Here is a 112,219-nt window from a genome sequence, read left to right on the forward strand (position 1 = left end):
CGTCGGCCCAGTGCGATGCCAGCTCCGGGGTCACGCACAGCTCGCCCCAGTAGTCGCCCAGCAGTTCGATGTAGGGCATTTCGTCGTCTTGCAGCGCCTGCCACAAACGCTCCAGCCAGCGTTGCCGCAGCTGTGGCTCGACATCCGCTTTGACGATGATGGGCACCAGGGTGTCGATGGCCTTGTTGACGGCCGAACCCAGGGCGCCCGATGAACTGTCGACCTGTTCCAGGGCCGGCGAGAGCTTTTCCAGCAAGGTGATGGCACCCTCAGCCGCGAGCACAGGCTCCTTGCGGGCGACCTGCTTGATCTCCGCGATGGCTTCCTTGATCCGCTGCACCGGCGTGTCGGATCGCCAGCCGAACGCATGACGGCGGAAACGGGAGGCGAATTGCCACTTGTGGGCGCTCATGATCGATCCGCCGTGAGCTACCGCACCGGATACTGGCCGTTGCGGATGAAGCGATCGTAGGTGTCTTCCTCCGGCTCTTCGTCGTCATGATGTGCCCCCTGCCACTCCGCTTCCGGCAGCAGTAGCAGTGTCAGCGTGTAGTCGTACTGGCCCGCGACGCGGGTCATTTCGGTGATCGGCATGCTGGCAGGTTCACGGGCAAACCAGGACTGCGCACGCCCCGTCCGGCTGTCGGCCATGTCAAAGGCGCTGTAGCTGTGCGCCAGAGCATCGTGCGGTAGTTCGATGGTGTTCCTACGGGTCGCGAAGTAGGCGCCGGACCTGAGGGCCGCCTTGTTCGACTTGGCCCACAGCATGTGGTCGTCGCGGCTGGCGATCAGCACCGCTCGCTTGGGCGCGATCTCGGTCCAGCGCAGAGCTGCCGCAGTCAACGAGACGCCGTAGCGGTCGGCGCAGTGACCCAGCAGATCGAAGTTGACCGGCTGCCCGTCGACCTGGCGCCGAAAGTCGTCCAGCGGCATCAGCAGGGTGGACGCGAAAAGATCCGCCTCGGCCTCGATGTCCCGCTCGTCGTTGTCACCGGTCTCGATGTCGTCGTCGCCGCACTCGAAACGATCCTGCTGATGGCGGTGCAGGATGTAGTGACCGAACTCGTGCGCGATCGTGAAGCGCTTGCGGCCTTCCGATGGAGTGGCGCTGTTGTAGAGGATCAGCCACTTCGACCGCGTCTTGTTGGCCGCCAGAAGGCCGTCGAAGCCGTCCAGATCCTCCCCCCGGATCTTGTCGATCGGCGAGTCGGCGAAACACTGGCGCGAGTACTCCAGGGCGAGCTCATCGACCTTGACCGGAAACCGATCCGCGCCCAGAACCGTGTTGAGCATGGCCGAGATGCGGTTGGCCTCGGCCATGGGCTTTTTCGCCTCTGTCATTCATCTTCCCACGCGTCGAGAATCTTGCGGATCTTCTTCTTGTCCGGCTCGGACATGCTCTTGTATTTTCGGAAGAAGGCCTCGTCGAGCACCTCCTCGTCCGGCGTGGTCACGGACTCGGTCAACAGGAACTCCGTGGTGACGTCCAGCGCGGCCGCGATCTTTCCGATCTTCTCGGCCGATGGCTTCGGATCGTCCTTGTTCTCCAGCTCCCAGATGTAGCTCTTGCTGGAGTCGGTCAGTTCGGCCAGCTGCTCGAGGCTGAGCCGCTTCTGCTTCCGCAAGGCGCGGATCTTGTCCCCCAAGGGCGATGGCACTGGACTCTCCTAAACGTTCTGCGTCAGTCCGAAGATGTTACCACCAGACCGAACGTTTTCGTACCTGCTTGACAAACCCCGCATTACTCCGAGACAATCCGAATCGTTCGGCACACCGAACGCCAGCGTCCTTGTTGGGACGTGACGGCATGCCGGGCACCTTCCGTCTGTATAGGAGATGCATGGCATGACCGCGTTCAACCCTCGCCACCTCGCCCGCCAGGTTCCCGCCTCCACTTGGCAGGCCTATCTGTCCTCCCGCTCCATCGCCATCCCCGAATCTTTCGACTGGAGCGCCGAGGAAAAGGCATTTTCCGATGCCCTGATCACCCTCTTGGAGGAACTCGAACCGGATCAACAGGCCCTGCTGCACGCCGAGCTGCGCCATGTCCACGCCCTCGCGACCCAGAAAGGCATCGATGCGATCCTCAACGCCAGCGACAACGACGCGGCTATTCGGGAGGACTTCGGAAAACTGCGCAACCACGCCGAACGGGCCTTGTGGGTGCTGGTGAACTGGCCGACCACCTTCATGACGGCGGAGGCGCTGCTCCAATTCGATCTCGGCGTCGGCAAGCGTTCGTGGAAACGGCAAGCCATCAAGGTGACCGAGCCGGTGTCCCGAGAGGCTGCCGATATCGAGGGGTTGCAGGCCGCATTGTCCGAGGTGCTCTCCAAGCGTAAAGGGCCGCGGCGCGCCTGCCACGTGGACGTCTGCGACCGTCACCTGGACGGCGGTGTGCAGATCAGCGTCTACGTGGAGGACGATCCTAACGATCTGGTGGAGTTCGTCGAGGAGGGCATGCGCCGCCGGACGACCCGCCCGGCGACCAATCTCGCGCTGGTCTACTTTCCCGCATCCGGCATTGTCGACACCGTCGGCCGGGGCGGCGCCAAGGTTCACCAACCGCTGGTGACTCTCTTCGCTCGCCACCTGCTGAAGCAGGAGGTCAAGCCCGAGGCGGTGAAGCAGCCGATGTTCTATCTCAACCGGCTGCGGCACGGCTTGGGCCTTCCGGAGGACAGCGACATCAACCTCGCCGCCCATGGCATCGATCGCATCCGCCTTCGCCGAGCCCGACTCAGGAGCACCAAGGCGCCCGTCTGCGACTTCTGGGTGGGCGTACCTGCGGACCACTCCGAACCCTGCGCACTCACTGCATCGAGCGCCCACTTGAAGAATCACGACCTGTTCCGCGGTCCGTTCAATATCGTCGAGGCCCTTATCAGCATCTACTTCGCCCCTGCCGAGGTGGGCAAGCGCGGCCGCGTACTGAACATCGACCTCAAGCAATCTGGCATCTCCAACCTCCAGGACATGGGAGAGGAGGATGCCAAGCTCGCCGAGAGCCTCCTGCGTGCGTGGCGCGTTTCCGAACCGACCGAGGTCGAACTGGCCCTGGTCGCGTAGGAGACGCCGTGCAAGCACGCAACGACATCGCCTTCGGCCTGCTCTGCGGGCTCGTCGAGGAATCCGATGGAAACCTTCATCCGGATGCCGCCCGGTATTCCGGACAGATGGATGCCTATCGGCATCTCCTCGACCTCGGTGCCCTCGGGGCGAGTGATGGTGTCGGATCAAGCATCCTCTGTCCCTGGTGCGGAATGGGCGATTTGGAGGGGATTCGCTTCGAGCAAGGACGCCGCCAGGGGTACTGCACGGACTGCGGCTGGGTTGATCTGGCCAGTGATCAAGTGACATGGCTCAGGGTGGACACCACGCGCATCGTCCGGTGGCTCGCCTCCGCCCTGGGCCTTGCGGGACGCTATCAACACGAAGAGCTGGTTCCGACAGCGCTGTGGCGCCTGGGCGAGATCGAACATCGACGAAAGCGGCGCACTGTCTTCTTCGGCCGGAAGCTAGACGATCCGGTCCTGATGCCCTCCATAGACCATCGATTGCGCACTGCCTGCGCACCCGGCTGCGGCGTCCTGCTCACCACCACGGCTGACGTCGCTCAAACCATCCACGCTTCTGGCCATCTCATCGTTCCGCTGCGTGCCGTGGCGCATCTCCGCAAGGCCGGCTTCGTCATCGAAAATCTCGACGCATACCTCGACGGCTCCGTCGGTATCGGCGAACCGGATTCGGAAACCTCCCTGCGGCTCATGCACTCCGGTCGCATCGCACTGATCGACGGTGGGCGGCACGCGCTGTCACCCCAAGTCTGCGGTTTTCTTTCCGTGCTTCAGCGGGCTGCCGGCGATCCCGTCCACAAACGCACCATCGCCGACGCCCTGGAGATCGATGTCGACAAGTGCAAGGGCGCGGACATCTTCAAGCGGCACAAGGCGGTCTACCGCACCTTCGTCGCCCACGACACCGACGGCCACTATTGGCTCAAACCCGAATTCGTCAACGACCAAAGGAGGTGATGCACCCAACGAAGCGCAATCCTTTCATCCGGCAGTGCAACTTCGATCTCGATGAGGTGAATGACATGAGTGGTAAGAACCAGTGGGTCGTCCGCAACGGCGACAAGTGGGGTGTCCGGGGGGAAGGCAACGACCGCCTGACCTCCGTACACGATACGCAACAAGAAGCCTTCGAGCGCGCACGCGACATCGCGCGCAACCAGGGCAGCGAGGTGTTCATCCAAGGCACGGATGGAAAGATTCGCGAGCGCAACACCTACGGCAAGGACCCGTTCCCGCCCCGCGGCTGACCGCCCCGCATTTCCATCCCCCAACAAGGCCCGGAGCCAAAAACTCCGGGCCTTTTTCTTTCTGGCTCAACGAAGGGCCGATTTGCACGATCTGCCCGCCAATCCTGCCCGCTTTGCCCGCCGGTTTGCCCACCCCCTGAAAACCAGAATGACCTCACGTTTCCGCAACAACCCGTAAGGAGCGAACCGTGAGTATCAAACACCTCAACCAACGCCAACTGGCCGACCGTTGGGGCGTCAGCGAAGCCACCTTGGAACGCTGGCGCTCCGAAGGGATCGGGCCGGTCTTTCTGAAGATCCAAGGCCGCGTGCTCTACCGCGTCGAGGACGTCGAGTCCTACGAAGCGGAGTGCCTGCGCAAGAGCACCTCCGAGCGCGCCAGCGCGGGAGGTGTCGCATGAGCCGCCTCACGCCCGATCAGGTCCTCGCCACGCCCGCCGGCGATCTCGCCGCGCTGCAAAGCGAGGCGCTGTTTCAGCTGAAGAACGATGCCGCCGATCTGCTCTCGGTGGCCCGCGCCATCGTCGAGCACATCGACCGAGCGCTCGACCTGAAGTACGCCGACCGCGCCCATGCCCTGCGCCTGGCCGCCGGCAAGGACACCGGCGTCGTGCATTTCGATGACGGCCATGTGCGCATCACCGCCGACCTGCCCAAGCGGATCGAGTGGGATCAGCAGCGGCTTGCCGAGGTCGTCCGCCGCATCGCCAACGGCGGCGAGGACCCGACCGAGTACGTCGAGATCAGCTATCGCGTCTCGGAAACCAAGTTCAACGCCTGGCCGGAGTCGCTGAAGAGCGCCTTCGCGCCCGCCCGCACGCTCAAGACCGGCAAGCCCGGCTTCCGCCTCGCCCTGATGAAGGAGTGACCGCCATGTTCAAGAACCGCACTTTGCTCGAGAAGCTGAAGAACAAGCATCCCTACCTGCTGGACGAGTTGCCGGCCACGGTCCGCGTGGATGGCGTCGAGGTGCCGCTCGAAAGCGCCACCCTGGATCAGATCGCCTTTGCCGTGATCGCCCTCGAAAACGAGCTCCGACCGATCAGCCGCCGCATGAATGCCCTGCGCGAACTCTACGACCTCGCCCGCAAGCGCGGCGCACTCGGCGCGTACCGCATCGAGCAGGCCTTTTCCGACACGGAGGGCCGCGCATGAACCTCCCCATCATCTCCGCCGACCAGCGCCTGGCCGAGAAGCGCGGCGTCAAGGGCGTGCTGGTCGGCAAGAGCGGCATCGGCAAGACCTCGCAGCTCTGGACGCTGACGCCCGAGGCCACCTTGTTCTTCGACCTCGAGGCGGGCGATCTCGCCGTCGAAGGTTGGGCCGGCGACACGATCCGGCCGCGCACCTGGCAGGAATGCCGCGACTTCGCAGTGTTCATCGGCGGCCCGAACCCGGCGCTGCGCGACGAGCAACCGTTCAGCCAGGCGCACTTCGACGCCGTCTGCGCCCGCGTCGGCGATCCGTCCGTGCTCGACAAGTACGAGACCGTGTTCGTCGACTCGATCACCGTCGCCGGGCGTCTGTGCTTGCAGTGGTGCAAGGGCCAGCCGCAGGCCTTCTCCGAGAAGACCGGCAAGCCGGACACGCGCGGGGCCTACGGCCTGATGGGCCAGGAGATGATCGCCTGGCTCACCCACCTGCAGCACACCCGGGGCAAGAACGTCTGGTTCGTCGGCATCCTCGACGAGCGGCTCGACGACTTCAATCGCCGCGTCTTCCAGCTGCAGATCGACGGTTCCAAGACCGGGCTGGAACTGCCCGGCATCGTCGACGAAGTGGTGACGCTCGCCGAGCTCAAGGCGGACGACGGCACCGCCTATCGCGCCTTCGTCTGCCACACGCTCAACCCCTGGGGCTACCCCGCCAAGGACCGCTCCGGGCGCCTCGACCAGATCGAGGAACCGCACCTCGGCCGGCTGATGACCAAGATCGCCGGGCCTGCCCGCCCCGCTCTCGAACGCCTCGATTTCGCGCGCCCCGCGCCTTCCGAATCCGCGCAGCAATAAGGAACTACGCCATGACTTACTTCGATTTCAACGACGCCAACGAGCAGTCCTCGTTCGACCTGATCCCGAAAGGCACGCTGGTGCGCGTGCGCATGACCATCCGTCCCGGCGGCTTCGACGATGCGAGCCAGGGTTGGACCGGCGGCTACGCGACCCGCAACGAGAACACCGGCTCGGTGTACCTCAATTGCGAGTTCGTCGTAATGGAGGGCGAGTACGCCCGCCGAAAAATGTGGTCGCTGATCGGCCTCCACAGCCCCAAGGGCCCCGAGTGGGCGAACATGGGCCGCGCCTTCGTCAAGGCGATCCTGAACTCCGCGCGCGGCGTCCACCCGGGCGATGCCAGCCCCCAGGCCCAGAACGCGCGGCGCATCGCCGGCTTCGCCGACCTCGACGGTATCGAGTTCCTCGGCAAGGTCGACTGGGAGAAGGATCAGCACGGTCAGGACAAGGCCGTCATCAAGCAGGCGATCCAGCCCGATCACAAGGACTACGCCGCGCGGATGGGTAGCGCGCCTGCCACCTCCCCGGCATCCACCACGGCGAACTCCTACGCCCAGGCCACCGGTCGCGCCCCAGTCTCGGGCCGCCCGAGCTGGGCGCAGTAAGGGGGACTGCCGTCATGATGCTTCGTCCCCGTCAAGCCTTGCTGGTGGAGCGCTCACTCGCGGCGCTGTACCAGCACGGCAACACCCTGGCCATCGGTCCCACCGGCTCGGGCAAGACCATAATGCTGTCGGCGGTAGCCGGCAGCGTGCTGGACGAGCCCGACGCAAAGGCCTGCATCCTCGCCCACCGCGACGAACTCACCGGTCAGAACCGGGAGAAGTTCGGCCGCGTCAATCCCGGCCTCGCCACCTCGGTGTTCGACGCCAAGGAGAAGTCCTGGGCCGGGCGCGCCACTTTCGCGATGGTGCAGACGCTCTCGCGCGACGCTCATCTCGACGCGATGCCCACGCTCGATCTGCTGGTGGTCGACGAGGCGCATCACGCCGCCTCGCCCTCCTACCGGCGCGTGATCGACCGCGTGCTGTCGCGCAACCCCCGGGCGCAGATCTTCGGTGCCACCGCCACACCCGCACGCAGCGACGGCAAGGGGCTGCGCGAGGTCTTCAGCAACGTCGCCGACCAGATCACCCTGGGCGAGCTCATCGCCTCCGGCCATCTGGTGCCGCCGCGCACCTTCGTCATCGACGTCGGCGCGCAGTCGGCCCTCGCGCAGGTGCGGCGCACCGCCACCGACTTCGACATGACCGAGGTGGAGGCGATCCTCAACAAGACGCCGATCACTGATGCGGTGGTCCGCCACTGGCGCGAGAAGGCAGGTGAGCGCAAGACCATCGTGTTCTGCTCGACCGTGGCGCACGCGCAGTGTGTAGCCGAGGCGTTCGTCGTCGCCGGCATCCGCGCCGTGCTGATCCACGGCGAGCTGTCGGATGCCGAGCGTGCAACCCGCCTGGCCGAGTACGAAACCGGCGACGCCCAGGTCGTGGTCAACGTGGCGGTGCTGACCGAAGGCTACGACTACACGCCCACCTCCTGCGTGGTGCTGCTGCGCCCGAGCTCGCACAAGTCGACGCTGACCCAGATGATCGGTCGTGGGCTGCGCACCGTCGATCCGGCCGAGCATCCCGGCGTGGTCAAGACCGACTGCATCGTGCTCGACTTCGGCACGGCGACGCTCATGCACGGCTCGCTGGAGCAGGAGGCCAACCTCGACGGCCATCAGCGCCAGGGCGAGGCGCCGACCAAGGACTGCCCCTCCTGCGAAGCATTGGTCCCGCTCGGCTGCCGCGAGTGCCCCCTGTGCGGCTTCGAATGGACCCGCGAAGAAACGGAGCAGGCAGAGGCGCTGGACGACTTCGTCATGACGGAGATCGATCTGCTCAAGCGCTCCAACTTTCGCTGGTGCGATCTCTTCGGCTGCGACGACGCCTTGATGGCCACCGGCTTTGGTGCCTGGGGCGGCATCTTTTTCCTCAACGGCCGCTGGCACGCGGTCGGCGGCGGCAAGGATCTGCAGCCCCGTCTGCTGGCGGTCGGCGATCGCACCGTCTGCATGGCCAAGGCGGACGACTGGCTCAACGACAACGAGTCCCTCGACACCGCCCACAAGACCCGCCGCTGGCTCAACGAGCCACCCTCCGAGAAGCAGCTGCGCTACTTGCCGCCTGCCCTGCGGGCCGACTTCGGACTCACGCGCTATCAGGCCTCGGCACTGCTCGCCTTCCAGTTCAACAAGTCGTCGATCCAGCGCCTCGTGCTGGCGGCCAACGACGAACACCGGAGGGCGGCGTGATATGCGCGATCTGCGGACGAGAGGGACGCGGCTTCTGCTGGCTTTCGCCGAGGAACGGCCCGCGTGCGCCGGACGGAAAGCCCCTGTTCAAGCGCTTCTGCTCGATGCGCTGCCAGGACATTCATCTGCAACGACTGAAGGTGGGAGGCGGCGTCGTGATCGATCCCACCCATAACGAGAAGGCCGCGATGGCGGCCGTCCTGCCCCACCTCGGCGAGTACGTCGCGTCGATTGGCATGGACCGGCCGCTGTCGGCCTACAAGCGCGAGGAGGTTCTGCAACTGGTCGACGTGGTGCTCACCGCCTACTTCGACAACCTGCGGGAGCTCACGCCCGACGATGTGCCGTTTTGAGGAGGCGGTGATGCTCGATTACAACCACCGCCCCAGGTTCCACGAGCGCGTCAACGCTGTCATCGACGAAGCGCTGGCGCGCGAACGGGCAGCACAGGTATCCCGCAGTTACCTTGGCGCTTCGCGCCTCGGCGTCGCCTGCGAACGCGCCCTGCAGTACGAGTACGCCCAGACGCCGGTCGATCCCGGGCGCGAGCTGCCCGGCCGGGTGCTGCGCGTGTTCGAGGTCGGCCATGTCCTGGAGGATCTCGCGATCCGCTGGCTGCGGCTGGCCGGCTTCGAGCTCTACACGCGCAGGGCTGACGGCGAGCAGTTCGGGTTCTCGGTGGCCGGCGGACGCATCCAGGGGCACGTCGACGGGATTCTCGCCGCCGGCCCTGCCGACATCGAGCTTGCTTATCCCGCGCTGTGGGAGTGCAAGACGATGAACGACAAGTCCTGGCGCGAGACCGTCAAGCAAGGTGTGGCGCGCGCCAAACCGATCTATGCCGCGCAGATCGCCGTCTACCAGGCCTACATGGAAGGCGCCGTGCCGGGCATCGCGAGCAATACCGCGCTGTTCACCGCCATCAACAAGGACAGCGAGGAGATCTGGTTCGAGCTCGTACCGTTCGACGGCGGGCTCGCGCAGCGCATGTCGGACCGGGCCGTGCATGTCATAACCGCCACCGAGGCGGGCGAGCTGCTGCCCCGGCACGCCACCACGCCCACCCACTTCGAGTGCAAGTCGTGCCCTTGGCAGGACCGGTGTTGGGGGTCGGCTTGATGGCAGACGTCATTTGGCTCGACTACAACGACGCGCCCGAACAGCAGGGAACGGCACTCCCCGATACCGACACGCTCCGCCGAGGCCTGCTCGATCGCCTGGAGGCCGTGCTGCTCTACCTGTTCCCCCAGGGCCGCACCCGGGGAAGCAAGTTCTATGTCGGCGACATCGACGGCAATCGCGGCAAGAGCCTGGTGGTGGAGCTCGACGGTGAACGGCGTGGGCTGTGGAAGGATTTCGCCACCGACGAAGGCGGCGACGTCATCGATCTGTGGGCGCGTTCCCGTGGACTCTCCGCCCGGCATGACTTTCCCCGGATCGCGGAGGAAATCCGTCAATGCCTCGGGATCGTGCCGTCTGCTCGTCATCCAGAGGCCCGATCCAACATTCGCAGCGCGCCTGTCGACGAACTCGGCCCCTACACCGCCAAGTGGGACTACCTCGCGGCGGACGGTCGTCTCATCGCCTGCGTCTATCGCTACGACCCGCCCACCGGCAAGGAGTACCGCCCCTGGGACGTGCGCGCCCGCATGTGGCGCGCCCCCGATCCGCGTCCGCTCTACAACCTACCGGCGGTCGCCAAGGCGCGCGAGGTGGTGCTGGTCGAGGGTGAGAAGGCCGCCTCGGCGCTGATCGACGCCGGCATCACGGCGACCACGGCGATGAACGGTGCGCGGGCGCCGGTCGACAAGACCGACTGGTCGCCGCTGGCCGGCAAGCACGTGATCATCTGGCCGGATCGCGACGCCCCCGGCTGGGACTACGCGGAGAACGCTGCCCGCTCCTGCGTGACGGCGGGCGCGACGTCAGTCGTCATTCTCGTTCCGCCGACCGACAAACCCGACAAATGGGATGCGGCCGATGCCGTGGCCGAAGGGTTCAACTGCGCCGCCTTCATTCGTGAGGGCGAGCGCAGGCTCGTCAAGGCTGCGGCGCGGGCACTGCCGACCTTCACCCTGGGCGCGCTGCTCGACGACGACTCCCCGTTGCCGCCCGATCTCATCGCACCGCGCGTGCTCACACCCGGCGGACTGCTGGTGTTCGGCGGCGCACCCAAGGTCGGCAAGAGTGACTTTCTGCTCGCGTGGCTCACGCACATGGCGGCGGGCGCCACCTTCCTCGCCATGAAGCCGCCGCGTGCGCTGCGGGTGTTCTACCTGCAAGCCGAGGTGCAGTACCACTACCTGCGCGAGCGCGTGAAGGAGATCCGCCTCCCGCCCAGTCGCATCGGTGCGGCGCGCGTCAACTTCGTCGCCACGCCGCAGCTGCGGCTGATCCTGGACGACGCCGGCTTGGCCCAGGTCATCCCCGCGATCAAACAGGCATTCGGCGACGAACTGCCGGACATCATCGCCATCGACCCCATTCGCAACGTCTTCGACGGCGGGGAGTCCGGCGGCGAGAACGACAACGCCGCCATGCTGTTCTTCCTGTCGCAGCGGGTCGAGCGCCTGCGCGACGCGGTGAACCCTGACGCCGGCATCGTGCTGGCCCACCACACCAAGAAGCTCGGCAAGAAGCAGTTCGAGGAAGACCCGTTTCAGGCTCTCGCCGGAGCCGGCAGCCTGCGCGGCTACTACACCACCGGCATGCTGCTGTTTCGGCCGGACGAAACCCGAACCACGCGCCAGCTCTTCTTCGAGCTGCGCAACGGCGCCGCCATCCCCTCGACGCACGTCGACAAGATCCAGGGCGAGTGGCGCGAAGTCCAGGCCAACGCGCGGCTGGTGATGAGGGACTACGGCGAGCGCCTCGACGCCGAACGGCGGCGCAAGCGCGACGCGATCCTGCAGATCCTGTTCGACGAGGCGGCCCAGGGCCGCTGCTACACCGCGAACCAGTTCGCCGAATCCTTCGAGGGCAAGGCCGGGCTGGGTGGCGAGCGCACCATCCGCGAGCGCCTCTCCGCACTCTCGACCCAGGGTTACATCAAGTACTTCCGCAACGCCGCGGACTACGGCCTTCCGCCCGCCCGCACCAAGTTCGGCTACCTCTGCGTCGAGGCCATGGTGCTGCGCTTGGGTCTAGGCGAGCCCGATCAAGACACCGGCGAGGTGTCGCTGCGCGAACTACCGGTGCTGCCCACCCACTTCAAATGCCCGCAATCGGGGGCCGCGCTGCCGGTCGAGAACCCCGAGGTGTGGGTTTACCAAGACGACCTCGACGATACCCAGGAGCCCGCATGAAGACGCACAGCCAAGTTGGCAAAACCGCTGCCAACTTCCCCCCGATTTTCAGAGACGTTGGCAAGTTGGCAAACGCCTGCCAACTTAAATCCCCTGCTGATCAACGCGTTACGGAGTTGTCGGCAGATTGGCATGTTGGCAACGCTGCCAACTTGCCAACTTCCCCAACCCCGCGTGGTTGCTGGGTTTGCGGAGATTTCCAAGTTGGCGAAAACTCCTTCCCCCCTTCGGGGGGAGAGGACCACGTCGTGTCCTCTCCCCCGACCCGAAGGGGTCTGCCCAGCTTGGACGGTCGGGGCCGAGAACCCTTTGCTGCCATCCTGAGCCTCGACCTCGGCACACGGACCGGCTGGGCGCTGCGCGGGCGCGACGGCTCCATCACCAGCGGCTCGGAGTGCTTCAAGCCGCAGCGCTTCGAGGGCGGCGGCATGCGCTATCTGCGCTTCAAGCGCTGGCTCACCGAGATCAAGCAATCGGCGGACGGCATCGATGCGGTGTACTTCGAGGAGGTCCGCCGCCACGTCGGGGTCGATGCCGCCCACGCCTACGGCGGTTTCATGGCGCATCTCACGGCCTGGTGTGAGCACCACCAGATTCCGTACCGGGGCGTGCCGGTCGGCACGATCAAGAAACACGCCACCGGCAAGGGCAACGCCGGCAAGGACGCGGTGATCGCCGCCGTCCGCGCCTGGAGCTTCGATCCGGTCGACGACAACGAAGCCGATGCCCTGGCCCTCTTGCGCTGGGCGATCGCCACGCAGGAGGTGTGACATGGACATCCCGAACCCGCGTTACCGCTGCCCGCTGGCCAAGCTGCAACCCGAAGTCACGGACCTGGAAGCGGTGAAGCGACGTGGCTGGCGCGACCAGCACATCCTCGTCGTGTCGCCGGATGACGATCGGCTCGACTGGATGGAACGCGAACTGGTGCGACAGATCGGCGAGCGCCTCTACGGTGCGGGAGGTGCGCGCCATGGCTGAGTGGACGACCGAGCGTGTCGCGGAACGCTTCCGCGAGGCGGCCAGCACGGCACACCGCCTCCCTCCGGTGCGCGTCCAGGGCTACTTCAACACCTGGCCGGCGATCAAGCGGATGCCCTGGGAAAACCTCGGCGCCGAGACGGTGACCTACCGCTTTCCGCCCGATCCGGCGGCCGTCGAGCGCATGCTGGAGACCATGCGCTGGGTCTCCTGGTTGGAACTGGAGCAACGCCACCTCGTCTGGATGCGGGCCGAGCGCTACCCGTGGAAGAAGATCTGCTGCCGGTTCGGCTGCGACCGCACCACGGCGTGGCGGCGCTGGGAAGCGGCCCTGGCGAAGATCGTCGCCCAGTTGAACGAGCCCGCGACATCGCGGCGCGATAGACGCTGCGGGTAATTTTCGGGCGGCGCGTGCCCATGCAAACCGCTGCGGGTCGCTGCGAGGTGAGCGGCAAAAAGCGGGCGCAACATTTCCGGCGTTTTTGGCTAGGATTGCAGCTAATCTCGCGAGCGAAGTGCGTCAGAGGGCCACCGTACCACCGGTGGCCTTCGTCATTTCTGGACTTCGCCCACGAACGCGGACTGCCACGGGTCCTTCCTGGGCACCGAGCCATGCGGGGGGCGCGAGCGCGGCGCTTTACTAGCGTCAGACTGCAAACCAAGGTTTGCAGGGTTTGCGGTTTGCACCCCCACCCCGACGCCACGAGCCCGCCCACGGTCCGCCGTCGGCGGGCTTTCTGTTTCCGAGGAACCGATTCTGGACACGCTCGCCGTCGCGTACCGCAAGGTCGAGACGCTGATTCCCTACGCCCGCAATCCGCGCATGCACAGCGACGAACAGGTCGCGCGCATCGCCGCCAGCATCGCCGAGTTCGGCTGGACCAACCCGATCCTGGTCGACGGCGACCACGGCGTCATCGCTGGCCACGGCCGCCTGCTCGCAGCACGCAAGCTGGGGCTCACCGAAGTGCCGGTGATCGAGCTTGGCCACCTGACCCACGCGCAGAAGCGCGCCTACGTGATTGCCGACAACCGGCTCGCGCTCGATGCCGGCTGGGACGAGGCCATGCTGGCGCTGGAGTTCGCGGAGCTGGCCGACGCCGGTTTCGATCTGGACCTAACCGGCTTCTCTGCCTCCGAGATCGAAGGCCTGCTCGACCACATCGAGGAGACGGAACCGTCCGCCGATGAGTACGAGCGCGCTTTGGTCCCCGACGCGGACGAGGACGACGTCACGCCGCCCACGGTTGCGGTCACACGGCCCGGCGATCTGTGGCTCCTGGGCGAGCACCGGATGCTCTGTGCCGACAGCGCGGAAGCCGCCGCCGTCGCGCGCCTCCTCGATGGCGAGCGGGCACACCTGCTGTTCACGAGTCCGCCCTACGCGAACCAGCGCGACTACACCACCGGCGGGATCGTTGACTGGAACGCGCTCATGCAGGGCGTGTTCGGCACCGCCTGCGGCGCGTTGCGCGAGGACGCGCAAATCCTGGTCAACCTCGGCCTCGTCCATCGCGACGGTGAGTGGCAACCGTACTGGGACGGCTGGATCGAGTGGATGCGCACTCAGGGTTGGCGGCGCTTCGGTTGGTACGTCTGGGACCAGTCGGTCACCGTGCCCGGTGACTGGGCCGGTCGCCTCGCGCCACGCCACGAGTTCGTGTTCCACTTCAACCGCCAGGCGCGCAAGCCGAACAAGATCGTGCCCTGCAAATGGGCCGGCCACGAGACGCACCTGCGTGCCGACGGCTCCTCCACCGCGATGCGCGGCAAGGACGGCAAGGTTGGCGAATGGAACCACGCCGGCACGCCGACGCAGGAGTTCCGCATCCCCGACTCGGTCGTCGAGGTGACGCGCCAGCGCGGTCGCATCGGCGACGGCATCGATCATCCGGCGGTGTTCCCGCTGGGTCTGCCGAAGTTCTTTATCGAGGCCTATTCGGACGAAGCTGAGATCGTGTTCGAGCCGTTCTCCGGCAGCGGTACCACGCTGCTCGCCGGCCAACTCACCGGCCGCAAGGTGCGCGCCCTCGAGCTCGCGCCGGAGTACGTCGATGTCGCGCTGCACCGCTGGCTGCAGCACCACCCGGGCACAGCGCCGGTGCTTGCCGCGACCGGCCAGACCTTCGCCGAGGTCGCCGCCGAGCGGCTGGGTGAGGCGGCGGAGGTCGCTGCATGAGTTGGCTGGCCGACCGCATCGAGCATTGGTCGCTCGACAAGCTGCTGCCCTACGTCCGGAACGCTCGCCTGCATTCGGACGAGCAAGTGGCGCAGATTGCAGCATCGATTGCCGAATTTGGGTTCGTGAATCCTTGCCTCGTGGGCGCCGACGGTGTTCTGGTCGCGGGCCACGGGCGCCTCGCTGCCGCACGCAAGCTGGGCCTGACCACCGTTCCGGTGGTGGTGCTCGATCATCTGACACCGACCCAGCGCCGCGCCTTGGTGCTCGCGGACAATCGGCTCGCGGAACTCGCGACCTGGGACGATGCGCTGCTGCGCGTGGAACTGGAGGCGCTGCAGGACGAAGGCTTCGATCTCGACTTGACCGGATTCGACGCCGATGCACTGGCCGACTTGCTCGCCGGCGAGGAGCCCGAGCACGAGGGCCAGACGGAAGACGACGCCGTCCCCGACGTGCCCGAGGAGCCCGTCTCCCAGCCGGGCGATGTCTGGCTGCTCGGGCCGCACCGCCTCATCTGCGGCGACGCGACCACCGCCGAGGCCTTCGCGCTCCTGCTCCCGGACGGCGAACGGGCGGACATGGTGTTCACCGATCCGCCCTACAACGTCAACTACGCCAACAGCGCCAAGGACAAACTGCGGGGCAAACACCGCCCCATTCTCAACGATGCGCTGGGCGAAGGCTTCTACGATTTCCTCTACGACGCGCTGGCGCTGATCAATGCACACACGCGCGGCGCGATCTACGTCGCCATGTCGTCGAGTGAGCTGGACACGCTGCAAGCGGCCTTCCGCGCCGTCGGCGGCCACTGGTCGACCTTCATCATCTGGGCGAAGAACACCTTCACGCTCGGCCGCGCCGACTATCAGCGCCAATACGAGCCGATCCTCTACGGCTGGCCGGAGGGCGCCGAGCGCCACTGGTGCGGCGACCGCGACCAGGGTGACGTGTGGCAGATCAAGAAGCCGCAGAAGAACGACCTGCACCCGACCATGAAGCCGGTGGAGCTGGTCGAGCGCGCGATCCGCAATTCGAGCCGTGCCGGCGACGTGGTGCTCGATCCATTCGGCGGCTCGGGCACGACCCTGATCGCCGCCGAGAAGGCCGGGCGCGTGGCGCGCCTGATCGAACTCGACCCGAAGTACGCGGACGTGATCGTGCGGCGCTGGCAGGACTGGACGGGCAAGCAGGCCACCCGCGCGGCGGATGGCCTGGCGTTCGATCAGGCGACGAGTTCCTCCTCGACGATCTCGCAGTGAATCACGAAGCCCGTCAGGTACGGCAGGTGGCTCGGGATGCCGTAGTCCCTGCTGTTGCGCTGGCCTATTTTCCAGCCCATCCACCTCTGGGTGGCGGCGACGATGGCGTCAGGCAGGGCGTGGCCGTCGTAGAGGGCGTTGTGGACGTCGTCCGCGAAGTGGCGTCCGTGGCGGCTATCGAGGAAGGCCCGCACCGCCTCCGAGGGCTGGCCGGTGGCCTCGGCGATCGCGGTCATCGCGATGGGCCACGCCTTGCTGGCGTGCGTGTCCATCGTGCCCCAGAAGCCCCAGGCTTCGTTGCGGGTGGCGGGGATCTCGTGCGTCGTGTTCATGGTCGGCTCCTTGGCGTGGGTGGTTGCGACATCCGTATGAACGCGCTGTTCGATGGAGAAGCCAAGCTCAATCGCGGCCGGCAAACATCTTCTGCGGGCGACTGGTGACGGCGGCGAGCTTGGCGCGGGCGCCCTCGCTTTCCCAACGGCAAGGTCCTTGGCCATGCGCGGCTTCTGCCGTCCAGCGGGCCAGGATCTCCTCGTCACTCCATCCCTTGGCGACGAGGTAGGCGTAATCGTCGGCGTCGTAGTTGCTGTGGGTGAGGATCTCGTGTGCGGCATTCATGTCGGGCTCCTTGGTAGATCGTTGCGGCATCCGTATGAACGCGCTGATCGACCGGGAAGCCAAGCTTTCTCCGCTTGGCTCCCCCGTCCCGACCATCAGGCGATCCGGTAGACCCGTTCGCCGCCCGCGGACTTCTCGGAAACCAGGTTCAGGCCCAGCTTCTTCTTGAAGGCCCCGGCGAAGGTGCCGCGCACCGTGTGCTGCTGCCAGCCGGTGGCCTCGCAGATCTGGCGGATGGTCGCGCCCTCAGGGCGCTGCAGCATCCGGATCACTTCGGCCTGCTTGCTGTTCTCGCGCCGGCGCGGCTTGGCCCAGGACGCCTCGGCGGCGGCGACATCCGCCTCAAGGCCGGCGTCGGTCTCCAACGTGGGCGGCGCGGGACGCGGGTGGCCCAGCGCGTCGTAGCCCTCGGCGGCGACGAACCAATCGGTGCCGTCGGTCGTAATCAGAGCCCGGTTGAAGAGCCCGTCGAGGACCTTCTTGCGGGCGCCACCTTTGACATTGTCGGGGAACCACTCAATCTTGCCGCCGGCGTGCTCGACGGCGTAGGCCAGGATGGCGTGCTGGGTGGGACTGAGCTGCAGGGTGCTCATGGCGTGCTCCTTGGTTGATGGGGTGTCGTGATGAACGCGCTGTTCGGGATCGAAGCCAAGCGTTTTCCGCTTCTTCCTCAGTCCTGCGTCGCGGCCTGTCGGCCCGCCTCGTAGGCGGCCATAAGGGCGCTCTTGACGGCCCAGACGCTGACTTCGTGGAAGTCGAGGTGGTCGCTGTTGCGGGTTTCCAAGGTGTCGATGAAGGAGTGGTCCAGGGCAATTGCCTGGAGCAGGTTTTCGAGGCCTTTGTCGGCTGGCTTGCTCATGTTCGTCACCTTGCGACGCCGTTGATGGTGATGACATGAACGCGCTGTTCCCGATGGAAGCCAAGCTGATTCACTCGCGACATCCATGTGGCTCGCCCTACGGGCGGCTTCGCCGTGCAAAGCGGCTGTCCTGCCGTTTTGTCCGAAGGAATGACGATGATTTGATTGAAGGGGCCGATGGGAATCTCGATCCGCGCCTACGCGCGACACCGGGGCGTGACCGACACGGCGGTGCACAAGGCCATCCGCGCCGGGCGCATCACGCCGGAAACCGACGGCACCATTGACCCGGACAAGGCCGACGCCGAATGGGCGCGCAATTCCGAGTCGGCGAAGCCCGGCACACGCGCGAAGGCCGCCAAGGTGCGCGTGGCCGAGGACGTAGCACCGAACCTGGCCACCGGACTCCCTGCGGGCGGCACCACGTTCGTGCAGGCACGCACGGTCAACGAGGTGGTCAAGGCGCAGACCAACAAGGTGCGCCTGGCCCGCCTCAAGGGCGAACTGGTCGACCGCAACCAGGCCATCGCGCACGTGTTCCGGCTCGCGCGCACCGAGCGCGATGCCTGGCTCAACTGGCCGGCGCGGATCTCGGCGCAGATGGCGGCCCGGCTCGGCGTGGATGCTCACACGCTGCACGTGGCGCTGGAGGCAGCCGTGCGCGAGCACCTCGCCGAGCTCGGTGAACTGAAGGTCCGCGTCGATTGATGAAACACATCCCTGTGTTTCACCCTGCCGGGCGCGCTGGCGCGCGTCCAAATTCGTTCCCGACGAATTTGTGATGGACGACTTCGTCTACGAGGGCTTCGACGCCATCGAGCGCGCCTGGCGCGAAGGGTTGACGCCCGACCCGTTACTGACCGTCTCCGAGTGGGCCGACCGTCACCGGGTACTGTCGAGCAAGGCCTCGAGCGAACCGGGGCGCTGGCGCACCGCGCGCACGCCGTATCTGAAGGCGATCATGGATTGCCTGTCGCCGACCTCACCGGTCGAGCGCGTGGTGTTCATGAAGGGCGCGCAGGTGGGCGCGACCGAGACGGGTTCGAACTGGATCGGCTACGTCATCCACCACGCACCGGGGCCGATGATGGCGGTCTGGCCGACCGTGGAGATGGCCAAGCGCAACTCCAAGCAGCGCATCGATCCACTGATCGAGGAGTCGTCGGTGCTCTCGGAACTGATCGCGCCGGCCCGCTCGCGCGACTCGGGCAACACCATCCTCGCCAAGGAGTTCCGAGGCGGCGTACTGGTGATGACGGGCGCCAACAGCGCGGTCGGACTGCGCTCGATGCCGGTGCGGTATCTGTTTCTCGACGAGGTCGACGGCTATCCGCTCGACGTCGAAGGCGAAGGTGATGCGATCTCGCTCGCCGAGGCGCGCACCCGCACCTTCGCGCGGCGCAAGATCTTCATCGTCTCGACGCCGACCATCGCGGGCGCGAGCGCCGTCGAGCGTGAGTACGAGGCGTCGGACCAGCGTCGCTACTTCGTGCCCTGTCCGCATTGCTCGCACCGGCAGTGGCTGCGTTTCGAGCAGCTGCGTTGGGACAAGGGCGCGCCCGAATCGGCGGCCTACGTCTGCGAATCGTGCGATACGCCGATCGCCGAGCACCACAAGACCTGGATGCTGGAGCACGGCGAGTGGCGCGCGACGGCGGAAGGCACGGGCAAGACGGCCGGTTTTCACCTGTCCTCGCTTTACAGCCCGCTGGGCTGGCGCGCCTGGCGCGAGATCGCCGCCGCATGGGAAGCCGCCGTGAGCAAGGAAACCGGATCGAGCGCCGCGATCAAAACCTTCAAGAACACCGAGCTCGGCGAGACTTGGGTCGAGGAAGGCGAAGCGCCCGACTGGCAACGCCTGCTGGAGCGGCGCGAGGACTATGCCATCGGAAGCATCCCGGCCGGTGGGCTCCTGCTCGTTGGCGGTGCCGACGTGCAGAAGGACCGCATCGAGGCCTCGATCTGGGCCTTCGGGCGCGGCAAGGAGTGCTGGCTGATCGAGCACCGGGTGCTGATGGGTGACACGGCGCGCGACGCGGTGTGGAAGCGCTTGGCTGCGTTGATCGGCGAGACCTGGACCCACGCCTCGGGCGCGGCCATGCCGCTGGCCCGCTTCGCGCTCGACACCGGCTTTGCGACGCAGGAGGCCTACGGCTTTGTGCGCGCTTGCCGCGACTCCCGTGTGATGGCGGTGAAGGGCGTGGCGCGCGGCGCGGCGCTCATCGGCACCCCCACCGCCGTCGACGTCTCCCAGGGCGGTCGCAAGCTGCGCCGGGGGCTCAAGGTGTTCGCGGTCGCGGTCGGCATCGCCAAGCTCGAGTTCTACAACAACCTGCGCAAGACGGCGCTGGTGGACGAGGATGGGGTGGGCATCGCCTACCCCGCCGGTTTCGTCCATCTGCCCAGGATCGACGCCGAGTTTATCCAGCAACTCTGCGCGGAGCAGTTGATCACCCGCCGCAACCGTAACGGCTTTCCGGTGCGCGAGTGGCAGAAGATGCGCGAGAGGAACGAAGCCCTCGACTGCTACGTGTATGCCCGCGCCGCCGCTGCGGCCGCAGGGCTCGACCGTTTCGAGGAGCGCCATTGGCGTGAGCTGGAACGGCAACTCGGTGTGGCGAGGCCGCCCGACGCGCCGTCACCCCCGCAAGACATCGACTCGAACGAGGCCACCCATAGCGGTGGCCTCGCCGTTTCTGGAACCCGGAATACCGGCCGGCGTGTGATCAAGAGCCGCTGGCTGACGTGATGAGGATCTCGTGACCTACACCCTCGAACAGCTGGACGCGCTCAAGCGTGCGCTGGCCACCGGCGAACGCCGCGTCACTTTCGGCGACAAGACGGTCGAGTACCGCTCGATCGACGAACTGCGTGCCGCCATCCGCGCCGTGGAATCCGAACTGGCACGCGGCGCCGGCTCGGCGTCCAAGCGCCAGATCCGCGTCACGACAACTAAGGGTTTCTGATGGCCTGGTTCTCGCGCCTCAAGCACCGCCTGTTCGGGACCACGCCGACCTACGATGGCGTCGGCGGCGGTCGCCGTGCGCTTGCCTGGCAAGTCGGCAACCCCGGCGCGGTAGCGGCGCTCGCCTTCACCCAGAACGAGCTGCGCGCCAAGAGCCGCGACCTGGTGCGCCGCAATGCCTGGGCGGCCGCCGGTGTCGAGGCCTTCGTCGCCAACGCCATCGGCACAGGCATCAAGCCCCAGTCGATGGTGGCGGACAACGTTCTGCGCGAGGTCATTCATGCCCTGTGGTGGGACTGGTGCGAGGAAGCCGACGCGGCGGGCCTCACCGATTTCTATGGCCTGCAGGCACTGGCCTGCCGGGCCATGCTCGAAGGCGGCGAATGCCTGGTGCGCCTGCGCTGGCGCCGCCCCGAGGACGGCCTCGCGGTCGGCCTACAACTGCAGCTGCTGGAGCCGGAGCACCTGCCGGCAACGCTGAACCGCGAACTGGCCAACGGCCACGTGGTGCGCGCCGGCATCGAGTTCGACCGGCTCGGGCGGCGGGTGGCCTACCACCTCTACCGCTCGCATCCCGGCGACGGCAGCCTCGCGCCGATGTCGGGCACGGGCGGCATGGACACCGTGCGGGTGCCGGCGGACGAGGTCATTCACCTGTTCCGGCCGCTGCGCCCGGGGCAAATCCGGGGCGAGCCCTGGCTGGCCCGCGCCCTGGTGAAGCTCAACGAGCTGGACCAGTACGACGATGCGGAACTGGTACGCAAGAAGACCGCCGCGATGTTCGCCGGCTTCATCACCCGGCTCTCGCCCGAGGACAACCTGATGGGCGAAGGCTTGCCGGATGTCCAGGGCACGGCACTCGCGGGCCTCGAGCCCGGCACCCTGCAGATCCTGGAGCCCGGCGAGGACATCAAGTTCTCGCAACCGGCGGACGTGGGATCGAGCTACGCCGAGTTCATGCGCCAGCAGTTCCGCGCCGTGGCGGCCGCGATGGGCATCACCTACGAGATGCTTACCGGCGATCTCACGCAGGTGAACTACTCCTCCATCCGCGCGGGCCTGCTGGAGTTCCGCCGCCGCTGCGAGGCGATTCAGCACGGCGTGATAGTGCACCAGCTGTGCCGGCCCGTCTGGCGCGCATGGATGGAACAAGCGGTGCTGGAAGGCGCGCTGTCCCTGCCCGGCTTCGCGCGCCGCCAGCGCGAGTTCCTCGCCGCGAAGTGGATTCCGCAGGGCTGGCAGTGGGTCGATCCGAAGAAGGAGTTCGACGCGATGCTCACCGCCATCCGCGCCGGCCTCCTGTCCCGATCCGAAGCGATCTCGGCCTTCGGCTACGACGCCGAGGACATCGACCGCGAGATCGCCGCCGACAACGCTCGCGCCGACGCGCTGGGCCTGAAGTTCGACTCCGATCCGCGCCATGACCGCGCGCCGGCCGCCGCGCCGGTCCGCGAACCCGAGGAAGACTGATATGCCCCTCTTTCATTTGGCGTCCCGCATCGTCGGGACGCCGCTACTCATCGCCCGCGCGAAGCTCGACGTGATTCTGGCCGTGCTGGGATCGCGCATCGGTTTGCCGGAGGTCGATATGGCACTGCCGTCGATTCCGGCCAAGTCGGCGGCGCCCGAGATCCCCGGCATTGCCGTGATCCCGGTTTACGGCACCCTGGTGCGCCGCACGCTCGGACTGGAGGCGGCCTCCGGCCTGACCTCCTACGGTCAGATCGCCGCGCAGCTCGACGCCGCCGTGGCCGATCCGCAGGTGGCCGGCATCCTGCTCGACATCGACTCACCGGGCGGCGAAGCCGGCGGCGTGTTCGAACTCGCCGAGCGGGTGCGCGCCGCGAGTCAGCAGAAGCCCCTCTGGGCCCACGCCAACGACGCGGCCTTCTCGGCGGCCTACGCCATCGCCTGCGCCGCCGGGCGGCTCACGCTGTCGCAGACGGCCGGTGTCGGCTCGATCGGCGTGATCGCCCTGCACGTCGACCAATCGGTCAAGGACGCCAAGGACGGGCTTGCCTACACCGCCCTCTACGCCGGCCACCACAAGAACGACTTCACGCCGCACGCGCCGCTGTCGCCACAGGCCGCCACCGCCCTGCAGAACGAGGTGGACCGCCTCTACGGGATCTTCGTCGCGCAGGTCACGCGGATGCGCGGCCTCGACGAGGCGCAGGTGCGGGCCACCGAGGCCGGACTGCTCTTCGGCGAGCAAGCCGTTACCGCCGGCCTCGCGGATGCGGTGACCGGCTTCGACGCAGTGCTCGGTGAGTTTGCCCAAGTGCTGCGTGCCAAGGGTGCCCTGCCGCACCGGCCCACCACCCCGCTTCGGGGTGGCCGTCCTTATTCCTCCCGTCGACTGCACAAGGAGCACACGATGCACGAACACGACCCGAACCTCGCCCCCGAGCCGATCCAGACTGATGCCGGCCAGCCGCCGACAGCCGGTGAGGCGCCTGTCACCAGTCAGGACGCCCCGCTGCAGGAGCACGCCTCGGCACACGAGGATGCCTTGGCGATTGCCGAGCTGTGCCTGCTGGCCGGCACGCCCGAGCGCACCGCCGAGTTCCTCGCCCAAGGACTGAACGCACAGCAGGCGCGCCGCACCTTGCTCGATGCCCGCGCCGCTCAGCCCGAAATCGCCTCGCGCATCACGCCCGAAGCCTCGACGACCAGCCGGCCCGAGGCCAGTCCGGTCATCGCCGCCGTCAAGAAGCTCACCAACCCTAACCACTTCTCTGGGGAGTAAGTCATGCCCGCGATTCAAGAACCCAACAACCTGGGCGACCTGCTCAAGTACGAGGCGCCCAACCTCTATTCCCGCGACGTCGCCACCGTCGCGGCGGGCCAGAACCTGGTGCTCGGCACCGTGGTCGGCCGCGAGACCGCCACGGCCAAGTTCAAAGCCCTCGACCCGGCCGCCACCGACGGCACCGAGGTCGCCGCAGGCGTCCTGGCCGCCGATACCGACGCGACGCTGATCGACCGCGATGACGCTTTGCTGATCGCCCGCCACGCCATCGTCGCCCGCTCGGCGCTGATCTGGCCCGCCGGCATCACCCCCACCGAACAGGCCGCCGCCATCACCCAGCTGGAAACGCGCGGCGTGCTCGTCCGCACCAGCGCCTGACGAGGAACCATCACCATGCAGAACCCCTTTCACAATCCCGCGTTCTCGATGGCCGCGCTCACGACCGCCATCAACATCCTGCCCAACCGCTACGGGCGGCTGGAGGAGCTGAACCTGTTCCCGGCCAAGCCGGTGCGCACCCGCCAGATCCTCGTCGAGGAGATGAACGGCGTCTTGAACTTGCTGCCGACCCTGCCGCCCGGTTCGCCCGGCACCGTGGGCCGGCGCGGCAAGCGCAAGCTGCGCTCCTTCGTGATCCCGCACATCCCGCACGACGACGTGGTGCTGCCCGAGGAGGTCCAGGGCATCCGCGCCTTCGGCTCGGAGACGGAAACCGAAGCCGTCGCGGGCGTCATCGCGCGCCACCTGGAGACCATGCGCAACAAGCACGCGATCACGCTGGAGCACCTGCGCATGGGCGCGCTCAAGGGCGTGATCCTGGATGCCGATGGCTCCACGCTCTACGACCTGTTCGCCGAGTTCGACATCACGCCGCAGACCATCGCCTACGACCTCGGCAATGCCGGCACCAATGTGAAGGCGAAATGCCTGGCGACCTTGGCGGCGATCGAGGACAACCTCAAGGGCGAGTTCATGAGCGCCGTCCATTGCCTGTGCTCGCCCGAGTTCTTCGCGGCGCTGACCGGCCACGCCAAGGTCGAGAAGGCCTTCGAGAACTGGCAGCAGGGCGCGGTGCTCATCAACGACGTGCGGCGCGGCTTCACCTACGCCGGCATCACCTTCGAGGAGTATCGCGGCCAGGCCACCGATGCGGACGGCAACGCGCGGCGCTTCATCGCCGCCGGCGAGGCCCACGCCTTCCCGATGGGCACGGTCGACACCTTTGGCAGCTACTTCGCCCCGGCCGACTTCAACGAGACGGTGAACACGCTGGGCCAGCCGCTCTACGCCAAGCAGGAACCGCGCAAGTTCGACCGGGGCACGGACCTGCACACGCAGTCCAACCCGCTGCCGATGTGCCACCGCCCGGGTGTGCTGGTGAAGCTGACCGTCTGATGGCGCGCGTCGAGGACCTGTACGCGGCGGCCGCGAACGCGGGGCTGTTGGTGGAGGCCGAGGTCGGCGGGCAGATCGTCATGGTGGACTTCCGCGCCCCGGACGAGACGGTGCTCGATGGCCTCGCGCTCTCCACCGACTACACGATGCGCTTCCCCGCCTCGGCGCTGCCCGATCTGACCGTGGGCCAGGTCGCGAGCATCGGTGGCGCGAGCTACCGCGTGCGCGATCTGCGCGCCATCGGCGACGGCAGCGAACGCCGCGCCGCCCTGTCACGCGAGTAGGACGCCATGAACTCGATCCGCGAACGCATCCTGCGCGAGCTGGTCGCGCGTTGCACGACGGCCGTTGCACCCGCGCCGGTGCTGCGTTTCCCGACCGTACCGGTCACCCGGGAGGCCAGCCCGGCGCTGCTGCTGTTCGTCGAAGGCGACACGATCACCGCCCATGCCAACGCCCTCGTCGACCGGCAACTGACCGTGCGACTGGTGGCGCTCGCGCGCGGCGATGACGCCTTCGACACGGCCGACCGCCTGGTGGTCGCGGCCCATGCCGCGCTCATGGCCGACACCAACCTCGGCGGACTCTCGCTCGGCCTGCGCGAGATCGACTGCGAGTGGGAGGCCGAGGACGCCGATGCCGGCGCCGCCGCAACACCTGCCCGCTACGAGATCCGCTACCGGACGCTGGCCGCCGATCTCACCCGACACGGATAGACCCATGACCCTGGAACTCATCAAACCCCACATCCATGCGGGGCGCTTGTACGCGCCCGGCGAACGGCTCGACCTCGACGAGGCCACGGCCCGCTGGCTGATCGAACAGGGCGTCGCCCGGACAACCGACACGACGCCCGACGCTTCCCCCAAGACTCGTAAAGGAGACTGACCATGCCCTATTTCTCCGGACAGGGGCGCGTCTACATCGGCGCCCGCGACACGGCCGGCAACCCGCTGGGCCTCAACTACGTCGGCAACGTGCCCGAGCTCAAGGTATCCCTCTCGGTCGAGACCTTGGAGCACCAGGAATCGACCAGCGGCCAGCGCCTCACCGATCTACAGCTGATCAAGACCAAGAAGGGCGAGTTCGCCTGCACGCTGGAAGAACTCATCCCGTTGAACCTCTCGCTCGCCCTCTACGGCACGACCACCGAGCAGGTGAGCGGCACCGTGACCGCCGAGGCGCTGCCCAACCCGGTCACGGTCGGCAGTCTCTACCTGCTGGCCAAGCAGAACGTCTCCTCGGTCGTGGTGAAGGACTCCTCGGCCACGCCCAAGACGCTGCCGGCCGGGCAGTACAGCCTGAACGCAAAGCATGGCTCGCTGGCGATCAACGATGCGACCACCGGCGGCCCCTATGTCGAACCCTTCGAGGTCGATTACGCCTACGGCACGGCGCAGAGCACCGCGATGTTCACCCAGCCGTTGCCCGAGCGCTGGATTCGCTTCGAGGGACTCAACACCGCCAACAGCAACCGCGAGGTGGTGATCGACCTCTACCGGGTCGCGATCAACCCGGCGCGCGAGCTGTCGGTAATCACCGACGAGCTGCTGAAGTTCGAGTTGTCCGGCCAGGTGCTGGCCGACACGCTGAAGCCCGCCCAGGGCGACCTCGGCCAGTTCGGCCGCATCGTGCTGCTGTGAGGATGACGCCAATGAGCGCTTCCGATCTGGATGTTCTCGTGCCGCAACCTCAAGTTGTGGAACTGGCTGGCCAACGCCTCGCGATCAGTCCGCTGGTGCTCGGCGAACTGCCGGCGATGCTCAAGGCCGTGCAGCCCTTCGCGCAACGACTGGCGGGCGAACCGGACTGGCTCGCCTTGCTCTCGGACCACGGCGATGCCTTGCTAACCGCATTGGCGCTTGCCAGCCGACAGCCACGCGATTGGGTGAACGCGCTGGCTCTCGACGACGCGATCACCCTGGCGGCGACCGTGTTCGAGGTGAACGCGGATTTTTTCGTGCACCGGGTCGCACCGAAGGTGGGCGATCTGGCCCAGCGGCTGAACGGGCGTCTGGCTGGGCTGATGCCGTCGCCCGCCTGATCCGAGGCGGTCACCGCTACCCGGATATCCTCGGCTACACGTTGGGGCAGATGAACGCCTTTCTCGCCGCCGATTGCCGCCTCGAACACGAACGGCTCGCCACCCAGCTTGCCGTCATGACTGCTGCTGCCCAGGGCAGTCGCGACGGCATCCGTGCGCTCCAGGCCGAACTCCAACGGGGCATGCGTGATGAAGATCGATCTGGTCGCTGAGGGATTACTGGATCGGCGGCGCTTCAGCACTTGGCAAGGTGACACCCGCAAAGCGATCCACGCCGCCGTGGCCCGCGCGATGCGCGACACAGGCAAGGAGATGGCCGAGCGGGCGCGGAGCGAAATGCGCGCCGGTTTCAGGGTCGTGAAGCCGAAGTTTCTCCGTTCGATGCACGCCAAGGTGTTCGACCGCAAGGCCGAGGAATTCCCGGCCCTCTACATCGGCTCGAAAGTGCCCTGGCTGGGTATCCACGAACGGGGAGGAACGATCCGGGGGCGGATGCTCATCCCGCTGCTGCCGCAGCACCGGCGTATCGGGCGCAGGGCGTTCGCTCGGGTGATCGATGCCTTAATGCGCTCCGGCAATGCCTTCTTCATCGAAAAGAACGGCCGGCAGATCCTGATGGCCGAGAACATCGCCGACAACGCCCGGCCGCTCGCGCGCTTTCGCCGTGCCGAGCGGGAGCGCACCGGCACCAGGCGCGTGCGGCGCGGCCAGGAGATCCCCATCGCCGTGCTCGTGCGACGCGTGAGCCTGAGAAAACGGTTCGACCTCGCCCGCTCGGTGCGGGTCGGTCTTCCCCGCCTGACGGCGGCCATCCGCAAAGCAATGTCGAAGGTTTGAACGTGGCCGGTAACCGTGCCCAGGTCCTCATCACCGCCGTCGATGAGACGCGACGGGCCTTCCAGTCTGTACAGGGAAATCTCGCCCGCCTGCGCGGCGAAGCCGCCCAGGTCGGCCAGGTGCTCTCCCGCATCGGCGGCGCGATCGGCCTTGGGCTGGGGGTGCGCGAACTGGTCGAGGTCGCCGACCAGTACAAGAACCTGCAGGCGCGCCTCAAGCTCGCGGTCACCTCGCAAGAGGAATTCAATCGCGCCGACGCGGCCCTCTTCGAGATCGCCCAGAAAAACCGCGCGCCCCTGGCAGAAACCGTCACGCTCTATGCGCGGCTCGCACCCTCGGTGCAGGCCTTGGGGCGTTCGCAGGCGGACGTGCTGGCGGCTACCGATGCCATCGGGCAGGCCGTGTCGCTCTCCGGCGCATCCAGCGACGCGGCGGCCGGTGCCCTGCTGCAGTTGGGGCAGGCCTTCGCCTCGGGGCAACTGCGTGGCGAGGAGTTCAATTCCGTCATCGAGCAGACGCCGCGCCTGGCGCAGGCCATCGCCGACGGCATGGGCGTACCGCTCGGCTCACTGAGGGCCCTGGCGCAGGAAGGCAAGATCACCTCGAAGGCCGTGCTCGACGCCTTGCTCAAGGAGCGGACGCGCCTCGCCGAGGAGTACGCGAGCCTCCCCGATACGGTGTCGGGTGCGCTCACCCGCCTCAAGAACACCTTCCTGCGAGCCTTCGGCGAACGCGACGCGAGCTCGGGTCTGACGGCGGGACTGGCGCAGGCCATCCAGTTCATCGCCCTGCATCTCGAGCTGCTGATCGACTTGGCCGGTGTCGTGCTGGTCGCCGCTTTCGGGCGGATGGCAGGCGCCTTCGCGACCAGTGTTGCTGCCGCCCGGGCGGAAGCGGCCGCGCGCCTAGCCAATCTGCGCTCGCTGGAAGCCGAGGCGCTCGCTCGGGTGCGGCTCGCCGATGCCGCCTTGGCTCAGGCACGTGCACAAGGGCTTGCCACCAGCGCGCTGGTCGCGGATGCGGCCAAGGCCCGGCTGCAAGCCACCGCTGCTTCCGGTGCCGTGGCTCAGGCCGTCGCGTCCACGTCCCTGCTCGGTCGCGCGGCGGGTCTGTTACGCGGGGTGCTCGCGCTCCTGGGTGGACCCATCGGCGTCATCGTGACTGCTGCGGGGGTACTCGCGGGCGCGCTCTATTCGGCGCGTGACGCCGTGGTCGAGTTCGGCGGCAAATCCGCCTCGATAAAACAGGTCGTCGCTGCCGCCTGGGACCTGGTCCTCGAGAAGGTCGGCGAAGTCGTCAGCGCCTTGGGGCGGCTGGTCGGTATCAACGACCTGTCCTGGGCCCGCGTGCGCGCGGCGATGGTCGACGCGCTGAACGCCATCGGCACGGCGGTCCGCGCGATGGTGAACGTCGTCATCGGCGCGTTCAACGCCATCGGCAGCGTCGTCGGCATCACGGCCGCCTTCCTGATCGAGCGCTTTCGTAGCGCTTTCTCCGACATCGGGGATCTGGCGAAGGCCTTGGGCCAGGACGTGGCAGCGGCCTTCAGCGGCGACTTCTCAATGCAGTCGCTGCGCGCGGTACTCGGCCGCCAGCTCGGCGAGGTACGGGATTTCGGGAAAGAGCTGGCTGGAGCCGTGCGCGACGCCGTCACGCGCGACTACGTCGGGGAAGCCGCCCAAGCCATCTCCCGGCGCATCCGGCCCGACCCAACCCAGCCGGGCGTCTTCGGCCGTTCGCAGCCGCCGGCCAAGCCGACACCCGACAAGGGAGCCGAAGCAGCGAAGCTCGCCCTCGTGCAGGCGCAAGCCGAGGCCGAATTCAAGCTCCTCAAGGACGTGCTGGATCGCCAGGCGCAGGCGCTGGACGCCTCCCTCGAAGACCGGCTGATCTCGATCAAGGACTACTACGCGGCGAAGACCCGGATCGAGCAGCAGGAGATCGATGCGGAGATCCGGCGCGTGCAGGTCTCGCTCGCGGAGCAGCAGCGCCTGGAAAAGACGGGCAAGGACGAGCCCGCACGCCTCAAGGCGAAAGGAGAAGTCGCGAAGATCGAGGCCGACCTGATCGTCCTCAACAAGAAGCGCGCCGACGTCGAGGTCGCCAATGCCCGCAAAGCGGGCCAGGCCGAGCGCGGGCTGCGCGAGGAACTCGCCAAGGTCCGCGATGAACTGCTCGATTTCACCGGTGCCGCGACTAGCCAGGATCGCCGCGCGGCCATCGAGCAGCAGTACCGGAGCCTGATCGAGCGGCTGCACGCCGAGGGCGACACCGAGGGCCTGCACACCATCGGGCGCCTCATCGACGTCAAAGCGGCAGCAGCCGATCTGGCCGACTACGAGCGCCAGTTCAACGATGCGCTCGCTCGGATGCGTACCGCGGAGGAGTCGATCAACCTGCAGCGCAAATCGGGGCTTCTCACGGAATCGCAGGCCCGCCAGCAGATCCTCGCGCTGCATCGCCAAACCGGCCAATCGCTCGACGCGCTGCTGCCGCAGCTGGAGGCCGCTGCCACAGCCATCGGCCCGGACGCCGTCGCCCGACTCCAGGCCTGGAAGAACGAGATCGCGCAGGTGAAGTTAGTCGTCGACGACGTGGCCATTGCCATCGACGGTGCGGTCCAAGATGGATTCGCCCAACTGTTCCAGGATATCGGCAGCAGCGCCAAGTCGGCGAAGGACGCATTCGCGGATTTCGGTCGAACCGTGCTACAGACGATCAATCGCATCGCCTCGCAGAAACTGGCCGAGGCCTTGTTCGGCAGCTTGATGGGCGGCGGTAGCACGGGCGGCGCGAGTGGACTGGGCGGCTTGATTGCCTCGTTCTTCAGCGGCTTCGCCACGGGTGGCTACGTCACCGGCCCCGGCACCTCGACCTCGGATTCGATCCCGGCGCGACTGTCGGCCGGCGAGTTCGTCGTCAATGCCGCCGCCGTGAAGCGCCTGGGCGTCGGCTTTCTGCAGGCCATCAACGGCCTGTCGGCCGGACCGCGTATTTCCGGCGGGCGCTTGGCCTTTGCCGCTGGCGGCCTCGTGCCGGAAGCCTCGGCGCAGCCAGCCATGAACCAAAACATCCGCATCGTGAACGTCATCGATCCGGCGATGGCGGCCGATTACCTCAACAGCAGCGCTGGCGAGCGCACGGTGATGAACCTCATTCAGCGCAACGCGGCTGCCGTTCGCAACATCCTGGGACGCTAAACATGGCCTGGATTTCCGGTACGGCGGCGGGCGCCGCCGACCTCTTCAACAAACTGATCGCGTTTCTCACCGCCGATGCGACCCTGGTCGCCGGCGGCGAAGCATGGACACTGCTGCGCCGTGACACCTTCACTTTAGACCCGAAACGGGATCTGGCCGAACTGCGCGGCCCCGGCTCCTCGGCGGGCGACGCGATCTACGTGCAACTTTGTCTCTTCGCCGACGCGGCTGCACCCGCGTATTCGATCCGCGTGCTGGGCTCGCAGTCCTGGCAAAGCGCGGTGTCGATCAGCACCCCCGAGGGGCAACCGGGCAGTCTGCTCTCGGGGGCGGGTTCGCTCGGCATCGTGCCGAGGATGCCGGTGTTCAACAGCGCGATTAGCTACTGGGTCGTCGCCAATGGCCGGCGCTTCATCGTGGTGGCGAAGTCATCGGCCTACTGGGGCTCACTCTACGCCGGTTTCTTCCTGCCCTACGGCACGCCCTCGCAGTACCCGTATCCGCTCTTCATCGGCGCCAACACCTCGCGCGGCGACAACTACCAGAGTTCGGATCTCGACATCGCGGGCAGCGCTTTCTGGCGCAACGATGGTGAATACGGCAGCTACAGCGCCGCGCTCCTGCAGCCGAGCGGCGGCTGGGTCGGCACGAACCGCTTCGATACGACCTACACCGGCCGCACCTGGCCATGGGCGATGTCGTTGGAGACGCGCAAGAACAGCGCCGGGCGCTACGACCTTGGCAACCTCACGCAGTTGCCGAGCGGCGCAAGCCCGTTGTTGCCGGCCATCCTCTACGACTGCGCGACCTCACGTGCCTTCAACGTCTGGGGCGAGCTCCAGGGCGTGTTCGCCGTGCCGGGTTTCGGGGTGGCCGCTGGCGACACCATGACGGTAGGCGGAACGTCCCATCTGGTCGTGCAGGCAGCGACCTCCACCAATGCGGCGCGCTTCGCCGCCATCCAACTCAACTGAAAACTGGCTTGAGGCAATTATGGCTTACGTGACTGGCGCGTCGGCAGACATCAACACGCTACTGACCGCCATCAAGAATTTCGCGGTGGCCAACGGCTGGACGGCCAACGCCACCGACACCTTCACGCTGACGTTTCGCACTTATGGATCAAACGGTGGCGCCACGCACATTAGCACGACGTCGATGATTTCCTCGGTCAGCGGCTCCGATGCGTACAAGAACCAATCGGAAACGAGCCTCGTCGCAAACCGGGTCGTGCTGACCAAGAACGGCGTGTCCTACCAGTTGTTCGCAGTCAACAAGAAGCTCTACAAGAACGGCGTCAACGGCACCTACGCCTGCCTGGAGGCCTGGGTGTGCGACAGCTTCGCTGCCGGCGCGGCCGCCAACCTGCAGACCAACAACCGCAAGTTCGTGATGGTAGGTCCCTTGCCCACCTCGCTCTATGCCTACCACTTGTTCTCCAACGGTGACTTCGTGCACGTGGTGATCGAGGAGACCCCGGGGCGCTTCCGCCATCTCTCCTTTGGTTTTATCAATAAGTACGGCGCTTTCGCCGGTGGCCAGTACCTGACCGCCGGCTGCCCCATCGAGTCACCTACGACCGCGCCATACGCCTTCAACGCCACGAATCACATGATTCCGTTCGGATCGAACGGCCAAGGGCCGTCGCGATCGGCGCTAGCGTCGAACGGCTATCCCGGTACCTACGTCCGGGCCGACATCGATGGTTGGACGGTCGGTTGGCGGCTGATCTCGACCGGCTCGTACACGACTGAACAGTTGGACGCCTACGGGTGCTCAAGCTACGCCAATGCGACCAACAACCGCGCGGGCTACATCGGGTCCGGGACCCAGAACTCCCTCAACACCCTGGCGCACGATCTGGCTTACCACTGCTCGCCGCAAAGCTACAACGGTCTGGCACCGATGTTGCCGTGCTATGTGGGCGTCAATCGCACGCCCTACGTCGGCACCTGGACGCTGCTCGGCGAATTCCCCGATGTGCGCTTCTTGAACATCTCAAATTTCAACCCAGGCGATGAGCTGATCCTCGGCACCGACGTGTGGAAGATCTTCCCGCTGTGGAACAAGGCCTACACGCCCGGGACGGAGCCGATCAGCTATGACTACGGTCTGGCTTACCGCAAGGTGGTTTGAATGCCTGCCGTCATTGGCGCCTTCACATCGAGCGTCCTGGGCGGCGCGGCCGCCGCCGGGATGCATATCCTGTGGGACAGCGGCCGCCCCGGCTATTTCGAGCCGACCACGGCTGTTCCCGCCATCATCGGCGCGGTTGGCCTTATCGCCAGCGATCAGCCGTCACCCGAGGCTCTGATCGCCCGCGAAGGCACACCCTGCGGATCGTTCTCGGACGACTACTACCACCGAATCTATTTGACGCCGGCCCGGATCGAGTTCGGCAACCTCGTCATCCCCACGACCCGTACCGTCGAGATCTGGAACGCCTTCCTGGACCCGATCACGATCTTCCAACTCGATGGCGACACCGAAGGTTTGTCCCTGGGCTTTTATCCGCCCACGCGGATGCGAGCTCTGGAGGACATCTTCTACGAAGTTATGGCCACCCTCGACGGCCCGAGCTTCGTCGACACGCTGCTGACGCTGCATTTTTCGAGTGGAAGCGCGCGGAATCTGGCGATCAGCTACGGCCGGGTGCTGGTCATGGGCCTGCTACACGATTGGCAGGGCGGCTTCACCGAGCGGCTGGAATGGCTCACCGATGTGCTGACGATACGCGACGGCGGCGAGCAGCGAGTGCGGCTGCGGGCCGATCCCCGGCGCTCGTTCGAGTTCGACGTGCTGGAGTACGGCAACGGCGGGCAGCTGGATCTCCTCATGAACATCTGGCAGTCGCGGGTCTATGCGGTGCCGGTGTGGACCGACAAGGCTCAACTTGCAGCCCCCATCTATCCCGGGGACACGGTTCTGGCCGTGAGCACTGCGGATCTCGACTACCACGTCGGGGGCCTCGCCATCGTCGGGTCACCTACCGGCGCCACCGAAGCCCTGGAGATTCAATCCCTGACCGCCGACACGATCACGCTCAAACGCCCGGTGCTCGCGCACTGGCCTGCCGGCTCGTGGATCGCGCCGGCGCGGCTGGGCAGGCTTCCCGCCCAGCAGGCAGTCAATCGGCCAACGGCTGCGATTGCCCAGGCGAAGCTGCGCTTCGAACTGGAGGATCTGGCCTCGACGGTGGCCGCGACGAATTCGCCCATCCAGTACCGAGGCCACGACACGCTGCTGCGGCATCCGAATCGGGTCGAGGACGTCAGCGTCGACTATCAGCGGCTCATCGACGTGTTCGACCATGAAACCGGCACGCCGGCGGTGATCGACATTCCCAATCGCGCCTTCATCGTTCGGCGCTACCAGTTTCTGTTTGCGGACCGCGCCGACCTCACCGCGATGCGGGGCTGGCTCGCAGCCCGCGGCGGCCGTCAGATGCCGTTCTGGGTGCCGACCTGGGAGCGGGGCATCGAGGCGGCACATCCTTTTAGTCAGGATGCTACCGAGATCCTGGTCCAGACCCGAGGTTTCTCGACCTATTACCAGGCGATGCCCGGCCGCCAGGACGTCGCTTTCCTGCACAACGATGGCACCTGGTACCTGCGCAGGATCACTGCCTTCGAGTACGTGGACGGTGTGGTGGAACGGATGCGGATAGATGCCGCGCTAGGGGTGGCCTGTGCGCCGTCCGACTTCCGGATCGTCTGTTTCCTGGAACTGGCACGGCTGGAGAGCGATACCGTGGAGATCTTCTTCGAGACGGACCGCGTGGCGCGGGTAAGTCTGCCTATTCGGAGCATCAACGGATGACCTATCGGAGCATTGAGGAGAGCGTCCATTCTGGTCAGCCGGTCGAGTTGTACCGCTTCGCCCTGGGAACGACCGTCTGGCGCTACACCTCGGTGCGGGACGCGATGACCTACAACGGCGAACAGTACACCCCGGCGCCGATCCGCCGCTCGGAGATCGAGCAGACGCAGGAGTTCGGTCGCGCGATGCTGAACCTGGAGGCGGCGCGCGATATCGGTGTGGTGCAGTCCTTCATCGTGACGCCGCCCGATGGGGTGCTGTCGCTCACCATTTTCCGCTGGCATCTGACCGACCCGGAGGCCGAATTCCTCACCTGGTGGAAGGGGCGCGTCGTGTCGGTGGTGTTCGGCGGCGTAACGGTGCAGATGCGCTGCGAGCCGATCTTCACGACGCTCAAGCGCTCGGGACGGCGGGCGAACTACCAGATCAACTGCCGTCACCCGCTGTACCACGGCGGCTGCAAGGTCAACGCGGCCGACTACAAGACGGCTGGCATCGTCGAGAGCGTGGCAGGGCTGGAGGTGACCGCCTCGGTCTTTCTGCCCAAGCCGGTTGCCTGGTTCGTCGGCGGACGTCTCATGGCCGCCGGGGCACAACGGATGATCGTCGCCAGCTCCGGCGGTGCGGTGACCCTGTCATCACCGATTCCGGGACTGAAGGCCGGCGATGCGTTCGAAGCCTATCCGGGCTGCGACCACACCCTCGCGACTTGCGCCACCAAGTTCGGCAACCAGCTGAACTACGGCGGCTTTCCCTATATCCCGGTGAAAAACCCCTTCAACGGGGACGCCATCGTTTGAGGTTTTCCCATGTGGCAATACCTGATCGTCTGGGTGAGCACGACGGTCCTGTCGTCGCTGCTCGCCCCGAAACCCAAGACCACGACGCCGCAACCCGGCGATGTCGATGCGCCGATTGCCGCGACCGACAGCCCGATCCCGGTGCTATTCGGCACGCGCATGATCACACAGCCGAACTGCGTCTGGTTCGGCGATGTGCGGACAACGCCGATCAAGACCAAGGGAGGGGGCAAGAAATGACAGAACGAAGGAGCCCCCCTCGCATTGCGACCCATCTCGATGCCAAGGCGCTCGGCTACTGCAACGCCGGGCTGCGCCGATGGTTTCCGCGCGACGGCGTGACCTTCGATGATTTTCGCCAGCAGGGCGTGAGCACCGACTGGCTGCGTGCCACCGGAGACGCGATGGCGATCCGCTTGGCCGAGTACGTCGAGCAGGCAGAAACAGAGGCCAAGGCATGAGCGGTGGCGGCAAAGGCAGCAAGAGCGTCACAGTCGGCTACCGCTACTATGCCGGGATGCATCTGGCGTTGTGCCATGGCCCGATCGATTCGCTGAACAGTATCGTGGTCGGCGAGCGCACGGCGTGGTCGGGGGCGCTGACGTCCAGCGGACGGATCACCATCAACCAACCCGAGCTATTTGGCGGCGACGACCGCGAGGGTGGCATCGTCGGTGCCGTCGACCTGGTGATGGGAAATGCTTCAGACGGTCCGAACGATTACCTCGTCTCCAGGCTCGGCGCCAACGTACCGGCCTTTCGGGGCGTGGTGTCGCTGGTGCTGCGTCAACCGCAGTTGTCGGCGATGAACCCCTACATCAAACCGTGGAGCGCTGAGGTGACGCGGATCATCCGGCGCTCCGACGGATCGCCGCAGTGGTACTCGGACAAGGCCGCTATCGACGGTGACATGAATCCGGCGCACATCATCTATGAGTGCCTGACCGACCGCACTTGGGGCCGGGGCTACAGTCCGGCCGAGATCGACGATGCGTCGTTCCGTGCCGCCGCCGACACGCTCTACGCCGAGAGCTTCGGTCTCTCGATCCTGTGGGATCAGCAGCAGGATATCGAGGCCTTCATCGAGCGCATCCTGCAGCACATCGACGGTTCGATCTACGTGAGCCCGCGCACGGGGCTGTTCACGCTGAAGCTGACCCGAGACGACTACGACCCGGCGACGCTGCTGGAACTGAACCAGACCAACGTTATCCGGCTGGAGTCCTTCGAGCGCACCTTGCCCGAGGAATTGGTCAATCAGGTCACGCTCTCGTACCACGACCGGGCAACCGACAAGAGCGTGTCGATCTCGGTACAAGACATTGCCGGCATCGAGCGCAGCCTGGGCGAAATCAAGGATGCCAAGGTCAGCTACGAGGGCGTGGCCAACGGCGCCTTAGCCGCACGCCTCGCGATGCGGGATCTGCGTCAGCTTTCGTCCACTCTGGCGAAGGTCACGCTGGTGGCCAACCGCACGGCCGCCAGCCTCAACATCGGCGACGTGTTCAGATTCTCCTGGCCCGAGCTGCGGATCGAGCAATTGATCCTTAGGGTCGCGCAGATCAGCTACGGGACGCTGGCCGACGGCCGGGTGCGGATCACCTGTGTCGAGGATGTGTTCGGCCTGCCTGATGCCGTTTATCTCGTACCCGCCGAGAGCGGCTGGGTCGATCCCCGGCAAGCGCCGATCGCGGCGAATTTCGTGTCGGTGAGCGAACTGCCGTACTGGACCCTCGTGCGCGAGCTCACCGGCGAGTCGGCCGCCGCACAGGCCGAGATTGATCCGGACGGCGGATTCCTGTCTGTCTCCGTCGTGCGGCCCTCGAATGCAGCCATCAACTACACGGTACTGACCCGGCAGGGCTCGGCGGCTTTCGAGAAGATCGGTGTCGGCGACTTCGTCCCGTCGTGCGTGCTAGCGAACGACATCGGGCAAACCGAAACCGTGCTGAATGTCCTCTACAGCGTCGATCTGGATTTAGTGGCGCTGGACACCTACGCGCAGCTCGGCGGAGAACTGGTTGCGGTCAGGGCAATCGATGTCGCGGCCGGCACCGTGTCGGTGGATCGCGGCGTGCTGGATACGGTACCCGCGAAACACGCGGCCGGCACCCGGCTGTACTTCGTCGAAGGTGGGCAGTTTTACACCACGGCCCAGTATCTGAGCGGCGAGACGGTGCAAGCCAAGGTGCTGCCCGCGACCGGGATGGGGCGCTTGGCGGAAGCCTCGGCCGCCGCGATCAGCTACACCTTTGCCAAGCGGCAGATCAGGCCTTATCCACCCGGCAGGTTCAGGGTCAACAACCTTGACTACACCGTGAGTCACATCACGGGGGAACTGACGGTCAGCTGGGCACACCGCAGCCGGGTACTGCAGACCTCCTATCTGGTGACGCAGGGAGAAACCAATATCGGGCCGGAGCCAGGCACGACGTACACCGTGCGGATCTATGGCGAGGCCGGCACGCTCAAGCACGTAGAAACGGGAGTGACCGGCACGAGCTGGACCTATCCGATGGCCACCGAAGTCGCCGAAAGCGGCCTGAACCGACCGAACGAAAAACTGACCGTCAAGGTCGAGGCGGTGCGCGACGGGTACACCAGCTGGCAGGCCCAGCAGATCGACATCCCCGAGTGCCGTGGCTACGGCATGTTCTACGGGGCCACCTACGGAGAATGAAATGGCAGCACTGATCGGCCCGAACCTGGGCATGAACTACGGCTGGAGCGCCCGCGAGTCGGGATGGAACACCGGAATGGATGCCAACCTGAAACTGCTCGATGCGGTGCTGCAGTTGTCGGTGAAGTCGCGCACCTTGGCAAGCCCGCCGACCGCTCCAGCGAACGGCGAGCGCTACATCGTGGCATCCAGTCCCACAGGCACGTGGGCCGGAAAGGCCGGGCAGATTGCAGTGCGCCTTGAGGGTGCGTGGTTCTTCTACGTCCCGAAGATCGGCTGGACCTGCTTCATCGAGGACGAGGACGTGCTCGCCGTCTACAAGCCCACCGGCTGGAGCGCCGGCCTGCCCATCTGAACCGCATCCCCACCCCACTATCTCGAACCCGCCCACGTGGCGGGTTTTTCGTTTCTGGAGACCACCTATGACCGAAGACCCCAAACCCGCCCTCGTCGAGAACATGGTCCTGCTGCGCCGCGAGGACTTCGAGGAACTGCTCGACTGCGCCGCCGAACGCGGTGCCGAGCGCTGCCTCGCCCACCTGGGCCTGGAGAACGGCAGTGCCGCCCGCGACATCCGCGAGCTGCGCGACCTCCTTGATGCCTGGCGCGACGCCCGTCGCACCGCCTGGCAGACCTTCGTGAAGGTGCTGACCACTGGCCTGTTGGCCGCGCTGTTGGTCGGCGCCGCGATCAAGTTCAAGCTCATGGGAGGCTCGCAATGATCGAGACCCTGCTCGGAGGATTGCTCGGCGGGGCCTTCCGTCTCGCACCTGAGATCCTCAAATGGCTCGACCGCAAGGGCGAGCGTGGCCACGAACTCGCCATGCAGGACAAGGCGCTGGAGTTCGAGAAGCTGCGCGGCGCCACCCGCATGGCCGAAATCACCGCCGCAGCAGATGCGGCATGGAACAGCGGTGCCGTCGAGGCATTGCGCGAGGCCGTCACCGCCCAGGGACGGCATTCCCGCGCCAAGTGGGCCGATGCCCTGTCCATCAGCGTGCGGCCGGTGATCACCTACTGGTTCATGGCGCTGTACTGCGCAGCCAAGACCGCAGCCTTTGTCGGCGCGGTCGGTGCGGGCGTGGACTGGATTCCGGCCGTGCAGGCCGCCTGGACCGACGCCGACCAAGCGCTGTGGGCCGGCGTGCTCAACTTCTGGTTCCTCGGCCGCGTCTTCGATCGGATGCGCGCATGATTCCGGTCCCGCAGGCGGCCATCGACCTGGCCAAGCGCTTCGAGGGCTTCCACCGCGTGCCCAGATCCGACCCGCAGCGCCGCGCACACCCATACGTCTGCCCCGCCGGCTACTGGACCATCGGCTACGGCCGACTCTGCAAGCCCGACCATCCGCCTATCACCGAAGAAGAGGGCGAGACATTCCTGCGCCAGGACCTGCGCACCGCCCTTGATGCCACTCTCCGTTATTGCCCGGGGCTGTCCACCGAACCCGAGGACCGGCTCGCGGCCATCGTGGACTTCACGTTCAACCTTGGCGCGGGGCGCTTGCAGACATCGACGCTGCGGCGGAGGGTCAACGAGCGGGACTGGGCGGCTGCTGCGCGGGAGTTGCGGCGGTGGGTGTATGGCGGAGGGAGAGTGTTGCCGGGATTGGTAGCGAGGCGGAGTGCCGAGACCACGCTTCTACTCTCGCCAAACCCAACGGCCTCCGACTCGAACCAGCCTAATCAAGACAGTTCGGCATAAAACAGGTTTTATTCCCATTGAAGCTATGGCAGAATCACCGATCATGGGTGTCTATACCGTGGGAACCGCCATGTCCGACCGATGGTTGTCCGTCGAGGAAATCGCCGAATACCTTGGTGTCAGCAGGGACACGGTCTATGCATGGATCGGGAAAAAGGACATGCCGGCCCACAAAGTAGGGAGATTCTGGAAGTTCAAGGCCGATGAAGTCGACGAATGGGTGCGATCCGGCAAGGCGTCGGAAGAACCCGACGATGCATCGAGCCGATGATGGAGAGGAGATCACGGTGCCAAGCTCGTTCTGGCCGACCAAGGGAGATCATGAATGACGACCTTGGCCTGCATTGATTTGTTTTGTGGTGCGGGTGGGCTCACTCACGGTCTGACTTCAGAAGGGATTCCTGTGGTTGCTGGCATCGATGTCGATCCTGCGTGCCGCCATCCATTCGAAACCAACAACGGCGCACGATTCATCGAAGAAGACGTCTCTCAATCGAAACCTGTGAAACTGCGGGCTCTTTTCGGCGACGCGGACATCCGCATCCTCGCCGGATGCGCGCCCTGTCAGCCGTTCTCGACTTATGCACAACGCTACGACACCGTGGGTAGCCCGCGCTGGGCGTTGTTGTATGAGTTCGCACGATTGGTCAAAGGTGTGCGCCCGGACATCGTCACCATGGAAAACGTACCGACGGTAGAGAAACACGAGGTGTATGGTGATTTCGTAGCCACTTTGGAAAAGCTCGGCTACAAAGTTTGGCACGATGTCGTGGACTGCTCTGGCTATGGCTTGCCTCAACGTCGTCGTCGAATGGTGCTACTCGCATCGCGACTCGGCCCCATCGAACTCATCGAGTCCACTCACAATCGCCCAGTGACGGTACGTGAAGCGATTGGAAAGCTCCCAGCGATCGCCGCAGGCGACTCTCTGCCGCGTGATCCGCTGCACGCGGCTTCCAAACTGTCGAAACTCAACCTCGATCGGATCCGGGCATCACGCCCTGGTGGAACATGGCGAGACTGGCCCAAAAGTCTGATTGCGGAGTGCCACCAGCGTGATACGGGGCGCTCCTATCCCGGTGTTTACGGCCGCATGGTCTGGGACGAGCCTGCTCCAACACTCACCACGCAGTATTACGGCTTCGGCAATGGTCGCTTTGGTCACCCCGAGCAGGACCGCGCGATCTCACTGCGTGAAGGTGCCATCTTGCAGGGCTTTCCGGAGGATTACTCCTTCGTCCCGGACGGTGCGCCGATCCAGTTCAAGGCCTTGGGGCGCATGATCGGCAATGCCGTGCCGGTGACACTTGGAAAGATCATCGGTCGTAGCATCCTCCAGCATCTCGCCATTCAACCATCGATGACGGGCACAAAGGGGAAACGTGGTGTCGCGCGCAACCCCCTCGTCGCCTGAGGCAAGTCGTCGTATGGCGCGTGTGCGCCAGCGCGGCACCGACATCGAGATAGAACTTCGCAAGGCCCTGTACGCATTGGGTCTACGATATCGCCTGCAAGTACCACTACTTTCGAAACCGCGGCGGGTCGCGGATATTGCTTTCCTGGGTCCGCGCGTCGCAGTGTTCGTCGATGGGTGCTTCTGGCACGGCTGCCCACTACACGCCACTTGGCCCAAGGAAAACGCCGAATTCTGGCGAGCGAAGATCGAGGCCAATCGCGCCCGTGATGCCGACACCGATCGACGCCTTAGTGAGCTCGGCTGGGAGGTGGTGAGGATTTGGGCGCATGAATCACCCGCCGACGCAGCGCGTCATGTTTCCAAGATCGTCGAGACGCGCAAGCACACGAGGCAGCCGCCGATCACCACCAATCGGGGGCTCCGTCGGCCGCCACGGAAACCGGACGAATCGAGCCAATGACGACCTTCTACCCCCGTGAAGCATCACCGAGCAGCCCGCGATCGGAGATCAAGGTGCGCGAGCGCTTGTCCACCGCTGATGATCTCGTCGTTTTCCATTCGGTTGCCTGGCAATCACGTCGTGGGGGTAAGCAGGGAGACGGCGAAGCCGATTTCGTCGTGCTGGCTCCCGATCTCGGAATCCTCGTTTTGGAGGTGAAGGGCGGCGGGATCGAAGCCATTGACGGCACTTGGTTTTCGACTGGGGGCGATGGAATCCGCCGTCCCATCAAAAACCCGTTCGACCAGGCGAAAGACTCCAAATATGCATTGCTCAACTTTTTCAAGGCGATCGATCCCACCCTGACACGGTATCCGATCGTGCATGCCGTGGTGTTCCCGGACATAGAAGTCACTCAGCTTCTCGGGCTCAATGCACCCAGAGAAATCGTCGTCGACCGTGTCGATCTGGCTCGGCCAATGGAGGCGATAGAACGGATATTCCGCCATTGGGGACGGAATCGAGCCTTGTCGAAGAATGACGTCGAGCGCATCGTCGACCATTTGGCACCTACCATTCGTGTAAGACGCCTCCTGCGAGACGACGTTGGAGACGCCGGGCAAGCGTTGCTCGATTTGACGAGCGAACAGATGGTGGTGCTGCAAGCGATCAGACGCGTCAAGCGCGCCATGATCCTCGGGGGCGCCGGGACGGGGAAGACGGTGCTGGCCGTAGAGAAGTCGCGTCAGCTCGCTTCATCTGGTTTTCGCGTACTGCTGCTCTGCTACAACGCACCACTGCGACAGCATCTCGCGTCGACATTGCATGGCTCATCGGTCGACGTCGAGACCTTTCACAGCCTCGTACTTCGTGAGGCACGACGCGCCAAATCGAAGACCCCGTTCGACCCGACGAGCGAGTGGTACGAAATCGAAGCCCCTAGCATTCTGGGCGAGGCTGCCGCTCGCAACGGCACGCAGTACGATGCAGTACTGGTCGATGAGGCTCAGGATTTCGCCATGGAATGGCTTTCGGTGACACGATCTATCGTTGCCGACGATGGTCTTCTATACCTATTCGCCGACTCTCACCAAGATTTGTATCGACGAGGATGGTCGATACCCGAAGGACTGGTCGAACTCGAGTTGACCGTGAATTGCCGGAACACGGGTCCGATAGCTAGAAGGGTGGCCAGCGTCTTCGACGATCGCCTCGACGGCAAGTTTGTCGATGGACCGGAGCCAAGGTTCGTGGAGGTGGACCGTCGAGAGCAGCTCACACCCTACGTCGTCGGCCTGGTCGAGAGCATAGTCCTCGAAGACAAGATCGAGCCGACCCAGCTGATCGTCTTGACGGATTCCACATCGGTGGTCTCCGAACTGCGATCGACCGGCGTGGCTGGGCATCTATTCACCACACTGGACGGTCATGGTATTCCCGTCGAAACCGTTTACCGTTTCAAGGGGCTCGAACGTGACGTGGTCGTCCTTGCTTTATCGGATGCCGCGACGATCGAAGACCTTCGCGCCGTTGCTTATGTCGGGTTGAGTCGGGCGAAGGTGGGTCTCTATGTCGTTGCCAGCCAAAAGATCAAAGACGCTATTGTCTGGGGCCCATGAACCGAGACTCATGGGCTTCGCAGATACCCATGTTGTCCGAAGAGCGTCAGACGGCTCAAATACCGATTGAAATAGCGGCAGGATGGCTCTCCGACATGAAGGCAAGCCATGCAAGCCGCCCCGGCGTCGGAGCAACCCGGATCCAGTGCGCAACGATGCTCGTCATACACGATGGCGTCGAACAGACGGTGCAGTTCGGTCTCGAACACGGCTTGGAGTCCTCCCAACACGAAGTCGCCCCGCGCTGCAGCGTAGATGAAGAACCCCAGATGCAGGGGAACCAGCAGCTCTGAGAGGGCATTTCTGTCGATGCCGGCGTGAACGGCGGATATCCTCAGGAAACGATGCGCATAGGAATGGACCAACTCGAGTAGTGCAGCGCCGACGGACCCGTCCTTCTCGTCCGTCGACGAAGGCAGGCGTGCCGCCTCCAATATGGCTGATCGAGCCGTTCGTTCGTCGTGCCACTCGGCGAGTGGATGACCTGCATCGACCAACCATTTCGCGACCCTCATCGGATCCAACCTGACGAAAAGGGCCTCCGTCTCGGCGATGTCCGCGTACACCTTGTAACCTTGTCCATGGCGCCCCTTGTATGGGACGAGCCGCCCCTTGCCAGGCTCGTGGTCACCTCGCGTATAGCCGAAGTGCCCCGTGAGCACGGGGAAGCGCTCGATCAGGTCGACTGCGCACAGCCCGGCCGAACGCAGCGCATGCGAATATCGCACGCGGTAGAGTAGACCGAGCTCGCTGGAAGGATCGGTCGCCGCCACCAAATCGTCGATTCTGGTCCTGGACTCCATTGTCGCTAGGGCGATGGTCACTGCTTGGGCCTCTGCATCCTCTCGTTGACCCGATGGCAGCACGATGTCTTCACTCTGCATTGCCCCAGATGCCGTCCCGGCGATGTCGAGCATCTTGTCGATGATCTCCGGGGGCAGCCCCTGCGCCTCCAGTTGCCGCCTCAGGGTTTCACGACTGGCTGGAATTTCTTCGACCGTCGTGGTCTTCATGCCATCCACGACCCAGCTCAACGCCTTGGGTGGTCCACCCGCTTCGGCGATCGCCCGTATGCGCTCCCGCGAAGGCGGATTGACGATTACGACGTTGCGGGGCGTGTAGACAGAAGACGCACGATGTGGCTGAAAGGCGAGATTGCCCTGACCACAATCGCACGGGACGTGTCCGAACCCTTTCCGGAGTTCTCGATCGCATACCGGACACTCGAACCGGATTTCGGTCGCGGAGGAAGTTCCAGGAAACACGATGCGCACCTGCCTGTGCTCGGGACACTTGGGGATCCACGGTGCTCGGAGTGTTCCACACTTGTCGTGATAGCCGACGAAGAACAGCTGCCCCTTCTGACCTTTTGCCCCGCAAGGACACGTCGTATCCGGCGTATCGTGTACCCTCTTGCAGGACTTGCATATCCACGATTTCGGAAACGGCTCCACTTCGACGCCGTTGTTCTCGTCGAGCGTCAACACTGTGATGGGTGCGCCCGCGTGCAAATGGGCGACGAAACCGGCGTCCATTCCCACCGCACTCCACGGCGTCGCCTGCCGGATGATTTCCCGCCGAAGCGATGCCGAATCGATCTCGCCGCGAACCTTGGGATGCCGCCAGTCTTTGACTTTCCACACTCCGCCGCGCAGGTCGACGGTCTGTTCCGGAAGGAATCCGAAGAGTATCTGGGAAGCGCTTCTCGATTCTTTCACTTTTCTCCTCCTTCAGACCCTGGTCCCGATGACCGGGACCTGCTTCTCGACATCCCGCAGCGACAGCATGGGTGGACCAGACGGCGACAGATCGGAAGGGAAGCGCGCGTCATTGGGTGGCACGAGGATGTTGTGGCGCAACTCGTCGAACCATACTCGCAGGTCCTTTCTCAATGGCTCATCGAGCTCGCTCTGCAAACCAAGCGCTTCGATCAGTGCATCGAGTTCCACGTCGACGTCGAATTTCCCAGACGACACATAGTCCTTGAAAGTGCGCAATGTCGTCAGAGCGGTTCCAGAAGACCCCTCATGGATTACCAGCAAGCGAGCCAGCTCCAGGCCGGCAACGGTTCGGTCCAAGACTCGGCGGCTGCGCCTCGTAACCGGTATGGGTTCGACGAATCGATCCCCTTGCTCGACGAATTGTCTGAAGGAGCGAAAGACCCCTGCGTCGCGTTCCCGGCCGATTTTGTGGACGACGAACACGAGGCCCGGGAAGCGGCGTCCCACCCGGGCTGTGGCCTGGATGAACTCAGCTGCCGACAGCGGGATACCGAGCATCACCATCACGTTCAACCTATCGACATCCACGCCGTGGGACATCATCGAGGATGCCGACACGATGTGCAGCCGCTCTTCGAACGAGTCCTCGGGGCTCTGTAATCTTTCGAGTATCTCGCGCACTTCCGAGAAGTCTGTCTTGCCCGTGAGTGATGCAGTATTGATCGCACCAGAAACGAGCACCTGCGTTTCCATCGAGCGCATCACTGCCTCGAGGTCACGCAACGTATTCCCATAGACGACGTTCGTTCCATAAAGAGAGAGCAACTCCGCCGAGAACTGCGGGTCGATGCCGATATCGGCACACGTGGATACGGGATCTCGCGCCAGATCCCGCACAGCGATCTGCAACTCGGTCAGCAATCGATCGACCGTGTACTCGATGGTCACCCCCCGCGGCGCTATCGCCACGAACCGGCGCATCAAGCTTTCCGAATCCGCGGTCCAGAAACCTCCGCCGACACGCGGTGGAGGAACGGGGAAAACACGCGCCGCTCGCCGATACAGAACGTCTACCTGCTTTTCGTAACCCGTAAGTGTCGCGGAGGACGCAAGTACCTTTGGCTTCCTGCCGCAAAGTTCGTCCTGCAGCGCGTCGTACAAAGCCTCGTAGTGTGAGTCGACAGCCCCGAGACTGTCCCGCAGGAGGTGCAGTTCGTCTTGGAGTCGGAAGGACGGTCCATACTTATCCTCCTCCATGGGCAGCGCCTGGCGAGTCCCCCGACAACCGGGAACGAGACATCCCGAAGGACGTGAACTCCTCGGGGCATAGATGTATCCATGCCCTTCTTTGGAGCACACCCCCAGAGGCGCGCCGACCATGCCGCGCATGGACGCCTGAAGGGAGATCGATGCCGCCTTGTCGAGGGTGCCGACGACCACCGTAGGCAGAAATCTGTAGATCTCCTCGTCGACCACGTATATCGGCAGAGCGTCACCATTCGCTACACAGTCCGTGTTTCCGCATCGGTGTTCGAGTCTCCACGAGCGCCTGTCGAAGTCCATCGTTATCGAACGCTCGTGACAGAAAGGGCAGTACTCCAGTACCTGGTATCGGCGCGGCATCTGGTCGTCGTCGGGATCCGGCTCGCCCGGCTTGGGGTTCTCGAGGATGCGATTGGGGGTCGCACCCTGCCCAACGAAGAACCCAAGTGAGAAACCATCTCCTGCCAAACCCATCTCGCGGCGTACCATCTCTGCCGAGGCGATTGCGTCGGCGAAACGCTGGGTCTGCTGTAGGGACAGCATCCTCAAAGGGAAACGACTCCACGCAGTGATTCCCGAAACTTTCCCGGTCATTCTGTCGTATAACGCAGCCGTCACCAAAAGGCCGAGGTACGTCTCCGTCTTGCCTCCGCCCGTCGCGAACCAGACGACGTCGACGACATCCGGCTCATGCTCCTTGTCCACGACCGACGAAAGGTTCGCGAGCAAGAACCCCAACTGGAACGGACGCCAGGAGTCATACTTGCCCCGGGCACTGAATGACATCGCGCGATTCATTCCGGTGAACGCGCGAAACAAGGCTTCGTCGGACTTCAATAGCTCAATGCCTTTCGCGAGTCGCTCACACTCTCGCTCAAATTCCTCGGCGGCCCTGGTCGCTTGTTGCTGCATCTCGGTCGACCATCTCTCTGCGTCCGCCCGATGTTCCAGTACATCGGCCGCCCAGTTGGCGCCTCCCCAACTCCTCAGCGCCGAAAGTAGAGCTTCCGCCGGCCCGATCGGATCGGCCGCCAAATCCATGAATCGCATGGTTGGCATCGGATCGTCCACGCTCCAGTACCGAGGTCTATGGCGGTCGACCGTGACCGCATCTTCCGTGACGATGGCTCCAGACTCTGTACGTACGCCGCAGTTGATGCCGTACGCCTCGATACACCTGTCGTATCTGAACGAATCCTCCAGTGCTTCGAGCATGAAAGGGAGCGTGTCGAGATTCTCGACTCGCAACTCGGACTGGTAGAGCCGTGTGTCTTTGAAGTCCGGATGTTCCTTGGGGGAGCAATTGACCAGAGACACGCTCAGCTCATGATCACCGGACTGTCCGGTGTCGACTTCGACATCGATCCGCGCGGCGAGTCCGTCGCGCCCAGTCACGCTGGCCAGGGCACTCGCGATCTCCTCCTCTCCATATCGATGTATCCCTATCCGTGCCGGCACTTCGATCGCGAATCCAACGCGGACGGGCCCGGTCTTCTTCCATATCTTCGCCGACTTGTCCCACAGCCAAACCCGAAAACTCGTGACGACACGGAAGCGCCAGGGTCCCGCCCCTCTGGGTTTAACCTTGATCCCGAATGCGCAGGGTTCTAGCCGTTCCCCCCGATCACCCCAGTCGCTTTCGGCCACGGCCTCGGCGGATTGCAATCTTCCCAACCAATACTTCCCTGACGGCTCGACCTTCAACACGTCGTCGCAGTCGCCCCTGCCGGCCAGGGTCATGCGCCTTGCCAACCAATCGACGAATTTCTCTCGAGCCGTTTCTGCGTTCATTCTCGTTCTCCTCTATGAAGCTCTGCCCTCGCCACACTCCCTGCACTCCTCACGAGTCCAGAAAGTCGCGAAGCACATCTCCTCGACTTGGATGCCTGAGTCGACCGAGGGCTTTGGCTTCGATCTGCCGAATCCGCTCGCGGGTCAGACCGAACATCTGCCCAATTTCTTCCAGCGTCGCCCCGTGACCGGAATCACTCAAACCGAATCGGAGGCGTAACACTTTGCTCTCTCGCTCTTTCAGGCCACTCAGGGCGTCGTCGATGCACCTCGCCAGATCGGCCTGATCCAGGTGCTCCTCCGGCGAAGGGAGATCGGAGACCAGTGTCTCCATCAGCGTGAGATCGTCATACCCGTTGATCCTCTCGTCCAATGATGCGGGAACGAAGGCAGCGATCTGTTGTATGAAATGGACTTTGTCGATCGTCCAGGCGAGTTCGTCGGCGAGCTCGCCCATGCTCGTGCGTCGCTCTGGATGTGCTTGCCCCAGGAGTTTGTGTGCGCGTTTCAGCCGGAGCACGTCGTCATAGGCATGCACCGGGAGCCGTATCGTCGTCCCCCGATCGGCGAGGGATCTCGTGATGGACTGTCTGATCCACCATGTCGAATAAGTGGAAAACTTGTACCCGAGCGTGTGATCGTACTTGTCCGCCGCGCGCATCAGCCCCATCACGCCCTCTTGGAAGAGATCATCCAGGCTGAGATCGGAAAGGCCGACGTACGGTTTCGCGATGTGGAGCACGAGCCGGAGGTTCGCCATGATCATCGTCTCCTTCGCACGCCTTCCTCGTTCGATGATCCTGTCGTGCTCCGCCGATCTAGGCACGCCTTCTTCCAGTTCACGCAGAGCACGGCGTCCGAGTTCCATCCGCCGCCCCAGTTCCACTTCTTCCTCGGCGGTCAGAAGCCTGGAGCTCAGACTGCGCAGCCTGACGTCTAGGCGTTCAAACGAACCATCGACGCCAGCGTCGACAGAGTCGACCTCATCGACGTTCGGGCCTTCGGTCTCATCCGGGTTCTCGGATTCGTCCTCGACACTGATGCCGAGCGCATCGAGCTGTCGATAAACTTCTGCGCCTTCCTCGACGGTCAGCACTCGTTTCTCGAGCAACCTCTCCACATGGGCCTTGGATAGAAAACCATCCAGTCGATCATGGTCCGCGACCAAGTCTCTGACGACCCTGTCTACCTTGGCTTCTTCCACGCCCCCTCCCATGCGCGTCTGCCTATCGGCTCCACACGACCCTACAGGCGAGATACTCACCGATCACCATGCGGACATCGATCCCGGTCTGCCAGTCGACCGAATATCTATAACGACCTGGCTGTACGATCAGCCACGCTCCGACCTGGGCCGGAGGGACGGATTTTCCCAAGACACGCAGGAAAGCGCGGCTCCCCAGCTCTGGCCATAAGCACTGGGCTTCTCCCCCTACGCCTTCGAACTCCTGCCTCTCCGCCTCCGACATCGCAACGATCGCGCGAACCGAGCAAACATCGGGCTCGTCACGCCAGGTCTCGCTCAATTCGTAGGCGGCGTGCCCCTTTGCCAACTTGATGACGACGTTGCGTACTCGCGCTTCATCGGGCTTCCACCAGGGACGACCGGTGTCGTCATCCCAGCGACACGCCTCCAATTGAGCAGTGAGCCGAGGATTCCTCGATAGCGCGCGTTTGACCTTTTCTCTCGCAAGCCCATCGGTCTCGGTCGTGCCAGCCATGACGCACTCCAGCAGGCACGCCAGATATTCCTCGTCCAACGAAAAGCCACCGTTGCACTCCCGGCAGGCTTCGACGACCGGAAGGTTTTCAGGTAGCGGATCGTCGAGGAAGACGCGCGATGGCACGTGGTCGACGGTATCGGGTCGGCCACCACAGTAAACGCAGCTTCCTTTCAGGCGCTCATCCACGAAGAGGTGTTTCGGATCCACGTGCCGGTTCCCATTCAGTCGGCGTTGCAGCGTCGCGCCACTTCCCAGCGACGCCAGCCGGGAACATGTGCGCTCATCAGCGCCTTGAACATCCGCCCGTGGCTGGCGTAACGCAGATGCAGCAGTTCGTGGACGATGACGTAGTCCTGGAAGCGCTCATCTTGCGCGACCAGGTCGGCGGCCAGGGTGACCGTCCCCGCGGACGAGCAGGAGCCCCACTTCCTGCGCATCTCTTGGACCCGAATGACGCGCGGGTTGACACGCAGCTTCACCGCCCAGGCCAGTGCCCGTCGTCGCAGTTCTTGCGCAGGGTAGAGGGACGCTTTCACGCTTCGCCCTCCGCGAGCAGCAGTCGGATGATCAGGTCGACCACGCGGGCGCGCTCGTCCTGTCCGAGCGCCAACACGGGTTTGTACATGGCGGCGCGCAGGCGGCGTTGCTCGTCGGGGTTCACCGATGCATTCGGGAAGCGCGACAGGAGCGCTTCGGCATCCTTTGCGAGCGCCATGGCGTCGACCGATGCCGCCTTGACGGCGGGGTCGTCGCGCAAGACCCAGTAGACAGCGAAAGCGCGCGGGGAAAGTCCGCTGTCGCGCGCCGCCTTCATCGCCGTCTCCTTCTCGGCCGCCAGCGCTGCGAGTTGGTCCATCGCGGCCAGACCGGTCGTCTTGCGGTCTTCGAGGTCCTTGAGGATGCGTTCGGCGCGGTCTTTCAGTGGCTGCAGCACCGGGGCTGCGGCGGGGTCTTCGTCGATCTCGTGCTGCAACCCGCGCACGAGGTTGAATACCTTGCCTTCATCGGGACCTTTCTCGCCGCGCAGCGCGTTGAGCGTGGCCACGTCGAAGGTCACGCTCTTGGTGAGCCGGCCCAGGCCGTGCTGCTCGGCACTCCCCTCGATAAGCCGGCGCGTCTTGTAGGCCAGATCGGCCACGAAACCGACCTTCTCGGCATAGGCATTGCGCACGGCCGCGTAGAGCTGGGAAAGCTGCTTGTAGGTGGCGATGTGGTCGCGGAGCCGCGGGTCGGGAGAGAGGATCTCCCACAGCGCTTCGATGTCCTTGTAGTGTTCGAAGAAGGTCTTGCGCGCCTCGGGCGTCAGGAAGCGGCCGAACACCAGGCGTTCGAGCCGTTCGTCGGGCGTACCGCCAGCATCTGACTCCAGGTAGTCCTTCTTGGCCTGCTCGATGCGTTGCAGGAAGTCCTGCAGCAACACGTCGAGGTCCTCGATCACGCCGCTGACGTCGGTGGAATCGAACTGCAGCGCCTTCTTGAGCTCGCGCAGCACGCCGACGAAGTCCACCACGAGGCCGACCCGCTTCTGCACCCCGTTGGCATCGACGTAGGGACGATTGACGCGGGCGATCGACTGCAGCAGCACGTGGTCGCGCATCGGCTTGTCGAGGTACAGGCAGTACAGCGGCGGTGCGTCGTAGCCGGTGAGCAGCTTGTCGGTGACGATCAGGATCTTCGGGTTCTCTGCAGGCTTCTTGAACAGCAGACGCACCTGTTCCTCGGCCTCGTCGGAAAGCTGCAACTCGGCCACCAGCGGCCGATCGATGGCGTCCGCCGCATTCTGGGTATAGACCGGCGCCGTCCACTCCGGCGGCAACCGCTTGTCCAGCGCCTTTTTGTACTTGGCGCAGGCCTCGCGGTTCACGGCCACCACGAAGGCCTTGTAGCCCAGGGGCAGCACGTTCTCCTTGAAGTGCTCGGCGATGAAGGCGGACACCTTTTCGATGCGGTCGTCCGCCGCCAGGAAGGTGCGCAGCCCCACGGCGCGGTCGAGCACCTTGTTCAGCTCCTCGACATCGGTGACGCCTTCGCTCTCGGCCAAGGCGAAAAACTCTTTGTCCAGGCGATCCGCAGGCACCGTCATTTCGCTCGGCGCCATCACGTGTTTGATCGGCAGGGTCGTCTCGTCTTCGATGGACTCCTTGATCGAGTACTTGTCGAGATAGCCTTGTTCGTCCTCCCGGCCGAAGATCTTGAACGTGCCTTCGCCTTGCGACGTGCGCGCAATCGGCGTGCCGGTGAAACCGATGATGGTGGCCTTCGGCACGGCCGCCATCAGATAGGTGCCGAGGTCCTTGGCGACCGACCGGTGCGCTTCGTCGATGAACACGTAGACGTTGTCGCGCAGGCAGCTGTCTTTGCGGATGGCCTCGAACTTGTGGATCATCGAGATGATCAGGCCGCGGAAGTCGGCGTCCAGCAGTGCCTGGAGTTCGGCCTTGTTGTTGGCCCGCCGGACCGCGATGTCCTGGCTCTGCATCTCGCCGAGCAGGCGCTCGACCCAGCCCTTCAACTGACCTTCCAGCTCGGTGCGGTCCACCACCAGAATCACCGTCGCGTTGGCGAAGCGCGCCTTGTCCTCCAGGATCAGGCGAGCGGCGGTCAGCAGGGTGAAGGTCTTGCCCGAGCCCTGGGTGTGCCAGACCAGGCCACGTGTCTTCATCGGGTCGGCGCAGCGGTTCAGAATGGCGTCGATGGCGCGCCGCTGGTGCTGGCGCAGCACCGACTTGCGCGTCTCGCCGTCCTGCACGTAGAACAAGATCCAGTGCCGCAGGGTGCGCAGGAAGTCGGTCGGCTCGAAAAAGGCCTGCACCGCGGAGCGGTAGCTCTCCTCCGGCGCCTGCTTCCAGCGTGCCATGTCGCGCCGGTTGGCGTTCCAGGTCACGCCATACCAGTAGTCGAGCAGGTGGGTGACGTTGAAGAGTTGCGGGCAGGCCAAGAGCTCCGGCGTTTCCAGTTCGTAGCGGCGCAGCTGCTTGATGGCGCGCTCGATGGCGTCGCCGTCCTTCGGGTTCTTGTGCTCGACGATCACCACCGGCACGCCGTTGACGACGAACATCACGTCCGCGCGGTTGCCCTTGCGTGCCGGGGGCTTGATCTTCCACTCCCAGGTGACATGAAAGGCGTTCGCCTCGACATGCTCGAAGTCGATGAGTTGGACGCGGCGATGGCGCTTTTCCTGCTCGTCGAACCAGGAGCGCTCGCCGCGCAGCCAGGCCAGCCGCTCGCGGTTGCCCTCGATGCTGGCGGGCAGCGCGTCGAAGGTCTCGACAATGGAGCGCGCCTGCTCGGACTTGAGCCACGGATTGAAGGCAAGAAGCTTCTGCTCCAGCAGGCCCCGGAACAGGCTCGCGGACTCGTCCCCGCGCCTGAACAGCGCCTCGACGGGGCTGAGCGGCACCCAGCCGATCTCGGCGGCGTGCTCGACCATCGGGAACTGGACGCTGCCGGCCTCGCTGATCTTGAGGGTGCTCATGGGCGCCCCCTTGCGCGGTTGCGCTCGCTTTGGAGCACGCCTAGTGCTATCCTGCGAGGCAAAGGTTCCTTCCGGGTGACAAGTGGCCAAGGGCCACTGCCCGCCAGTGACGGGGTAGCCCGGAGGGTCATTTTTGTGCTATCGTGACGTTGGGAACGGGAATGCCCGTTCGGCGGTCGTCGCCTGGTGTAACCGGGGGCGGCCGTTTTCATTTGGGGAACTCCTTCAGGCCGAAGACCTTGCCGCTTCGGTAAAACTTCGGGTCGATGACCGCGTAAGGGCGGTTCTCCGCATCGGTCTTGAGCGCCTTGCGCGCCACCGGGTATGCGCACAGGTCGGCCAACTGAACGCCGGCGATGTTGTCTTGCTTGCGCCGGAAGCTGATTGGGCAGGTCAGTTTTCGAAAGCGTTCCGCCTTGTTGTAGTACGTGCCCTCGGTCATCAGGCGATGAAAGCTGGCCCGCAGCGCATTGTCTTCGTTCTTGCCCCTCGCCTCGGCGATGACCGGCAGCGCCGTTTCTTTATGGGACTCCATGAAGTGCAGGATGCGTTCGAAGGAGTATTCGAGCGCCACGTCGTAAGGGTTGCGGGCGCCATCGCCATAACGCGCCTTGTAACCATGCTTGTGGATGACCGTAACGAATAGAGCGAACGGCAAGCGCTCCATCAAAGCCGACAGATCCTCCATGAATGCCCCCCGCACCTGGGCGTTCTGGAGGATCGAGAACGGCCCCTCGGCTTTGCGGATGTCGCGGCTGTGCAGATTGATGCCTTCATGGGCGAAGTAACGCAGCTTGAAGGCCGCCATCTCCGGCACGATGACGCGCGCATACGCCTCTCGCTCGACGACGACGGTGCACAGGGCAAATACCGGCAATTCCGGGTTGATCTTCGTCAGCGAGTGATCGCCGCACTCATCGAAGAAGGCGATGAAACGGGAGGTGGACAGGCACGCCTCGTTCATCGGGGCCTCCCGCCGAAGCGCGAAAAAGAAAAGCCCCGGGGGTCGGCGCTTCCCGGATGAGGGTGGGAAGGCTTACTGCCAGGGGCGGATGAGAGGCACATCATACGGCCGGCTCCGCCGCAGGGGAAAGCGGCTCCGCGGGGGCTTGCAACGCGGAGAGGTCCAGTTCATCGACGCGGATCTCGCCGGTCATCAGCTTGTGCAGCAGGGCCTTGAACAGTTCTTCCAGTACCGCCCGCTTCTTACGGTGCAGCTCGATCTTGCGGTCGATGGCGTCGAGGATGGCGATGATGTCGTCCTGCTCGGCTAGATCAGGAAGCGGCAGTTTCAGCTCGTAAAGCTGGCTGCTGTTGATTGATGGCAAAGGGCCTGCATTGGCAATCGAAGATAGATTTATCGTCTGAAACCAAGCAAACAGGTACTTAGGACGACAAGGCACATTTTCAATTATTGTGACCCCCATGATGTTGTTGTCTACCAGGGCGTCACGGATCAGTAGCCGCTTCTTGTTCGTATGGAGTGCGCCCCCTACCTTTGGAAAGATGATCGTTTCACGCGGAAACGGTTTGGCTCGCAGCTGTTCGAGGTCTGCCCGATCAATCCAATTCGCAGCCGAACGCATTTCCAACTCATTCCCCGGCAGGTTCATGTCGCTGACCTTGCAAAACGGAAACGCGCCCTGATGCTTGCCCTGTAGCGCAGGCGGAAAACTTGTTCCACCACGTACGATAGCAACCGCCTCAAGTGAAGTGACCTGCCAACTCTCAGGCACCGGCCCGATCTCGGTCTCCTTCTGCGGCTCGCCGCGCAAGCCGCGCGTGAACAGCTCGCGCATGGCGGCGCGTTTGAGGTCTTGAGCCACTTCAAGCGTGTCTTCGCAGACCTTAAGAAGGTCTTGAACGCGCCACAGCAACGCAGCAATGGCTTGCTGTTCTTCGTATGAAAACCGTGGACATTCAAACTGAGCAATGTGAGCCCAAGACGTGCGTGGATGGTGGGCCCCAGTGACCCCCGTAAGTGCATGCTCGACAAAGTCGGGATCATGCACGAGGCACGCGAGGAATCTGGGATCGACGCCGGGCTTGGCTCGCAGGACCAGCAGCTCAGTCGTGCAGACCCCATCCGTATCCGCCAAGATGGCCTTGTCGAGATACGGTCGCAGTTTTCCGTAAAGGATGTCGTTCCGGCGAAACGCGTACTTGTGGCTCTGGACATCGGCCGCGATACCGCCTCCCGAGCGGCGTAGCCGTCCAGGAGTGACATGTTCCAGACCAACGTAAAGTGCCTCAGGCACGTCTGCCGGATGGACCTGCTCAGATATCAGGTCGCATAGCTCGGCTAGAGTCGCGCTTCCAGTTTCCGTGCCGTTCATGCCAGCTTGCCCAGTTGCGCAAGGGCACCAGCCAGATCGCCCTCGAGTTTTTTCTCGGCATCCAGTAAAGCTTCGAATCGGCGTAGTAGCGCGCCGAGATCCGCCGATTCAGCACCAGAGGAGCCGTTTACCCACCGACTCGGACTCAAGTTGTAATCCGCCTCCCGCGCCTGTTCGGTGGTAATCACCGCCAGTTCTCCCTCGACCGGCTCGCCCTTGAGATACATCGCCGCCAGCGGCCGGATGTCCTCCTCGGGCAGGTAGTTCTTGGGCCGGCCCTTCTTGAAGCGGCGGCTGGCGTTGAGGAGCACGATCCGGCCCTTGCGCGCGGCGCTCTTGCGCTTGGAGAGCACCACGATCACGCCGGCGGCGGTGGTGTTGTAGAAGAGGTTCTCGGGCAGCAGGATCACGCCGTCGATCAGGTCATGCTCGACGAACCACTTGCGGATGGTGCGTTCCTTGTCCTCGTTCTTGGAGCCGGAGCCGCGCGTGACGGCGCCGGTGTCCAGCACCACGGCGGCGCGGCCGTGGTCGTTCATGCAGGCCAGCGTGTGCTGCAGCCAGGCCCAGTCCCCTTTGCCGCTGGTGATGCCGCCGGCAGTGCGGAAGCGGTCGAAGGGGTCGTTGGCGAAGATGTCGGGCGCGAAGGGCTGGTTCCACATCGGATTGGCGACGACGATGTCGTGCTGCCTGATGGAACCGTCCGCGTTGCGGAACTTGGGGTTGATCATGGTGTCGCCGCGCGCCAGCTCCACCTCCATGTCGTGGATGATGGCGTTCATCTGCGCCACGGCGTAGCTTTCGGCCTGCAACTCCTGGCCGCTGAGCTTGAGCGGCACGCGGCTCGTCGGGTCCAGCTCCCGTGCGACAAGCTGGAGCTTGATCAGCAGCCCCGCCGAGCCGCAGGCGTAGTCGTGGCAGGTCTCACCGGGCTTGGGCCGCAGGATGTGCGCCATCAGGAAGCCGACCTCGGTCGGCGTGAAGAACTCGCCGGCGCTTTGGCCCGAGCCTTCGGCGAACTTGCGCAGCAGGTATTCGTAGGCACGGCCCAGGAAGTCCGGCTGCACGTCGGCGAGCCCCAGGCGGTAGCGCGGATCGGAGAAGGTCTCCACCACGCCGCGCAGCTTGGCCGGGTTGATGTCGCGCTCGCCGTTCCGCTCGGCGGCGAAGTCCACCACGTCGATGACGCCCGAGAGCGAGGGGTTCTGCTTGACCACCGCGCGCACGGCCTTGGTCAGGTGCTCGCCGATGTCCTTCGGCGCGGTGCTGCGCTTCTTGTCGTCGAGCGGCCAGTCGTACTGCTCGCGCCCGCTGATCACCGCCCAGCGTGCTTCGGGCGGCAGATAGAACCGCAGCAGCGAGTGGTCGGACTCGGCGATCTCCAGCGCAGTGGGCCGATCGCCGTATTCCTCGGCCAGCCGCTCGATCTCGTCGTCAAAGACGTCGGACAGCCGCTTCAGGAAGAGCAGCGGCAGTAAGTAGTCCTTGAACTTGGCCGCATCCTTCTCGCCCCGGATGGAGCAGGCCGCATCCCACAGCATCTGCTCCATGGGCTTGGTGGTGGGCGTCGCGGCGGTGGTTCGCCGACTGCGACGACGCGAGACCTGGACGGCGGCCTCCGGGGCATCCTCAGCAGCCTTCTCCACCCCGGCCTCGCGCGCGAGCGCCAGAATGGCCTCCTGCGCCGCGCGTTGCGGCTTGCTGCCACCACCTTCCCAGCGGTTGACCGTGGCGAACGAGACCCCGAGCCGCTCGGCGAGCTGCTCCTGGGTGAGATCAAGCTTCGCGCGGATGGCGCGAAGCGTGGCGGGTAGAGGTGTTTGTTTTGTCATGTTTGCGATATTTGCAGTATCGCATCGTCTTGTCAAGCGCAGCGTCAACCAAAAATCCTCTTCGCGACCAACACTGAAGACCAAACCCACCTGGCGCCATCGTCAACCACAGTGTAAACTGACAACTGAAGTGTCAACCAATGAAATGGAGCAGCCTGTGAGCGAGCGAATGTCGAAGGCGCCTGTTTACTATGCGCTGGCACAGGCGCATTTCAATCCTGTTGCCGCGATGGCCAAGTACGTCGACCAGATCCAGGATCGGCTGCGGCGCGAGGGCTACCCACTATTCGAGCCGCAGCAGGTCACTCACTTGGTGGTCCCGGGTCCTGGACAGGCACAGCGCGTCGAGCCGCAGATCCAGCAGACGGTTTCCTGGCTCATGACCAGGAGCGACCGGACGGCCGGTTACATCCTTTCGCCCTCGGCGATCACCTTCCACACGACTCATTACGAAACCCACAATGAGTTCATCCCGGAATTGCTGCGCGGTTTGAATGCAGTGCATGAAACCGTAACCCTCGACCACGTTGGCCGACTGGGACTGCGCTACCTGGATGCCGTATTGCCACAAGCTGGCGAAACCGTCGAACAGTACCTGGTCGGTGGACTGCATGGCGTGGACTTCAATGCAACTCGCCGACACACGATGACCGAGTCTGTGTTTACTACAGAAACTCGCCCACTCCTACCAACTGGGACGTTGGTGGCCCGCGTGTACAGAATGACTGCACCGCTCGGCTTCCCTCCAGACATGCTACCTAGCGGTCTGGCGGTGAATCCACGGTTCGAGATGAAAGAACCTCGCGAACATGGCGTGATCGACACGGATCATTACACCGAAGGGCGTATGCCAATCGATATGGACAAGCTTGGAGAGCAGCTGCTTTCGCTTCATGCGACGATCAAATCCGTGTTCGAAGCAACCACGACGGGTCACGCACGCAAGGCATGGGCATGAGATCATTGGAGGCATCCGCTATGTACACCGAAGCATTGCCTACACATCGAAGTGCGCCGTTCGTCGTGCCAATCAGTGCTGCCGCCACGGCAGCATTCGCGTTGATCGGCTCGACGCTCGCTGTCAGCGGTACCGGTAGCGTGTTCGATATCTCCCGCGCCGGGGAGTGGCGCAAGCTGGTCGAGGCTCGCGTTCCGGTCTATGTCGATATTGGAGTGACAGACGACGTCGTCGAGCGTCCGGATCTTCGTTCCGCTTCGGAACACCTAGCCAACATCCGGCAGGTGCTCAATCCTGCCATCGCTGATCTGGCGGCGGTATTTGGTGTCTCCAGGCAAGCGATCTACAAGTGGATTGGCGGCGAGTCGATGCCTGAGGCCGATAATTTCAAGCGAATCCAATCGCTCAGCCATGTGGCCGATGCTTTTCACGAAGCTGGAATCACACGCGCGCCTGCGATGCTGAAAATGAAGGCGTTCGAAGGCCGGTCGCTGATGGATCTAATCACATCCGACCAGCTTTTGCCATCGCACGTTCAGTCATTGATTGCCGAAGCACGGGCCATGGATATGGCATACGACCGTTCCGGGCTGGCGCGAACCAAAGCCGAACCTTCGGACGATTGGCGTGCCGAGGCTTCCATTCCCGGGTCTCCCGAGCAATGACCTGGGAGGAAGATGAATGCTGGCACGGGATACGGATTGGCGACAGGGCGACATACTCACTCGCCAAACTGCGGCACTACTGGGTTTGGTCGAGACGGCGGATGACGAGGTCCGTGCCATCATCATCACGCATGACTGTGACATCTCACATGAAGCCGAGCATTGCATCGAGGTCATCCTCGCTGACGTAATCGGCGATGCAACGCTTGACCCGCAGCTCTCTTATGCCAAGAACCCGCGTCGACTCCATCTTGCGTACGACGCTGCGGATGGCAGTCTACTGATACTAGAGCTTCGGCAAGGGAATCGACGCGCCATCACCAAAGACACCTTTGCCAAGTACGCGGCGAGGGACGATAGCGTCTTGCTCCCGATCGAATCGAAGCGAGTTTTGAAACAGTGGCTTGCCGCCCGCTATGGAAGGCCGGCGTTTCCAAATGCATTCGAGAACCGGCTGAGCAAGCGCTCCGGCAAACGAGAGGTCAAGAACTGGGTTGGAAAGATTCTGGAGCCGGAAGCAAGACATCTGGTTGGTCTGTTCTTTGATTTGGGGGAGCAGCGCTGGACTGAAGTAGCAGAGGATGAACCATACGTGCTGTCCATATCCGTGGTTTACGACGCCGTCAATGGGGGCTCATCTGCACGTGAATCCGCCGAACGCGTCGCAAAGCAGTTGCGCGACCTTTTCGAGAAGGCCTACGGGACACCAGATATAGCCACCGAAATCGCACTCGATGCCTGCGAAGCAGTGCCCGACACGCACATGACGCTTGCCGATCTTCGACGCGTAGATCAGTGGCGACTCGAATACATCAGCTTACGCGACGACAAGCAAGGGGATTTTCTTCCCGTTGGTGAGATTCCTGCCTAACTAGCGAGGGCCGGATGCACTCTTCTACTGCTCAGTGGACCCGCCCCGAATCCTCACTAGCAGTGATGGTTACCCAAGCACCCAAGCTCACTTCCGCCGAAGGACGGCGCGACCCGATAGGTGGAGGCAGGTTCGGTTCCCAAACCCGGAATCGAACTGGACGTCGACCTGAGGCACTTGGCTGATGCCACGGCCGGCGGGAACTGATACGATTGCCGGCACTGGGGGGCTGGCTTCCGCTCCTTTCCGCAGGAGTTTGTTGCGGCTCTAAGGCGCTGAGTTACATAGGTTTGGTGCTGGGTTCCACCCCACCGATTCCCCGCAGGAGTCCGAACCATTCCGCACGAACCCGCAGGAACCCTCGCCAGCCCGCACGGTCTGATGGCAGGTCCTTGATTTTGAACAACCTGCTTGACCAGTCCGCACTTGCGGACTGCGGACTTTCGGTATGCCGGCAATCCGCTTGTAACCGTGGTCGGATGCCGCCGTGTTTCGAAACGTCGGTACTTGTCGACATCTACCGACGAAACGGAACAAGTGCCGACGCGGGAAGACCTTTCTGGATTGCCACTACCATCCACGCCGGCAGGTGAGTCCTGGTTTCGAGCACGGCGTTCCAGTCATCCCGCCCGATGCGCCCAACCAACTTGCCGACCGTGGTTTCGGCGAGGTCCGGGCCAAGCCATTCAAGGGCTCTGACGACATCACCGGCGAGACTATCGCCCAGCACCAACATCCACCTGGGGGCACGGCGGATCTCGATGACCTGCTTGCCGAGATTGAGCGTCCGCGCGCGGCCGTCGGTCAGGTAGATCTGTCGGACGGGGACCTGCGTGGTCAGCCCCAGGGCACTGGCCGCAGCCGCGCCATGACGGACGATGGCGTGCCCCGTGATGCGCGCGAGGGACTGGACCAGTTTGTCGGCGGGCGGCGGGACTGGACCGAAGCGGCTGGCCGTCACGGCGACGTACATGCCGCGCGCCACGCGCCTCAAACGCCCATGCCGTGCCAAGCGAACCAACTGCCGCGACGCTTGATCGCGATTGACCAAGTGCTCCAGGTCCAGGCTCCTGAGCAAGGCGCCCTCCGGCTGCGCATCGATCCAGCGGCTGACGATCTCAGTTTGTTTGGCCATGGGCAACGACCGCAGACTGGCTGGTTGATATCTGCAGGCACGACTCCTCGTAGGCTTCGATGTCGACTTGGCGGTAAATCACCCGACCACAGAGTTTCAGGAATTTCGGCCCAATTCCCACGCTACGCCAGCGTTCGAGGGTGGCTTCGCTGATACTCCAGCGGGCAGCCAGTTGCTTCTGGTTGAGGTGAACGACGTCCATCTTGGTCTCCTTCCGCATGAGTTGGCAGGAGTCCATGAAGGCGCTGTTCGGCCTGCAAGCCAAGTCGTTCTCCGAAGGCGCGGCTATCCAGGCAGATCGTTCAGCTCGTAGCTGGTACTGCGCCCGCCCGCTTCAGATTTCCGCAGCACACCGCGTGCAATCAGGTCGTTGATGTCACGCAGCGCCGTGTCCGGCGAACACTTGGCAATGGCCGCCCACTTGCTGCTGGTGAGCTTGCCTTCGAAGCCGTCGAGCAGCCGGTTGAGCAACTTCACCTGTCGCTCGTTCAAGGGTGTGGCCGCCCAGTGCTGCCAGAAGCGTGCCTTGGCCAGCACGGCATTGAGGGTCTGCTGCGCGTGGTCGACGGCGCGATGAAGCGTGTCGAGGAACCACATGAGCCACTCGGTGACGTCCATGGACCGCTTCTGGGTGCGCTCCAGGATATCGTAGTAGGCCTTGCGCTCCCGCTGGATCTGCGCCGACAGGCTGTAGAAGCGCTGCGGGCTGCCGTCGGCGCGCGCCAACAGCAGGTCGCCGATGGCCCGGGCGATACGGCCGTTGCCGTCGTCGAACGGGTGCAAGGTCACGAACCACAGATGGGCAAGCCCCGCCTTGACGAGCGGTGGCTCACCCGAGTCCGCATTGACCCATTCGAGGAAACGACCTGTCTCGGTCTCCAGTCGATCGGCGGGCGGCGCCTCGAAATGCACGCGCTGGCGGCCGATGGGGCCGGAGACCACCTGCATGGGGCCACTGGCGTCGTCGCGCCAACTGCCGACCTTGATCCTGGAGAGGCCGGAGTAACCAGTGGGAAAGAGCGCCGCGTGCCAGCCGAACAACCGCTCGCGGGTCACCGGCGCCGCGCAGTTGACCGTGGCGTCGAGCACCATCTCCACCACGCCTTCGACATGACGATCGACTGGAGCCAACGCCCCGATGTCGACGCCCAGCCGGCGAGCGATGCTTGAGCGCACGGACTCGACGTTGAGCTGCTCGCCCTCGATTTCGCTGGTCTTGACCACGTCTTCGGTGAGCGCCGCCAGGCTGGCCTGATCGCGCAGCGCCATGCCCACGTCGGCCAGACGCCCCAGCAAGAGCCCTTGAGCACGACTCACATCCGCCATAGGGCCAGCGAGCGCCGCCAGGTCGAAGCGCCAGTCCGGCCAGTCACTGGCCTGCCAGATGTACTTGTAATCGCCGCTGTTCATGCGGAGATTATGGGCTTCATTCTCCGCATGCGCAAGTTATTCACCGCATATAATGCGGCGATAGAAGGTGCGATTCCCCGCACCCCGGGCTGCCTTACCCCGGAATGGGTGTGAATGGGTGTGCTCTTGGTCGGGGGGACGGACGCGGGTTCAATTCCCGATTCCGGAATCGAACCGGACCAGAGAAGCATACGAGTTTGAACGGCCATATCGGTGACCGATCCACGGGAAAAACCGCTTGATCGTCCGCTGCCTCTGGCCTGTCAACCCCCGCTTTTCGCAGCAGCCAGCAGGACTTATCAACTTGCCGGAACGCCGGTATCGCGTACTTTCAACGGTCGTTTGGCGCGGGCTGCCGCCCCACCACCAATGGACGGACCGATCGGGTCCAGGAAAGGCCGGGAACCCACGCATCCAAAGGGTTTCCGGCCTTTTTCATGTGCGACGCAGCGCGAGCGCGACGAGCCGTGCGATGTTGGGGGCATGTATCGGGGGATTATCTCGACGTCCTCGGCCGTTGATACCCCCACTCTTCCGATCTCGTCCTTTCTCAGTGCCCCGCACAGGACGCGCCCGCGCAAGGCACGGCTTCGCCGTAGCGCGGCTGCAGCCCGGTGCCGCGGATGAAGTCGGCCATCAGGCGGAAATAGCCGTCGGGCTGGCGCGTGGAGACGCGTTCGCCGTCCGCCTGCGTCTCGAAGTCGTACATGCCGTGGTCGGCACCGGGGAACACCGCGCTCGTGATCGGCCTGCCCGCGCGCTGCAGGGCGGCCAGCCGGCGTAACGTTTCGTGCGGCGGCGCGTCCCGGTCCTGGCCGCCCAATACCCACAATTGGGGCGTGTCCAGGGTCTCCAGCACCGGCATCGGGTCGTAGTGCACGGGCACGCCGTGGACCAGCTGCGGCGCATCGCGGCGGATGGTGTCCGGATCGGTGGCGAGCAGGTACCAGGTGAAGTTGCCGCGCACGAAGGGATACCAAGGGGCCTTTCCGTACTTGGCCTTCACCGCGGCCAATGGCTCGTAGCCGTCGGTGAAGTCGCTTTCGAGCAACCTGGCGGTGGCGTCCGCGATTTCCATCGCACCGGCCATGGCGTCCTCGCCGAAGCCTGCGCGCGCCATGTCGAAGGCGATCGCTTCGCGGTCTTCGTCCAGCGGCGAGACGGCCAGGCCGAAGCTGACGACGACGAAGTCGACCGGGACGATCCGCGCCGCCAGCGGGGCGACCCAGCCGCCTTGGCTACCGCCCTGGTAGCCGATGCGCCCGGCGCGATCGCCGGCGAGGCGCCGGGCCTCGCGCATGGCGTGGATCGCATCGATCGCGAGCGTGAGATAGTCCTGCGTGTAGCGCCCGCCGGACGCGCCGGTACCGCGCTTGTCGTAGGCGAACACCCCGATTCCCGCACTCGCGAACTCGCGCTGGAGCGAATAGTGCTGCAGCGCCGGGTCGCGCTCGGCGCCGTGCACCAGCACCACCAGCGGCACGGGACCGTCGCCCGGCGGCAGGGTCAGCCGGCCGGCCAGGGCGACGCCGCTGCCGGCGAACCGGGTTTCGATCTCCACCAGCGGTATGCGCTGCCCCGGCAGATCGTCGAAACGCACGCGGCCGTGCCTGCAATCGAAGCGAAGCCGGTGTCCGTCGGACCGCTCCGTCCAGCCCAGGGTGCTGGTCCACGTCCCGTCGGCCTCCGGCGTCAACGCACCGGTGCGCCCGTCGGCCATGCGCCAACGCAGCCGCTGTCCGGCACCCGGGCCGATGTCGAGCGCGCGGCCATCGTCCAGGCGATAGCCGCCGATCTCGCAACGCGGCGCCGTAACCGGGTGCCCGGACGCCATCGCAAGCGCCGGACCCGAAATCCATGAGGCGGCGAGCGCCAGCACGGCCAAGCCGCCCATGGAACGCAATGCATTCAAGTCGCTTCCTCCCTCTTCTCCTGCTCGCGGGCAGGCTGCCATCGATCGCGATCGTCGGACCACCGGCAACCGACGAAACCCCGATGGCAGCGACGAACCGTGCAGAAAACGGGACGGCGCCCTCCCTCGGCAGTGGCCGCCCGCGATCCCGTTACCGTATAATGGCCCGCCTAGCCCGAGGCGCCCGGCAAGGAAGCGGACCGCCGGATTCTCCTATTGCTTCAACCGGTTGCGCCGCTCGACGCGCTCCGATCGGTTCGAGCGAAGGAACCGGCCTGGCAATGGATCGGTCTTTTCCGACACCGGGAACCGTCGAGCATCTTCGTCCGCTTCATCCACCCTCTTCTCAACCTGCCCTCCAGACCTGATCCGTGATCGTCCAGTTGAGACGGGACCCCCGGCTGGGATTCATCCGCGTACTGGGTCCGCTCGCCACCGGCCTGTTGTCCCTGTACGCGCTGTACCTGGTGATGGCCGGGCAATGGCTGGGGGCGGGCCTGTCGGCGGTGCTCGCGTCGCTGGCCGGCGTGCAGTCTTGGCGCATGCGCGATCGCGAGGAGGCCCGCGGGGCCGGCGGACGCTTCGCCCTGCTCAACGTGGCCGCGTGCCTGCTGGCGTTGACGGTATCCGGGCATGCGGCGCTGCCCTGGCTGTTCCCGGTGCTGATGACCAACCATTTCCTGTGCACGCCGGCCCGGGCCACGCTGGCCAGCCTGCCGCTGCTGCTGATGCTGCTGCTGTTCCCGGGCCTGGCCGGCGGCTTCGGCGAGCACTTCTCGGCCATCGCGGTCACCGTGCTGACGATGGCGATCGGCCACGCGCTGTCGCTGCGGATGAACAACGACCGGGTCGAACTGGAGGAACTGGCATCGCTCGACGCGCTGACCGGCCTGCCCAACCGCCGGATGCTCGAACGTGCGCTGACCCGCCAGGTCAACGAACGCCGCGAGCGCGAGCGCCTGAACGGGCTGGTGATCCTCGATGTCGACCACTTCAAGGAAGTCAACGACCTCTACGGGCACGCCGCGGGCGATGCTGCCCTGGCCGACCTGGCGGCCATCCTGCGCTTCGAGGTGCGCGAGCGCGACCGGGTGTTCCGGTTCGGCGGCGAGGAATTCGTGGTGCTGCTGCGGGTCGAGTCGGTCGAGCAGCTCGAAGCCGCCACCGAACGGCTGCGCAGGGCCGTCCGCAGCGCCCTGCGGGGCCCGGGCGGCCGCATCACCAGTTCGCTGGGCGCCGCGCTCTACAACGGCGAGACCCACTGGCAGGATTGGTTCTCGCGCGCGGACGCCGCGCTGTACATCGCCAAGAACAACGGGCGCGACAACTACTGCATCGCCGACAACCTGATGTGACCGCCGCCCGCGCGGCCGCGCTCAGGCGCGGCTTCGGTTAGCACAAGTTGGAGCGCCCCCTGCTCACCACGAACCTGATCCTGGCCGAGCCCTTGATGTTCCTGGACGCGAACGAGCAAGACCTGGCCCGGCAGGCGCGCAGCATGATAGCCGCGGCATTGCGCGCCGACGGGAACCTGCCGGAGGCGGACCAGGATACGGCGATCGCCGACATGGCCGGCATCGTCAAGGGCATGATGCTGTCGGCCGCGGCGCGTGGCGCGATGGAGGTGCCCGACCTGGAGCAGCGGATACTGCGCGCCGTCCGCGCCTATGTCCGCGCGACCGCCGCCGCGTAGCCTCCCGGATACCGGCCGCGCCGATGCGGAAAGGGCCGGTCCGTCGCCGGACCGGCCCTTTCGCGTTCAACGGCTCGCCACGCTCGCCGTTCCTTCCTCCGCCTGCGGCTGTCGCCAGCCGCCCAGCGCCTTGTAGACCGCCACCACGCCGACGTTGACCGATGCCTCGGCCTGCGCCAGCGCGTCGTCCGCGGTCAGGCGCGTGCGCTGGGCGTCGAGCAGGGTCAGGAAATCCTCCGAACCCTCGCGATAGCGGATCTGCGCCAGCGCCTCCGCGCGCCGGGCCGCCTCGGCCTGCTCCACCACGATCGCTAGCCGCGACTGCTGTCGAGCATAGGCGGTCATCGCATTCTCGGTGTCCTCCAGCGCCAGCAGCACGCTCTGCTCGTACTGCGCCAGCGCGCCGTCGGCCTGCGCCTTGCTCGCGCGCAGCCGTGCGCGCACGGTGCCGAAGTCGAACGCCGCCCAACTGATCGACGGCGTCAGCGACCAGGCCTTGCTGCCGCTGCGGGTCAGCGAAGCGGCGTCGCCGGAAAGGAAACCGACGAAACCGCTCAGGCTGATGCGCGGGAACAGGTCCGCGGTGGCCACGCCGACCCGCGCGGTGGCGGCGGCGAGCCGGCGCTCCGCTTCGCGCACGTCCGGGCGCTGGCGCAGCAGCTGGGCGCTGTCGCCCAGCGCCAGGGCGCGTGCGTAGGCGGGCGTCGGCCGCGGCGCGAGCGTCTCGTCCAGGGAGTCCGGCGCGCGCCCCAGCAGCACCGCCAGGCGGCGGCGATACTGCGCCTGCGCGACTTCGAGCAGCGGGATGTCGGCCTCGATGGCCTTCAACCGCGCGCGGCTGCTCTGCACGTCGAGTTCGCTGCCCGAGCCCAGGTTCCAGCGGGTCTCGGTCAGGCGCTGGGTGTCGCGCAGGTTGTCGAGCGTGGTGCGCGCGACCTCGATGCGCTTCTGCACGCCGCGCAGCTCGAAGTAGTTGCGCGCGACCTCCGCCGCGACGGTGACCTGGGCGTCGTCGAGATTGGCCTGCTCCGCTTCCAGGTCGGCGCGCGCCGCTTGCGCGGCCCGGCGCTGGCGGCCGAACAGGTCCAGCTCCCAGCCCGCGTCGAAGCCCAGCGTCGCGGTCTCGCTCATCACCCGCTCGCCGCCGGCCGCGGCCGACTGCTCGTGGCGACGGTCGTAGCTGCCGCCCGCGGTGACGTGCGGCAACTGGTCGAGGCGGCGCTCGACGAACACCGCGCGCGCTTCCTGCACGCGGGACACGGCGATGCGCAGGTCGTGGTTGGCCACCATCGCGTCGCGCACGAGCTGCTCGAGCACCGGGTCGCCGAACTGCGCCCACCAGGCGCCGACCGGGGATTCGGCGCTGAAGGCCGGATCCTTCGCTTCGGGCAACACCGTGGCCTGCGGCAGCGGCGCCACGTAGTCCGGGCCGACGGTGACGCAGCCGGCCAGCAGGGTGCTGGCCAACGCGAGAGTCAAGGTACGCATCACCATGGCAGCACCTGTCCCATGTGAGTGAAACTGCCGTTCGGCCCGTCGCTGCCGACCAGCGCCATCTGCACGCTGCTGCGCGCGCCGTCCTCCACGCCCAGCTCGCCCTGGCCGCCGTTCATGTCGGTCTTCACGTAGCCGGGGTGGATCGCGTTGACCTTGATCGGGGTGTCGCGCAGTTCGTAGGCCAGCTGCACCGTCCATGCGTTGAGCGCGCTCTTGGAGGCGTTGTAGGCCGGCACCTTGAAGTCGTAGATCGGCGAGGACGGATCGCTGTGCAAGGTGTTCGAGCCGAGGATGCTCGACACGTTGACGATGCGCCCGGCCTGCGAACGGCGCAGCAGCGGCAGGAACGCGCGGGTGACGGCGACCACCGCGAACACGTTGGTGTCGAAGGTGCGGCGCCAGACGTCCAGGGTCTGCTCGGACGGCTTGCGTCCGAGCTCGTCCAGCACGATGCCGGCGTTGTTGACCAGGATGTCCAGGCGCCCGTGGCGCTGCTCGACGGTGCCGACGGCGGCGGCGATGCTGATCTCGTCCACCACGTCGAGCTGGATCGCCTCCACCGGCAGGCCCTCGGCCTGCAGCTTCAGCGCCGCCGCCACCGCGTCGTCGCGCTTGCGCCCGGCCAGCAGCGTGTGCACGCCGGCCTCGGCCAGCTGGCGCACGGTCTCCAGGCCGATGCCGCGGGTCGCGCCGGTGACGAGGGCGATCTTGTTGTTGTCGTTCATGGATTGAATCCTTGGATGTGGGGTTGGACCGACGTCACGCGTGGCTGTGCAGCGAGGGCGCCGGCGAATGCGACACCAGCGGCCGGCCGGCCAGCTTGCGCAGCGCGACGTAGAACACCGGCGTCAGGAACAAGCCGAACAGGGTCACGCCCAGCATGCCGGCGAACACGGTGATGCCCGTGGCCGTGCGCACCTCGGCGCCCGCGCCATGCGAGAACACCAGCGGCACGGTGCCGGCGATGAAGGCGATCGAGGTCATCACGATCGGGCGCAGGCGCAGGCGGCAGGCTTCCAGCGCCGACTCGACGATGCCCTTGCCCTGCAACTCCAGCTCGCGGGCGAACTCGACGATCAGGATCGCGTTCTTGCACGCCAGGCCCATCAGCACCACCAGGCCGACCTGCACGAACACGTTGTTGTCGCCTCCGGTGAGCCACACGCCCAGCAGCGCCGAGAGCAGGCACATCGGCACGATCAGGATCACCGCCAGCGGCAGCGTCCAGCTCTCGTACAGCGCGGCCAGCACCAGGAACGCCAGCAGTACCGCCAGCGGGAACACCACCAGCGCCGCGTTGCCCTGGGTCGCCTGCTGGTAGCTCAGGTCGGTCCACTCGATCGCCATGCCGGCAGGCAGCACCTGCGCGGCCAGCTCGGTCAGCTTCTGCATCGCCTCGGCCGAGGACAGCACGCGCGCATCGGCTTCGCCGGCCAGGTCGGCCGCGGTGTAGCCGTTGTAGCGCAGCACCGGGTCGGGACCGTAGGTCTGCTTGATGGTGACCATCGAGCCGATCGGCACCATCTCGCCGCGGTCGTTGCGGGTACGCAGGCGGGCGATGTCCTCGACGCTGTCGCGGAACGGCGCGTCGGCCTGCGCGATCACCTGCCAGGTACGGCCGAACTGGTTGAAGTCGTTGACGTAGGCCGAGCCCAGGTAGGTCTGCAGCGTGTCGAACAGGCTGGTCAACGCCACCCCCTGCGCCTTGGCCTTGGTGCGATCGACCTCGGCGTCCAGCTGCGGCACGTTGGCCTGGTAGGTACCGATCGGGAAGCTCATGCCCGGCACCTGCGACACCGCACCCTGCAGCGCGCTGACCGCGTTCTGCAGCGCGCCGTAGCCCAGGTTGGCGCGGTCCTCGATGAACAGCTGGTAGCCGTTGCCGTTGCCCAGGCCGAGGATCGGCGGCGGCATGAACGCGAACGTCATGCCCTCGCCCAGCGCGGAGATCTTCTGGTTGATCTCGGCGTTGATCTCGAGCGCGGTGCGCTTCCGCTCCGAGAACGGCTTGAGCGGCAGGAACACCACGCCGGTATTGGGCGTGTTGGTGAACTGCAGCGCATTGAGGCCCGGGAACGAGATCGAATGCGCCACGCCGTCGGTCTTCATCGCGATGTCGGCGACCTTGCGCAGCAGCGCGTCGGTGCGTTCGATCGAGGAACCTTCCGGCAGCTTCACGCCGGCGATCAGGTACATCTTGTCCTGGGTCGGGATGAAGCCGGCCGGCACCGCCTTGAACATCAGCCCGGTCGCCAGCAGCAGGCCCACGTAGACCACGAACACCACGCCGCGGCGGCCGAGGATGCGCGAGACCGAACCCTGGTAGCGGTTGGCATTGGTGTTGAAGAAGCGGTTGAACGGACGGAACACCCAGCCGAACAGGCGCTCGATCAGGCGCGACGGCGCGTCCTTCGGCGCGTCGTGCGACTTGAGCAGGCGCGCGGCCAGCGCCGGCGACAGGGTCAGCGAGTTGATCGCCGAGATCACCGTGGAGATGGCGATCGTCACCGCGAACTGCTTGTAGAACTGGCCGGTCACGCCCGACAGGAACGCCATGGGCACGAACACCGCGCACAGCACCAGCGCGATCGCGATGATCGGGCCGGACACTTCCTTCATCGCCTGGTGCGCGGCCGCAAGCGGCGGCAGGCCTTCCTCGATGTTGCGCTCGACGTTCTCGACCACCACGATCGCGTCGTCGACCACGATGCCGATCGCCAGCACCAGGCCGAACAGGGTCAACGTATTGATCGAGAAGCCCAGCACGTACAGCGCGGCGAACGTGCCCACCACCGACACCGGCACCGCGATCAGCGGAATGATCGAGGCGCGCCAGGTCTGCAGGAACAGGATCACCACCAGCACGACCAGCACCACCGCTTCCAGCAGGGTGTGCACCACCGCGCTGATCGAGTCGCGCACGAAGATCGTGGTGTCGTACACCGCCTCGTACTTCACGCCCTGCGGGAAGCGCTGGGTCAGCTCGTCCATCTTGGCGATGACCTGGTCGCGGATCTGCAGCGCGTTGGCGCCCGGCGCCTGGAAGATGCCGATGCCGACCGCGTTCTTGCCGTCCAACTGCGAGCGCAGCGTGTAGTCGCCGGCGCCCAGCTCCAGGCGGGCCACGTCGCGCAGGCGCACCACCTGGCCGTCGCTGCCGGTCTTGAGCACGATGTCGCCGAACTCCTGCTCGGTACGCAGGCGGCCCTGTGCGTTGATCAGCGTCAGGAAGTCGCTATGCGGCATTGGCTCGGCGCCGAGCTGGCCGGCGGACACCTGCACGTTCTGCTCGCGCATGGCGCCGACCACGTCGCTGGCGGTCATGCCCAGCGCGGCGATCCGCTCCGGGTCGAGCCAGGCGCGCATCGCGTAGTCGCCGCCGCCGAAGATCTGCGCGTCGCCCACGCCCTGGATGCGCGCGAGCTCGTCCTTGACGTGCAGGCGCGCGTAGTTGCGCAGGTACAGCGTGTCGTAGCGGCCGTCCGGCGAGGTCAGGTGCACCACCATCAGGAAGGTCGGCGACTGCTTCTGCGTGGTCACGCCCTGCCGCCGCACGTCCTCGGGCAGGCGCGCCTGCGCCTGCGCCACGCGGTTCTGCACCTTGACCGCCGCGTCGTCCGGATCGGTGCCCGGGCGGAACGTGATGGTCATCTGCAGCACGCCGTCCGAACCGGCGACCGACTTGATGTACATCATGTTCTCCACGCCGTTGATCGCTTCCTCCAGCGGCGTGGCGACGGTCTCGGCGATGACCTTGGGGTTGGCGCCCGGATAGACCGTGCGCACCACCACCGAGGGCGGCACCACGTCGGGATACTCGCCGATGGGCAGCAGCGGGATCGAGATCAGGCCCGCGGCGAAGATGATGATCGACAGCACGGCCGCGAATATCGGCCTGTCGATGAAGAAACGGGAAAAGTCCATGGATTGGATTCCTGGAAAATGGCAAGACGGTGCCCTTCTCCCACAGGGGAGAAGGCGGCCCGCAGGGACGGATGAGGACGCGGGGGAAGCCTCGTGCGACCAGGCCCCCGGCAGGGGTCGCCCCCCGTACCCTCACCCCGCCCCTCTCCCGGCGGGAGAGGGGCTTCAACCTCGCGGGTTCAATTCAATGCGGCGGTGGTCCGCTCCGCCTTCGGTGCGATGACGCTCGGCTTGACCTGCACCGGCATGCCCGGCATGAAGACCTTCTGCACGCCGTCCACGATCACCCGGTCGCCGGCCGCCAGGCCCTGCTGCACGATGCGCAGGCCCTCGGCGGTACGGCCGAGCTGCACGTCGCGCCGCTGCGCCTTGCCGTCCTTGTCGACCACGTACACGTACTTGCGGTCCTGGTCGGTGAGCACGGCCTTGTCGTCGATCAGCACGGCCTTGAACTCGCCGCTGCCGGGCAGCTGCACGCGGGCGAACAGGCCCGGCGTGAAGCGGCGCTCGGCGTTGTCGAGCACGGCGCGGACGCGGATGGTGCCGGTGCTGCGCTCGAGCTGGTTGTCGAGGAAGTCGACCTGCCCTTCGTGGGCAAAGCCGTCCTCGCCCATCAGCGCGACCCGCACCGGCAGGCGCGCCTCGCGCTCGCTCGGCCGCACGCCCTCGCGGGCCATCCGCGAGTAGTTCAGGAAGGTCGCTTCGTCCGCGTCGAAATAGACATAGACCTTGTCCTGGGACACCAACGTGGTCAGCACGCTGGCGCCGTCGCCGGCGGTGACCAGGTTGCCGGCGGTCACCATCGCGCGGCCGGCACGGCCGTCGATCGGCGCGCGCACCTGGGTCCATTCCAGGTTGAGCCGCGCCTGCTCCACCGCCGCCTGCGCGGCGGCCACGTCGGCACCGGCCTGGTCGGCCGCGGCGCGGCGCTGTTCCCAGCTCTCGGTCGAGATCGCCTGCTGCTCGGCCAGCTTCTTCGCACGGGCGGCCTCGCTGCGCGACAGCTCGGCCTGGGTGCGGGCGCGGGCGAGATCGGCGGTGGCCCGGGCGAGTTCGGCGCGGTAGGGGCGCGCGTCGATGGTGAACAACACGTCGCCCTTCTTCACTTCTTGGCCTTCGACGTAGTTGACCTTCTCGATGTAGCCGGACACGCGCGGGCGCAGCTGGACGCTCTCGACCGCCTCGATGCGGCCGCTGAACTCGTCCCACTGGCGGATCGGCTTGATCAGTACCGGGGCGGCACCGACCTGCGGCGCCGGCGGAGCGCCCTGCTCCGCGGCCTGCGAACCGCATCCGGCCAGCACGGCGGCGATCACCGCCGCCGCGAGCGCATGGCGCACGGAGAATCGGAACGGGGTGGCGTTCTGGTTCATTGGGAAACCTCTTGGGTGGGAAGGGGGAGGGAAACGCCGGCCATCAATCCGGTGACCGGCAGGGATGCGAGCAAGCGATCGACGCCGACCACGACCTGGCCGGGCACGCCGCGGCCGGCCAGCAGCGATACCGCGCTGCGGCCGACCGTGGGCGGGTCCAGCCACTCGCGGCAGGCTTCGGTGGGTTGCGCCGGGTTGCGCACGGGCTGGTCCACGGACAGCAACTGCACGCGCACGCCGAGCGGCTGCGCTTCCTCGTGCAGCACGTGGGCCAGCATCCGCGTGGCCGACGCCACGATCGATATGTCGCCGTGGCCGGCCCACGCGCGCAGGGCGCACGGTCCGCCCACCAGCACGTAGCGGCCGCCGAAATCGGCCAGCAGCGGCAGCAGGTGGCGGGCCGCGGCCAGGTGCGGCAGCAGGTCGTTCTGCAGCCGCTTCAACAGCGCCGAGGCCGGCCGGTCGAGCAGCCGCCCCTTGCTGAGCGGGCTGCCGATGCACGCCACCACCGCGGCCAGCGGGCGCGAGCGGTCGGCGATGCGGTTGGCGAGCGCCTCGGCGGCGGCATCGCCGGCCACCGAACCCGCCATCGTGTCCAGGGCGGGAGCATCCGCGAAACGGTCCTTCAGCGCCTTCAGGCGCAACGCGCTGCGCCCGATCGCAAGCACCGGGCTGCCGGCCTCCAGCAGCGCCTGCACGACGCCACCGCCAACCAGGCCGGTGGCGCCGAGCACGGCGACCTCCGGCTGGAGCATCCCGCTCATGGGACTTTTACTCCCACATCCAGGACAATCGGAATGCGGAACGAGGACGAATCCCGGTTGTTGCCGCGCACGCGGCGGCCGCTGCGCTGCAGCCGGGGCGGCAAGGTGAATTCGCGGAAGCCCTGGGGAATCCTGGGTTCCGCGGGAATCTCGATCGGGTCGAAGGCGCTTTCGAGCGCCTCATCACGGCGCGGCTTGAGGCCGAGCCAGGCACGAAGTCCCATGGCGGCAATCTCGGGGGGAAGAAGGATTGGACGCAAGTTACGCCCCTAACCCGCACTTGATTAGTCCGGATTAAGGGGAATAATCATCCCTGTCACGGTCCAATCCCCTGTCACGCCCCAATCCCCATCGGAGTCCGCCATGGCCCACGATCTCAACGACAGCCTGATCTTCGTCAAGGTGGTCGAACAAGGCAGCTTCATCGCCGCAGCCAATGCGCTGGGCCTGCCCAAGACCACCGTCAGCCGCAAGGTGCAGGAACTCGAGCAGCGCCTCGGCGCGCGCCTGCTGCACCGGACCACCCGCCGCATCGGCCTCACCGAGGCCGGCTCGGTGTACCACGACCACTGCCGGCGCATCGCGCGGGAGCTGGAGGAAGCCGAGAGCGCGGTCAGCCAGTTGCAGTCCGGCCCGCGCGGCTGGCTGCGCTTCACCGTGCCCTACTCGATCGGCATCAACTGGATCGCCCCGCTGCTCGGCGAGTTCCATGCGCAGTATCCGGAAATCCAGCTGGACATGCACCTGGGCAACGAGAAGCTGGACCTGATCGCCGGCGAGGCCGACCTGGCGCTGCGGGTCGGCGCCCTGCCCGACTCCAACCTGGTCGCCCGCAAGCTCGGCAGCCTGCGCAGCCAGGTGTTCGCCAGCCCCACCTACATCGAGCGCTACGGCGAGCCGCTGCACCCGGACGAACTGCAGTTCCACCGCACGCTGGCCATGCGCAAGAACCGCAACGTCCACAGCAACCGCTTCTTCTGGCCGCTCAGTGACGGCGGCGAACTGCGCGAGTTCCCGATCAACCCGCTGGTGGTGGCCAACGATCCCACCGCATTGAACGGCGCGATGGTATGCGGCGAAGGCCTGATGCTGACCGGCGACGTGATGGCCAAGCCCTTCATCGAATCGGGCATGGTGCGGCGCGTGCTGGCCGGCTGGACCGGGCCCGAGTACGACTTCAACGCGGTCTTCGCCGGTGGCCGGCTGATTTCGCCCAAGGTGCGCGCCTTCGTCGACTTCCTGGTCGAACGCCTCAACTTCGACGCCAACTACATGTTGACGCAGTGCCCGGCCGCGAAGCTGGCGGCGCAGGCGAAGTCCGCCGAAACGGCCCAGGCGGCGCAGCCGGCCGACCAGGAGGAGGACGCCGACCTGCAGGCCGAGGGCAAGCGCATCCTGGAGAAGGTCACGGCCTGAACGGAGCGCAGGGGCGCACCGGCGAGCGTCCTGGTGCGATCCCTGCCTCCCGCGCCCCGGCGACGCCGCGGCCGCGCACCTCCCCGCCGGGCGTCCATAAACGCGCCGGGCCGCACGTGCGGCCCGGCGTTCCACTACGTCGGCGACGGCGTTACTGCATGCCGGTGCTGCTGCCGTCGGCCCGCAGCGGGATCAGGCGGATCTCGACGCGGCGGTTCTTGGCACGGCCGGCGTCGGTGCTGTTGTCGGCGATCGGATAGCGCTTGCCGGCGCCGACCACTTCCATGCGCTCGCGCTGCACGCCCTGCGCGGTCAGGTACTGCGCGACCGAATTGGCGCGGTCTTCCGACAGCTTCTGGTTGAACGCATCGCTGCCGACGCTGTCGGTATGGCCGGTCACCTCGATCATCGTCTGGTTGTATTCCTTCAGCGTCGAAGCCACGCCGTTGAGCGCGGAATAGAACTCCGGCTTGAGCGTGGACTTGCCGAAGTCGAAGGTCACCCCGTCCGGCAGGTTGAGCGTGATGTTGTCGCCTTCGCGCTTCACGTCGATGCCGGTGTTGGCGGTGCGCTCGCGCAGCGCGCGCTCCTGGCGATCCTGGTAGTTGCCGATCGCCGCGCCGGACAGCGCGCCGATGCCGGCGCCGATCATCGCGTGCTGGCGGCGCTCGGTGGCGCTGTTGCCGGTGATCAGGCCGGCGGCGGCACCGATGGCGGCGCCGATCAGCGCACCACGGCCGGTCTTGTTCTGCTGCTGGGTCGGATTGCCGTACTGGTCCTGCTGCACGTAGGAACCACCGGTCGCGCAGGCGGACAGGGCGATGGCGCTGACCAGCGCCACGGACAGGCACTTGCTGGCGGATCGGTACATTCGTCTTCTCCTTATTGGCCGGCGCTTCCGGCATTCATGAAGGCGGTCAGCATAAACAGCCCGACGCGAGGGCGACATGATGAAACCGTGATCCCCGCACGCTGCGTTCACGCGTATTCAGGAAAGCCCCCGCCCGCGCAGGCGGGCGTACGCGGCTAGGGCCCGCTCGCGCCCTTGCGCCAACTCGACGATCGGCACGGCCGGATAGCCCGGCGCGTGGCGTGCCCGCAATTCGGGATGCTGCCAGGGAGCCGGGCGCGCATGCGCCGGCAGCGCCGCCAGTTCCGGCACCCACCGCGCGATGTAGTGCGCGTGCGGGTCGAACTTCCGCGCCTGCGCGACCGGATTGAAGATGCGGAAGTACGGTGCCGCGTCCGCCCCGGTGCCTGCCACCCATTGCCAGCCCAGGGTATTCCCGGCGAGGTCGGCATCGACCAGCGTGTCCCAGAACCAGCGCGCGCCTTCCAGCCAATGGACGCGCAGGTGCTTGCACAGGAAGCTGGCGACGATCATGCGCACGCGGTTGTGCATGTAGCCGGTATGCCAGAGCTCGCGCATGCCCGCGTCCACGATCGGGATTCCGGTATGTCCTCGCTGCCACGCGCGCAGTTCGTCCGCCGGCGGAACCGCCCATTCGAACCGGTCGAAGCGCGGATCGAGGTTGCGGGTCGCGCTTTCCGGGAAATGGTGCAGCAGGTGGTAGCCGAACTCGCGCCAGCCGAGTTCGCGGACATAGCCGTCGATGTCGGCCGCCAGCGGCGCACGGCGATGCCGCTCGAGTTCCGCGCAGATCCGCCATGGCGCGATCTCGCCGAAATGCAGGTGCGGCGACAGCCGCGAGGTACCCGCGCGGTCGGGCCTGTCGCGCCCGTCGCGGTAGCCGCGCAACGCACCGTCGACGAAGACCTCCAGCGCCTCGTGGGCGCCGGCCTGGCCCGGCCGCCAGCTTTCCCAGAACCCGGAGTCCCAGCGCAGCGAAGGCGCCAAGCCCAGCGCCTCGATCGCCTCGCCGGCCAGCGCCTCCGGTACCGGCGGCAATCGATCCGGCGCCTTCCACGGCAACGGCAGGTGCCACTGCGCCAGGGCGGTGCGCCAGAACGGCGTGAATACCCGATACGGGCCGCCCTGCCGGGTGCGCAGTTCCCAGGGCTCGAACAGCAGGCTGCCGTTGAAGCTCTCGGCCACGAGGCCCGCCTCGCGCAATGCCCGCTTGATGGCCGCATCGCGCGACTGGGTGGCGGGTTCGTACTTGCGGTTCCAGTACACCGCCGCGGCGCCGCAACGCACCGCGAGCCTGCGCAGCGCCGCATCGCTCGGTCCGCGCAGCACCAGCAGCCGCGAACCGCGCCGCCGCAGGTCCTCGTCCAACGCGAGCAGCGAACGGTGCAGCCATGCGCCGGATGCCGTGCCCGGCGGCCAATCGCCCTCTTCCGCAGGCGCGTGCACGTACACCGGCACGGGAACGTGCCCGGCTTCGAGCGCCGCGCGCAGGGCCGGTTGGTCGTCCAGGCGCAGGTCGCGACGGAACCAGACGAGTGCGAGGGACATCTACGCTCCGGATGCCGAGGGGAAAAGTCCAAGGCCGGTCGAGGCGGCCCGGCCGCCTTCGACGCCGTCCCGGAGGCCGGCCACCGGGAAACCGGCTACTCGAAGGCGCCGATGTTGTCGTGGCTGAGGTTGTCGAAGCGGGTGTATTCGCCGAAGAACTTGAGCTTGCACGAACCGGTCGGACCGCCGCGGTGCTTGCCGATGATGATCTCGGCCAGGCCCTTGTCCGGCGAATTCTCCTTGTTGTAGTACTCGTCGCGGTAGATGAACACGATCATGTCGGCGTCCTGCTCGATGGCGCCCGATTCGCGCAGGTCGGCCATCACCGGGCGCTTGTCGGTGCGCGTTTCCAGCGAGCGGTTGAGCTGCGAGAGCGCGATCACCGGCACGTTGAGTTCCTTGGCCAGGCCCTTGAGCGACCGGCTGATCTCGGAGATCTCGGTCGCGCGGTTCTCGCTGTTGCCCGGCACCGACATCAGCTGCAGGTAGTCGATCACCACCAGCCCGAGGTCGTGCTCGCGCTTGAGGCGGCGGCACTTGGAGCGCAGCACTTCCGGCGACACGCCCGGCGTGTCGTCGATGAAGATCTTGGTCTCCTTGAGCATCTTGATCGCGCCGGTGACGCGCGCCCAGTCCTCGTCCTCGAGCTGGCCGGTGCGCAGCCGCTGCGCGTTGATGCGACCGTTGGACGAGATCAGGCGCATCGCCAGCTGCGCGGCCGACATTTCCATCGAGAACACCGCCACGCCCTTCTTCGACTTGATCGCCGCGTACTCGGCGATGTTCAGCGCGAAGGTGGTCTTGCCCATCGCCGGGCGCGCGGCCAGGATGATCAGGTCGGTCGGCTGCAGGCCGGCGGTCATCGCATCGAACTCGCTGTAGCCGGTCGGCAGGCCGGTGATGTTGCCGCCGTTCTCGAACCGGTTGCGCAGCTCCTCGAAGGCGTCCTTCAGCGCGCCGGGCATCGCCACGAAGTCGGTGCGCCCGCGCGCGCCCTGCTCGGCGATCGCGAACACCGACTTCTCCGCCGCCGCGAGCAGCTCGGCGCTGTCGCGCCCTTCCGGCTGGAAACCGTCGTTGACGATGTCGGTACCGACCTGGATCAGCTGCCGCAGCACCGCCTTGTCGCGCACGATCTCGGCGTAGGCGGCGATGTTCGCCGCCGACGGCGTGGTGCTGGCCAGCTCGATCAGGTAGGCGCCGTCGCCGATCAGCTCCAGCTTGCCCTGCGACTCGAACCATTCGGTCAGCGTGACCGCGTCGAACGGCCGGTCGCGCTCGGACAGCTCGCGGATCGCGCGGTAGATCAGCTGGTGGTCGCGCCGGTAGAAATCGTTCTCGGTGAGCTGGTCGTTGACCCGGTCGAACGCCTCCGGCGCCAGCATCAACCCGCCCAGCACCGCCTGCTCGGCTTCCACCGAATGCGGCGGCACGCGCAACTGGTCGATCCGCTGCTCGCGGAAATCGTCGCGGTCGTTGCCGCGGTTGTTGCGAAAGCCGGGACGCGCAGACATGGATACGGGCTCGTGACGCAGGGATGGGGGCAGGAAGGATAGTCATCCCTGCCCTTTCCGGCCATGCACAACCCTGTGGATAAGCGGTGCGCAGCCGGTGCACACATCTACGCCCCTGCCGTCGCACGGACCGAGACGGCGCCACGTCCGCCCCGTCGCCGCCGCGGTCAGCCGCGATGACGGTCCAGCCAGTGCAGGAACTTGTCGACGAACCCCTGCAGGAACTTGCGGGTGCCTTCGTCGGCGATCCCGCCCTGCGCGTCGAAGAACCCGTCCTTGTACTGCAGGAACACTTCCGGCTGGCCCAGCACCGGCATGTCCAGGTAGGCCAGCACGTTGCGCAGGTGCTGCTGCGCCAGCGAAGTGCCGATCGCGCCGATCGAGATGCCCAGCAGCGCCGCCGGCTTGCCGGCGAAGGCGCTGTCGCCATAGGGGCGCGACCCCAGGTCGATGGCGTTCTTGAGCACGCCGGGAATCGAGCGGTTGTACTCCGGCGTGACGAACAGCACCGCGTCGGCGGCGCGGACTTGTTGCTTCAGGCGCTTGCCCTGCGCCGGATAGTCGCCGTCGTGGTCCTGGTTGTACAGCGGCAGGTCGCCGATCTCGACGTGCTCGAACGCGGCCCGGTCGCCGGCCAGCTTCTCGATCGCGGCGGCGAGCCGCCGGTTGTAGGATTCCTTGCGCAGGCTGCCGACCAGCACCGCGATCCGGGGCTTGCTCATGGGTATTCCTCCGAGGCGGACAGGAGGCCCCACCATAGGCCGCGGGACGGCCAGGCCAGGTGAAACGCCCGCGCCGGCCCGGGCCGCTCAGCGACGCGCCCGCCACTCCTCGCGGCCCTGCCCCCAGATCTCGACCTCCTGCTCGTGGTACGGCTCGGGCAGCCGCCCCATCCGCAGCAGGCGCGAGCCGAGCTTCTCGGCGACGCGCTTGGAGTTCGCGTTGCCCGGCGCGATGGTATGGATCACCTCGTCCCAGCCCAGCCGCTCGAACGCCCAGTCGATGGCCGCCGTGGCGGCCTCCGGGGCATAGCCTCGCCCCCAGACCGCGCGGCTCAGGCTCCAGCCGACCTCGGTCCCCGGCCAACCGTGCGGCTGCCAGGGGCCGACCCGGCCGATCCACTCGCCGCTCGCCTTCTCGATCACCGAGAACATGGCGAAGCCCTGGAGGTGCCAACTGCCGACCAGGGCCGCCAGGGAACGCCAGGCCACCGAAGGCGCCTGCACGCCGCCGATGTGGCGCATGGTTTCCTCGTCGGAAGCGAATCGCGCGAGGGCCTCGAAGTCCTCGGCCGCCGGGGGCCGCAGCACCAGCCGCTCGGTCTCGATCCGGATGTCCTCCATCGCCATGGGATGCTCCTCAGAATGCGTTGATGCCGGTCAGCGCGCGGCCGACCACGAGTTGGTGCACGGTCTCGGTTCCCTCGTAGGTGATCACCGACTCCAGGTTGAGCGCATGCCGGATCGCCGCATGCTCGGTGGTGATGCCCGCCGCGCCGAGCAGGTCGCGGCATTCGCGCGCCACGTCCAGCGCCATCCGGCAGTTGTTCCATTTCGCCAGCGACACCTGCACGGGCTGCAGGGCGCCGGCTTCCTTCAGTCGCCCCAACTGCAGCGCCAGCAACTGCGCGGTGGTGATGCGGCGCGCGATGTCGGCCAGCTTGACCTGGGTGCTCTGGGTCGCCGCCAGCGGCCGCCCGAACAGCACCCGCTCGCCGCAGTAGGCCAGCGCTTCGCGCAGGCAGGCGATCGCCGAACCGACCGGTCCCCAGGCGATGCCGTAGCGCGCCTGGTTGAGGCAGCCGAGCGGCGCCTTGAGCCCGCTCGCTTCGGGCAACCGGTTGCGCTCGGGCACGCGCACGTCGTCCAGGAACAGCGCCGAGGTGACCGAAGCCCGCAGGCTCATCTTGTGCTTGATGTCCTCGGCCGCGAATCCCGGCACGCCGCGCTCGACGATGAAGCCGCGCACGCCGTCGTCGGTCTGCGCCCATATGATCGCCAGGTCGGCGATGCTGCCGTTGGTGATCCACATCTTGCTGCCGCTCAGGCGCCAATCGCCGCCGTCGCGCACCGCCCGGGTGCGCATGCTGGCCGGGTCCGAGCCGCCATGCGCCTCGGTGAGGCCGAAACATCCGATCGCGCGCCCGGCCGCCATCTCCGGCAGCCAGCGGCGCCTGTGCTCCTCGCTGCCGTAGGCGTGGATCGCATGCATGCACAACGAGGACTGCACGCTGACGAAGCTGCGCAGCGCGCTGTCGCCGCGCTCCAGTTCCTGGCAGATCAGGCCGTAGGCCACGGCCCCCAGCCCGGCCCCGCCGTACTCGGCGGGCAAGGTCGGTCCGAGCAGCCCGAGCGCCGCGATGTCCGGCACCAGTTCCCGCGGGAAGCGCCCTTGGTCGAACGCGTCGCCGATCGCCGGCAGCACCCGCTCGTCGGTGAAGCGCGCCACCGCATCCTGCACGGCCCGCTCGTCCTCGCTCAACAGCGAGCGCACATCGAACAGATCATCCGTTTGCAACGACATCGCAGGCCAGTCCCCGGGGAATCGCCGCATTGTATCGCCGCGTTCCGTCCGTGCAGCGCGCCGCACGGCGCCGGAAACGGGAAGAGCCGGCATTGCCGGCTCTTCCCTCGACGCGTTTCGGGACGAACTTACTGCTGGTTGGCCGGAGCGGATTCCAGCGCAGCGGTCTGGGTGACCAGTTGCCCGTCGATGACCGGCAGGCGATCGCTGGCCGGCTTGCTGTTCATGCGCACGGTCTTTTCCTGGCCGTTGTAGCGGTACGTCACGTCGTAGCCGACCACGTTGTCGGCGTTGCCCATCGCGATGCGGCTACCCGGCTTGCTGTCCATGCGCATCGTGCCGGTGGTGCCATCTGCATTGCGGTAGGTCACGTTGTAGCCGACCACGCGCGAGGACTCGGAAGTCGCGTTCTCGGTGTGGCACTGGCGCTCGGTGCGGCTGACCACGTTGTTGTCGGCATGCCGCTGCTGGATCGCGCGACCGGCGAAGGCGCCGCCCACGGCACCGGCGACAGTGGCCAGCTTGCGGCCGTCGCCGCCGCCGACCTGGTTGCCGAGCACGCCGCCGATGAGCGCGCCGGCGGCGGTGCCGGCGATGTTGTTCGGGTCCTTGCGCGGCACGTGTTCCTGCACGACCACGTCGTTGCACACCTCGCGCGGCGTGCTGGTGGTGCTGGTCTCGCGCACCGGTTCGGTGCCGATCACGGTCGCATAGACCTTTTCCTTGCTGGTCACCGGATCGACCTTGACCACGTCGGCGTATTCCAGGACACCGCCGCCCTTCACGGCGGAAGAGGCCGCGTCATCGGCCGCCAGCGAGTTGTCCAGGGTCGGCCGGACTTCGGCGGACGGGGCGACGACATCGTCGGACTTGCCGCGGTTGTTCATGAAGGCAGCCGTGGCCACGCCCCCTACCAGCAGTGCGCCAGCAGCGACCAGTATAGTTGTCGTATTGCTCTTCATTTCGAGCTCCTTGTGCGGACGTTCCGCGTGTGTCTTCGTGCCAGCGCATTGCAGCACGCGCTACCTGAACAGATCCACCTCTCGGTCAGGAATGTCGTCGAAAAGTTCCCGTACCGTTTTCCTTCCAGACAGCCAGATTCCACCGAGGTCGAACCATGCCTCATCTTGCCACCACGCCGATCCTGAATTGGGCGCGGCAACTGCGCCATCCGACGCTGTTCAAGCTCACCGCCGCCCTGTTCCTGCTCGACCTGTGCCTGCCCGATCCGGTGCCGTTCCTCGACGAGATCCTGCTCGGCCTGGGCACGCTGCTGCTGGCGAGCTGGCGCACCCGGCGCACGGCGCCGAGCCCGCGCGCTTGATGCCATGCACCTCGTCGACAGCCATTGCCACCTCGACGCCGAGGAATTCGATCCCGACCGCGACGCGGTGCTGGCGCGGGCGCGCCGCGCCGGCGTGAACGACCAGCTCGTGCCCGCGGTCGCGGCCGCCGGCTGGCCCAAGTTGCGCGAGATCTGCGCCGCGTCGCCCGGCCTGCATCCGGCCTACGGCCTGCACCCGATGTTCCTGGACGCCCATCGCCACGAGCACCTGGACCAGCTGCGCGCATGGATAGAACGCGAACGCCCGCGCGCGATCGGGGAGTGCGGGCTCGACTTCTATGTCGAAGGACTCGACGCCGGCGAACAGCGCCTCTATTTCCGGCGCCAGCTGGAACTGGCGGCCGAGTACGACCTGCCGGTGATCGTGCACGCACGCCGCGCGGTCGAGGAAGTCATCGCCACGATCAAGTCGGTGGGCCGCCTGCGCGGGGTGGTCCACAGTTTTTCGGGCAGCCCCGAACAGGCGGCGCAACTGTGGAAACTCGGCTTCATGATCGGCCTGGGCGGACCGGTGACCTATCCGCGCGCGCACCGGCTGCGCCGCCTGGTCGCCGGCATGCCGCTGGAACAGCTGCTGCTGGAAACCGACGCCCCGGACCAGCCCGATGCCGGGATCCGCGGCCAGCGCAACGAGCCTGCGCGGCTGGGCGCGGTCCTGGCCTGCATCGCCGGACTGCGCGGCGAACCGGAGCAGGCGATCGCGCGGCAGACCACGGCCAACGCACGCAGGTTGTTCGGGTTGCCGGACGGACCGGGCTGACCGAGCGATCGTCCCGGGAGGCCCGTGGCGTGCGCGAGGTCGCGGCGGCTGCCGCGACCGCCATCACCCCGCGACGTCCATCGCGTGCGGTTGCCCGGCCATCGTTTCCTGCCGGTTCCCGGCCTCGCCGGGGCGCGCCTTCAGCAGCATCTCCAGCGCCTTGCCGACCGCGGCGAACGCGAAGGCGCCGGTGATGTGCGTGGCCGCGCCCAGGCCGGCACCGCAGTCCAGCTTCAGCGCCGCGTCGGCGCCCAGCTGCGGACGGATGCCGCATACGCTGCCGTCGGCCTGCGGATACTTCACGTTCTCGAGCGAATACACCGCAGGCACGCCGAAGTAGCGCTGCGGGTTCTTGGGGAAATTGAATTCGCCACGCAGCTTCTTGCGGATCAGCGCCAGCATCGCGTCGTGCTCGGTACGCGAGACGTCGCGCACGCGCACCAGCGTGGGATCGGTACGCCCGCCGGCCGCGCCGACGGTGATCAGCGGCAACTTGCGCCGCCGGCACCAGGCGATGGTCTCGACCTTGACCCGGAAACTGTCGCAGGCATCGATCACCAGGTCGAACCCCTGCCCGAGCAGTTCGGCCATGTTGCCGGCGGTGAGGAACGCCTCGACCGGCACCGCGTCGATCTCCGGATTGATCGCCCGGCAGCGCTCGGCCATGGCCTGCGCCTTGTTGCGGCCGTACTGGCCGGCCACCGCCGGCAGTTGCCGGTTGGTGTTGGACACGCAGATATCGTCGGCATCGATGAGGGTCAGGTGGCCGACGGCCGAGCGCGCCAGCGCTTCGACCACCCACGAGCCCACGCCGCCCATGCCGACGACGGCCACGCGGCACGCCGACAGCTTCTCCACCGATCCCACGCCATAGAGCCGGTCGACGCCGGCGAAGCGTTCACGCCATTGAGTTTTCATCGCACTATTTTACCGACCGGCGGGCCGCGGCCCGCCCTCGTCCACTTCCGGGAGCCCGCAAGGATGTCCAGCCAGCCCAAGCCGCCGTCCACCGCCTATCGCTATCTGTTCATGGCCTTGCTCGGCCTGTTGGTCGGCGTCGTCGCCACCGTGATGCTGGCCCGCGCCCTGCAGGCGCGCCGCGATCCGTTCCCGGACAGCCTGATGCAGGTGATGGCCAAGCAGACCGACCTGCTCGCGGCGAACCATGCGCGCAACCGCTGCACGGTGCCCGACAGCCTGCCCCGGCTGCAGTCTCTGCGCGCGCTGTCCAACGACCTGGAAACGGCCTTCCCCGGCCTGAAGGACGATCGCCGCTTCATCCAGCATGCCGGCGCCCTGCGGGCCCGCCTGGACCAGGCGCTCTCGCGGACGCCCGGCGACTGCGCGGCTCTGCAGGCCTTCAACGAGCGGATCGGCGAGGCTTGTAAAGCCTGCCACCAGGATTTCCGCTGAATAGCGGCCGGCCGGATTGGCGTTGCGTTCACCTGGCACCGGAGAGGATGGCGACGCTGCGGCGCCGCCGCTCCCATGGAACCACCGGAGAATCCCATGAACACCCGACTGCTCGTCATCGGCCTCGCCGCCACCACCGCACTGGCCGGCTGCGCCACCACCCAGCCCAATTACGGCGGGAACTACGGGGGCGGTTACAACGGCGGCTACAACCAGGGTTATTCGCAGGGACGTTGCGCCGACTGCGGCATCGTGACCCGCATCGACCCGGTGCAGTCCAACCGCAGCGCGCCGACCGGCACCGGCGCGGTGCTCGGCGGCATCGTCGGCGCGGTGGCCGGCCGCGTGATCTCGAAGGAGACCGGCGGCAGCAAGGGCAACAAGAACGTGTCGACGGTCGCCGGCGCCGCCGCGGGCGCGCTGGCCGGCAACGCGATCCAGAACAACGTCACCAGCGACTCCTACGACATCCAGGTCCGGATGGACGATGGCCGCGTCATCGTGGTCAACCAGAAGGACCTAGGCGGCATCCAGGAGAACACCTACGTGCGCGTCGTCAACGGGCGCGTCGTGCTGCGCTGAACCGGCGGCCCTGTCCCGGCACAGCAAAAAGGCCCGCTTGCGGGCCTTTTTGCCGTCTGGGCTTTGGCGCGGCGATCAGGCAGGCTGGACGGCATCCGCCTGCAGTCCCTTCTGGCCCTGCACGACGGTGAAGGTCACCTTCTGGCCTTCCTTCAGGCTCTTGAAGCCCTGGATCTGGATGGCGCGGAAGTGCACGAACACGTCTTCGCCATTCTCGCGGCTGATGAAGCCGAAGCCCTTGGCATCGTTGAACCACTTGACGGTACCGGTCTCACGGTCTGACATCTCGACTTACTCCCTGGATCACACGTGATTGGTTGATGGCAGTGTTGGCTGGTTGCAAGGAGGAAGCGAGGTGCAAGGATGTAGCGGATCGATGATCTACCCATCAGGCCACGATTCACGGTGACCTTGCCAAGCGCAGCGGTTGCAACTTAACCCGTGCCGAACCAAATTGCAATCACCCCGAACCCGTTCTGTCAACCCCCAAAACGGATACCCAGGCACCCGCCATGGACTATTCATTCATGTATTACCTGATAGGCGCCCTCCTGGTGGTCGCCGGCTTCCTGGGCGTGGTCCTGCCGGCCCTGCCGGGGCTGCCGCTGGTCTTCGCCGGCCTGCTGCTGGCGGCCTGGGGCGACGGTTTCGAGCGGGTGGGCTGGCTGCCGCTGGCCGCGATCGGGGCACTGGCCCTGCTCTCGCTGCTGGTCGATTTCCTGGCCAACGTCTACGGGGCCCAACGGCTCGGCGCCAGCCCCAAGGCCTTGTGGGGGTCCGTGATCGGCACCTTCGCCGGCCTGTTCTTCCTGCCGGTCGGCCTGTTCGTCGGGCCGTTCGTCGGCGCCTGGGCGGGCGAGTACTGGCACAGCCGCACGCTTGGCAAGGCTACCCGCGTGGGCCTGGGCACCTGGCTCGGGATCCTGCTGGGCGCCGCGTCGAAGCTGGCGCTGGGCTTCTGCATGCTGGGCGTGTTCGCGTTCGCCTGGTTCTTCTGAGCGGGCGGCATTCCACCTTCACCGCCGGTACGCCACTCTATCGGCCATCCTCCGACCAGCGCCCCGACATGACCCATCCGCGCCCCCTGCTGATGCTCGCCCTCGCCGCCGCGCCCCTCGCCCACGCCCAGGAGTCCTCGCCGCAACCGGCGACCGCCCAGGCCTGCACTTCCATCGACTCGAACGCGGCGCGCCTGGCCTGCTACGACCGGGCGCTGGGCTATACCGCCAAGGACACCCGCGAGGCCGACCTGGCCGCCGACCAGGCCCGGACCGAGCAGAAAGCCGCCCGGGACCAGGCCGGCAGGACCGCCGCGCGCAGCCCGGTCGGGGAATTCTTCAAGTCCGAGCACGACACGCCCGCCCTGGACGCCATCGCCAATGCGGGCCGCGGCTCGCTGCTGGACAGCCGCTGGGAGCTGGCCAAGGATTCCAAGCTCGGCACCTTCCAGCTGCGCGCCTACAAGCCGGTCTACCTGTTGCCGGCGTTCTGGACCAGCAAGGTCAACCAGCTGCCGTCCTCGCCGAACCCCAGCAACACCGTCACCACGCCGCAGCCGCTGGACAACACCGAACTGAAGTTCCAGCTCAGCTTCAAGACCAAGGTGGCCGAGGACCTGTTCGGCGACAACGGCGACATCTGGGTCGGCTATACCCAGAGTTCGCGCTGGCAGGCCTACAATTCGGAGGAATCGCGGCCGTTCCGCGAGACCAACTACGAACCGGAAGCGATGCTGGTGTTCCGCAGCAACTACGGCATCGCCGGCTGGCGCGGCCGGCTGACCGGGATCAGCCTCAACCACATGTCCAATGGCCGCAGCGACCCGCTGTCGCGCAGCTGGAACCGGGTGATCCTCAATTTCGGCCTGGACCGCGAGAACTGGGCGCTGATGCTGCGGCCGTGGTTCCGCATCAAGGAGGACGCCAGGGACGACAACAACCCGGACATCGAGGACTACATGGGCCGCGGCGACGCCACGCTGGTCTGGAACAGGAACGGGCACGAGGTGTCGCTGATGGCCCGGCACTCGCTGCGCGGCGGCGACCGCTCGCACGGCGCGCTCCAGCTCGACTACGGCTTCCCGATCAGCAACCTGCTGCGCGGCCACCTCCAGGTGTTCGACGGCTATGGCGAGAGCATGATCGACTACAACCACAAGGCCACCTACGTGGGCGTGGGCGTGTCGTTGCTGGAGTGGTATTGAGACCCGACGGCGCGCATTGAAGCACTTTTTGCCTTTGTGGGAGCGGCTTCAGCCGCGATGGGTTTTTCTCATTCGCGCCCCTGCACAGGGATGTGCAGGCTGTTGCAGAGGGATCTGCCTCATTTGAACCCCCGCACATGGGATCTGCATGAAAGCCCCGTCGCGGCTGAAGCCGCTCCCACAAGAGCCGCTCCTACAGGCAGCGCTTCCGGGGCGGAGGGCTCCCCCTCTCAGGTCCAGTCGGTCAGTCCCTCGCGGCGATAGGCTTCCTTGAACGCCGGGCGCGCCTTCATCCGGTCGGCCAAGGCCTTCAGCGCCGGCCACGTATCGGTGGGGCGCGGCATGTTGCGCGACCAGCGCATCAGCATGGTGAACACGAAATCCGCGGCGGAAAGCCTTTCGCCGAGCAGGTACGGGCCGTGCATCCGCAGGTGGTCGTCGACCTGCTGCCATGCGGCTTCGAGCGCGGCGCGCGACGATGCCTTGACCTCGTCGGCGTTCTCCTCGCCCGCCGGCTCGTCCGGATAGAACCAGCCCCGGTAGGCCGGCATCAGCGTATAGGCGCCGAAGAACATCCAGCGATAGTAGGCGGCCCGTTCCGGCGTGCCGATCGCGGGCGCGAGGCCGGCCCGGGGATGCAGGTCGGCCAGGTGCATCGCGATCGCCGCCGATTCGGTCAGCACCTGCCCGTCCATGACCAGCGTCGGCACCCTGCCCTGCGGGTTGAGGGCCAGGTACTCCGGCGACTTCTGCTCGCGCTTGTCGAAGTCGAGCATGCGCAGCTCGTGCTCGATGCCGAGCTCGATCAGCAGCCAGTGGACGACCAGCGAGGCCGTGCTTCGGGAGCCGTAGAGAATGACTGACATGCGTGGATTTTCCCGGAACCTGAAATCGTCGTTCCCGCGAAGGCGGGAACGACTGGTACTTACGCCACCACCACCGGGATCTTGCCGATGCGGGCCTGCCATTCGCGCGGGCCGGTCTTGTGCACCGACTCGCCGGTCGCGTCGACGGCCACGGTCACCGGCATGTCCTTGACCTCGAACTCGTAGATCGCCTCCATGCCCAGGTCCTCGAAGGCGAGCACGCGGCTGGCCTTGATCGCCTTGGACACCAGGTAGGCCGAACCGCCGACCGCCATCAGGTAGACCGCCTTGTTGTCGCGGATCGCCTCGATCGCCGCGTCGCCGCGCTCGGCCTTGCCGACCATGCCGAGCAGGCCGGTCTGCTCCAGCATCTGCCGGGTGAACTTGTCCATGCGCGTGGCGGTGGTGGGGCCGGCCGGGCCGACCACCTCGTCGCGCACCGGGTCGACCGGGCCGACGTAGTAGATGAAGCGGTTGGTGAAGTCGACCGGCAGCTTCTCGCCCTTGTTGAGCATGTCGACCATGCGCTTGTGCGCGGCGTCGCGGCCGGTCAGCAGCTTGCCGTTGAGCAACAGCACCTCGCCCGGCTTGAACTGCGCCACGTCCTCGCGGGTGATCGTATCGAGGTCGACCCGGCGCGCGTTCTGCGGGTTGTAGGTCAGCTCGGGCCAGTCCTCCAGCGACGGCGGCTCCAGCGCGACCGGGCCGCTGCCGTCCAGGGTGAAATGCGCATGCCGGGTGGCCGCGCAGTTGGGGATCATCGCCACCGGCAGGTTGGCCGCGTGGGTCGGGTAGTCCTTGATCTTGATGTCCAGCACCGTGGTCAGGCCGCCCAGGCCCTGCGCGCCGATGCCCAGCGCGTTGACCTTCTCGTACAGCTCCAGGCGCAGCTCCTCGATGCGGTTGGACGCACCGCGGGCCTGCAGCTCGGTGATGTCGATCGGCTCCATCAGCGCTTCCTTGGCCAGCAGCATCGCCTTTTCGGCGGTACCGCCGATGCCGATGCCGAGCATGCCCGGCGGGCACCAGCCGGCGCCCATGGTCGGCACGGTCTTGAGCACCCAGTCCACGATCGAATCGGACGGGTTGAGCATGGCGAACTTGCTCTTGGCCTCCGAGCCGCCGCCCTTGGCCGCGACGATCACCTCGACGTGGTCGCCCTGGACGACCTTCACGTTGACCACCGCCGGGGTGTTGTCCCGGGTGTTCTGGCGCTTGCCGGCCGGATCGGCCAGCACCGAGGCGCGCAGCTTGTTGTCCGGATGGTTGTAGGCGCGGCGCACGCCTTCGTTGACCATGTCCTCGACGCCCATCGTGGCGTCGTCCCAGCGCACGTTCATGCCGATCTCGAGGAAGACGGTGACGATGCCGGTGTCCTGGCAGATCGGGCGATGCCCTTCGGCGCACATGCGCGAGTTGATCAGGATCTGCGCGATCGCGTCCTTGGCCGCCGGCGACTGCTCGCGCTCGTAGGCCGCGGACAGGTTCTTGATGTAGTCGACCGGGTGGTAGTAGCTGATGTACTGCAGCGCGTCGGCGACGCTCTGGATGAGGTCTTCCTGCTTGATCGATGTCACGGCTGGCTCTTCGGCTCGCGGGGGAGAAAACCCGCCCATTTTAGAGCAAAGTGGCGGCCGGGCCGGCTGTCACGCCGGCACGCGCTGTTCCGTCCTGGGGCGGCCCACCCGAACGGACGACATGCCCATGAACACCGACACCGTCTTCGAGCAGCACCGCCCGCGCCTGTTCAGCCTCGCCTACCGCCTGCTGGGCGCGCGCACCGAGGCCGAGGACGTGGTGCAGGACACCTGGCTGCGCTGGCACGGCGCCGACCGCGCCGGCATCGTGGACCCGGAAGCCTGGCTGGTCACCGCCACCACCCGGCTCGGCCTGGATCGCCTGCGGGCGGCGCGCACCGCCCGCAGCCGCTACACCGGCCCGTGGCTGCCCGAGCCCCTGGAGATCAGCGAGGAACCCGGACCGCAGGAACTGCGCGAGCGCGCCGAGCAGGTCTCGCTGGCGTTGCTGGCGGCGATGGAACGGCTCGGTCCGGAGGAGCGTGCCGCCTTCCTGCTGAAGGAGGCCTTCGACTACGACTACGCGCGCATCGCCGAGCTGCTCGGCCACAGCGAGGCCAACTGCCGGCAGATGGTGCACCGCGCGCGGACGCGGCTGCAGGCGGAGCGACCGCGCTTCCCGGTCGACCGGCAACACCACCGGGAACTGCTGGAGCGCTTCATGATCGCCTCGCAGGCCGGCGACATGACCGCGATCACCGCGCTGCTCGACAGCAATGCGCGGCTGGTTTCCGACGGCGGCGGCAAGGTCACCGCCGCACTGCGTCCGCTGCTCGGCGCCGAGCGCATTGCCCGCCTGTACTGGGCGGTGGCGCGCCGCAAGCTGGGGCTTGTCGCGCGAATGGGCACGGTCAACGGCGAACCGGCGATCCTGCGCTTCCGCGACGGAAGACTGCACTCGACCACGCTCGCAGTGATCGACGGCGATCGCATCGTCGAATTGCTCAACGTGATGAATCCGGACAAATTGCCGCGGGCCTGACGGCGCCCTGGATGATCGCCCGGACCCTCATCCGCCCTTCGGGCACCTCGCTTCGCGCCCCGGGCATCGGGCGTGTGCGATCCCGTGGTTCACAAGCAATACGCCTTCATCCCCGGCGAGAAAAGGGGAAAGCCTTCATCACCCGATCGAACCGTGCAGGCAAAGCCCGCCGGGACTGAAGTCCCTCCCACAGTCATCCTTCACCGCGACCTGCGCTTCCAGAAATCGGAACCATTACCGATCACCAAGCCATCTCCCCACCCTGTCACGCCGCGTTTTTCCCGCGCGTCCTGGATGTCGAAAGCGGCCATCGCGGCCGCTCATTCCAGGAGAAACCCCATGAAGTTCAACCGCATCGACTACACCCGCCACGTCCCCACCGCGGTCAAGAGCATGTCCGCGGCCAGCGCGTCCCTCCACGACGGCAGCATCGGCTCCGAGCTGGTGGAGCTGCTGTTCCTGCGGGTGTCGCAGATCAACGGCTGCGCCTTCTGCATGGACATGCACGCCACCGCGCTGCGCAAGGGCGGCATGGACCCGCGCAAGCTCGATACCGTCGCCGGCTGGCACGACAGCCGCTTCTTCGATGGCCGCGAACGCGCCGCGCTGGCCTGGGCCGAGGCCCTGACCCGGCTGCCCACGGCCGCCCCGGCGGACGCCCTGTACGAGGCGCTGCGCGAGCACTACGACGACCAGGGCATTTCCGAGATCACCATGGCGGTGGCGGTGATCAACGCCTGGAACCGCCTCGGCGTCGGCCTGCAGCCGCAGCTGCCCTGATCCCGCGCCCGTCCTGGCATCTGCCATCTGCGCGCAACACGCCGCCGCTAGCGTCATGTCTCCTGGCGCGCAGAGACGAATCGATGGACGACAAGCACGACCTGCCGGTCCTGGCCGGCGAGACCCCCACGTCGCTGGCGGCGGCCTGGTCCGCCGCCCCGCTCCGCCACCACCTGCTGCTGTGCGCACCTGAACACTTCGCCGTCGACTACGTCATCAATCCCTGGATGGCGGCGCACGTGCACGGCGCCAACCCGCGCAGGGCCTGGACGCAATGGCAGGCGCTGCAGGAACTGCTGGCGATGCATGCGGACGTCGACCTGCTGGCGCCCGCGCCGGGCCTGCCCGACCTAGTGTTCACCGCCAACGCCGGCCTGGTGCGCGGCAACGACTTCATCCCCAGCCGGTTCCGCCATCCGGAGCGGCGCGGCGAGGAACCGCTGTGCATCGAGTGGTTCCGCCGCGCCGGCTTCCGCATCCGCCCGCTGCCGGACACGGTGATGTTCGAAGGCGCCGGCGATGCGCTGTTCGAGCGTGGCCGCCAGCCGCGGCTGTGGCTGGGTCACGGCCACCGCAGCGACGCCGCGGCGGCGCCGGAGCTGGAGCGCATGCTGGACGTGGAAGTGGTGCCGCTGCGGCTGGTGGATGCGCGCTTCTACCACCTGGACACCTGCTTCTGCCCGCTGCGCGACGGTCGCCTGCTGTACTACCCCGCCGCGTTCGACGAACGGGCGCAGGAGGAGATCGCCAGGCGCGTGCCGCCGCACCGGCGCATCGCGGTCGCCGAGGAGGACGCGCTGGCCTTCGCCTGCAACGCGGTGGACCTGGACGACACCGTGGTCATGCACCGCGCCAGCGCCGCCCTGCAGCAGGCGCTGGCCGGTTTCGGCTATGCCGTCGCGCAAACGCCGCTGGACGAGTTCCTCAAGTCCGGCGGCTCGGCCAAGTGCCTCACCTTGCGCCTGGACGAGTAATCCGCCCGTATTTCCGCGGTGCCTCATGCTCATGTGGGAGCGGCTTCAGCCGCGACGGGCTTTATCGGTAGGGCCTTGTCGCGACTGCAGTCGCTCCCACAGTTGTATCCTCCGCCCCAGGAGGCGGAGACGCCCACGCGCAGAATTGCCGCATTCCCGCCCGGCGGCACGCGCGGCACAATCGCGGCATGACACCCCATGCCGCGTCGCCTTCACGCCATCCCAGCCTGCGCGAACGCTTCGACGCGATGCGCAACATCCCGCCGTTCCTGCGCGAGATATGGCGGACCAGCCGTCTCCTGACGCTGGCCAGCCTGGGCCTGCGCCTGGTCCGGGCATTGACCCCGATCGCGACGCTCTACGTCGGCAAACTGATCATCGACGAGGCCATCCGCCTGGCCGGCACGCAGCCCGGGCTGCGTTCGCTGCCGGAGGCGCTGGCGGGCGGGCAGCTCGACCGCCTGCTGGAACTGCTCGCGCTGGAGCTGCTGCTGGCGATCGGCTCGGACCTGCTCGGCCGGCTGGTCGGCTACGCCGACACGCTGCTGTCGGAGCTGTTCAACAACAGCACCAGCATCCGGCTGATGGAACACGCTGCGCGGCTGGACCTGGAGGATTTCGAAGACCCGGACCTGCAGGACCGGCTGGACCGTGCGCGGCGCCAGAGCATGGGCCGCATGAGCCTGATGAGCCAGCTGTTCGGCCAGGTGCAGGACACCATCACCGTGGCCAGCTTCGCGGTCGGCCTGCTGGTCTACGCGCCCTGGCTGATCGCGCTGCTCGCGCTCGCGCTGGTGCCCGCCTTCGTCGGCGAGGCGCATTTCAACGCGCTGAACTATTCGCTCAATTACCAGTGGACGCCGGAGCGGCGCCAGCTCGACTACCTGCGCCAGGTCGGCGCCAGCGTCGAGACCGCCAAGGAAGTGAAGATCTTCAACCTGCACCGCTTCCTGATCGAACGCTACCGGGAGCTGGCGGAGAAACTGCACCTGGTCAACCGCGCGCTGGCGCGCCGGCGCGCCTTCTGGGGAACGCTGCTGGCCGCGCTGGGCACGCTGGGGTACTACACGGCGTACGGCTACATCGCCTGGCGCACGATCCGCGGTGACTTCAGCATCGGCGACCTGACCTTCCTGGCCGGCAGCTTCCTGCGCCTGCGGCAGTTGCTGGAAGGCCTGCTGATCGGCTTCTCGCAGGTCGCCGGCCAGGCGCTGTACCTGGACGACCTGTTCTCGTTCTTCGAGATCGAGCCGGAGATCGTCTCGCGGCCCGGCGCCCTGCCGGTGCCGCAGCCGATCCGGCACGGCTTCGTGTTCGAGGATGTCGGCTTCCGCTATCCCGACGCGGAGCGCTGGGCGGTGCGCCACCTCGATTTCGAGCTGCGCGCCGGCGAGGTGCTGGCGCTGGTCGGCGAGAACGGCGCCGGCAAGACCACGCTGGTGAAGCTGCTGGCCCGCCTGTACGACCCGGACGAAGGCCGCATCCTGCTGGACGGGCGCGACCTGCGCGACTACGACCTGGACGACCTGCGCGCCAACATGGGCGTGATCTTCCAGGACTTCGTGCGCTATCACCTCTCCGCCGGCGAGAACATCGGCGTGGGCAGGGTCGAGTCGATGCACGACCAGCCGCGCATCGAGGCCGCGGCGCGGCGCGCGCTGGCGGACGACATGATCGAGGCGCTGCCGCGCCGCTACGAGCAGGTGATCGGCCGCCGCTTCAAGCAGGGCGTGGACCTGTCCGGCGGGCAATGGCAGAAGATCGCCATCGCGCGCGCCTACCTGCGCGACGCCCAGGTGATGATCCTCGACGAGCCGACCGCCGCGCTGGACGCGCGCGCCGAGTTCGAGGTATTCCAGCGTTTCAAGGAACTGTCGCGGCAACGCACCGCGGTGCTGATCTCGCACCGCTTCTCCAGCGTGCGCATGGCCGACCGTATCCTGGTGCTCGCCGACGGCCGGATCGAGGCCAGCGGCAGCCACGAGCAGCTCATGGCCCAGGGCGGGCGCTACGCGGAGTTGTTCGAACTGCAGGCGGCTGGCTATCGCTAGAACGCGCGTCGGGGGCTTCGCACCCGCGCCGGCGTTCGTAATACGCTCTATGCCCCGACGACGACCGAGACCCGACCGATGTCCCTGGCCGCCCTCCTGCCTTCGCGCCCAGCCCGCCTGGGCCTGCTGATCGCCACCGCCCTGCTCGCCGCCTGCGGCAACGAAACCAACGCGCCGTCCCGGCCCCAGGGCCAGGCCGCTGCCGCCGCCCCGGCGCGGGCCCTGGCCAGCCAGCTCGGGCCGATCCAGGTGCGCGAACTGGCGAGCGGCCTCGCCCATCCCTGGGCGGTGGCGCTGCTGCCGGACGGCGGCTTCCTGGTGACCGAACGCGGCGGCACCCTGCGCCGGATCGGCGCCGACGGCCAGGTATCGGCACCGCTCGCCGGCGTGCCGGCGGTCTACGCGCGCGGCCAGGGCGGCTTGCTCGACGTGGTCCTGGCCCCGGATTTCGCGCAGAGCCGGCGCATCTACCTCAGTTACGCCGAACCCGGCGAAGGCGTGCTCGCCGGCACCGCGGTGGCCAGCGCCACCCTGGGCGAGGCCGGGCTCGGCGACGTGCGGGTGATCTACCGCCAGGAGCCGAAGGTCAACAGCGAGAACCACTTCGGCTCGCGCCTGGCTTTCGACGGCCAGGGACACCTGTTCGTCAGCCAGGGCGAACGCACCTTGCGGATGATGTCGCAGGAACTGGACAAACTGCAGGGCAAGCTGGTCCGGCTCGATCCCGACGGCGGCGTGCCGGCCGACAACCCCTTCGTCGGCAACGGCCAGGCGCGGCCCGAGATTTGGAGCTACGGCCACCGCAACTCGCAGGGCCTCGCGTTCGACCCGCGGACCGGCAAGCTGTGGGAAAGCGAGCATGGCCCGCGCGGCGGCGACGAGCTGAACCTGCCCGAGCCGGGCAAGAACTACGGCTGGCCGCTGATCACCCATGGCATCGACTACTCCGGCCAGCCGATCGCCGAGGCCGTGGGCAATGCGCGCGAAGGCCTCGAAGCCCCGCATCACGTCTGGGAGGTTTCGCCGGGCCTGAGCGGGATGGCCTTCTACACCGGCCATCCCGGCAGCGCCTGGAACGACAGCCTGCTGCTGGGCTCGCTGGCGCAGCGCAACCTGATCCGGCTGAGCCTGGACGGCGATCGCATCGCCGGCGAGGAACGCCTGCTGGACGAGATCGGCGAACGCGTGCGCGACGTGCGCGTGGGCAGCGACGGCAAGGTCTACGTGGTCACCGACGAGCCCGACGGCAAGTTGCTGCAGATCACCCCGCCCGAGGCCTCCTGAGCCGCCGGAAGGCGCGTGAGGGCCCAACAATGCCGGCGGCGCCGTCGGGGTTGGAACCCTTCGGGGAGCCAGCCGTCCGGCCGGCATTAATGAGAGCTTCTCTCATTTAGGGTAGAATCGGTCCGATTTCCTCCCCAATCCGATCAACGGCATGTCTTCCGCTTTTGGCGCCGAAACGGTGCTCGATGTCCGTCACTGGACGGACGCCTACTTCAGCTTCACCACCACCCGCGATTCCGGCTTCCGCTTCGAGAACGGCCAGTTCGTGATGATCGGCCTGGAGACCGAGACCCGGCCGCTGCTGCGCGCCTATTCGATCGCCAGCGCCAACTGGGAGGAGCAGCTGGAGTTCTTCAGCATCAAGGTCCAGGACGGCCCGCTCACCTCGCGCCTGCAGCACATCAAGCCGGGCGACAAGGTCCTGGTCGGCAAGAAGCCCACCGGCACCCTGTTGATCAGCGACCTGCACCCGGGCCGCCACCTGTACCTGCTGGGCACCGGCACCGGGCTGGCGCCGTGGCTGTCGGTGATCAAGGACCCGGAGACCTACGAGCGCTTCGACAAGGTGATCCTGACCCATGGCGTGCGCTACGAGAAGGATCTCGCCTATCGCGAGCACTTCGAGAAGGAACTGCCGCAGCACGAGTTCCTCGGCGAGATCATCCGCGAGAAGCTGCTGTACTACCCGGCGGTGACCCGCGAGGCGTTCCCCAACCGCGGCCGCCTGACCCAGCTGATCGAAAGCGGCGCGATGCAGCGCACGCTGGGCCTGCCGGAGATCGACCCGGCCAACGACCGCTTCATGATCTGCGGCAGCCCGCAGATGCTGGCCGACCTACGCACGCTGCTCGATTCTCGCGGCTTCGAGGCCTCGCCCCGCATCGGCTCGCCGGGCCACTACGTGTTCGAGCGCGCGTTCGTCGAGAAGTGACTTCGTCGGTCGCTGGGTTTTCCCGCATCAATTCTTCCGCGTCATCCCCGCGCAAGCGGGGATCCAGCGTCTTGAAGCCTGCGTGAAAGTCACTGGGTCCCCGCCTGCGCGGGGACGACGAGCTATCCCAGTGCCCGCTCGATGTCGCGCGCCAGCCTGCGCGGCGGCGTGGCCGAGGCATAGCGGTCCAGCACCTGGCCATCGCGGCCGACCAGGAACTTGGTGAAGTTCCACTTGATCGCGCGCGTGCCGAGCAGACCGGCGCGCTGCCGGACCAACCACTGCCAGAGTGGATGCGCGCCCGGCCCGTTGACCTCGACCTTGGCGAACATCGGGAAGCTCACCGCGTAGTTCAGCGCGCAGAAACGCGCGATCTCCTGCTCGCTGCCCGGCTCCTGGTGGCCGAACTGGTCGCACGGGAATCCCAGCACCACCAGCCCCTGCGCGCTGTAGCGCTGCCACAGCGCCTCCAGTTCGCTGTACTGCGGGGTGAAGCCGCAGCGCGAAGCCACGTTGACTATCAACAGCACCTTGCCCGCATAGTCAGACAGCGGCTGCGGATGGCCCTCGATCGCGTTGGCGGTGAAATCGAATGCGCTGGTCATCGGCTCCGTCCCTTCCGGATTGAGGCGCATGGTAGCGGAATGGCCGTCGAGGCCCGTCGCCGGGCGCGGACCGCCATCCTCCCGCCCGCGCCGGCGCCAGGTTGCGCCGGCCATGGCTTTTGTCACACGTGCCGGCCCGGGCCGCCGGGCTACCCTCGGGCGTTCGATATTCCGGAGGATTCCGCTTGACCACCCGCCTCGCTCTTGCCCTTGCCGTCTCGCTGGGCCTGACCATGCCTTCCTACAGCATCGCCGCACCGACCGCCGTCCAGGCCGCCGACCAGGCCAACCCGTTCTTCGAGGAAAGCCCTCTACCGCTGCACTACCCGCAGTTCGACAGGGTCAAGGACAGCGACTTCGCGCCCGCCTTCGACGCCGGTATGGCCGAGCAGTTGAAGGAAGTGGAGAAGATCGCCAACGACAAGGCCAAGCCGACCTTCGAGAACACCATCATCGCGCTGGAGAAGAGCGGCCAGGTGCTCGATCGCGCCACCACCGTGTTCTTCAACCTGGTGGGTACCGACACCAACGACACCCGCAAGCAGCTGCAGGCCGACTATTCGGCCAAGTTCGCCGCGCACCGCGACGCGATCTCGCTCAACGGCAAGCTGTTCGCGCGCATCCAGGCGCTCTACGACCAGCGCGACAGGCTCGGCCTGGACACCCAGGGCAAGCGCCTGGTCGAGAAGTACTACACCGACTTCGTGCGCGCCGGCGCCAAGCTTTCCGATGCCGACAAGGCGACGATGAAGGCGATGAACGCCGAACTGGCCAGCCTGGGCACCCAGTTCAGCCAGAACGTGCTGAACGAGGTCAACGCCTCGGCCGTGGTCGTCGACGACGTCAAGGAACTCGACGGCCTGTCCGACGAACAGATCGCCGCCGCCGCGGAAGCCGCCAAGGCCCGCAAGCTCGACGGCAAGTACGTGATCGCCCTGCTCAACACCACCGGCCAGCCGCCGCTGGCGCAACTGAAGAACCGCGCGCTGCGCCAGCGCATCTACGAGGCCTCGATCAACCGCGGCAGCCGCGGCGGCCAGTACGACAACACCGCGCTGGTGGCGCGGATCATGAAGCTGCGCGCGGACAAGGCCAAGCTGCTGGGCTATCCGAACTTCGCCGCCTACTCGCTGGAGAACCAGACCGCCAAGACGCCCGAGGCGGTCAACGCCATGCTCGGCAAGCTGGCCCCGGCCGCGGTCGCCAACGCCAAGCGCGAGGCCGCCGACCTGCAGGCGATGATCGACAAGGAGCAGAAGGCCGCCGGCAAGCCGACCTTCAAGCTCGAGGCCTGGGACTGGGCCTACTACAGCGAGAAGGTGCGCCAGGCCAAGTACGACTTCGACGAATCCCAGCTCAAGCCGTACTTCGAGATGAAGAACGTGCTGGAGAACGGCGTGTTCTACGCCGCCAACCAGGAGTACGGGCTGACCTTCAAGGAACGCCACGACCTGCCCAAGTACCGCGAGGACACCTTCGTCTACGACGTGTTCGACGCCGACGGCAGCCAGCTGGCGATCTTCATCTTCGACCCGTACGCGCGCGCCTCCAAGCGCGGCGGCGCCTGGATGAACTCCTACGTCTCGCAGTCGGAGCTGACCGGCGACAAGCCGGTGGTCGCCAACCACCTCAACATCCCCAAGCCGCCGCAGGGCCAGCCGACGCTGCTGACCTGGGACGAGGTGACGACCATGTTCCACGAGTTCGGCCATGCCCTGCACGGCATGTTCTCGAACGTGAAATACCCCTACTTCTCGGGCACCTCGGTGCCGCGCGACTTCGTCGAGTTCCCCTCGCAGGTCAACGAGATGTGGGCGGACTGGCCGTCGATCCTCGGCAACTACGCCAAGCACTACCAGACCGGCGCGGCGATGCCGCAGGCCCTGCTGGACAAGGTGGTCGCCGCGGCCAAGTTCAACCAGGGCTTCGCCACCACCGAGTACCTGGGCGCGGCGATGCTCGACCAGAACTGGCACCAGATCGGCGCCGACCAGGTGCCCGACGCCGGCGGCGTGATGGCGTTCGAGGCGCAGGCGCTGGCCAAGGACGGGATCGCCTACCCGCCGGTGCCGCCGCGCTACCGCACCCCGTACTTCAGCCACATCATGGGCGGCTACGCGGCCGGTTACTACGCCTACATCTGGTCGGAAGTGCTCGACGCCAACACCCAGAAGTGGTTCCGCGACCATGGCGGCCTGAGCCGCGCCAACGGCGACCGGTTCCGCCAGACCCTGCTGTCGCGCGGCGGCAGCGCCGATGCGATGGAACTGTTCCGCAACTTCGCCGGGCACGACCCGCAGATCGAGCCGCTGCTCGAGAAGCGCGGCCTGACCAGCGAGGGCGGCACCCAGTAAGCGGCCCGCTCCACGAAGCCGCCCGGCCTGCGCCGGGCGGCTTTTTTCATGCCTGGCGGCAGGCCGTCAATGCTGGACCTCTCCGCCTGCCGACACCGAGGCGTTCGCCGAGACGCCGTCCTGCGATGCGCCTGCCCCCGCGCCGGCGCTGCCGCCGAGCCTGGCCGTGCCGCGCGCCGGTGCCGCAGGCGCGGACGCGCGGCCGGCATCTTCGCTGCCCTTCGTGCCGCCGCTGCCGGCATCGCCGCGGCCTGTGTCGCCGGCCGTGGCGTCCTGCGGCGCACCGTCGCTGGAAGCCAGCGCCGCGTTTCCTTGCGCGGTCGCACTGCCGGCCACCGACTGCAGCGCGCCTGCCGCGTGGCCTGCCACCGACGCGGAAACCGAATGGGCGACGCCGCCTGCCGCGCTCGCCTGGCCGAGCGCGGCCTGGGCGGCCGACGATCCCGAGGCCTGGACCTGGGCGACGCCCTGCCGGGCCTGGGCCGCGGCCGATTCCGCAGCGGCTCGGCCGCGCTGGCGCGCCTGGTCCACTCCGTTGCGCAGGCCGCCGCTGTCCAGGGTGCCGCCGACGGTACCGCCCAGGTTGCCGGACACGCCTCCCAGCGAACCGCCCAGCCCGGCCCCGCCGCTGCCGCCCAGCAACTGGGCCATGGCGAAGGGACTGGCGACGCACAGCGCGGCAGCCAGGGCCGCGCGACGGATGGAAACTTGCTTCATGGGGCTCTCCTTCTCACGGTGCCGCGGCACATCCGCGGCTCTCATGGGGAACTACGGAGCGGCGCGCCCGCTTCTTCCCCAACCTGTCAAGCCCCGACAGCTCGCATTCATCCTGCCGGGCCCGGCGACAATCCGCCGAGCAAGCCCTGGCCGTACGTCGGATCGGGCCCGGGCGTCCCCAGGTCCTGCGCCTCCGCGGCCAGCGCGGCGCGGACCGCTGCCGCGGCCTGCGGGTCCGCCGCGCGCAAGCGCAACGCCGCCAGCCGCGCCACCCGCGGCGCCGCGAACGAGGTCCCGCGCACCTCCGCCCAACCGCCTCCCGGCGCGGCCGCGGGCACGCGGCTGCCGAGCGCGGCGAACGCCACCTGCGGGCCACGGCAGGCCTCGGGGAGCACCCGCCCGCGCGGATCGACCGCGGTCACCCCGACCACGCCCGGATAGGCCGCCGGATACAGGGGCGGCGCGGAGGGCCCATCGTTCCCCACCGCGGCCACCAGCAGGTGGCCGCGGGCGACCAGGCCCGCCACCGCCCTCTGCAGCACCCCGTTGGCCGGGCCGGTCAGGCTGACGTTGACCACCGGCACGTCCTCGCGCGCCATCCAGGCCAGCGCCTCCGCCAGCGCCACCACCGAACCGCCGGCGGCCCGTCCGCAGTAGACGTCCGCCGCGTACAGGCGGCTGCCGGCGGGTGCGCCGGCCCGTCCGCCCAGCAGCAGCGAGGCCACGGCGGTGGCATGCGCCTGCGCCACCGGCGTGCCTTCGCAGCCATGGGCGATCACGTCGGCCGTCCGCAGCGCCGGGTGCCGCGGGTCCACGCCGCTGTCGACCAATCCCACCCGGTAGGGCGCCGTTGCGACCGGCATGGCCGCCGGCGGCGGCACGGGCACGGGCGCCTCCGCCTGCGCATCCAGGTAGACATGGTTGAAGTCGTACTGCCCGGCGGGATCGAGCGCCCTCAATCGTTTCAGCGCCTGCGCCGTCGACATGCCCGGCGGCGCCTGCAGCACCACCAGGGTCAGGCCCAGTTCTTCCAGGCGCCGCTCTTGGCCGACCGAGAAACCCGCCGCCCGCGCCGCTTCCAGCGCCTGCGGCGCCGGCGCGACCGCCACCACCTCGCTGCGCACCACCGGCGCGCCGGCCGGATCGCGGTCCAGCTCCCGGCGATGGCGTCGCAACAGGGCGTCGATCCGCTCCACGCGTGCGCTCGAAGCCACCTCGTCTCCCAGCTGCCGCACCGGCGCGAGCAGGCGATCGCCTACCCCGCCCATCCCGCCGGGCAGCGTCACCGGCGGCAGGGCGACCTGCGCCCGCGCCGCGCCGGCCACGGCCAGCAGGCCGAGCCAAAGCATCCCTCGCGCGCCCTTCATGCAGTGGTTCTCCTGGCCGGAACGTGGAAGCGAGGCGCGCCCGCGCCGCGCGCGGCCGGTCCCCGTTGGCCGATAGAATGCGGGGGCCGCGCCGACCGGGCATGAACGCAGCGACGAGGCGCGGGAAGAAAACGCCGGGGAGAAACGTATTCCATGAGCATGCAGCGCGATGCCGCCGCGGCGGTGCGCGAAGGCCTGGCCGCCCTGCTGCCGCGCCTGCGCCGTTTCGCCCGGGTGATGACCGGCCAACGTGCACGATGCCGACGACCTGGTGCAGGCCGCGATCGAGCGCGCCCTGCGCCATGCCGGGCAGTGGCGGCCGGAGGCCGGGCTGGAAGGATGGCTGTTCGGCATCGTCCGCAACGCCTGGATCGACGAGGTCCGGGCGAGGCAGCGCCGGCAGCAGGTGCTGGTCCCGGAACAGGCCGGCGAGCACGTCGGCGACGATTCGGCGCAGCGGCAGGACGCGCGCATGACGGTGCAGGCGGCGATGGCGCGGCTGCCGGAGGACCAGCGCATGGCGGTGGCGCTGGTGCTGGTGGAAGGCCTGTCCTACCGGGAGGCCGCCGAGATCCTGCAGGTCCCGGTCGGCACCCTGACCAGCCGGCTGGCGCGCGGGCGCGATGCCTTGCAGGCCCTGCTGGGCGAAGAAACGGAGCGGTTCCCATGATCCCGAACGACGAGACCCTGATGGCTTACGCGGACGGCGAACTGCCGCCCGGGGAGCGTGCCGGCGTGGAGGCCGCCCTGGCGGCGGACCCGTCCCTGGCCGCGCGGGTGGAACGGTTGCGGCGGCAGCGCCTGCAGCTGCGGCAGGCCTACGACGACGTCCTGGACGAGCCGGTGCCGCCCGCGTTGCTGGCGGCGCTGGATGCGCCGGCCGGCGCGGCCGCTCCGCGCGAGGCCGCGCGCCGCGCGCCGCGTCCGGCATGGCCGCGCTGGCGGAGCGGGCTCGCCCTGGCGGCCGCGCTGGTGCTGGGCATCGCGCTGGGACGCGGCTTCCTGGCTCCCGCCCCGATGTTCGTCGCGGACGCGGCGGGACTGCAGGCGGCAGGACCGCTGCGCGATGCGCTGGACCGGCGCCTGGCCAGCGAGACCGCGGCGGGACCGGTGCGGCTGCCGCTCAGCTTCCGCACCGGCGCCGGCCAGTACTGCCGGGCGTTCGTGCTGGCGCGGCAGCGGCAGGCCGGCCTGGCCTGCCGCGATGCCGGAGGCTGGCGGATCAACGTACTGGAGGACACCGCCGGCGGCGACGATGCCCAGGGACTGCGGATGGCCGGCTCGACGCTGCCTCCGGCGCTGCTGCAGGCGATCGACGCGCGCATCGCCGGCGAATCGCTCGACGCCCAGGGCGAGCGGCAGGCCCGCGACGCGCGCTGGCGCTGAACCGGCTTCCGCCTAGCCGACGCGCTCCAACCCGGCGAGCATCTTCTTGAGCAGCGCTTCCAGCTGCAGCTGCTCCTTGTCGCGCAACGCGGACACTTCCATGTCGAGCAGGCTACACAGGTCGGGCAGCATGCTCTCGATCAGCGCCTCGCCGGCCGGCTCCAGGGTCAGCACCACCTTGCGCCGGTCCTCGGTGCTGCCGGCGCGCCGGATGAAGCCCTTCTCGCACAGCTGGTTGGTCAGGCGGGTGACGTTGGCCATCTTCTCGCCCGCCGCCTCGGCCACCTCGCTGGGCGTGAGCGAGCGCTCCGGGGTACCGAGCAGCATCATCAGGATGTCGTACTCGGGGTGGCTGATCCCGTACGGGCGCAACAGCAGGTTGGCGTTGGCGTGGATGCGCTTGTACAGGTGCTTGATCAACCGGACCAGGATCGCAGGCTCGCGCGGGAACGCCGGATAGCGTTCGCAGGTGACCTCCACTCGTCGTTCGGTTGGATCGAAGCTGCCCATTGTCACCCGTCATCGCCGTGGAGTTGCCCCATGTTACAGGCAGCGGGGCCCCGGCGCGGGTGCCGTTCGTCAGCGCGGGGCGCGGTAGCTGCCGGGCAGGCCTTCCGGCGACAGCACGACCTGCCACAGCTGGGCGTGCCGGCAGCGGAAGGTGGCCATGGAACCGGCCAGGTAGAAGCGCCACATCCGGCGGAAACGCTCGTCGTAGCGCGCGTCCAGCCGGTCCCAGGCGGCCTCGATGTTGCGCCGCCAGGCCTGCAGGGTGCGGTCGTAGTCGGGGCCGAAGTTGTGCCAGTCCTCCATCACGAACAGGCCCTCGTAGGCCTGGGCGATCTGGCGCGCCGACGGCAGCATCGAGTTGGGGAAGATGTACTTCGCGATCCACGGATCGGTGCGGTGCCGGCTGACGTTGGTGCCGATGGTATGCAGCACGAACAGGCCGTCCGGCGCCAGGCACCGCCGCGCCACCTCGAAGTAGGTGCGGTAGTTCTTGTCGCCGACGTGCTCGAACATGCCGATCGACATGATCGCGTCGAAGCGCTCGTCGAGCTCGCGGTAGTCCTGCAGCCGGATCTCGATCGGCAGCCCGCGGCACAGCGCGCGCGCGTACTCGGCCTGCTCGCGCGAGATCGTCACGCCGACGCCGCTGACGCCGTAGCGCTCGGCCGCGAACTTCAGCGCCTCGCCCCAGCCGCACCCGATGTCGAGCACGCGCTGGCCCGGCTGCAGGCGCAGCTTGCGGCAGATCAGGTCGAGCTTGGCCTCCTGCGCGTCGTCGAGGTTGTCCGCCTGCGCCCAGTAGCCGCAGCTGTAGACCAGCCGGCGCCCCAGCATCGCCTGGTACAGGTCGTTGCCGAGGTCGTAGTGGCGGCGGCCGACCTCGTAGCTGCGCTCGCCCTGCTGCTGGTTGAAGATCCTCGCCAGCAAGGCGTCGCGGATCTCGCCCAGGCCGTGGACGCGCTCGTCCAGGCGCGCCCGCATCAGGTGGTAGAGGAAGACGTCGAGCTGGTTGGCGTCCCACCAGCCGTCCATGTAGCTTTCGCCCAGCCCCAGCGAGCCCTGCGCAAGCACCCGTGCATGGAAGTGGGCATCGTGGACCTGGATGTCCTGCGGCCGCGTGCCGCCGATGACCACGTCGGCCTCTGCCAACAATTGTTCGACGCGATGCTGAAGTCGCTCCGGCACGCCTGCTCCTCCGGATCAGGATCAATCTTTGGAGAAGAGCCCAGCATACTCCTGCGCGACCAGCGGACGCAGCACGCTCGCGGGCACGTCGGCGGTCTGCGTGCCGTCCGAGTACGGCCCGACCTGGTAGGGCGGGAACACGAAGCGCAGCGCGGCGATGCGCCCGGCGCCATCCACCAGCGGCTCGAACTGCGCGAAGTTCGCGGCCTTGGCGGTGGTGCCCTCGGCGATCATCTTGTCGGCCGAGCGCAGCAGCGAGGCCGTCTCATCCGGCGCCAGCTTGTCGGCCTGCGCGCGGGCGGCGGCGGCCTCGTGCAGGCGCGCGGCGACGTAGTGGCCCACCACGCCCCAGTTGCGCTCGTCGGGGACCAGCGCCTCGGCGGTCAACTGCTTCTGCGGTCCCTTGAGCCAGACGAAGCGCGCGACCAGCGGCTCGCCGTGCGCGCCGCCGGTGTAGCGGCTGCCATTGGCGGCGACCGCGACCAGCGCCGGCGTGTCGGCGAGCTTGTCGAAGCTCAGCGACAGCTCGTACGGCGCGCTCGGCCGGTCGTTGCCCAATCCCTCCAGGGCGCGCATCAATTCCGCGCGCGCGGCGTCGGCGTAGCCGCGGATCAGCCTGGCCAGCCCGGGCTGGTCCTCCAGGCCCTTGGGGAAGCTCACCCCGATCACGTAGGACGGCGTGTGCTCGATGATGTCGTCGAGCTTGGCCGGCGCCTCCGCTGCAGCGGCCGCCGCTGCGGTGTCCGGCGCCGGCGACGCCGGGGCCGCCGCCTGCCCGTCCCGTGCCGGCTGCGGCTCGCGCTGGCACCCCGCCACGCCGATCAGCGCGATCCAGATGATCCATCCCGCGATGTTGCGCATGTCGCTTCCCCTTCGCCTCGCTTCCGTCCGGTTCCGTTCAGGCCAACAGGTCCCGTTGCTCGGGGTGCCGCCTGAAGTACGCCTCCGCGTAGGAACACTCCGGCCTGACCTTCCACCCATTGGCACGGGCCGTCGCCAGCGCCGCGGCGGTGAGCTGGCCGGCGATGCCGCGCCCGCCGATCGGCTCGGGCACGCCCGTGTGCAGGATCGCCATCGTGCCGGCCGCGAGCCGGTACTCGAGCACGGCCTCGTGCCCCTCCACGTGGGTGACGAAACGGAATCGCCCGGGCTCGTGCCGGACCTGGGATTCCCCTGCTGTACTCATGAGTTCCCCCGCCAAGCGATGCGGGATTCTGTCCGATCCGGCGCATTCAGCGCGTGAACGCGGACGCGCCGGCACGCGCCGGCGCGGGGCCTCGCTGCCGGTTTCACGCCGGCGAGACGGCGCATCGGTTGGCATGGCGGCCAAGGGGGAACCCGAGCCTCGCTGGGAGCTCGCCATGGGCGTTCCGGAAACTCCCGCCGCCGACCACGACCAGGACCTGCTGGAGGACCTGTTCCGGCTGGTCGTGAGCGGACAGACCGGCGGCAGCGACTACGCATCGCTCGACGCCGAGATCTACGGCCGCCTGCTGCAGGCCTATGCCGGCCCCGCCCATGCCGGCGGCCAACGCCCGCCGGGCCACGGCGCCTGAACGGCGCCGCCCGGGCTCAACCGAAGCGCGGGTTGGCGAGCTGCTCCAGGAAGATGTCCAGCACCTCCGGGCGCATGATCAGCATGAACATCACGCCGAAGGCGGCGCCGGCCAGGTGCGCGCTGTGGTTGATGCGATCGCCGCCGCGGCGGTCCATCCAGATGCTGTAGCCGACGTAGAACACCGCGTAGATGATCGCCGGCGCCGGGATGAAGAACACCAGGATGATCGTCCAGGGCGCCAGCAGGATGTAGGCGAACAGCACCGCCGATACCGCGCCCGAGGCGCCCAGGCTCAGGTAGTTCGGGTTCTTCTGGTTCTTGATGTAGCTCGGCATGATCGAGACCACCAGCGCCGCCAGGTAGAACAGCGGATAGGTCAGCACGCTGCCGGTGGCCATCGTCATCACCCGCTCGATCGGCCGCCCGAAGAAATACAGCGTGATCATGTTGAAGATCAGGTGGGCGAAGTCGGCATGGATGAAGCCGTAGGTCACCAGCCGGTCGTACTGCCGGTTGCGGTCGATCGCCGGCGGCCACAGGATCAGGCGATCGGCCAGCTTGCGGTTGTTGAACGCCATCCACGAGACGACGGCGGTGATGGCGATGAGGATCAGCGTGATCATGGATGGCGGGCTCGATCAGGCGGCGCGGTAGTTGTCCACGGCGCGGTAGCTGCGGGCGTACAGGCCGAAAGCCAATGCCGCCAGGAACGCGAACGCCGCGAAGAAGAACATCAGGAAGGCGGCCTCGCTCAGGCCGGTACGGGCGATATGGCCGGTGACGGCGTCGTTGCGCATCGCCACGTTGGACAGCAGCACCCACAGGTTGCCCACCGTGGTGGTCAGGTACCAGAAGCTCATCACCACGCCCTTCATCGATGCCGGCGCCTGGCTGTAGGCGAATTCGATGCCGGTGGCCGAAACCAGTACCTCGCCCAGGGTCAACAGGGCATAGGGCAGGATCTGCCAGGCGATGTGCATCGGGTCGCCGCCGTCCATCTCGACCTGGATCAGGCCCACCACCACCCAGGCCAAACCGCTGAAGGCGATGCCGGCGGTCATGCGGCGCAATGCGGTGGGCTCGTACCCCAGCTTGCGCAGCGAGGGGTACAGCACGAGGTTGTTGAACGGGATCAACAGCATCACCAGCAACGGATTGAGCGCCTGCATCTGCGAGGCAGTGAACCACGGGGGCATCACCATCTCGCGCCCCTGCAGCACCCAGGTCGAAGCCTTCTGGTCGAACAACGAGAAGAACGGCGTGACCAGCGCGAACACGATCAGCACCCGCAGCAGGGACCGCACGCCGTCCACCGCTTCGTCCGGATGCACGCCGCGCGCACGCTCCAGCTGCCACCAGGTACCGCCACCTACGCCTACCAGCAGCAGCACCAGCGCCAGGCACAGGCAGATCACGATGCCCAGCGTGCCCGCGAAGGCGAAGCTGGACAGGGCCAGCAACACCGACAGCACCGCCAGGACCAGGCCCGGCCGCGCCTGCCCCGGCGTGCGCGACAGCAGCGCGGTGCGTACCACGCGCGAGAAGGCATGCGGATCCTCGGGCGGCGGCGGCACATGGACATAGCGCTTGCGACCCAGCCAGAACACGAAGGTGGCCACGAACATCAACAGGCCCGGGATGCCGAATGCCCAGGCCGGGCCCAGGTTCTTCAGCGCCAGCGGGATCAGCAGCGACGCAAACAGCGAACCGAAGTTGATGATCCAGTAGAAGGCGTCGAAGGCGATCTTGGCCAGGTGCTTGTTGCGCTGGTCGAACTGGTCGCCCATGAACGAGGCCACCAGCGGCTTGATGCCGCCGGCGCCGAAGGCAATCAACCCCAGGCCCAGGAAGAAGCCGCCGCGATGGCCCTCGAACAATGCCAGGCAGGCGTGGCCGGCGCAGTACACCAGGCTGAACCACAGGATGGTGTTGTACTTGCCGAAGAAGCGGTCGGCCAGCCAGCCGCCCAGCAACGGGAAGAAGTACACCCCGATCATGAAGCTGTGCATGATGTGCTTGGCCTCGGCCTCGCGGCCGGGGGCAGTCACTTCCTGCAGCAGCAGCGAGGTGATCAGGAACTGCACCAGGATGTTGCGCATCCCGTAGAAGCTGAAGCGCTCGCAGGCCTCGTTGCCGATGATGTAGGGAATCTGGCGCGGCATGCGCGCACGCGGGTCGGCACTGGCGGCCTGGACAGGGGTCGTCATTGTCGGTCGATCGCGGGTATAAAGCCGCAAGCCTACCGTATCCGGGCGGGTGCCGGTGCCGGGCCTCGCCATCGCGCAGCCTATGGGAGCGACTTCGGTCGCGACGGGCTTTCCCGGTACGGCCCCGTCGCGACCGAAGTCGCTCCCACAGACTTCCGCACGGGAGGCGGATGCGTTCCATGCCGCATTGCGGATTGGCCCGCCCGCCGCGGTGGGATAGATTTGAGCGTTCCCCCTGCTTGGACCGACCGGATGGCCCGCCTGACGCGCCTGGCCCTGTGCCTGTTGTTGACCGCCACCAGCCAGCCCGCGCTGTCCGCGGATGCCGCGCTGTCCACCGTCGCCGAGCGCAGCGGCTTCCGCCAGACCGGCCGCTACGAGGAAGTGGTCGCGCTGTGCGATGGGTTCGCCCAGCGCTATCCGCAGGCGGTGCGCTGCATCGAGTTCGGCACCACGCCGGAAGGCCGGCCGATGAAGGCGCTGGTCGCCTCCACCGCCGGCGCGCTCGAGCCGGCCGCGGCCGCGCAGCGCGGATTGCCGGTGGTGCTGGTCCAGGGCGGCATCCATGCCGGCGAGATCGACGGCAAGGACGCCGGGTTCCTGGCGTTGCGCGAGATCCTCGAGGGCAGCGCGGGCAAGGGCGTGCTGGACAAGGCGGTGCTGTTGTTCGTGCCGGTGTTCAACGTGGACGGCCACGAGCGCTTCGGCGCCTGGAACCGCCCCAACCAGCGCGGCCCGGAGCAGATGGGCTGGCGCACCACCGCGCAGAACCTCAATCTCAACCGCGACTACCTCAAGGCCGACGCGCCGGAGATGCAGGCGATGCTGCGGCTGGTGCAGGCCTGGGATCCGCTGATGTACGTGGACCTGCACGCCACCGACGGCGCGCAGTTCGAGCACGACGTGTCGATCCAGGTCGAGCCGGTGCATGCCGGCGACGCCACGCTGCGCCGCGACGGCACGCGCTGGCGCGACGCGGTGATCGCCGACCTCGCCCGCCAGGGCTCGCTGCCGCTGCCCTACTACCCGTCGTTCGTGGTCAACGACGATCCGTCCTCGGGCTTCGAGGACAGCGTGCCGCCGCCGCGTTTCTCGCACGGCTATTTCCTGCTGCGCAACCGCTTCGGCATGCTGGTCGAGACGCATTCGTGGAAGGAATACCCGGTGCGCGTGCGGATCACCCGCAACACGATCCTGTCGGTGCTCGACCAGGCCGCGCGCAACGGCGCGCAGTGGCGCGCCGACGCGCTCGCCGCCGACGCCCGCGCCGCGCAGCTGGCCGGCCGGCCCGAGCCGCTGACCTGGGTCGCGGACGAGCAGGCGCGCACCGTGGCCTTCCGTGGCTATGCCTACACCCGCACGCCTTCGGACATCTCCGGCGCGCTGATGACGCGCTACGACGAGAGCAAGCCGCAGGTCTGGCACGTGCCGCTGCGCGACCGGCTCGAGCCCGGCGTGGTCGTCGATGCGCCCGGGGCCGGTTATCTCGTGCCCGCCGCGCACGCGGCCTGGGTCGGCGAGAAGCTCCGGCTGCACGGCGTCGACTACCGCGTGCTGGACCGGGGCGCCACCCGCGACGTGCTCGCCTTCCGCGCCACGAGCTCGGCATTCTCCGCGCAGTCCGTCGAAGGCCACCAGCGCCTGTCGGTCGAGGGCCAATGGAAGCCGGAGCGGCGCGAGGTCGGGGCCGGCGCGTTGTTCGTGCCGATCGCGCAGCCGAAGGCGCGGCTGGCGATGGCGCTGCTGGAACCGCAGGCGCCGGACTCGCTGCTGCAATGGGGCGAGTTCAACGACGCCTTCGAACGCAAGGAGTACATGGAGGACTACGTCGCCGAGGACGTGGCCCGCCGGATGCTCGCCGCCGACCCGGCATTGAAGGCCGAGTTCGACAAGCGCCTCGCCGGGGACGCCGCCTTCGCCGGCAGCCCGCGCGCGCGGCTGGAGTTCTTCTACCGGCGCCATCCCTCGTGGGACGAGCGCTACCAGCTCTACCCGGTACTGCGTACCGACACCGCGCCGGACTGACCGCGCGCCCTCATCCCCGTTTTTCGTTCGACATCGCCAGGAAGGAACGGCCTTGACCCGCATCAGCATGAAAACGATTACACCCCCATGCCGGCTCCTGCTCGCGACGGCCGTCGCGCTGGCCGGCCCAGCCCTGCCGGCAACGGCCCCGGCGCAACCCGCGCCGGCCGCGCAGCCCTGGATGGACGCCGGCCTGGATGCCGACCAGCGCGCAACGCTGCTGGTGGCGCAGATGACCCAGGACGAGAAATTCCAGATGCTGCGCAGCTACTTCGGGCTGGACAGCGACAAGACCAAGCGTCCGCCCGGCGCGCTCGGCTCGGCCGGCTACGTGCCGGGCATCGAGCGGCTGGGCATCCCGGCGCAGCAACTGGCCGATGCCGGCCTGGGCGTGACCAACCCCGGCGGCGTGCGTCCCGGGGACTACGCCACCGCCCTGCCCTCCGGTCCGGCGACCGCGTCCACCTGGAACCGCGAACTCGCCTTCGCCGGCGGCAGGACCATGGGCCGCGAAGCGTGGCAGCAGGGCTTCAACGTGCTGCTGGCCGGCAGCGTCAACCTGCAGCGCGACCCGCGCAACGGCCGCAACTTCGAATACGCCGGCGAGGACCCGCTGCTGGCCGGCACGATGGTGGGCGAGTCGATCCGCGGCATCCAGAGCGAGCACGTGGTCTCGACCATGAAGCACTTCGCGATGAACGACCTGGAGACGCGCCGCAACTTCCACAGCGCGCAGATCGGCGAACAGGCGATGCACGAGTCGGACCTGCTCGCGTTCGAGATCGCGCTCGACGTCGGCCATCCCGGCTCGGTGATGTGCGCCTACAACAAGAT

General features: G+C 66.8%; 116 protein-coding genes and 1 pseudogene (2 of these 117 only partly in view). 71 read left to right on the forward strand and 46 right to left on the reverse strand.

All coding sequences use genetic code 11. The features are described 5' to 3' along the window. The 3 genes in view from M3M27_RS12410 to M3M27_RS12420 are tightly spaced (at most 17 nt apart) and all read right to left on the reverse strand, a layout consistent with a single transcriptional unit that may run on beyond the window. Positions 1-412, reverse strand: the 5' portion of a protein-coding gene (locus M3M27_RS12410; RefSeq protein ID WP_434025820.1) for a hypothetical protein. The gene continues 803 nt to the left of window position 1, outside the view; only the first 412 of its 1,215 coding nucleotides appear in the window; its start codon is at positions 410-412; the stop codon falls past the left edge of the window. A 17-nt stretch (positions 413-429) separates the two neighbouring features. Continuing rightward, complete coding sequence (locus M3M27_RS12415) at positions 430-1,320, reverse strand: ImmA/IrrE family metallo-endopeptidase (RefSeq protein ID WP_434025821.1); 891 nt, start codon at positions 1,318-1,320, stop codon at positions 430-432. 17 nt (positions 1,321-1,337) lie between these two features. Next, entirely contained in the window at positions 1,338-1,625 is a 288-nt protein-coding gene (locus M3M27_RS12420) for a helix-turn-helix domain-containing protein (protein ID WP_434025822.1), read from the reverse strand. 220 nt (positions 1,626-1,845) lie between these two features. On the opposite strand from M3M27_RS12420, the gene M3M27_RS12425 reads away from it, so the two are divergent. The 17 genes from M3M27_RS12425 (at position 1,846) to M3M27_RS12505 (ending at position 16,359) form a co-directional block, all read left to right on the forward strand. After that, a complete protein-coding gene (locus tag M3M27_RS12425) occupies positions 1,846-3,069 on the forward strand; it encodes a hypothetical protein (protein WP_434025823.1) in 1,224 nt (407 codons plus the stop codon). Positions 3,070-3,077: 8 nt separating this feature from the next. Further along, positions 3,078-4,034, forward strand: coding sequence for a hypothetical protein (locus M3M27_RS12430; RefSeq protein WP_029577222.1), 957 nt, complete (start codon positions 3,078-3,080; stop codon positions 4,032-4,034). After that, positions 4,034-4,324: a DUF2188 domain-containing protein gene (locus M3M27_RS12435; protein ID WP_230586935.1), complete on the forward strand. Its 291-nt coding sequence runs from the start codon at positions 4,034-4,036 to the stop codon at positions 4,322-4,324. The genes M3M27_RS12430 and M3M27_RS12435 overlap by 1 nt, the downstream gene beginning before the upstream one ends. A gap of 188 nt (positions 4,325-4,512) precedes the next feature. Further along, positions 4,513-4,725, forward strand: a complete 213-nt coding sequence (locus tag M3M27_RS12440; protein WP_029577220.1) for a helix-turn-helix transcriptional regulator — start codon at positions 4,513-4,515, stop codon at positions 4,723-4,725. After that, on the forward strand, positions 4,722-5,192 hold the full coding sequence (locus tag M3M27_RS12445) for a hypothetical protein (RefSeq protein WP_029577219.1): 471 nt from the start codon (positions 4,722-4,724) through the stop codon (positions 5,190-5,192). The genes M3M27_RS12440 and M3M27_RS12445 overlap by 4 nt, the downstream gene beginning before the upstream one ends. A gap of 5 nt (positions 5,193-5,197) precedes the next feature. After that, positions 5,198-5,479 carry a hypothetical protein gene (locus M3M27_RS12450; RefSeq protein WP_029577218.1) on the forward strand — a complete coding sequence of 94 codons (282 nt, stop codon included), beginning with the start codon at positions 5,198-5,200 and terminating at the stop codon, positions 5,477-5,479. Beyond that, positions 5,476-6,333 carry an ATP-binding protein gene (locus M3M27_RS12455; protein ID WP_029577217.1) on the forward strand — a complete coding sequence of 286 codons (858 nt, stop codon included), beginning with the start codon at positions 5,476-5,478 and terminating at the stop codon, positions 6,331-6,333. The genes M3M27_RS12450 and M3M27_RS12455 overlap by 4 nt, the downstream gene beginning before the upstream one ends. 11 nt (positions 6,334-6,344) lie before the next feature. Then, a complete protein-coding gene (locus M3M27_RS12460) occupies positions 6,345-6,941 on the forward strand; it encodes a hypothetical protein (RefSeq protein WP_029577216.1) in 597 nt (198 codons plus the stop codon). Positions 6,942-6,955: 14 nt separating this feature from the next. Then, complete coding sequence (locus M3M27_RS12465; protein WP_029577215.1) at positions 6,956-8,632, forward strand: DEAD/DEAH box helicase; 1,677 nt, start codon at positions 6,956-6,958, stop codon at positions 8,630-8,632. Further along, a complete protein-coding gene (locus M3M27_RS12470) occupies positions 8,629-8,985 on the forward strand; it encodes a DUF6511 domain-containing protein (RefSeq protein WP_029577214.1) in 357 nt (118 codons plus the stop codon). The genes M3M27_RS12465 and M3M27_RS12470 overlap by 4 nt, the downstream gene beginning before the upstream one ends. A 10-nt stretch (positions 8,986-8,995) precedes the next feature. Next, complete coding sequence (locus M3M27_RS12475) at positions 8,996-9,751, forward strand: PD-(D/E)XK nuclease family protein (protein WP_029577213.1); 756 nt, start codon at positions 8,996-8,998, stop codon at positions 9,749-9,751. Beyond that, the gene (locus tag M3M27_RS12480) at positions 9,751-11,937 is read left to right on the forward strand and encodes an AAA family ATPase (protein WP_029577212.1); all 2,187 of its coding nucleotides are present in this window, start codon (positions 9,751-9,753) and stop codon (positions 11,935-11,937) included. Before M3M27_RS12475 ends, M3M27_RS12480 begins: the two co-directional genes overlap by 1 nt. Before the next feature lie 248 nt (positions 11,938-12,185). Then, complete coding sequence (locus M3M27_RS12485; RefSeq protein WP_434025824.1) at positions 12,186-12,707, forward strand: crossover junction endodeoxyribonuclease RuvC; 522 nt, start codon at positions 12,186-12,188, stop codon at positions 12,705-12,707. A gap of 1 nt (position 12,708) precedes the next feature. Beyond that, complete coding sequence (locus tag M3M27_RS12490) at positions 12,709-12,918, forward strand: hypothetical protein (RefSeq protein ID WP_434025825.1); 210 nt, start codon at positions 12,709-12,711, stop codon at positions 12,916-12,918. Then, entirely contained in the window at positions 12,911-13,315 is a 405-nt protein-coding gene (locus tag M3M27_RS12495) for a DUF6362 family protein (protein WP_029577210.1), read from the forward strand. The genes M3M27_RS12490 and M3M27_RS12495 overlap by 8 nt, the downstream gene beginning before the upstream one ends. A 426-nt stretch (positions 13,316-13,741) precedes the next feature. Continuing rightward, a complete protein-coding gene (locus tag M3M27_RS12500) occupies positions 13,742-15,097 on the forward strand; it encodes a site-specific DNA-methyltransferase (RefSeq protein ID WP_434025826.1) in 1,356 nt (451 codons plus the stop codon). Beyond that, on the forward strand, positions 15,094-16,359 hold the full coding sequence (locus tag M3M27_RS12505; protein WP_032959783.1) for a site-specific DNA-methyltransferase: 1,266 nt from the start codon (positions 15,094-15,096) through the stop codon (positions 16,357-16,359). The genes M3M27_RS12500 and M3M27_RS12505 overlap by 4 nt, the downstream gene beginning before the upstream one ends. On the opposite strand, the gene M3M27_RS12510 is transcribed toward M3M27_RS12505, so the two are convergent. The 4 genes from M3M27_RS12510 to M3M27_RS12525 all read right to left on the reverse strand — a co-directional run bounded on the left by M3M27_RS12510 (position 16,323) and on the right by M3M27_RS12525 (position 17,836). Then, positions 16,323-16,691 (reverse strand): hypothetical protein, encoded by a 369-nt coding sequence (locus tag M3M27_RS12510; RefSeq protein WP_029577208.1) that lies wholly within the window; start codon positions 16,689-16,691, stop codon positions 16,323-16,325. The genes M3M27_RS12505 and M3M27_RS12510 overlap by 37 nt on opposite strands. 67 nt (positions 16,692-16,758) lie before the next feature. Then, on the reverse strand, positions 16,759-16,977 hold the full coding sequence (locus tag M3M27_RS12515) for a hypothetical protein (RefSeq protein WP_029577207.1): 219 nt from the start codon (positions 16,975-16,977) through the stop codon (positions 16,759-16,761). A gap of 95 nt (positions 16,978-17,072) precedes the next feature. Then, positions 17,073-17,570: a DUF3489 domain-containing protein gene (locus M3M27_RS12520; protein ID WP_029577206.1), complete on the reverse strand. Its 498-nt coding sequence runs from the start codon at positions 17,568-17,570 to the stop codon at positions 17,073-17,075. Positions 17,571-17,647: 77 nt separating this feature from the next. Continuing rightward, positions 17,648-17,836, reverse strand: a complete 189-nt coding sequence (locus tag M3M27_RS12525) for a DUF6900 domain-containing protein (RefSeq protein ID WP_029577205.1) — start codon at positions 17,834-17,836, stop codon at positions 17,648-17,650. A gap of 177 nt (positions 17,837-18,013) precedes the next feature. Between M3M27_RS12525 and M3M27_RS12530 the strand changes: the two genes are divergently transcribed. The 30 genes from M3M27_RS12530 to M3M27_RS12675 all read left to right on the forward strand — a co-directional run bounded on the left by M3M27_RS12530 (position 18,014) and on the right by M3M27_RS12675 (position 43,507). Next, on the forward strand, positions 18,014-18,544 hold the full coding sequence (locus M3M27_RS12530) for a hypothetical protein (RefSeq protein ID WP_029577204.1): 531 nt from the start codon (positions 18,014-18,016) through the stop codon (positions 18,542-18,544). Positions 18,545-18,617: 73 nt separating this feature from the next. Further along, the gene (locus M3M27_RS12535; RefSeq protein WP_434025827.1) at positions 18,618-20,585 is read left to right on the forward strand and encodes a phage terminase large subunit family protein; all 1,968 of its coding nucleotides are present in this window, start codon (positions 18,618-18,620) and stop codon (positions 20,583-20,585) included. A 10-nt stretch (positions 20,586-20,595) separates the two neighbouring features. Then, complete coding sequence (locus M3M27_RS12540) at positions 20,596-20,802, forward strand: phage head-tail joining protein (RefSeq protein WP_029577202.1); 207 nt, start codon at positions 20,596-20,598, stop codon at positions 20,800-20,802. After that, the gene (locus M3M27_RS12545) at positions 20,802-22,271 is read left to right on the forward strand and encodes a phage portal protein (protein ID WP_054482433.1); all 1,470 of its coding nucleotides are present in this window, start codon (positions 20,802-20,804) and stop codon (positions 22,269-22,271) included. Before M3M27_RS12540 ends, M3M27_RS12545 begins: the two co-directional genes overlap by 1 nt. A gap of 1 nt (position 22,272) precedes the next feature. Next, complete coding sequence (locus tag M3M27_RS12550) at positions 22,273-23,550, forward strand: S49 family peptidase (RefSeq protein ID WP_434025828.1); 1,278 nt, start codon at positions 22,273-22,275, stop codon at positions 23,548-23,550. Positions 23,551-23,553: 3 nt separating this feature from the next. Then, on the forward strand, positions 23,554-23,931 hold the full coding sequence (locus M3M27_RS12555; protein ID WP_434025829.1) for a head decoration protein: 378 nt from the start codon (positions 23,554-23,556) through the stop codon (positions 23,929-23,931). 15 nt (positions 23,932-23,946) lie between these two features. Next, positions 23,947-24,948 carry a major capsid protein gene (locus tag M3M27_RS12560; protein WP_434025830.1) on the forward strand — a complete coding sequence of 334 codons (1,002 nt, stop codon included), beginning with the start codon at positions 23,947-23,949 and terminating at the stop codon, positions 24,946-24,948. Continuing rightward, positions 24,948-25,232 (forward strand): head-tail joining protein, encoded by a 285-nt coding sequence (locus M3M27_RS12565; protein ID WP_434025831.1) that lies wholly within the window; start codon positions 24,948-24,950, stop codon positions 25,230-25,232. Before M3M27_RS12560 ends, M3M27_RS12565 begins: the two co-directional genes overlap by 1 nt. A gap of 6 nt (positions 25,233-25,238) precedes the next feature. Continuing rightward, positions 25,239-25,664: a hypothetical protein gene (locus M3M27_RS12570; protein WP_434025832.1), complete on the forward strand. Its 426-nt coding sequence runs from the start codon at positions 25,239-25,241 to the stop codon at positions 25,662-25,664. Positions 25,665-25,668: 4 nt separating this feature from the next. Then, a complete protein-coding gene (locus tag M3M27_RS12575) occupies positions 25,669-25,836 on the forward strand; it encodes a DUF7210 family protein (protein WP_434025833.1) in 168 nt (55 codons plus the stop codon). A 2-nt stretch (positions 25,837-25,838) separates the two neighbouring features. Further along, complete coding sequence (locus tag M3M27_RS12580) at positions 25,839-26,591, forward strand: hypothetical protein (RefSeq protein ID WP_434025835.1); 753 nt, start codon at positions 25,839-25,841, stop codon at positions 26,589-26,591. A gap of 11 nt (positions 26,592-26,602) precedes the next feature. Then, the gene (locus M3M27_RS12585) at positions 26,603-26,992 is read left to right on the forward strand and encodes a DUF6631 family protein (protein WP_434025836.1); all 390 of its coding nucleotides are present in this window, start codon (positions 26,603-26,605) and stop codon (positions 26,990-26,992) included. A 50-nt stretch (positions 26,993-27,042) separates the two neighbouring features. Then, entirely contained in the window at positions 27,043-27,204 is a 162-nt protein-coding gene (locus M3M27_RS12590) for a hypothetical protein (protein WP_281914779.1), read from the forward strand. Continuing rightward, the gene (locus M3M27_RS12595) at positions 27,182-27,829 is read left to right on the forward strand and encodes a DUF6441 family protein (protein WP_029577200.1); all 648 of its coding nucleotides are present in this window, start codon (positions 27,182-27,184) and stop codon (positions 27,827-27,829) included. The genes M3M27_RS12590 and M3M27_RS12595 overlap by 23 nt, the downstream gene beginning before the upstream one ends. A gap of 2 nt (positions 27,830-27,831) precedes the next feature. Continuing rightward, a complete protein-coding gene (locus M3M27_RS12600) occupies positions 27,832-31,029 on the forward strand; it encodes a tape measure protein (RefSeq protein ID WP_434025837.1) in 3,198 nt (1,065 codons plus the stop codon). Positions 31,030-31,031: 2 nt separating this feature from the next. Continuing rightward, on the forward strand, positions 31,032-32,003 hold the full coding sequence (locus tag M3M27_RS12605) for a hypothetical protein (protein WP_434025838.1): 972 nt from the start codon (positions 31,032-31,034) through the stop codon (positions 32,001-32,003). Between the two features lie 19 nt (positions 32,004-32,022). Further along, on the forward strand, positions 32,023-33,165 hold the full coding sequence (locus M3M27_RS12610) for a hypothetical protein (RefSeq protein WP_434025839.1): 1,143 nt from the start codon (positions 32,023-32,025) through the stop codon (positions 33,163-33,165). Beyond that, positions 33,166-34,848 carry a hypothetical protein gene (locus tag M3M27_RS12615; RefSeq protein WP_434025840.1) on the forward strand — a complete coding sequence of 561 codons (1,683 nt, stop codon included), beginning with the start codon at positions 33,166-33,168 and terminating at the stop codon, positions 34,846-34,848. Next, positions 34,845-35,648 carry a phage BR0599 family protein gene (locus M3M27_RS12620; protein ID WP_434025841.1) on the forward strand — a complete coding sequence of 268 codons (804 nt, stop codon included), beginning with the start codon at positions 34,845-34,847 and terminating at the stop codon, positions 35,646-35,648. Before M3M27_RS12615 ends, M3M27_RS12620 begins: the two co-directional genes overlap by 4 nt. 9 nt (positions 35,649-35,657) lie before the next feature. After that, entirely contained in the window at positions 35,658-35,888 is a 231-nt protein-coding gene (locus M3M27_RS12625; protein ID WP_434025842.1) for a hypothetical protein, read from the forward strand. Continuing rightward, complete coding sequence (locus M3M27_RS12630) at positions 35,885-36,109, forward strand: hypothetical protein (protein WP_434025843.1); 225 nt, start codon at positions 35,885-35,887, stop codon at positions 36,107-36,109. Before M3M27_RS12625 ends, M3M27_RS12630 begins: the two co-directional genes overlap by 4 nt. Continuing rightward, on the forward strand, positions 36,106-38,328 hold the full coding sequence (locus tag M3M27_RS12635) for a phage tail protein (protein WP_434025844.1): 2,223 nt from the start codon (positions 36,106-36,108) through the stop codon (positions 38,326-38,328). Before M3M27_RS12630 ends, M3M27_RS12635 begins: the two co-directional genes overlap by 4 nt. A gap of 1 nt (position 38,329) precedes the next feature. Next, entirely contained in the window at positions 38,330-38,683 is a 354-nt protein-coding gene (locus M3M27_RS12640) for a DUF2793 domain-containing protein (RefSeq protein ID WP_434025845.1), read from the forward strand. 67 nt (positions 38,684-38,750) lie between these two features. Beyond that, positions 38,751-39,050: a DUF6127 family protein gene (locus M3M27_RS12645; RefSeq protein WP_434025846.1), complete on the forward strand. Its 300-nt coding sequence runs from the start codon at positions 38,751-38,753 to the stop codon at positions 39,048-39,050. Beyond that, positions 39,047-39,523 (forward strand): hypothetical protein, encoded by a 477-nt coding sequence (locus tag M3M27_RS12650; protein ID WP_434025848.1) that lies wholly within the window; start codon positions 39,047-39,049, stop codon positions 39,521-39,523. Before M3M27_RS12645 ends, M3M27_RS12650 begins: the two co-directional genes overlap by 4 nt. After that, positions 39,520-40,032 (forward strand): lysozyme, encoded by a 513-nt coding sequence (locus M3M27_RS12655; protein WP_434025849.1) that lies wholly within the window; start codon positions 39,520-39,522, stop codon positions 40,030-40,032. Before M3M27_RS12650 ends, M3M27_RS12655 begins: the two co-directional genes overlap by 4 nt. Positions 40,033-40,075: 43 nt before the next feature. Then, the gene (mads1, locus tag M3M27_RS12660; protein ID WP_434025850.1) at positions 40,076-40,303 is read left to right on the forward strand and encodes a methylation-associated defense system helix-turn-helix domain-containing protein MAD1; all 228 of its coding nucleotides are present in this window, start codon (positions 40,076-40,078) and stop codon (positions 40,301-40,303) included. A gap of 54 nt (positions 40,304-40,357) precedes the next feature. Continuing rightward, positions 40,358-41,446 carry a DNA cytosine methyltransferase gene (locus M3M27_RS12665; RefSeq protein WP_434025851.1) on the forward strand — a complete coding sequence of 363 codons (1,089 nt, stop codon included), beginning with the start codon at positions 40,358-40,360 and terminating at the stop codon, positions 41,444-41,446. A gap of 13 nt (positions 41,447-41,459) precedes the next feature. Then, positions 41,460-41,909 carry a very short patch repair endonuclease gene (locus tag M3M27_RS12670; protein WP_434025852.1) on the forward strand — a complete coding sequence of 150 codons (450 nt, stop codon included), beginning with the start codon at positions 41,460-41,462 and terminating at the stop codon, positions 41,907-41,909. Next, a complete protein-coding gene (locus M3M27_RS12675; RefSeq protein WP_434025853.1) occupies positions 41,906-43,507 on the forward strand; it encodes an NERD domain-containing protein in 1,602 nt (533 codons plus the stop codon). The genes M3M27_RS12670 and M3M27_RS12675 overlap by 4 nt, the downstream gene beginning before the upstream one ends. Before the next feature lie 8 nt (positions 43,508-43,515). On the opposite strand, the gene M3M27_RS12680 is transcribed toward M3M27_RS12675, so the two are convergent. The 9 genes from M3M27_RS12680 to M3M27_RS12720 all read right to left on the reverse strand — a co-directional run bounded on the left by M3M27_RS12680 (position 43,516) and on the right by M3M27_RS12720 (position 57,697). Then, positions 43,516-45,225: a hypothetical protein gene (locus M3M27_RS12680; protein ID WP_434025854.1), complete on the reverse strand. Its 1,710-nt coding sequence runs from the start codon at positions 45,223-45,225 to the stop codon at positions 43,516-43,518. A 12-nt stretch (positions 45,226-45,237) separates the two neighbouring features. Next, positions 45,238-48,282, reverse strand: a complete 3,045-nt coding sequence (locus tag M3M27_RS12685) for a helicase-related protein (RefSeq protein WP_434025855.1) — start codon at positions 48,280-48,282, stop codon at positions 45,238-45,240. Between the two features lie 49 nt (positions 48,283-48,331). After that, positions 48,332-49,486 carry a sigma-70 family RNA polymerase sigma factor gene (locus M3M27_RS12690; RefSeq protein ID WP_434025856.1) on the reverse strand — a complete coding sequence of 385 codons (1,155 nt, stop codon included), beginning with the start codon at positions 49,484-49,486 and terminating at the stop codon, positions 48,332-48,334. 22 nt (positions 49,487-49,508) lie between these two features. Further along, a complete protein-coding gene (locus M3M27_RS12695; protein ID WP_434025857.1) occupies positions 49,509-50,213 on the reverse strand; it encodes a hypothetical protein in 705 nt (234 codons plus the stop codon). 14 nt (positions 50,214-50,227) lie between these two features. Further along, the gene (locus M3M27_RS12700) at positions 50,228-50,542 is read right to left on the reverse strand and encodes a M48 metallopeptidase family protein (protein ID WP_434025858.1); all 315 of its coding nucleotides are present in this window, start codon (positions 50,540-50,542) and stop codon (positions 50,228-50,230) included. Further along, positions 50,539-53,571 carry a type I restriction endonuclease subunit R gene (locus tag M3M27_RS12705; protein ID WP_434025859.1) on the reverse strand — a complete coding sequence of 1,011 codons (3,033 nt, stop codon included), beginning with the start codon at positions 53,569-53,571 and terminating at the stop codon, positions 50,539-50,541. The genes M3M27_RS12700 and M3M27_RS12705 overlap by 4 nt, the downstream gene beginning before the upstream one ends. Positions 53,572-53,689: 118 nt before the next feature. Next, positions 53,690-54,445, reverse strand: a complete 756-nt coding sequence (locus M3M27_RS12710; protein WP_434025860.1) for a DUF3800 domain-containing protein — start codon at positions 54,443-54,445, stop codon at positions 53,690-53,692. Positions 54,446-54,545: 100 nt separating this feature from the next. Further along, on the reverse strand, positions 54,546-55,817 hold the full coding sequence (locus M3M27_RS12715; RefSeq protein WP_434025861.1) for a restriction endonuclease subunit S: 1,272 nt from the start codon (positions 55,815-55,817) through the stop codon (positions 54,546-54,548). Beyond that, the gene (locus M3M27_RS12720) at positions 55,814-57,697 is read right to left on the reverse strand and encodes an N-6 DNA methylase (RefSeq protein ID WP_434025862.1); all 1,884 of its coding nucleotides are present in this window, start codon (positions 57,695-57,697) and stop codon (positions 55,814-55,816) included. The genes M3M27_RS12715 and M3M27_RS12720 overlap by 4 nt, the downstream gene beginning before the upstream one ends. 109 nt (positions 57,698-57,806) lie before the next feature. Between M3M27_RS12720 and M3M27_RS12725 the strand changes: the two genes are divergently transcribed. The 3 genes from M3M27_RS12725 to M3M27_RS12735 are packed head-to-tail and all read left to right on the forward strand — an operon-like array spanning position 57,807 to position 60,143. Beyond that, on the forward strand, positions 57,807-58,607 hold the full coding sequence (locus tag M3M27_RS12725) for a TIGR04255 family protein (RefSeq protein ID WP_220429103.1): 801 nt from the start codon (positions 57,807-57,809) through the stop codon (positions 58,605-58,607). A gap of 20 nt (positions 58,608-58,627) precedes the next feature. Then, positions 58,628-59,272 carry a helix-turn-helix domain-containing protein gene (locus M3M27_RS12730; protein ID WP_029577191.1) on the forward strand — a complete coding sequence of 215 codons (645 nt, stop codon included), beginning with the start codon at positions 58,628-58,630 and terminating at the stop codon, positions 59,270-59,272. A gap of 16 nt (positions 59,273-59,288) precedes the next feature. Beyond that, a complete protein-coding gene (locus tag M3M27_RS12735) occupies positions 59,289-60,143 on the forward strand; it encodes a hypothetical protein (RefSeq protein ID WP_029577190.1) in 855 nt (284 codons plus the stop codon). A 517-nt stretch (positions 60,144-60,660) separates the two neighbouring features. Here the strand turns inward: M3M27_RS12735 and M3M27_RS12740 are convergent. The 4 genes from M3M27_RS12740 to M3M27_RS12755 form a co-directional block, all read right to left on the reverse strand. Then, the gene (locus M3M27_RS12740; protein ID WP_147653767.1) at positions 60,661-61,278 is read right to left on the reverse strand and encodes a DUF6088 family protein; all 618 of its coding nucleotides are present in this window, start codon (positions 61,276-61,278) and stop codon (positions 60,661-60,663) included. After that, on the reverse strand, positions 61,262-61,480 hold the full coding sequence (locus tag M3M27_RS12745) for a helix-turn-helix transcriptional regulator (RefSeq protein WP_125076807.1): 219 nt from the start codon (positions 61,478-61,480) through the stop codon (positions 61,262-61,264). The genes M3M27_RS12740 and M3M27_RS12745 overlap by 17 nt, the downstream gene beginning before the upstream one ends. A gap of 83 nt (positions 61,481-61,563) precedes the next feature. Further along, a complete protein-coding gene (locus tag M3M27_RS12750) occupies positions 61,564-62,688 on the reverse strand; it encodes a Fic family protein (protein ID WP_434025863.1) in 1,125 nt (374 codons plus the stop codon). 550 nt (positions 62,689-63,238) lie between these two features. Continuing rightward, positions 63,239-64,522, reverse strand: coding sequence for an alpha/beta hydrolase family protein (locus M3M27_RS12755; RefSeq protein ID WP_434025864.1), 1,284 nt, complete (start codon positions 64,520-64,522; stop codon positions 63,239-63,241). A 449-nt stretch (positions 64,523-64,971) separates the two neighbouring features. Between M3M27_RS12755 and M3M27_RS12760 the strand changes: the two genes are divergently transcribed. Next, positions 64,972-65,955, forward strand: a complete 984-nt coding sequence (locus tag M3M27_RS12760; protein ID WP_434025865.1) for a diguanylate cyclase — start codon at positions 64,972-64,974, stop codon at positions 65,953-65,955. A gap of 47 nt (positions 65,956-66,002) precedes the next feature. Further along, complete coding sequence (locus tag M3M27_RS12765; RefSeq protein WP_434025866.1) at positions 66,003-66,293, forward strand: hypothetical protein; 291 nt, start codon at positions 66,003-66,005, stop codon at positions 66,291-66,293. Between the two features lie 66 nt (positions 66,294-66,359). Here the strand turns inward: M3M27_RS12765 and M3M27_RS12770 are convergent, their stop codons facing one another. From M3M27_RS12770 to M3M27_RS12795, 6 genes are all read right to left on the reverse strand, one after another. Continuing rightward, positions 66,360-67,787: an efflux transporter outer membrane subunit gene (locus M3M27_RS12770; RefSeq protein WP_434025867.1), complete on the reverse strand. Its 1,428-nt coding sequence runs from the start codon at positions 67,785-67,787 to the stop codon at positions 66,360-66,362. After that, positions 67,781-68,515 carry an SDR family oxidoreductase gene (locus M3M27_RS12775; RefSeq protein WP_140720277.1) on the reverse strand — a complete coding sequence of 245 codons (735 nt, stop codon included), beginning with the start codon at positions 68,513-68,515 and terminating at the stop codon, positions 67,781-67,783. The genes M3M27_RS12770 and M3M27_RS12775 overlap by 7 nt, the downstream gene beginning before the upstream one ends. Before the next feature lie 34 nt (positions 68,516-68,549). Next, a complete protein-coding gene (locus M3M27_RS12780; protein ID WP_140720274.1) occupies positions 68,550-71,714 on the reverse strand; it encodes an efflux RND transporter permease subunit in 3,165 nt (1,054 codons plus the stop codon). 179 nt (positions 71,715-71,893) lie between these two features. Then, on the reverse strand, positions 71,894-73,087 hold the full coding sequence (locus tag M3M27_RS12785) for an efflux RND transporter periplasmic adaptor subunit (RefSeq protein WP_434025868.1): 1,194 nt from the start codon (positions 73,085-73,087) through the stop codon (positions 71,894-71,896). Beyond that, on the reverse strand, positions 73,084-73,851 hold the full coding sequence (locus tag M3M27_RS12790) for an SDR family oxidoreductase (protein ID WP_140720270.1): 768 nt from the start codon (positions 73,849-73,851) through the stop codon (positions 73,084-73,086). The genes M3M27_RS12785 and M3M27_RS12790 overlap by 4 nt, the downstream gene beginning before the upstream one ends. After that, on the reverse strand, positions 73,848-74,075 hold the full coding sequence (locus M3M27_RS12795; protein ID WP_434025869.1) for a hypothetical protein: 228 nt from the start codon (positions 74,073-74,075) through the stop codon (positions 73,848-73,850). The genes M3M27_RS12790 and M3M27_RS12795 overlap by 4 nt, the downstream gene beginning before the upstream one ends. Before the next feature lie 139 nt (positions 74,076-74,214). On the opposite strand from M3M27_RS12795, the gene M3M27_RS12800 reads away from it, so the two are divergent. Then, the gene (locus tag M3M27_RS12800) at positions 74,215-75,267 is read left to right on the forward strand and encodes a LysR substrate-binding domain-containing protein (RefSeq protein ID WP_434025870.1); all 1,053 of its coding nucleotides are present in this window, start codon (positions 74,215-74,217) and stop codon (positions 75,265-75,267) included. A gap of 151 nt (positions 75,268-75,418) precedes the next feature. Here the strand turns inward: M3M27_RS12800 and M3M27_RS12805 are convergent, their stop codons facing one another. The 7 genes from M3M27_RS12805 to M3M27_RS12835 form a co-directional block, all read right to left on the reverse strand. Then, on the reverse strand, positions 75,419-76,138 hold the full coding sequence (locus M3M27_RS12805) for an OmpA family protein (protein WP_140720264.1): 720 nt from the start codon (positions 76,136-76,138) through the stop codon (positions 75,419-75,421). A gap of 117 nt (positions 76,139-76,255) precedes the next feature. Next, positions 76,256-77,686: a cryptochrome/photolyase family protein gene (locus tag M3M27_RS12810; protein WP_434025871.1), complete on the reverse strand. Its 1,431-nt coding sequence runs from the start codon at positions 77,684-77,686 to the stop codon at positions 76,256-76,258. 95 nt (positions 77,687-77,781) lie between these two features. Next, entirely contained in the window at positions 77,782-79,200 is a 1,419-nt protein-coding gene (locus tag M3M27_RS12815; protein ID WP_140720259.1) for a replicative DNA helicase, read from the reverse strand. A gap of 167 nt (positions 79,201-79,367) precedes the next feature. After that, positions 79,368-79,922, reverse strand: a complete 555-nt coding sequence (locus M3M27_RS12820; RefSeq protein ID WP_140720257.1) for an NADPH-dependent FMN reductase — start codon at positions 79,920-79,922, stop codon at positions 79,368-79,370. A gap of 87 nt (positions 79,923-80,009) precedes the next feature. Next, positions 80,010-80,549 (reverse strand): GNAT family N-acetyltransferase, encoded by a 540-nt coding sequence (locus M3M27_RS12825; RefSeq protein ID WP_434025872.1) that lies wholly within the window; start codon positions 80,547-80,549, stop codon positions 80,010-80,012. Positions 80,550-80,559: 10 nt separating this feature from the next. Then, the gene (locus M3M27_RS12830; protein ID WP_434025873.1) at positions 80,560-81,723 is read right to left on the reverse strand and encodes an acyl-CoA dehydrogenase family protein; all 1,164 of its coding nucleotides are present in this window, start codon (positions 81,721-81,723) and stop codon (positions 80,560-80,562) included. A 128-nt stretch (positions 81,724-81,851) separates the two neighbouring features. Next, positions 81,852-82,685, reverse strand: coding sequence for a glycine zipper 2TM domain-containing protein (locus M3M27_RS12835; protein ID WP_140720251.1), 834 nt, complete (start codon positions 82,683-82,685; stop codon positions 81,852-81,854). A gap of 155 nt (positions 82,686-82,840) precedes the next feature. On the opposite strand from M3M27_RS12835, the gene M3M27_RS12840 reads away from it, so the two are divergent. Continuing rightward, on the forward strand, positions 82,841-83,047 hold the full coding sequence (locus M3M27_RS12840) for a DUF6116 family protein (protein WP_140720249.1): 207 nt from the start codon (positions 82,841-82,843) through the stop codon (positions 83,045-83,047). 4 nt (positions 83,048-83,051) lie between these two features. Further along, on the forward strand, positions 83,052-83,828 hold the full coding sequence (locus tag M3M27_RS12845; RefSeq protein ID WP_434025874.1) for a TatD family hydrolase: 777 nt from the start codon (positions 83,052-83,054) through the stop codon (positions 83,826-83,828). Positions 83,829-83,891: 63 nt separating this feature from the next. Here the strand turns inward: M3M27_RS12845 and M3M27_RS12850 are convergent, their stop codons facing one another. After that, positions 83,892-84,746 (reverse strand): tRNA threonylcarbamoyladenosine dehydratase, encoded by an 855-nt coding sequence (locus M3M27_RS12850; protein ID WP_434025875.1) that lies wholly within the window; start codon positions 84,744-84,746, stop codon positions 83,892-83,894. A gap of 63 nt (positions 84,747-84,809) precedes the next feature. Between M3M27_RS12850 and M3M27_RS12855 the strand changes: the two genes are divergently transcribed. Continuing rightward, complete coding sequence (locus M3M27_RS12855) at positions 84,810-85,241, forward strand: hypothetical protein (RefSeq protein WP_434025876.1); 432 nt, start codon at positions 84,810-84,812, stop codon at positions 85,239-85,241. 96 nt (positions 85,242-85,337) lie between these two features. Continuing rightward, the gene (locus M3M27_RS12860; RefSeq protein ID WP_140720241.1) at positions 85,338-85,823 is read left to right on the forward strand and encodes a glycine zipper 2TM domain-containing protein; all 486 of its coding nucleotides are present in this window, start codon (positions 85,338-85,340) and stop codon (positions 85,821-85,823) included. Between the two features lie 75 nt (positions 85,824-85,898). On the opposite strand, the gene M3M27_RS12865 is transcribed toward M3M27_RS12860, so the two are convergent. Beyond that, positions 85,899-86,108, reverse strand: coding sequence for a cold-shock protein (locus tag M3M27_RS12865; RefSeq protein ID WP_140720239.1), 210 nt, complete (start codon positions 86,106-86,108; stop codon positions 85,899-85,901). A gap of 227 nt (positions 86,109-86,335) precedes the next feature. On the opposite strand from M3M27_RS12865, the gene M3M27_RS12870 reads away from it, so the two are divergent. After that, entirely contained in the window at positions 86,336-86,821 is a 486-nt protein-coding gene (locus M3M27_RS12870; RefSeq protein WP_434025877.1) for a DUF456 domain-containing protein, read from the forward strand. Positions 86,822-86,889: 68 nt separating this feature from the next. Continuing rightward, positions 86,890-88,026 carry a phospholipase A gene (locus M3M27_RS12875; RefSeq protein WP_434025878.1) on the forward strand — a complete coding sequence of 379 codons (1,137 nt, stop codon included), beginning with the start codon at positions 86,890-86,892 and terminating at the stop codon, positions 88,024-88,026. 230 nt (positions 88,027-88,256) lie between these two features. Here the strand turns inward: M3M27_RS12875 and M3M27_RS12880 are convergent, their stop codons facing one another. Together M3M27_RS12880 and M3M27_RS12885 are read right to left on the reverse strand one after the other, a co-directional pair. Then, entirely contained in the window at positions 88,257-88,892 is a 636-nt protein-coding gene (locus M3M27_RS12880) for a glutathione S-transferase family protein (protein ID WP_140720233.1), read from the reverse strand. Between the two features lie 59 nt (positions 88,893-88,951). Continuing rightward, positions 88,952-90,469 carry a fumarate hydratase gene (locus tag M3M27_RS12885; RefSeq protein ID WP_434025879.1) on the reverse strand — a complete coding sequence of 506 codons (1,518 nt, stop codon included), beginning with the start codon at positions 90,467-90,469 and terminating at the stop codon, positions 88,952-88,954. Positions 90,470-90,596: 127 nt separating this feature from the next. Between M3M27_RS12885 and M3M27_RS12890 the strand changes: the two genes are divergently transcribed. From M3M27_RS12890 to M3M27_RS12915, 6 genes are all read left to right on the forward strand, one after another. After that, positions 90,597-91,451 (forward strand): RNA polymerase sigma-70 factor, encoded by an 855-nt coding sequence (locus tag M3M27_RS12890; protein WP_434025880.1) that lies wholly within the window; start codon positions 90,597-90,599, stop codon positions 91,449-91,451. Positions 91,452-91,790: 339 nt separating this feature from the next. Then, the gene (locus M3M27_RS12895; protein ID WP_140720227.1) at positions 91,791-92,231 is read left to right on the forward strand and encodes a carboxymuconolactone decarboxylase family protein; all 441 of its coding nucleotides are present in this window, start codon (positions 91,791-91,793) and stop codon (positions 92,229-92,231) included. An 83-nt stretch (positions 92,232-92,314) separates the two neighbouring features. Next, positions 92,315-93,205 carry a dimethylarginine dimethylaminohydrolase family protein gene (locus M3M27_RS12900; RefSeq protein ID WP_434025881.1) on the forward strand — a complete coding sequence of 297 codons (891 nt, stop codon included), beginning with the start codon at positions 92,315-92,317 and terminating at the stop codon, positions 93,203-93,205. A gap of 188 nt (positions 93,206-93,393) precedes the next feature. Then, positions 93,394-95,256 carry an ABC transporter ATP-binding protein gene (locus M3M27_RS12905; RefSeq protein ID WP_434025882.1) on the forward strand — a complete coding sequence of 621 codons (1,863 nt, stop codon included), beginning with the start codon at positions 93,394-93,396 and terminating at the stop codon, positions 95,254-95,256. A 78-nt stretch (positions 95,257-95,334) separates the two neighbouring features. Next, complete coding sequence (locus tag M3M27_RS12910) at positions 95,335-96,540, forward strand: PQQ-dependent sugar dehydrogenase (protein WP_434025883.1); 1,206 nt, start codon at positions 95,335-95,337, stop codon at positions 96,538-96,540. Positions 96,541-96,691: 151 nt separating this feature from the next. Then, the gene (locus M3M27_RS12915; protein ID WP_140720221.1) at positions 96,692-97,471 is read left to right on the forward strand and encodes a ferredoxin--NADP reductase; all 780 of its coding nucleotides are present in this window, start codon (positions 96,692-96,694) and stop codon (positions 97,469-97,471) included. 122 nt (positions 97,472-97,593) lie between these two features. Here the strand turns inward: M3M27_RS12915 and M3M27_RS12920 are convergent, their stop codons facing one another. Beyond that, entirely contained in the window at positions 97,594-98,076 is a 483-nt protein-coding gene (locus M3M27_RS12920; RefSeq protein WP_434025884.1) for a glutathione peroxidase, read from the reverse strand. Positions 98,077-98,261: 185 nt separating this feature from the next. Here M3M27_RS12920 and M3M27_RS12925 point away from each other — a divergent pair. Further along, a pseudogene (locus M3M27_RS12925) lies at positions 98,262-100,455 on the forward strand (M3 family metallopeptidase); the annotation flags it as partial. Positions 100,456-100,496: 41 nt separating this feature from the next. Here the strand turns inward: M3M27_RS12925 and M3M27_RS12930 are convergent. After that, positions 100,497-101,147, reverse strand: a complete 651-nt coding sequence (locus M3M27_RS12930) for a hypothetical protein (protein ID WP_434028065.1) — start codon at positions 101,145-101,147, stop codon at positions 100,497-100,499. A 107-nt stretch (positions 101,148-101,254) separates the two neighbouring features. After that, positions 101,255-102,514, reverse strand: coding sequence for a S8 family serine peptidase (locus M3M27_RS12935; protein ID WP_434025885.1), 1,260 nt, complete (start codon positions 102,512-102,514; stop codon positions 101,255-101,257). 250 nt (positions 102,515-102,764) lie between these two features. Here M3M27_RS12935 and M3M27_RS12940 point away from each other — a divergent pair, with 250 nt between their 5' ends. Both M3M27_RS12940 and M3M27_RS12945 read left to right on the forward strand, forming a co-directional pair. Then, the gene (locus tag M3M27_RS12940; protein WP_434025886.1) at positions 102,765-103,184 is read left to right on the forward strand and encodes an RNA polymerase sigma factor; all 420 of its coding nucleotides are present in this window, start codon (positions 102,765-102,767) and stop codon (positions 103,182-103,184) included. Beyond that, the gene (locus M3M27_RS12945) at positions 103,181-103,900 is read left to right on the forward strand and encodes an anti-sigma factor family protein (protein WP_434025887.1); all 720 of its coding nucleotides are present in this window, start codon (positions 103,181-103,183) and stop codon (positions 103,898-103,900) included. Before M3M27_RS12940 ends, M3M27_RS12945 begins: the two co-directional genes overlap by 4 nt. Positions 103,901-103,912: 12 nt before the next feature. Here M3M27_RS12945 and M3M27_RS12950 read toward each other — a convergent pair whose 3' ends face one another. The 4 genes from M3M27_RS12950 to M3M27_RS12965 all read right to left on the reverse strand — a co-directional run bounded on the left by M3M27_RS12950 (position 103,913) and on the right by M3M27_RS12965 (position 106,781). Further along, positions 103,913-104,410: a MarR family winged helix-turn-helix transcriptional regulator gene (locus tag M3M27_RS12950; protein WP_140721850.1), complete on the reverse strand. Its 498-nt coding sequence runs from the start codon at positions 104,408-104,410 to the stop codon at positions 103,913-103,915. A 69-nt stretch (positions 104,411-104,479) separates the two neighbouring features. Beyond that, a complete protein-coding gene (cfa, locus tag M3M27_RS12955; RefSeq protein WP_140720197.1) occupies positions 104,480-105,595 on the reverse strand; it encodes a cyclopropane fatty acyl phospholipid synthase in 1,116 nt (371 codons plus the stop codon). 21 nt (positions 105,596-105,616) lie between these two features. Next, positions 105,617-106,456 carry a DUF3298 and DUF4163 domain-containing protein gene (locus M3M27_RS12960; RefSeq protein WP_434025888.1) on the reverse strand — a complete coding sequence of 280 codons (840 nt, stop codon included), beginning with the start codon at positions 106,454-106,456 and terminating at the stop codon, positions 105,617-105,619. Between the two features lie 37 nt (positions 106,457-106,493). Beyond that, a complete protein-coding gene (locus tag M3M27_RS12965; protein WP_434025889.1) occupies positions 106,494-106,781 on the reverse strand; it encodes a GNAT family N-acetyltransferase in 288 nt (95 codons plus the stop codon). A gap of 175 nt (positions 106,782-106,956) precedes the next feature. Between M3M27_RS12965 and M3M27_RS12970 the strand changes: the two genes are divergently transcribed. Continuing rightward, positions 106,957-107,151 carry a hypothetical protein gene (locus M3M27_RS12970; RefSeq protein ID WP_140720190.1) on the forward strand — a complete coding sequence of 65 codons (195 nt, stop codon included), beginning with the start codon at positions 106,957-106,959 and terminating at the stop codon, positions 107,149-107,151. 16 nt (positions 107,152-107,167) lie between these two features. On the opposite strand, the gene M3M27_RS12975 is transcribed toward M3M27_RS12970, so the two are convergent. Further along, positions 107,168-107,776 carry a rhomboid family intramembrane serine protease gene (locus M3M27_RS12975; RefSeq protein WP_140720187.1) on the reverse strand — a complete coding sequence of 203 codons (609 nt, stop codon included), beginning with the start codon at positions 107,774-107,776 and terminating at the stop codon, positions 107,168-107,170. Positions 107,777-107,791: 15 nt separating this feature from the next. Continuing rightward, a complete protein-coding gene (locus M3M27_RS12980; protein WP_434025890.1) occupies positions 107,792-109,360 on the reverse strand; it encodes an oligopeptide:H+ symporter in 1,569 nt (522 codons plus the stop codon). Between the two features lie 252 nt (positions 109,361-109,612). On the opposite strand from M3M27_RS12980, the gene M3M27_RS12985 reads away from it, so the two are divergent. Beyond that, a complete protein-coding gene (locus M3M27_RS12985) occupies positions 109,613-111,385 on the forward strand; it encodes a M14 family metallopeptidase (protein WP_434025891.1) in 1,773 nt (590 codons plus the stop codon). Positions 111,386-111,452: 67 nt separating this feature from the next. Beyond that, a protein-coding gene (locus M3M27_RS12990) for a beta-glucosidase family protein (protein ID WP_434028017.1) crosses the window boundary here: on the forward strand, positions 111,453-112,219 show its 5' end (the start). Its footprint extends 1,468 nt past the window's final position; the window shows 767 of its 2,235 coding nt (coding positions 1-767); its start codon is at positions 111,453-111,455; the stop codon falls past the right edge of the window.

Origin of the sequence: Xanthomonas boreopolis, assembly GCF_046529185.1 — a bacterium.
Classification (GTDB): domain Bacteria; phylum Pseudomonadota; class Gammaproteobacteria; order Xanthomonadales; family Xanthomonadaceae; genus Pseudomonas_S; species Pseudomonas_S boreopolis.

Coding starts and splice junctions, on each gene's coding strand:
- M3M27_RS12850 (WP_434025875.1), bottom strand. CDS start 84,746: ATGAAAACTCAATGGCGTGAACGCTTCGCCGGCGTCGACCGGCTCTAT.
- M3M27_RS12615 (WP_434025840.1), top strand. CDS start 33,166: ATGCCTGCCGTCATTGGCGCCTTCACATCGAGCGTCCTGGGCGGCGCG.
- M3M27_RS12645 (WP_434025846.1), top strand. CDS start 38,751: ATGACCGAAGACCCCAAACCCGCCCTCGTCGAGAACATGGTCCTGCTG.
- M3M27_RS12525 (WP_029577205.1), bottom strand. CDS start 17,836: ATGAGCAAGCCAGCCGACAAAGGCCTCGAAAACCTGCTCCAGGCAATT.
- M3M27_RS12710 (WP_434025860.1), bottom strand. CDS start 54,445: ATGAACGAGGCGTGCCTGTCCACCTCCCGTTTCATCGCCTTCTTCGAT.
- M3M27_RS12520 (WP_029577206.1), bottom strand. CDS start 17,570: ATGAGCACCCTGCAGCTCAGTCCCACCCAGCACGCCATCCTGGCCTAC.
- M3M27_RS12915 (WP_140720221.1), top strand. CDS start 96,692: ATGTCTTCCGCTTTTGGCGCCGAAACGGTGCTCGATGTCCGTCACTGG.
- M3M27_RS12465 (WP_029577215.1), top strand. CDS start 6,956: ATGATGCTTCGTCCCCGTCAAGCCTTGCTGGTGGAGCGCTCACTCGCG.
- M3M27_RS12745 (WP_125076807.1), bottom strand. CDS start 61,480: ATGGACGTCGTTCACCTCAACCAGAAGCAACTGGCTGCCCGCTGGAGT.
- M3M27_RS12780 (WP_140720274.1), bottom strand. CDS start 71,714: ATGGACTTTTCCCGTTTCTTCATCGACAGGCCGATATTCGCGGCCGTG.
- M3M27_RS12795 (WP_434025869.1), bottom strand. CDS start 74,075: ATGGGACTTCGTGCCTGGCTCGGCCTCAAGCCGCGCCGTGATGAGGCG.
- M3M27_RS12665 (WP_434025851.1), top strand. CDS start 40,358: ATGACGACCTTGGCCTGCATTGATTTGTTTTGTGGTGCGGGTGGGCTC.
- M3M27_RS12630 (WP_434025843.1), top strand. CDS start 35,885: ATGACAGAACGAAGGAGCCCCCCTCGCATTGCGACCCATCTCGATGCC.
- M3M27_RS12740 (WP_147653767.1), bottom strand. CDS start 61,278: ATGGCCAAACAAACTGAGATCGTCAGCCGCTGGATCGATGCGCAGCCG.
- M3M27_RS12640 (WP_434025845.1), top strand. CDS start 38,330: ATGGCAGCACTGATCGGCCCGAACCTGGGCATGAACTACGGCTGGAGC.
- M3M27_RS12490 (WP_434025825.1), top strand. CDS start 12,709: ATGGACATCCCGAACCCGCGTTACCGCTGCCCGCTGGCCAAGCTGCAA.
- M3M27_RS12730 (WP_029577191.1), top strand. CDS start 58,628: ATGTACACCGAAGCATTGCCTACACATCGAAGTGCGCCGTTCGTCGTG.
- M3M27_RS12580 (WP_434025835.1), top strand. CDS start 25,839: ATGCCCTATTTCTCCGGACAGGGGCGCGTCTACATCGGCGCCCGCGAC.
- M3M27_RS12965 (WP_434025889.1), bottom strand. CDS start 106,781: ATGAGTACAGCAGGGGAATCCCAGGTCCGGCACGAGCCCGGGCGATTC.
- M3M27_RS12875 (WP_434025878.1), top strand. CDS start 86,890: ATGACCCATCCGCGCCCCCTGCTGATGCTCGCCCTCGCCGCCGCGCCC.
- M3M27_RS12625 (WP_434025842.1), top strand. CDS start 35,658: ATGTGGCAATACCTGATCGTCTGGGTGAGCACGACGGTCCTGTCGTCG.
- M3M27_RS12650 (WP_434025848.1), top strand. CDS start 39,047: ATGATCGAGACCCTGCTCGGAGGATTGCTCGGCGGGGCCTTCCGTCTC.
- M3M27_RS12785 (WP_434025868.1), bottom strand. CDS start 73,087: ATGAACCAGAACGCCACCCCGTTCCGATTCTCCGTGCGCCATGCGCTC.
- M3M27_RS12570 (WP_434025832.1), top strand. CDS start 25,239: ATGAACTCGATCCGCGAACGCATCCTGCGCGAGCTGGTCGCGCGTTGC.
- M3M27_RS12735 (WP_029577190.1), top strand. CDS start 59,289: ATGCTGGCACGGGATACGGATTGGCGACAGGGCGACATACTCACTCGC.
- M3M27_RS12655 (WP_434025849.1), top strand. CDS start 39,520: ATGATTCCGGTCCCGCAGGCGGCCATCGACCTGGCCAAGCGCTTCGAG.
- M3M27_RS12920 (WP_434025884.1), bottom strand. CDS start 98,076: ATGACCAGCGCATTCGATTTCACCGCCAACGCGATCGAGGGCCATCCG.
- M3M27_RS12930 (WP_434028065.1), bottom strand. CDS start 101,147: ATGAAGCAAGTTTCCATCCGTCGCGCGGCCCTGGCTGCCGCGCTGTGC.
- M3M27_RS12980 (WP_434025890.1), bottom strand. CDS start 109,360: ATGACGACCCCTGTCCAGGCCGCCAGTGCCGACCCGCGTGCGCGCATG.
- M3M27_RS12565 (WP_434025831.1), top strand. CDS start 24,948: ATGGCGCGCGTCGAGGACCTGTACGCGGCGGCCGCGAACGCGGGGCTG.
- M3M27_RS12675 (WP_434025853.1), top strand. CDS start 41,906: ATGACGACCTTCTACCCCCGTGAAGCATCACCGAGCAGCCCGCGATCG.
- M3M27_RS12445 (WP_029577219.1), top strand. CDS start 4,722: ATGAGCCGCCTCACGCCCGATCAGGTCCTCGCCACGCCCGCCGGCGAT.
- M3M27_RS12685 (WP_434025855.1), bottom strand. CDS start 48,282: ATGAACGCAGAAACGGCTCGAGAGAAATTCGTCGATTGGTTGGCAAGG.
- M3M27_RS12895 (WP_140720227.1), top strand. CDS start 91,791: ATGAAGTTCAACCGCATCGACTACACCCGCCACGTCCCCACCGCGGTC.
- M3M27_RS12510 (WP_029577208.1), bottom strand. CDS start 16,691: ATGAACACGACGCACGAGATCCCCGCCACCCGCAACGAAGCCTGGGGC.
- M3M27_RS12970 (WP_140720190.1), top strand. CDS start 106,957: ATGGGCGTTCCGGAAACTCCCGCCGCCGACCACGACCAGGACCTGCTG.
- M3M27_RS12960 (WP_434025888.1), bottom strand. CDS start 106,456: ATGCGCAACATCGCGGGATGGATCATCTGGATCGCGCTGATCGGCGTG.
- M3M27_RS12820 (WP_140720257.1), bottom strand. CDS start 79,922: ATGAGCAAGCCCCGGATCGCGGTGCTGGTCGGCAGCCTGCGCAAGGAA.
- M3M27_RS12905 (WP_434025882.1), top strand. CDS start 93,394: ATGACACCCCATGCCGCGTCGCCTTCACGCCATCCCAGCCTGCGCGAA.
- M3M27_RS12830 (WP_434025873.1), bottom strand. CDS start 81,723: ATGTCGTTGCAAACGGATGATCTGTTCGATGTGCGCTCGCTGTTGAGC.
- M3M27_RS12495 (WP_029577210.1), top strand. CDS start 12,911: ATGGCTGAGTGGACGACCGAGCGTGTCGCGGAACGCTTCCGCGAGGCG.
- M3M27_RS12475 (WP_029577213.1), top strand. CDS start 8,996: ATGCTCGATTACAACCACCGCCCCAGGTTCCACGAGCGCGTCAACGCT.
- M3M27_RS12425 (WP_434025823.1), top strand. CDS start 1,846: ATGACCGCGTTCAACCCTCGCCACCTCGCCCGCCAGGTTCCCGCCTCC.
- M3M27_RS12750 (WP_434025863.1), bottom strand. CDS start 62,688: ATGAACAGCGGCGATTACAAGTACATCTGGCAGGCCAGTGACTGGCCG.
- M3M27_RS12635 (WP_434025844.1), top strand. CDS start 36,106: ATGAGCGGTGGCGGCAAAGGCAGCAAGAGCGTCACAGTCGGCTACCGC.
- M3M27_RS12755 (WP_434025864.1), bottom strand. CDS start 64,522: ATGGCGTCCGGGCACCCGGTTACGGCGCCGCGTTGCGAGATCGGCGGC.
- M3M27_RS12935 (WP_434025885.1), bottom strand. CDS start 102,514: ATGAAGGGCGCGCGAGGGATGCTTTGGCTCGGCCTGCTGGCCGTGGCC.
- M3M27_RS12945 (WP_434025887.1), top strand. CDS start 103,181: ATGATCCCGAACGACGAGACCCTGATGGCTTACGCGGACGGCGAACTG.
- M3M27_RS12900 (WP_434025881.1), top strand. CDS start 92,315: ATGGACGACAAGCACGACCTGCCGGTCCTGGCCGGCGAGACCCCCACG.
- M3M27_RS12670 (WP_434025852.1), top strand. CDS start 41,460: ATGGCGCGTGTGCGCCAGCGCGGCACCGACATCGAGATAGAACTTCGC.
- M3M27_RS12480 (WP_029577212.1), top strand. CDS start 9,751: ATGGCAGACGTCATTTGGCTCGACTACAACGACGCGCCCGAACAGCAG.
- M3M27_RS12835 (WP_140720251.1), bottom strand. CDS start 82,685: ATGAAGAGCAATACGACAACTATACTGGTCGCTGCTGGCGCACTGCTG.
- M3M27_RS12825 (WP_434025872.1), bottom strand. CDS start 80,549: ATGGCGATGGAGGACATCCGGATCGAGACCGAGCGGCTGGTGCTGCGG.
- M3M27_RS12865 (WP_140720239.1), bottom strand. CDS start 86,108: ATGTCAGACCGTGAGACCGGTACCGTCAAGTGGTTCAACGATGCCAAG.
- M3M27_RS12460 (WP_029577216.1), top strand. CDS start 6,345: ATGACTTACTTCGATTTCAACGACGCCAACGAGCAGTCCTCGTTCGAC.
- M3M27_RS12775 (WP_140720277.1), bottom strand. CDS start 68,515: ATGAACGACAACAACAAGATCGCCCTCGTCACCGGCGCGACCCGCGGC.
- M3M27_RS12530 (WP_029577204.1), top strand. CDS start 18,014: ATGGGAATCTCGATCCGCGCCTACGCGCGACACCGGGGCGTGACCGAC.
- M3M27_RS12770 (WP_434025867.1), bottom strand. CDS start 67,787: ATGGTGATGCGTACCTTGACTCTCGCGTTGGCCAGCACCCTGCTGGCC.
- M3M27_RS12560 (WP_434025830.1), top strand. CDS start 23,947: ATGCAGAACCCCTTTCACAATCCCGCGTTCTCGATGGCCGCGCTCACG.
- M3M27_RS12870 (WP_434025877.1), top strand. CDS start 86,336: ATGGACTATTCATTCATGTATTACCTGATAGGCGCCCTCCTGGTGGTC.
- M3M27_RS12810 (WP_434025871.1), bottom strand. CDS start 77,686: ATGTCCCTCGCACTCGTCTGGTTCCGTCGCGACCTGCGCCTGGACGAC.
- M3M27_RS12715 (WP_434025861.1), bottom strand. CDS start 55,817: ATGAACGGCACGGAAACTGGAAGCGCGACTCTAGCCGAGCTATGCGAC.
- M3M27_RS12800 (WP_434025870.1), top strand. CDS start 74,215: ATGGCCCACGATCTCAACGACAGCCTGATCTTCGTCAAGGTGGTCGAA.
- M3M27_RS12505 (WP_032959783.1), top strand. CDS start 15,094: ATGAGTTGGCTGGCCGACCGCATCGAGCATTGGTCGCTCGACAAGCTG.
- M3M27_RS12880 (WP_140720233.1), bottom strand. CDS start 88,892: ATGTCAGTCATTCTCTACGGCTCCCGAAGCACGGCCTCGCTGGTCGTC.
- M3M27_RS12855 (WP_434025876.1), top strand. CDS start 84,810: ATGTCCAGCCAGCCCAAGCCGCCGTCCACCGCCTATCGCTATCTGTTC.
- M3M27_RS12890 (WP_434025880.1), top strand. CDS start 90,597: ATGAACACCGACACCGTCTTCGAGCAGCACCGCCCGCGCCTGTTCAGC.
- M3M27_RS12620 (WP_434025841.1), top strand. CDS start 34,845: ATGACCTATCGGAGCATTGAGGAGAGCGTCCATTCTGGTCAGCCGGTC.
- M3M27_RS12535 (WP_434025827.1), top strand. CDS start 18,618: ATGGACGACTTCGTCTACGAGGGCTTCGACGCCATCGAGCGCGCCTGG.
- M3M27_RS12450 (WP_029577218.1), top strand. CDS start 5,198: ATGTTCAAGAACCGCACTTTGCTCGAGAAGCTGAAGAACAAGCATCCC.
- M3M27_RS12860 (WP_140720241.1), top strand. CDS start 85,338: ATGAACACCCGACTGCTCGTCATCGGCCTCGCCGCCACCACCGCACTG.
- M3M27_RS12815 (WP_140720259.1), bottom strand. CDS start 79,200: ATGTCTGCGCGTCCCGGCTTTCGCAACAACCGCGGCAACGACCGCGAC.
- M3M27_RS12605 (WP_434025838.1), top strand. CDS start 31,032: ATGGCCTGGATTTCCGGTACGGCGGCGGGCGCCGCCGACCTCTTCAAC.
- M3M27_RS12590 (WP_281914779.1), top strand. CDS start 27,043: ATGAACGCCTTTCTCGCCGCCGATTGCCGCCTCGAACACGAACGGCTC.
- mads1 (WP_434025850.1), top strand. CDS start 40,076: ATGGGTGTCTATACCGTGGGAACCGCCATGTCCGACCGATGGTTGTCC.
- M3M27_RS12790 (WP_140720270.1), bottom strand. CDS start 73,851: ATGAGCGGGATGCTCCAGCCGGAGGTCGCCGTGCTCGGCGCCACCGGC.
- M3M27_RS12415 (WP_434025821.1), bottom strand. CDS start 1,320: ATGGCCGAGGCCAACCGCATCTCGGCCATGCTCAACACGGTTCTGGGC.
- M3M27_RS12845 (WP_434025874.1), top strand. CDS start 83,052: ATGCACCTCGTCGACAGCCATTGCCACCTCGACGCCGAGGAATTCGAT.
- M3M27_RS12585 (WP_434025836.1), top strand. CDS start 26,603: ATGAGCGCTTCCGATCTGGATGTTCTCGTGCCGCAACCTCAAGTTGTG.
- M3M27_RS12595 (WP_029577200.1), top strand. CDS start 27,182: ATGAAGATCGATCTGGTCGCTGAGGGATTACTGGATCGGCGGCGCTTC.
- M3M27_RS12545 (WP_054482433.1), top strand. CDS start 20,802: ATGGCCTGGTTCTCGCGCCTCAAGCACCGCCTGTTCGGGACCACGCCG.
- M3M27_RS12805 (WP_140720264.1), bottom strand. CDS start 76,138: ATGTACCGATCCGCCAGCAAGTGCCTGTCCGTGGCGCTGGTCAGCGCC.
- M3M27_RS12840 (WP_140720249.1), top strand. CDS start 82,841: ATGCCTCATCTTGCCACCACGCCGATCCTGAATTGGGCGCGGCAACTG.
- M3M27_RS12515 (WP_029577207.1), bottom strand. CDS start 16,977: ATGAATGCCGCACACGAGATCCTCACCCACAGCAACTACGACGCCGAC.
- M3M27_RS12555 (WP_434025829.1), top strand. CDS start 23,554: ATGCCCGCGATTCAAGAACCCAACAACCTGGGCGACCTGCTCAAGTAC.
- M3M27_RS12435 (WP_230586935.1), top strand. CDS start 4,034: ATGCACCCAACGAAGCGCAATCCTTTCATCCGGCAGTGCAACTTCGAT.
- M3M27_RS12985 (WP_434025891.1), top strand. CDS start 109,613: ATGGCCCGCCTGACGCGCCTGGCCCTGTGCCTGTTGTTGACCGCCACC.
- M3M27_RS12575 (WP_434025833.1), top strand. CDS start 25,669: ATGACCCTGGAACTCATCAAACCCCACATCCATGCGGGGCGCTTGTAC.
- M3M27_RS12975 (WP_140720187.1), bottom strand. CDS start 107,776: ATGATCACGCTGATCCTCATCGCCATCACCGCCGTCGTCTCGTGGATG.
- M3M27_RS12500 (WP_434025826.1), top strand. CDS start 13,742: ATGCACAGCGACGAACAGGTCGCGCGCATCGCCGCCAGCATCGCCGAG.
- M3M27_RS12610 (WP_434025839.1), top strand. CDS start 32,023: ATGGCTTACGTGACTGGCGCGTCGGCAGACATCAACACGCTACTGACC.
- M3M27_RS12455 (WP_029577217.1), top strand. CDS start 5,476: ATGAACCTCCCCATCATCTCCGCCGACCAGCGCCTGGCCGAGAAGCGC.
- M3M27_RS12950 (WP_140721850.1), bottom strand. CDS start 104,410: ATGGGCAGCTTCGATCCAACCGAACGACGAGTGGAGGTCACCTGCGAA.
- M3M27_RS12910 (WP_434025883.1), top strand. CDS start 95,335: ATGTCCCTGGCCGCCCTCCTGCCTTCGCGCCCAGCCCGCCTGGGCCTG.
- M3M27_RS12550 (WP_434025828.1), top strand. CDS start 22,273: ATGCCCCTCTTTCATTTGGCGTCCCGCATCGTCGGGACGCCGCTACTC.